We start from the raw sequence: 115,343 nt of genomic DNA on the forward strand, positions 1-115,343 counted from the left end.
CGTCACACTTTCGGCAAGCCGATCGCCCAGCACCAGGCCATCCAGTTCAAGCTCGCGGAGATGGCTACCAAGGTCGAGGCCGCGCATGCCATGATGGTCAACGCAGCCCGCAAAAAGGACTCCGGGGAGCGAAACGACCTGGAGGCCGGGATGGCGAAGTACCTCGCCTCCGAGTACTGCAAGGAAGTCGTCGAGGACGCCTTCCGGATCCACGGCGGTTACGGCTTCTCCAAGGAGTACGAGATCGAGCGCCTCTACCGGGAGGCCCCGATGCTGCTGATCGGCGAGGGTACCGCCGAGATCCAGAAAATGATCATCGGGCGCCGGCTGCTCGAGGAATACCGGCTCCAGGGCTGAATGGGGCTTTTGAGTCGGTTCGGCCGCGAAGAAGATCACGTTCCGGCAGCCTTTGCCGAAGGCTTCCGGCCGACCGACTCGGCTTCTGGCTTTCCCAGTTGCGGCCCGTAACAGATAACATCGCCAGAAAGCCGCCGTCCCCCTTGCTGCCAGCGCGGCATCATCCGCTACGAAGGTCATCCATGCCCCACAGCCAAACCTCTGCACCTCGCGGCCGCGTCCGCCTCGCGCGCGGAGCATCGCCGTGGCTCCTCCCGACCGTCGCGACCGCGGCGCTCAGCCTGGCGCGAGCGCGCCGGTCGAGGCGTGCCGCGGCCATCGCCGTGCCCACCACCGCGCTCGCGGCGGGCATGCTGTGGTTCTTCCGCGACCCCGAGCGCGAGATCGCCCAGGGACGGGTCATCTCCCCGGCCGACGGTGTGGTGCAGAGCATCATGCCGTGGAAGGACGGGCGCACCCGTGTCGCCATCTTCATGAGCCCGCTGAACGTCCACGTCAACCGTGCCCCGCTCGCCGGCACGGTCACCTCCGTCGAGCACGTGCCCGGCGGTTTCGTTCCGGCGTTCAACAAGGAGAGCGAGAACAACGAGCGCGTCGTCTGGCACTTCGACACCGAACTCGGTGACATCGAGATGATCCAGATCGCCGGCGCCGTGGCGCGCCGCATCGTTCCGTACATCCCGCAGGGCACCAAGGTCGAGCAGGGCGAGCGCATCGGCCTCATCCGCTTCGGCTCGCGCGTCGACATCTACCTCCCGGAGGGTGTCGAGGCCGGGGTCGAAGTCGGCCAGGTCACGACCGCGGGGGTGACTCGCATTGACCGTGATTGATCCGGACACACAGGCGGGCTGGGTCGACGGGGCCGAGCCCGGCTCGGGGACGGCGGACGACGCGGAGGAGATGCCCCTCTCGCTGCGGCTGTCGATAGCGGACACCCTCACTCTCGGTAACGCCACGTGCGGTTTCATGGCGGTGTACTTCACCACCACCGGAATCCTGATCCCGCACCTCGTCGGCAGCGGCGAGAGCGGTATGGCACGGCACTCGGCCGCGACCGCGGTGATCCTCATGCTGTGTGCCGCCGTCTTCGACCTGTTCGACGGTCTCGTGGCGCGCAAGCTGCGCAGCAGCCCGATGGGTGCCGAGCTGGACAACCTCTCGGACCTGATCAGCTTCGGGCTGGCCCCGGCGTACTTCGTCCTCGTCTACGGCATGGTCGCCGACGACGCCCACCAGAAGGTCTCGGCGGTGGCCGCGATCGTGGTGCTGCTGGCGGTCGTGCTGCGACTGGCCAGATTCTCGTGCGTGACGATGAAGGACGGCATGTTCCAGGGCATGCCCAGCCCCTTCGGCGCGCTGACGGTCGTGTCGATCGTGCTGCTCGAGCTGCCGTTCATCCCGACGCTGCTCGCGATCATCGGCGCGGCCTGGCTCATGGTGAGCCGGGTCGAGTACCCGAAGCCGCGGGGCAAGCTGGCGGTCGCGATGCTCAGCTGGATCGTGGGGGCGATGGGCCTGCTCGCGGCGTGGGCGTTCGACGCGCCGGGCGGCCAGCTGCTGCTGCAGACCGGCTGTGCGCTGCAGATCGTGCTGGCGGCGACGATCCCGCTGTTCGCGACGGCGCGGCGGGTGAACACCTTCCGGGACAACCGGCGCGAGGCGCGGGCCTCGGCACAGCTTCCGTAGCGGTTCTTCCCACCGCACAGCACAGGGCCCGGGGCGCATTCCTTGCGCCCCGGGCCCTGTGCTGTGCGGTGGAGCCGTGCGCCGGGCCCCGGGGTGGCCGGCGGACGGCCCGGCGTGCGGGGCGCACCCCCAGGGCCCGGCGCAGCCGCGAAGGCGTCCGGCACCGGATCGCGTGCGGGTGCTGAGCGGAACGCCGGGGAGGCCGGACCGGGAGCGGAGGACGCGGAGCGCCGGGAGCGCGCGGTACGACGGCGCGTCTCCACTCCCCGTCCAGCCGCGGGGCGTCGCCCGCGGCGCGGCCCGAAGCAGTCGGAGGTCAGTCCCTGCCGGGCAGGGCCAGACTCGCCCACACCGTCTTGCCCCTGGGTTCGGTGAGCGACCAGGACCAGCTCTCGCTCAGCGCGCCGATGAGTACGACGGCGCGTCTCCACTCCCCGTCCAGCCGCGGGGCGTCGCCCGCGGCGCGGCCCGAAGCAGTCGGAGGTCAGTCCCTGCCGGGCAGGGACAGACTCGCCCACACCGTCTTGCCCCTGGGTTCGGTGAGCGACCAGGACCAGCTCTCGCTCAGCGCGCCGATGAGTTCGAGACCGCGGCCGTCGACGTCCGCGGCATCGGCGTCGCGCGGCCTGGGCGGTTCGGAGCTCGGGTCCGCGACGGAGCAGACGACGTGTCCTGGGTGGCGGACGAGCCCCAGCCACAACGGGTACTCCGGCGACGTCTCCCGCGGTTCGGCGACGAGCGCGTGCCGGACGGCATTGGTCACCAACTCGCTGACGACGAGTGACATGTCCCCCACGAGGGCGGGCAGTTCCCAGCAGTGCAGGGTGTGGGCGACGAACCGCCGAGCCTGGCACGGATTCCGCGGGCCGCCGTCCAGCCCGCAGGCGGCGAACCCGCCGAGTGGCGGGAGTCCCTCCAGGACGGGGTCCTGGGGTGTGGCACGAGGGCTCTCGGGCAGCGGTTTCGGGCCGAACTGCTCTGTTGCGCGCCGATCACCGTGCCCGGCCGTCGTGGTGGAGATGGTTGACATGTGAATCGTCACTGGTCATGTCCCCCTGCAGGCCTGGGTGTTCGACGCTGCGGCAGCCGGTGTTGACCGAGTATTGTCGAGCCGCCCCTGGAAATGCAATTGCATCTGGGATTGCATTGACCAGATACGGGGCGAACGAACGTGCGAACAAAGAGGGGTTGTTGGGCATGGAGTTCACCAATGGCATGCCGGCGGGGGAGCTGAGTTCGGTGACGTGGATCAAGAGCAGCCACAGCAATGCCACCGGCAACTGCGTGGAGCTGGCAGCACTCCCCGACGGACGGGTCGCCGTGCGCAACTCCCGGGATCCGCAGGGGCCCGCCCTCGTCTACACGCGGGACGAGGTGGAGGCCTTCGTCGCGGGGGCGCGCGGCGGTGAATTCGATGACGTGATTGGCTGAAATCCAGCACTCCGCCGTCCAGTTCGCCGTGGCTCACACACGGATGTACGGGATAGTGTCGACGTCTTCTCAATAGTCCGCAGGAGCGCACGATGGCTGCAGTAGAACCGAGCCCGTCGTTGTTCGCCGGGCCACTGGGAACGGTCGAGAGCAACCCGACCGCCCTGAAGGTGATCCTGGGTGGCAAGCTGCGCGAACTGCGCACGGCCGCCGGGCTCGACCCCTCCGCCGTCGACGTCCGCCTCGGCTTCTCCCGCTCCAAGACCAGCCGCATCGAGCTGGGCCGGCACGGCTGCAAGCCGGCCGACGCCGTCGCCCTGCTGGAGCTGTACGGGGTGACCGGGGAGGAGAGCGTCGCCGAGTTCCTGCGGCTCGTGGAGCAGTCACGGCGCAGCGACTGGTGGCGCAGCTACAGCGACGTGCTGTCGGACTTCTTCGCCCCGCTGGTCGCCCTGGAGGGCGCCGCGGCCACCATCCGCACATACGAACCCTTCTACGTGCCCGGCCTGTTGCAGACCTCCGCGTACGCTCACGCGGTCGTCGAGTCCGGGCCGGCGCGGCTCTACGCCCATGACGTGCACCGCCGGGTCGAACTGCGGCAGGCCCGGCAGCGCCAGCTCGACCAGCCCGACGCGCCCCGGCTGTGGGCGGTGATCGACGAGTCCGTGCTGATGCGCACGGTCGGCGGGCCGAAGGTCATGCGCGCGCAGCTCGAGCATCTGGTCGCGGTCATGCAGGAGCCCCGGATCACATTGCAGATCGCCCCGCTGGACGTGACGGCCTCGGTCGGGGTCGGCACGGGAGTGACCTATCTGCGCTTCGCGCTGAACGATCTGAAGGACGCCGTCTACATCGAGCACCTGACCGACAGCACGTTCAGCCAGAAGCCCCAGGTCGTGGAGCAGTACCGGGACATGCTGGACCGGCTCGGCGCCTGCGCCCTCACCCCGAGGAACTCGCTGGCCCTCATCGAGGAGCGGCTGTCCCGTCTGTAGTGCCGGGCACCGGGTCTCTCCGTCCCCTGCGCGGGGGCGGAGAGACCCCGGTACCGGGTCCGACGCCCCGACGAGCCCGCGACCGCAAGCCGTTGCGTGGCAGGCAGCCCCTCGAATGCGCCCTCCGGCCCGGGGCCGCCTGATGCCGAGGAGCGTCAGACCAACCGGCCGACGCCGCCCCACTCGATCCACTCGTCGGTCTGCTGCACCGGCGCGAGTTCGGTGTCGGGCCGCCAGGTCGAGACCTCGACCAGACCCGGCTCCAGGATCTGGAGCCCGTCGAAGTACTCCGTCACCTCGTGCTCCTCACGGACCCGGCCCCAGTGCCCGCCGGTGGCCTCGGCCATGAAGTCCGTGACGAACTTCCGGATCTCGGGACGGTCGCTGACGAGCTGACAGACCACCAGGAAGCTTCCCGGCACGAGGCGTTCGGCGACGCGGCGGACGAGACCCGCCGGGTCGTCCTCGTCCGGTATGCAGTGCATCACCGACACGAACAGGGCGGCGACCGGCTTGCCGAAGTCGATCAGCCGGGTGGTCTCCTCGTGGCCGAAGATGCCGTCGGTGTCCCTCATGTCGGCCTGGATGACCGCGGTGCGGTCGTTCTCCTCCAGCAGCGCCCGGCCATGAGCCAGCACGATCGGGTCGTTGTCGACGTACACCACCCTTGACTCCGGGTCGACGGCCTGGGCGACCTGGTGGACGTTGTTCTGGGTCGGCAGACCGGAGCCGTGGTCGACGAACTGCCGTATGCCGTAGTCCTGGGCGAGGGTACGGACCACGCGCTGCAGGAAGCGGCGGTTGTTGACGGCGAGCACCTTGGTGCTGGGCACCTGCTCCAGCAACTGCTCGCAGGCGTCGCGGTCGGACTGGTAGTTGTCGTCGCCCCCCAGGAAGAAGTCGTACATACGCGCCACACTGGGCACCTTGGTGTCGATGGCGTCCGGGCTCCACGACTCGCTCTGCATCCAGTCCTCATTCGCGTCAATGGGAAATCGGGTCGGGTAGGACGCACATGCTAGGGAGCGGTCGGGAGCGGGTACAGGTCAGGCGAACAGCCCGGGTCCCCAAAGGCTGTCTTTCGGCCATTCGCCGTGCGCTCCCCGGCACCCGCGACTGCCCTGCCTCAACCTCCCCGGTGAAATGCGGCACCGCCGGAACGACTGCCGAGCCCGGAACACCCGCTCCGCCTCGGAACGCCCACCGAGCCCCTCCCCTCCTCCGTACGCCCGCGAGGCATCCTGTCCGCGGACACGCCGGAGCCCCCGGGGACGGCCCGGGGGCTCACGGCTCGGGAGTACGGGACCCGCCGTCAGAAGGCGGTCAGGAGAGGAAGTCCCTCGCGACCGACTCCGCGACCCGCTCCAGCAGCGGACCGGCCTGGGCCATGCAGGCCGCGGGATCGGGCTCCAGCTCCAGGAGCGCGTAGGCGCGCCGGATGCCCGCGCCGGCGAGCGCGTCCCGTTCGAGTGCGAGCCGGCCGCAGACCGCGACGACGTCGATGCCCTTCGCGCGGGCGGCCGCGGCGACGCCGGCCGGGGCCTTGCCGTGCAGGGTCTGCTCGTCGAGGGAACCCTCGCCGGTGACGACCAGGGTCGCCCGGGACAGCGCGTCGGCGAATCCGAGGATGTCGAGCATCACCTCGATACCCGGCCGGAAGCCCGCCCCCAGGGCCACCAGCGCGCCGTAGCCGATGCCGCCGGCCGCGCCGGCGCCGGGCCGCTCGGCCTGCTCGGGGCCCAGCAGCGAGGCGTAGTGGGCGAGTGCCGCGTCCAGGACGGCGATGTCCTCGGGCGACGCGCCCTTCTGGGGGCCGAAGACGGCCGGCGCCCCCTTGGGCCCGGTCAGCGGGTTGTCGACATCGCTGGCGAGGACCAGCTGCACGTCCTCGAAACGGGCGTCCAGCCCGGACAGGTCCGCGGTCGCCACGTCGATCAGCGCACCCCCACCGGGACCGACGGGCTCGCCGTCCCCGTCCAGGAAACGCGCGCCGAGCGCGGCCAGCATCCCCGCGCCGCCGTCGGTGGTGGCGCTGCCGCCGACGCCGAAGACGATCGTCCGCGCGCCCGCGTCGAGGGCGGCGCGCAGCAGCTCGCCCGAGCCGTACGTGGTCGCCGTGAGCGGCGCGAAGACCCCGTCGGGCAGGTGCTGGAGTCCGGACGCCTCGGCCATCTCCACCACCGCGGTCGTGCCGCGCAGGGCGTACGACGCCGTCACGGGCTCCCCGAGCGGGCCGGTCACCGCGACCTGACGGCGTTCGAACCCGGCCGCCACGGCGGCGGCCACCGTACCGTCGCCGCCGTCTGCGACCGGCAGGGTCTCCACCGGGAGGTCCGGGACGACACGCCGGAGTCCGGCCGTCACCCGCTCCGCGACCTGCACGGCCGTGAGCGAGCCCTTGAACTTGTCCGCCGCCACGAGCACCCGTGCGGCAGTAACTGCTCCGTCCGCCACCATCAATCCCTTGCTTTCGAACAGGCAGTCGCGCCGACCCGACCCTATCCGCAGCCGCCCCTTTTTGAAAGCGGACAGAATCCGTCCTATATGCCCCTCGGCCTGCGACGCAGCGGGAACCCGGAGAAGTCCGGAACCCCGGGAAGCCCCGGCAGCCCGGGAGCCGCGGGATCCGCGAAGACGTCAGGGCATGCCGCGAGGAGTCACCCCCCCTCGGCCGCCGGGCGGCCGACCTCGGCGCGGCCGAGCAGCGGTACACCGAGCGGCAGGGGCCCCCGTGCCTCGTAGGGCCCGGCCTGGGGCGCTTTCCGGCTCGGGGACCACGAGCACGAATCCGGGATCACCGACAGCAGCTCCGCCCCGTTCCGGAGGCGGGACCCCGCACACGGCGCGGGCCGGTGCAGGCGGCGCGGGCCGTGCGCAGGCGACGCCGGCCGTGCGCGAGCGGCGGCGACGCCGACGACCTCGGGGAGGGGGACGCCGAGCAGGCAGTCGTCGCGGGACGCCGAGGAGCACCGGACGCCCGCGGTGAGGACTCCGTCACGTGCCGGCCCCGTTCGGTGCGTCCTCGGCGTCATGCACGACCGGCGCCGCCCCGACGACCCGCGGACGGGCCTCCCCGGTTCCCGGGCCGCGACGGGGTACACCCGAGTCATGACGCATCCAGCCACGCCCCAGGGCCCGACGACCGCCGACCGGATCCTCGGCGGCTGGCTGGGCCGGATCGCGGGCAACATGCTCGGCAAGCCCGTCGAGCGCGGCGACTACTGGACGCGTGACCGGATCGACCGCTATCTGCGGGCCGCCGGCGCGCTGCCGCTCACGGACTACCTCCCCGAGCCGCCTCCCGGCACGGCCGCGGACTTCGAGCTGCGCCCCGAATGGCGAGCGTGCGTGCGCGGCCGGATCCACGGCAGCTGCCGGGACGACGACGTGGACTACGCGATCCTCGGCCTGCATCTGCTGGAGACCCACGGTTTCACGTTCACCACCGAGCAGGTCGGCGAACTGTGGCTGCTGCGCCTGCCGTTCCTGCAGACCTTCACCGCCGAGCGGGCCGCGTACCGCAATCTCACCGCCGGTCTGCGGCCACCGCTGACCGCCACGTACGACAATCCGTACCAGGAGTGGATCGGCGCGCTGATCCGCGCCGACGTCTTCGGCTGGACGAGCCCCGGCGACCCGGTGCGGGCCGCCTCGCTCGCCCGCCGGGACGCGGTGCTCTCGCACACGGGCAACGGGGTGTACGGAGCGATGTGGGCGGCCGCGCTGATCGCCGCGGCGTTCACGGCCGCCGATGCCCGGGAGGCGATCGAGACGGCCCTTGCCAGGATCCCGGCGAGCAGCAGGTTCGCCCGTGCCGTCCGCCGTACGGCGGCGCTGTACGACGCCGGCGTGCCCTGGGCCGCCGCGCTCGACGAACTCGACGGGGAGACCGGCCGCCTCGGCTGGATCCACGCCGTCCCGAACGCCGCCGTCATCACGGCCGGACTGCTCTACGGCGAGGGGGACTTCACCTCCACCGTCGCGCTGACCGTGCGCGGCGGACTGGACACCGACTCCAACGGGGCGACGGCGGGCTCGGTGGCCGGGGTGCTGTGCGGTGCCGCCGGCATTCCACCGCAGTGGACCCGGCCGCTGGAGGACCGCGTGCGCAGTGCCGTGTTCGGCTTCGACGGCACACGAATCGGTGAACTCGCGGACCGAACCGCTCGTTTGGCCGCAGCCTGACCGGAAAATACCTCCCCGCGTCCGCGCCGACCGGGAGAATGACCGGGTGCCCGAGTACATGGATGTTGCACTGACTGATGGTTCGCAGGTGCGGATGGAGCTGTCCGGGGCCGGTGAGGCGCTCGCCGTGCCCCCGGGGCCCGCCGGATCCGGTGATCTCCCGGAGGGTTTCGGCACCGTGGTTCCCGTGGCCCGCGGCGGCGGCGGGGAGGGACGGGCCGCGGTCCGTGCCTCCGAGGCGCTGCGGACCGCGCTGCGCCCCATGGGTCCGCTGCTGGACGAGATCCACTCCGCGGTGGCCGGGGCCGACAACCCCCCGTCCGAGATCACGGTCGCGTTCGGGGTGGAAATCGGCCAGGACCTCAAGCTGGGCATCGTCGGGGCGAACGGCAAGGCGACCATGACCGTGTCGGCCACCTGGCAGCCCGGGGAGCGGCAGAACTGATCCATGGGCTGGTTCACACGGCCGACCGCCCCGGCCACCCGCCTCTCGGTGATGTACGCCGACGGGCGCACGGCCGCGGGCGGAGCGGCACTGCTGTCCCCGCACCGGGTGCTGACCTGCGCCCATGTGGTGAACGACGCGCTCGGGCGGGATCCTTACGAGAGCGGGCCGCCCGAGGCGGCCGAACTGACCGTCGCCCTGCACGGCTCGGGGGACCGCGGGCCCGGCCCCCAGCACCGGGCGGCCCGGGTCTCGGTGTGGGTGCCGCCCCGGCCCGCCGCGTCAACGGCGGTGTGGCGGGGCGACCTCGCGGTCCTCGAACTGACCGAGCCCGCCCCGCCGGGGCCGCGCCCGGTGGTCTGGCGCGACATGGCCGAGGGCCAGGAGCTGCGGGCCTGGCACGGCGGCGGAGCCGCGATCACCTTCGCGGACACCCGGGTCAAGCTGCAGGAGGACGCCGTCGGCTATCTCGACGGCGAGCTGTCCGGCGCGGCGATCGGCCCCGGGTTCAGCGGCGGTCCGCTGTGGTCGCTGTCCGACCAGACCGTGGTCGGACTGGTCGTGGCGCACGTACTTCCGGAATGCGGGCGTCCGCTGGGCGCCCAGGACACGGTGCGCCGCAGCTGGGCTGTGCCGTGGCGAACGGTGCGGGAGGAGCTGCGACGGGCGGGCGCGGCGGAGGTGCTGGAGGACTGCGCGGTGCACCGCCGGTCGGGCCGTGACGACCCCGCGCCGGGCGTGCTGGCCGCCGAGCTGTGGCGGCTCCTGGGTGATCCGGTACGCCGGGCCCAGCATGCGCGGGCACTCGCGGCGGCACTGGGGTACGAGCCTCCGGCCGGGGACTCCGCACCGTCCGTGGAGGAACTGGCGGAGGTGCTGGCGGCCGAGGAGCGGGCGCTGGCGACACTCAGCGAGTCGCTCGCGGCCGCGACCGCGCCGGGGACGGGCCGCGACAGCCTGGACCGGCTGCTGATCGCCGGCCAGCTGGCCGGGGCGCGGCTGTTGTCGGTGGACGAACACCGTGTGCTCGTCGCCGAGTTGGCGGCTCTCGTGGCCGCCGACGCGACGCTCCTGCCGCGCGCCGCGCGCGAGGCCCTCCGCTACACACCACTGCCCGGGCCGCTGACCGCGGCCCGGCTGTCCGCGGACGACGTCGGCCCGGTCGTCACCGAGCTCGAGGCCTATCGCGACGGGGGCGCCCTCCCGGACGGCACCGCGCCGGTCCCCGCCCTGCTCAAGCTGGTCGAGTACGCGGCGGCGGGTGCGTCCGCCGGGCCCTCCCGGACACTGACCGCCTGGTCGGACCGGGTCGCCGGGCGGCTCGGCGTGCACCGGGCCGCTCTCTCGCAGCGCCGGGGCGACGCCGCGGCCTGGGCCGCGCACCGCCCCTCCCCCGTCGTCCGCCTCGTGGCGGAGCTCAGCGGTGCGTCGGCCGACCGCGAGGGACGGTTCCGGTGCGAGGTGTGGGAGGTGCGCGGCGACGGCACGGCCGCCCGGCTCGTCGCTGCGGACCGGCCCCGGAGCCCCGCGGAGATCGGCCGGCTGATCCGCGAGTCCGCGGAACGCGCGGCGGACGGCGGCCCTCCCGTTGAGCAGATCGACGTCGTCGTCGGCCGGGACGGTCTCGAACTCGACGTGGACGAGTGGGACGCGGGCAGCCCGTTCGACTTCCTGCGGGGGGTGCCGCTGGGTGTGACGTACCGGGTCGCCATGCGGTGCCCCGAGGTGAGCGCCCGCGCCCCGCGGCGCGAGGCCGAACTGCGGCGGCGCTGGGAGAGCGGCCACACCGTTCCGCTGGTCGTGGACGAGCGGACCTCCTCCCCCGAGCGGGTGTACTCGCTGCTCGCCAGCAGCCACCGGGACACCGCCCAGGTCGTGGTGCACGGCCCGCCCGGGGACCGCGAGCGCCTGGTGCAGCTGTGCCTGGCCGTGGGAGTGCCCGTGGTGCTCTGGGACCGGCAGGCGGAGGGGCACGAGCACGCTCACCGCCTCGACGCGGTCACGCCCGCCGGTCCGCTGCACCAGCTCCCCGAGCGCGTACGGCACTTCCGGGCGGAGCGCTACGGCGCCCAGGCACCCGGCGGCGCACGTCCCTCGCTGGTGTGGGAGGACACCGAGCTCCCGCTGCCCGGCGGGCTCGAACTGCTGGACCCCGCGGAAGGAGCGGACATCCGATGACAGGGCGTCAGGGCGAGGTGGAGAGCGGCTGGCGGCTGTTCCGGGGCGACGGCCGGGACCGGGAAGTGGCGTTCCCCGACCCTCCGCCATGGCGGCGCTTCGACGGCACGGCCGGGAGCGCCCGGGAGACCGGCGCGCCGCGGCCGCTGCCCTACCTCATCGGCGACGCCGAGGCCGACGTCGTCAACGCCGCGCTGCATCTGCGCAGGCCGCTGCTGGTGACCGGCCGCCCCGGAACCGGCAAGTCGTCGCTCGCGTACGCCGTCGCCCACGAGCTGAGGCTCGGCCGGGTGCTGAGCTGGCACGTCAACAGCCGGGCCACGCTCCAGGACGCCCTCTACCGCTACGACGCGATCGGCCGGCTGCGCGAGACCAATCTGCGCCGTGACCGGGGTGAGGGGGCCGGTGGGCCGGACATCGGCTCCTATGTGCGCCTCGGGCCGCTGGGTACGGCGCTCGTCCCCGGACGCCGGCCCCGTGTGCTGCTCGTCGACGAGCTCGACAAGGGCGACGTGGACCTGCCGAACGATCTGCTCGGCGTCTTCGAGGAGGGCGAGTTCGAGATCCCGGAACTCGCGCGGCTGCCCGAGGAGCAGGCCGCCGTCGAGGTGCTGACCGCCGATCCCCGGACGCGGACCGAGGTGGTGCGCGGCCGGGTGCGCTGCTCCGAGTTCCCCGTCGTCGTCATCACCAGCAACGGCGAGCGGGACTTCCCGCCCGCGTTCCTGCGCCGCTGCGTCCGGCTCGACCTTCCCGAGCCGGACGAGGAGCGGCTGGTGGAGATCGTCCGGGCCCATCTGGGCGAAGGGGCCGCGCCGGACGGCGCGGACGAGCTGCTGCACGCGTTCCTGGCCCGGCGCGGACGCGGGGAGCTGGCCACCGACCAGCTGCTGAACGCGGTGTTCCTGCGCAGGGGCGGGATCGACCTCGACGCCGACGGGCTGCTGGACGCCGTACTGCACCGGCTCGGCGGGACGGTGTAGCCGGGTGTGGCGGGAGCTGCGGCGGGTCCTCGGGGACAGCGGGATCGAGCTGGCCCACGAGGAGTTGCTGGACGCGGTGTGGCTGGCGGAGCGGCTGCCGCCCCGCGCGTCGGCGGCGCTCGGCGCCGCCGCGGCCGGCGGCGCGCCACAGCCGCCCGTGGCTCCCCCCGACGACGGCGCGACCGGGGTGCCGGGCGAGGCGGCGCCCTCGGCGCCCTCCCGCGGTATGTCGCCCGCCGGACCGCCGGGGAACGGGCAGGCCGTCTCCGCCGGCGCGGGAGGTGGCCCCCGTCCCGGCCGCCCGGCGGGTCCGCCCCCGGGCACCGGACTGCACGGGGCGCCGTACGTCCGGGACACCCGCCCGCGCGGCTCGGACCCGTCGACGCGGGTGACACCGCGTCCCGCCGTGCCGGTGCGTGCCCCGGAGGCCCGGGTGCTGGCCTCGGCCGAGCTGCGTCTGGGCCGGGCGCTCCGGCCCCTGAAGCAGCTGCGCCCGGACGGTCGGGCCCATGAGATGGACGAGCCGGCCACGGTGGCCGCCATGGCCGAGACCGGGCTGCCGGACGTGGTGCTGCGTCCCGCCCGGACCCGCTGGCTCGACCTGGCCCTGGTCGTGGACGACGGGGTGTCGATGCTGCTGTGGCAGCGGCTCGCGGCCGAGACCCGGCGGCTGCTGGAGCGCAGCGGCGCGTTCCGCGACATCCGGGTCTACTCGCTCGACAGCAGAAGCCCCGGCGCCCCGGCGCTGGGCCACCGTCCCTTCGCCCCGGACCCGGCACCGCTCCCGCTCACCGCGGTCGCGGACCCCTGCGGGCACACCCTGCTGCTCGTCGTCAGCGACGGTGTGGGGCCTGCCTGGCGGGACGGCCGGATGCACCGCGCGCTGGAACGGGCCGCCGCGCTCGGCCCGACGGCCGTACTGCACGCCCTGCCGCATCGGCTCTGGGCCGGCTCGGGCATCCGTGCCGAACCGTGGCGGGTGACCACCCTGCGGCGCGGCGCGGCGAACCGCACTTGGAGGGTCGCCGACCCGGTGCTGCCGCCCGAACTCGCCCCGTACACCGGGGTTCCCGTGCCGGTGCTGGCTCCGGATCCCGATTCGGTGGGGGCCTGGGCGCGGCTCGTCGGCTCCTCCGGGACCTCGGTGGTGCTTCCGCTGCTGGCACCGAGCACCCCGGCTCGTCCCTACGCCGCGACCCGCACGGGCGGCGGCGACGGTCTGCTGAGGTTCCGGAACGCGTCGTCCCCCCAGGCCTACCGGCTGGCGGCGCATCTGGCGGCGGTGGCGCCGGTGTCGGTGCCCGCGATGCGGCTGGTCCAGGAGGCGCTGGGGCCCGACGTCGACACGGGCCATCTGGCGGAGGTCTTCCTCGGCGGGCTGATGCGCGGGGCGGACGGGCCGGAGGGGGATCTGCTGCCGCAGCACCGCGGGTTCGACTTCGCCGAGGACGCCCGACGCATCCTGCTGGACACGGTCCCGCCCTCGGACCTGCTCCGCACCACCCGCGCCGTCACCCTGCGCATGGACGAGCTCGTCGACCGGACGGCCGGATTCCCGGCGTGGCTGCCGCACCCCTCGGGCCGGGACACGGTGGCCGGGGACGCGCTGCCGTTCGGCTGGGTGGACGCGCGACTGCGGCGACGGTTGGGCATGCCCGCCCAGTCCAGCACGGCGTCGGTGGACGCGGAGCCGGCCGACGCGGTGTCGACCGGCTCAGAACGGGTTCGCAAGAATCCGGTCCGCACGCACCCCGCCGGCACGGATCCGGTCCGCACGGATGCAGCCTCTCCCACCGCGACCCCGCCGAACGCCCGGGAGGCGAACGGTTTGGCTGCCGCGACACCGGCGCACGGGGGGCGGGCTCCGCAGCCGGGACCCGCGGCGCGGACGGAGGCGACACCAGGGGCACCGGGAGCACCGAGTGCCGACAAGGCGCCGTCCTCCCCCGTGCCGCCGTCGTTCGTCGACCGGCCCGGTACTGCCTGGGTGTCGCGGCACCCCGCGGAGGAACCGCGTACCGCCGGCCCGTACCGGCTCGTCGCCCGCAGACTCGGCGGTTGGCCGCGGATCGGCGTCTTCCTCGGCACGGCCGGCAACCACGCCTCGTACGTCCTGCTCCGGGTCCCCGAGTCCCTGGACCGGGACACGGCCGTGGACCTGCTGACCACCGAGGCCGAGGCGCTGATCCGGCTCGGCGCCGCACACGCCCCGCGGCTGCTCGGCGTGAGCACCCACAGCGGGACGGGGTGGCTGGCCACCGAGTGCCTGACGAACCCGGTGACCGGCGAGCCCGCCGACACCCTGCTCACCCGCCGCGCCCGCGACGGCGCCCTTTCCCCCGAGCGGTTCCTCTCCGTGGGACGGCGATTCACCGCAGCCATGGCGAAGGCCCACAGCGAGGACCTGGTGCACGGCACGCTGCTGCCCGGCTCGGTTCTGATCGCGGGCGACGACGTCCGCGTCACGGGCTGGATGACCGCGTCGGTGGACGGCGCGCACAGCCCGCACCGGCGGATGTTCGTCCAGCCGGTCGAGTACGAGGCGCCCGAGCTCACCGGCTCCCCCGAAGGGCCCACCAGGGCGTCGGACGTGTACGCGGTCGGGTCGCTCCTCCTCGCGGCCGTGACCGGCCGGTGGGGAACGTCCTTCTCCAGCACGACCGTTCCACCGGTTCCGGGAGTGCCGGCGGAGGTGTCCGCGCTGCTCGCCGACTGCGTCGCCCAGAACCCTTCTGCCCGCCCCTCGGCGGAAGAGCTGCTGTGGGCGTTCGCCCCGGAGAGCCGCCCCGCGCTCCCCGCGCTCCCCGCCGTCCCGCTCGGCCGGGACGACGCGGGACGGACGGTCCCGCTCGACGTCAACGGGCCGGAGCACGGCGGCGCCGGACCGCACGGTCTCGTACGGGGCGGGGCGGACTCCGAGCGCCGGGCCCTGCTCTCCGGCATCGTGCAGGGGCTCACCGAGTCCTGCGCGCCCGACACCCTCACGGTCGTCTGCGCGGGTCGCGACGGCGCGCTGCCCGGCTCCCGACTCGCCGCGCTGCCGCACGTGGTGTGGTGCGACAGCGTCGGCGGCCGCCCCGAGCGGCTGCGCGAGCTGACCGGGCTGCTACTCGAGGAGCGTCGGCGACGCGGGACGGCGTCCAGGTCTGCGGGCCTGCCCCGGCTCCTCGTCGTCCTCGACGACTTCGACCGGATCGCCGACGCCGAGGAGTCGTTCTTCGCCCTGGCCGACGAGATCAGAGCCCTCAGCGACTGCCCGGGTGTCCACGTCCTCGTGGCACAGCACACCGGTCGGAGTCCGCTCGTGGACCTGCTCGCCCCCTCGTACACGGTCGAGCTCACCGCGCCAGGTGCCCGGCTCCACCACGGCGGAGGCCTACCCGTGTCCTTCAGCCCGGTGCGCGCGGACGGCGGGCCCGCCCGTGAGTGGGACCACGGCGAGCGGCACGCCCACGGGGTCACGCTGCTGCGCGAGGGGCGCGCCGAACTCGCCCTGCGGATGCTCGGTGACGCCCTCACCGCACGGGAGGAGGCCCTGGGCGCCGAGCACGAGGCCGCCCTGGACTCCCGTCACGAGCACGCCTCCGCCCTGCTGGCACTCGGCAGGAACGCGGAGGCCCTCGACGAGTACCGGCACGTCGCCCGCGTCCGGGCGCGGGTGCTCGGCAGCGACCACAGGGGCACGCTGGACGCCCGTCAGCAGGCGGCCGGCGCGCTCGGGTTGCTGGGCCGGCACAGCGAGGCACTGACGCTGTACCTCGAAGTGCTCTCCAAGCGCGAGCGGGTGCAGGGCCCGACACACGAGGACACCATGCGGTGCCGGCACGGCGTCGCCGCCACACTGCGGTCGCTGGGCCGGCTCACCGAGGCGTACAAGGTGGCGCGCGAGACCTACCGCGCCCGCACCGGAGAACTGGGCGAACTGCACGCCGACACCCTCGTCACCCTCCGCGAACTGGCGCACACGGCCGCCCGGATGGAGCGCTGGGGCGAAGCCGCCGAGCTGTACGGGACGCTGGCGGCGGGGTGGACCCGCACTCTGGGCGCCGGCCACGCCGACACCGTGGCGGCCGTACGCGCCGGCGCGTCGGCGCGGCAGCGGGCGCGTGCTGGGAGGATCCCGCCCGAGCCGCCGGGGAGCCGTTCGTAACGGGCCGTCCCGCAATCCCCGGGGGACCGGCGCGCGGTGTCGGATGCGGTGCATCGCAAGGCGGAGAGTCGTCCTCATACGGGTGTATTCGGATGATCCGCCAACGCAGCGAGGCGCCGCAGCTGTCGTCGCGCGCCCGCCGGGGACTGCGGGACAGCCCGTGGGGGCTGCCCGGGACGGGTCACCGGGAGCGGTCCCCCGCGTGGATTCCGGCTCCTCCCGGGCACGTCGGCCGGCGGCCGTCCGTACCCGAGGCCCCGCACCCGCCTTCTGGTGCGCCGGTACCCGCCGTTCGCCCGCGGCCGCCCGCCCCTCGTCCACCGCTCTCGTCCGCCGCCCGCCGCGGGTGTCCCCCAGCCGGGTCACGCAGGTTCACGATCACATGGAACTCGACCCGATCGAGTTCGAGCACCTCGTTCGGCGCCTGTTCGAGGCCGTCGGCCTCAAACCTGGGTGACCCAGGCATCCCGCGACGACGGTATCGACGCCGTCGCCACGAACGAGGACCGCATCGTTGGTGGACTGTGCATCATCCAGGCGAAGCGCACCCGCAATGCCGTGCCTGCCGACACCGTGCGCGCTCTCGCTGGCGTCATGCATGACAAAGCCGCAGCGAAGGGCATCATCATCACAACGGCATGGCTTGATAAGGTCAGCAAGGATTTCGCCTACCTCACCGGCCGCATGGATCTCATCGACGGCCGGGGGCTCAAAGCTCTCTTGCTGGAGCACTTGGGGATCGATGCGCTCATCAGTCTGCCGAAGGCCCCGCCTGGGTGGTAGCCGGTGACCAGCGTTGACCGCTGGATCACCTGTGGTGTCTCGCAGGACCGGCGGGGCACACCCGCCAGCGAGGTTCTGTGGCAGGCATGTGGGCAGTTTCGGCCATTTCCAGCGGTCGACATCGCGGCCTTGTGCGGTGCTCGGACAACCCCTCGGAGCGGCCATGGAGCGGATGATAAGCCGAGACGCGCGGTTTCCCGGTTCCAGGGGGTGAGCGGGTTGATCGGACTGCCTGTCTCAGTGGTCGCAATCTGGACATCAACTCACTTGCGTACGCCGGTCGTTGTGCGAAGCGGGGCGATAAAGTGCTCTGACCGTTCGGTGACTGCCGACGGGTAGGGACGAGTGCAGGGGGATGCACATGCAGTGCTTAGGCCACGTGGGTTCCACCCCGTGGTTGCCAGGCGCGTGCCCCACAGGCGATGCGCTTTGGCTACGACCTCAGTGCGTAGGCATTGGTCGTCCGGCCAGCGTGTGTATCCAACCCTGCAAGATCCGGACGCCGATGTTCTGACAGAACTCGGAAGGATCGTCGTTGTCCAGTCAGGTGCCGGTGTGTGACCACCGGGTCTACGAAGTCGTGATCGTCTTTCTTGTTTCCTTGGTCGCAGGCCTGGGGGCCGGCCTCCTCTGGGCCGCGCTCGGCATGTCGCTGGCGTCCGTGGTCGGAACTGGGGCTGCGGTCTTCGCCGGGGTCTTTGGGCTCTGCATGACGGTCGTGGTCTACGTGAAGAAGCAGAGTACCTAGTGCCGCATCAGGCAACGTTCGCCCCGTCGCGGCGCCGGAAGGGGCGCCCCGCGTACTGCTCGTGTGCCGACCTCGGGTGGCATCGGCTGACAGGCCGCGATCGCGGTCACAGCGAGATCACTTGGCCGTGGCGCCTCGCATGACGACAAGGTGGCGGCCAGTTGGACGAGGTTCAGACACGGCTGGCTACTTCTCCACGACCTCAGGCGCCGGATATCGGTTCGCCCCGAGCAGGCAGGCGTCCTACTCTCACCTGCATGAACAGGCCACTCCTCGCCATCCTCAGCGGCGCAGGCATCTCTACCGATTCCGGGATCCCTGACTATCGTGGTCCGAACGGGCTGTGGCGGCGCGATCCGGAGGCCGAGAAGCTCGTCACCTACGAGTACTACATGGGCGACCCGGAGATCCGGCGGCGCTCATGGCAGATGCGGCGCAAGAACCGGACGCTGAAGGCCGAGCCGAACGCCGCGCACCTGGCCGTCGCCGAGCTGGAGAAGTCCGGGATCCCCGTACGGGTGATCACGCAGAACGTGGACGGGCTCCATCAACTCGCCGGCGTGCCCAGCCGCAAGGTACTGGAGTTGCACGGCACCGCTCGCAGCGTCGTGTGCACGAAGTGCCATGCCCGCGGGCCGATGGAAGACGCCCTCGCCCGCGTGGAGGCCGGCGAGGAGGACCCTCCCTGCCAAGAATGCGGCGGGATCCTCAAGTCGGCCACCGTGATGTTCGGCGAACGGCTCGACCCCGTTGTCCTCGGCGAGGCACTCGCCATCAGCAAGGCCAGCCAGATCTTCATCGCCGTCGGCACCAGCCTGCAGGTCCAGCCCGCGGCCGGCCTCGCGGGCGTGGCCGCCGACCACGGTGCCCGCCTCATCATCGTAAACGCCGAACCGACGCCCTACGACGACCGCGCCGACGAGGTCGTGCGCGAGCCGATCGGCTCGGCACTGCCGGAGCTGCTGCGGCGCCTGCGCAGAGGGGCGGCCCCCGGTGAACGACCTCCCGGCCGGGGCTGACGGCACGCCCGGGGCCGGGGCCGCTGCCGGGTACTGCCGGCGGGGCCACGGGCCGGGGTGGTCGTCGGGGTGGGGCATCACGATCGCGAGGATGGGGCGGCCCGATCGCGAGGGTGTGGTGCGGACCGGCCGAACCGCCGCCGCGCCCCCGCCGCGCCGGGGTGCGGCGGCGGAGGCCCTCAGCACCGGCAGCACGATCGCCGGGGCCGGCGTCAGAACAGCCCGTCGCCGGGCACGCCCCGCTCGAAGGCCAGCAGCCGCTGCTTGCGGTCCAGCCCACCGCCGTACCCCGTGAGGCTGCCGGAGGCGCCGATCACCCGGTGACAGGGGACGATGATCCCGATCGGGTTCTTCCCGTTGGCGAGGCCGACGGCGCGGGAGGCACCGGGGTTGCCGAGTGCCCCGGCGAGCTCGCCGTAGGTCCGGGTCTCGCCGTACGGGATCAGCAGCAGCTGTTCCCAGACGGTGCGCTGGAAGGGCGTGCCCGCGAGGTGCAGCGGCAGGTCGAAGTCCTTCAGCTCACCGGCGAAGTACGCGTCGAGCTGGCGGACCACCTCGCGGAAGGGCCGGGGATCGGGCTCGCCGAAGGCCTCCTCGCCGGGGCGGTGACGCTGCTGGGTCATGTACAGACCGCTGAGGACGGAGTCGGTGGCGACGAGGGTGAGCGGGCCGTACGGGCTGTCGGTGACGGTGTGGGTGCGGCTCATGGCGCGTTCTCTGCTTCCTCAGGTGGGGAGACGGTTGATCGGGTGGTCGCCGGTGGCCCAGAGGTACTGGACTGCGTAGGCGCGCCAGGGCCGCCAGGCGGCGGCGCGGCGGGTGAGTGCGGCGGGCGTCGGGGGCAGCCCGAGCGCGGCTGCGGCGTGGCGGATGCCGAGGTCGGTGGCCGGGAACGCGTCCGGGTCGCCGAGCGCCCGCATCGCGATGGCCTCCACGGTCCAGGGGCCGAAACCGGGCAACGCGGAGAGCCGCGCCCGGGCCTCGTCCCAGTCGCTGTCGGGGCCGAGGCGGAGCGTGCCGTCGGCGAGGGCGCCGAACAGCGTGGTGAGGGTGGTGCGCCGGCTGCGCGGGAACGCGAGTGTCTCCGGGGCGACGTCGGCCAGGGCCTCGGGAGCGGGGAAGAGGTGGGTGAGGCCGCCCTCGGAGTCCTGTACGGGGACGCCGTGGGCCGTGACCAGCCGGGCGGCGTGGGTGCGGGCGGCCGCGGTGGAGACCTGCTGGCCGAGGACGGCCCGCACCGCGAATTCGGCGGCGTCGACGGTGCGCGGCACGCGCCGCCCCGGCGCCTTGTCCACGAGCGGCGCGAGCAGCGGGTCGGTGCGGAGCTGGTCGTCCACGGCGACGGGGTCGGCGTCGAGGTCGAGCAGCCGGCGGCAGACGCTGATGGCGAAGGTCAGGTCGCGGTGGTCGGTGAGGGACAGCCGGCACGCGATATGGTCCGGGCGCGAGGTCAGGGAGACGATGCCGTGACCGTTCGGGAGCGTGAGCGTGCGGCGGTAGGCACCGTCGCGCCACTCCTCCACGCCGGGGACGGCGGTCGCGGCCAGATGCCCGAAGAGGTTGTCGGGGTTGAGGGGGGCTCGGAACGGGAGCCGGAGCGTGAGCACGCCGGGCGGGGCCGGGAGCGGCGCCCCGCCGCGCCGGGTCGCGGCGCGGGTCCGCAGCTCGCCGGGGGCGAGTGCGAACACCTCGCGGACGGTGTCGTTGAAAGTCCGGATCGACGAGAAGCCGGCGGCGAACGCCACCTCGGCCATCGGCAGCGATGTCGTCTCCACGAGGAGCCGCGCGGTCTGTGCGCGCTGGGCCCGGGCCAGCGCCAGCGGACCCGCGCCGACCTCGGCGAGCAGCTGCCGCTCGACCTGCCGCGTCGAGTACCCCAGCCGGGCCGCGAGGCCGGTCACGCCCTCCCGGTCGACGACCCCGTCCTGGATCAGGCGCATCGCCCGGGCGACGGCGTCGGCGCGGGCGTTCCACTCCGGCGATCCGGGACTGGTGTCCGGGCGGCACCGCTTGCAGGCCCGGAACCCGGCCTGCTGGCAGGCGGCCGCGCTGGGGTGGAAGGTCATGTTCTCGGCCTTGGGCGGCACGGCTGGGCAACTGGGCCGGCAGTAGATCCGGGTCGTCAGCACCGCGGTGAAGAACCACCCGTCGAACCGCGCGTCCCGGGACCGTACGGCCCGTACGCAGCGCTCGGTGTCGGTGTGCATGGACGTGTGCACGTCGGAAGGCATGGCTCCAGCATCGTCCATGGTGAGGGGCGACGCTGGCGAAAAAACGACATCACTGGGGAGGGGCCGGGAAGGCGCGCGATGCCCGGACGGGCGCCGGGCGGCCGTCCGGCGGCCCCGGGAGTGCGTCTGCCTTCTACGATGCCGGGGGCGGTGATCCGGCGCAGCGGAGGCGGTCCGCGGTGACGGGCGCGCCTTCGGCCACGTTGCGGTCGTAGGTGACCGTCTTGACCACGATCGGCTCGGAGCCGACGGTGACGTCGAAGATCCCGTCGGCGCGGGCAGCCGCTCGCAGTCGGGCCCCGGGGAGGGCGGCGGCGAGCGTGTTCGCGTCGGCTTCGCGCCCGTCCGGGAAGGTGATCAACGGCGGGCCCGCGGGCCGCTCGGCGGGGGCGGACGCCGAGGTGTCCGTCACCAGGAACCTGCTGCGCCGCAGCGCCGTGGCGACCTCCGCGTCGTCGACGCGCACCGTGATCCGGGCGGGGTTTGTCTCGGCGCGGGTCTCGGGAACGGGCAGGATCCGGGTGTCACCGGTGATCGGGCGGTCGGCGCGCAGGGCCTCCCACAGCGCCCGGGAGCGCGACTCGTGCCAGAGGAGCGTGGAACCCACGCCGGGCACGCGGTGGTCGAAGTGGGCGATCGGCACGGTGGCGAACTCCACGCGGTCCGCGGGCAGCCGTCCCAGCGTCCAGCCGATGCCGATGAGGTCGTTCATGCCCGTACCGACGTCGGTGCGCACGGACCTGAGCAGCCGGCGTGCCGTGTCCGCCGCCTTGACGGGGTCGGCCAGCGCACCGCGGACGGTCAGCCCCTCGAGCAGGTCGGCGAGCATGCGCTGCTGGCGGCGGACCCGGCCGAGGTCCCCCGGCGGGTCGAGGTGCCGTGCCCGGGCGTAGCCGAGCGCCCTGTTCCCGTCGAGGTGGTGGGTGCCCGCGGTGATGTCGAGGCCGGAGTTCTCGTCCTTGAGCGGCTTGTCCGAGCACACGGTGGCGCCGCCGAGGTCGTTGACGGCCTGTTCGAATCCGGTGAAGCCCGTCTCCAGGTAGTGGTCGACGCTGAGGCCGGTCACCTTCTCGACGGTGCGCACCGCCAGCGGACCGCGGCCGATCTTGAAGGCCCCGTTGATCTTCCCTCGGGGAGCCGCCCCGGTCGTGCCCTCGGGAGCGGCGTACTCGACGTAGCTGTCCCTGGGGATCGAGACGACGCTCGCCCGGCGCCGGTCCTCCGAGAGGTGAACGAGCATCATCACGTCGGTGCAGTCGCATCCTTCGCCGCCGACGTGCAGACGTCGCTTCTCACCGGCCGACAGACCGGTGCGGCTGTCGATGCCGACGATCAGGATGTTGGTGCCACGGCCGGAGTCCCGGGCGGCGGGACCGTCCGCGGCGGGGGCGGTCTGTGCGCCGAGCCAGGGCCAGGAGGCGAGTCCGGCCAGCACGGTGAGTCCTGCGGTCAGACGGCGCATCGGAAACCCCCGGGAGGATCGTCGTTCGATGCGCGTGACGTTAACCGGACGATCGGCACGGCCGGTGTCAGGCGACCGGGGACGCGCCGTCCCGGCGGGCGGCGGTCACCCGCGTTGGCCAACGGACGGAACGGCCGGGACGGATTCCGGGTTGGGTCCTGGTCCGGGCCCCTGACTCCGGCGCGGCGCCGGACACGCGACACCGCGGCGCGCCGCGTCGGGCACCGGGGACGTACCGCACCGTCACGGGGTCAGCCCGTGTGCGCCGCGAACGCCTCGTACGCCGGTTCGTCGAACAGGACGAAGAAGACCTCCTCCACCGAGGTCGTCGTGGTGTTCCGGACCGTCTCGGTGGCGATCCGGGCGCCGTCGTCCATGGGCCAGCCGTAGATGCCGGTGGAGATGGCGGGGAACGCGACCGTACGGGCACCGAGTTCGTCCGCGACGCGCAGCGATTCGCGGTAGCAGGAGGCCAGCTGCCCGGAGCGGTCCTCCGAGCGGCTGTGGACCGGGCCGACGGTGTGGACCACCCAGCGGGCCGGGAGCCTCCCGGCGGTGGTCGCGACCGCCTGGCCGGTCGGCAGGCCCTTGCCGTAGTGGGAGGCCCGCAGTCCTCGGCACTCTTCCAGGATCTCCGGCCCGCCGCGCCGGTGGATCGCCCCGTCGACCCCTCCGCCACCGAGGAGGGAGGAGTTCGCGGCGTTGACGACGGCGTCGACGTCCTGCTCGGTGATGTCACCGCGAACGAGTCTGATCGTGGGGTGACCGGTCATGGCCCCATCATGCCGCTTCCCGCCGCGTCCCGTCGACCGACGGCGGCGGGGGCAGCGGGGACCGGCTCAGCGGTCGCCGCCGCGCAGATGCCGCCACACCGCCTTGGCGGCGTTGTGACCGGACATGCCGTGCACGCCCGGGCCGGGCGGGGTCGCGGACGAGCACAGGAAGACCGCGGGGTGCGGTGTCCGGTACGGGAACAGCGTCCGCCTGGGGCGCAGCAGCAGTTGGAGGCCGCTCGCCGCTCCACACGCGATGTCGCCGCCGACGTAGTTGGCGTTGCGCGCGGCCAGTTGCGGCGGACCGGCGACGGCGCGGGCGAGCACCAGGTCGCGGAAGCCCGGGGCGAAGCGCTCGATCTGGCGCTCCATCGCGTCCGTGAGGTCGCCCTCCCAGCCGTTCGGCACGTGACCGTAGGCCCAGAAGACGTGCTTGCCCTCGGGCGCCCGGGACGGGTCGACCAGGGTGGGCTGCGCGGTGATCAGGAACGGTGTCCCGGGGGCGCGGCCGCCGGAAGCCTGGCGGAGCGCCGTGTCGATCTCGCGACTGCCGGGACCGATCTGGACCGTGCCGGCGCGGCGCGCTGCCTCTGCGGTCCACGGGACCGGCCCGTCCAGCGCGTAATCGATCTTGAAGACGCTCGCACCGTACCGGTAGCCGTCGTAGAACCGGCCCAGGCCCGCGATCCGGGCGAGCGCGGTGGGCGAGGTGTCGAAGACGTAGGCGCGGGCGGGCGGGAGGTCGTCAAGGCGCTTGATCTCGGTCCCGGTGTGGATCGTGCCGCCGCAGTCGCGCACGTACGCGGCGAGGGCGTCGGAGATCGACTGCGAGCCGCCCCGCGGCAGCGGCCAGCCGACGGCGTGCGCGGCGAGCGCGAAGACGAGGCCGACGGCGCCCGTGCCGATGCCGGTCAGCGGGCCGATCACATGGGCGACGAGCCCGGCGAACAGGGCACGGGCCCGGTCGTCGCGGAACCTGCGCATCAGCCATGTGGAGGGAGGGAGGCCATCGAGGCCGAAGCGCGCCAGGGTGAGCGGATCGCGCGGCAGGGCGCTGAGCGGCAGGGACATGAAGTCCCGGACGAGGGTCTCCCACTTGCCGAGATACGGAGCGACCAGACGGCGGTACGCCCCCGCGTCACGGGGCCCGAACGAGGCGGCGGTCTCCGAGACGGAGCGGGAGAGGACGGCGGCGGTGCCGTCGTCGAACGGGTGGGCCATGGGCAGTGGCGGCTGGAGCCACTCCAGCCCGTACCGCCCGAGGGGCATGGCGTCGAACGCGGGAGAGCCCGCGCCCAGCGGATGCACCGCCGAGCAGGGGTCGTGGCGGAAGCCCGGGAGGGTGAGCTCCTCGGTCCTGGCGCCGCCGCCGACGGCGTCCCGGGCCTCGAACACGGAGACCGAGAACCCGCGGCGCGCCAACTCGGCGGCTGCGGTCAGTCCGTTGGGCCCCGCCCCCACGACGACGGCATCAAGCATCGACGGCACCTTGGGACTCCTTCGTCAGCCGGTGGCCTGGGGATCCAGGATATTCGCCCGCACCGGCAACGCCGCCGGGGGTAGCATTCCCCGGCGATGGACGATGTGATCGCGGCGATGGCCGCCCGGCTCGTGGGCGTGGGGGGCGTGAGAGCCGTCGTCCTCGGCGGCAGCCGGGCCCGAGGGGCGCACCGGCCCGACTCCGACTGGGACCTGGGCATCTACTACCGCGGCGGTGTCGACGTGCCGGGCCTGACCCGGCTCGCCCGGGAGCTGACCGGCGGGCCCGTGGAGGTCGCAGGGCCCGGCTGCTGGGGGCCGTGGGTGGACGGCGGCGCCTGGCTGACCGTGGACGGGGGCGGCGTCGACTGGGTCCTGCGCGATCTGGACCGGGTGGCGCGGGTCTGGGCGGACTGCCGGGCGGGGCGCTACGAGGTCGGTGTGCAGGCCGGGCACCCGTTGGGGTTCTGGTCGCCCGCGTACGCCGGCGAGATAGCCCTGTGCCGGGTCCTCGCCGACCCCGCGGGTGAGGTGACGGCGCTTCGGGCGGAGACCGCGGCGTACCCGGAACCACTGCGCGAGGCTCTGGTCGGGGCGGCGTGGGAGGCCGACTTCTCGGTGGCCGCGGCGGCGAAGTCCGCGCCGGGCGGGGACGTCCTGCACGTCGGGCTGTGCCTGTCGAGGGCCTTCGGCGTGCTCGTTCAGTCCCTCCATGCGTACCACCGCGTCTGGTGCATCAACGAGAAGGGGGCGCTGGCCACGGCTGCCGGCCTGCCCGGAGCCCCACGGGACCTCGTCCGCCGGGTCGGTACGGCGCTGCGCGGCCTCGGCCCCGAGGCGGTCGCCTCGGCCGCGGAGCTGACGGCGGAGATCCGCGGGGCCGTGGTCCTGCCGTGACCGGCGGACCGGCACGGTAACGGCACCCGGCGCGTACGCGAACGTCGGACCTCACATCCGTCAGACCGGTACCCGGCACACGCGTGACCAACGGACCTCAGGCCTGCGGGTCGGCGTCCGCGGTGTCTGGCCGACGCACCGCGCACCCGGCGCGTACGCGAACGTCGGACCTCACATCCGTCAGACCGGTACCCGGCACACGCGTGACCAACGGACCTCAGGCCTGCGGGTCGGCGTCCGCGGTGTCTGGCCGGCGCACCGCGCACCCGGGGCCGCCGGGCCGCGGAGCGGCCCCGTCGCGGAGCGGCCCCGTCGCGGACCGTGTTCGGATCCGGAACGCGTTCAGCAGCGGGGGCGGGCCCCCGGCGCGGGGCGATGCGCTCCTCGACCGCCCGGTCGCCGTCCCGGACGACGATGTACGCGCCCTCTCGTGCGGTCGCCGACACGATGTCCGCCCGAAGTGGCGAGAACGGTGGGCTCGGCGGCAGTCATGACGCGACCCCACCGGCCCGGCCGCGCGCAGTCCTCCGGGGCCTCCCGGGCGCCGCCCCTCCCCCTCCGCCGCTTCTCCGCCCTTGCTACTCCGCGCCGGAGGCGAGGAGTTCGTGGACGAATCGAGCCGTCGCCGCGTCCCGCGCCGCCGTGAAGGGCAGCGCGTTGCCGCCCGCGACGCGGAACCGGTCGCCGGTCAGCGTCAGGTCCGTGCCGCCTGCCTCCTCCACGAGCAGCAGACCCGCCGCGTGGTCCCACGCGTTCTCCCAGGAGAAGGCGACGGCGTCGAGCTCGCCGCGCGCCACCGCGAGGTACTCCAGACCCGCGGAGCCGCACGGCCGGGAGTGGACGCCCTCGGCACGGAGGGCGAGGAGGGCCCGCTTCTCCTGGGGCGTCGTGAAGTCCGGGTGGGACATGGCCACCTGGAGGAACCGGCCGGGCTCCGGCGTGCCCGACCGTATCCCCGTGCCGTCGACGCGGGCGCCGTGGCCGCGCACCGCGACCGCCATCTCGTCGAGCGCCGGCGCGTACGTCCACGACGCCAGCACCTCGCCGCGCAGGGCCAGCGCGACAAGCGTGCAGAAGCCCGGGTCGCCGTGGACGAACTGACGGGTGCCGTCGACGGGGTCGACGATCCACACCGGCGCGTCGCCCCGGAGCGCCTCGTACACCGCCGGGTCCGCGTGGACCGCCTCCTCGCCCACGACCACCGAGCCGGGCAGCAGGGCCGTCAGGGACGCCGTCAGGTGCTCCTCGGCCCTGCGGTCGGCGACGGTCACCAGGTCGTGCGGGCCGTTCTTCTCGACGATCTCGTGGACGGCGAGCTGGCGGAAGCGCGGCATGATCTCGGCGGCGGCCGCCTTGCGCACCGCCTCCTCGACCAGGGCGAGGTTCGCGGACTCCCAGGGGTCTCCGGTCGTCCCGGACAGAAACTCTTCGGTCATACGTCCAGCTAAGCACGCCGGACCGACATTCCCGCCGCCACCTGATGACCGGTCGGCGGGCACCTGGCCGACTCCCGGCGACGCCGGGGTGAACGCCCGGTGCCGGCTCAGCGGCCCGACGCGTAGCCCCGCATGCCGCGCGGGTTCGCCGCGGCGGACGGCACACCGGCCCCGGGTCCCCCTGCCACCGCGCACCGCCTGCCCTCCGACCGGGTTCGCCGACCCTGACGGCACGGCCGCGGCGGCACGGTCCGCCACGGCCGCCGGGATCGTCCGGGACCACCGGCTACCTCCTGAAGGACGCGCCCCCGAAGACCCGGCCGCCGCCGTGCGCACCGGCGCTACCGGCCGCATCACCCTGGCACCCGCAGTGGCCGACAGGCTGACGAACCGGCCGGCGGCACCCGGCACCGCCCTGAACCGGGCGGGAGACCGAAGTCCTCGCCCTCGCTGCTCGTTGACCTCGTCCGTGTGCCGCCACTTGTCCTCGCAGCGGGGCTGTCGGCAGCGCGGCGCGTCGGCGGGACCATCCCACGGATGAGCCGACGTGGCCTCGCCGACGCCACATCTGCTCGGGCCGCCGTGGGCACGGCTCAGAGACGGCCGGGCGGTTCCGAGGAGCGAGGTGTCGGCGTGGGGACGGGTGCGGGGGTGGGGAACCGCTGCTCGTTCCATTGCTCCGGGGTGACCAGAGGGGCCCTCTCGTCGAGGGACTGCGGGACGTACGAGTACAGGGCCGACCGCTTGGACGTGCTGCCGCTCGGGAGCACCAGGGAGACCTCCCGGGGCACAACCTGACCGGTCGGAAGTACGTAGTGGCCGGTGTACCTCGTGGCGGGGCGTTGGAGGAAGGCGACGATCCTCGACAGCGGAGGCACCGTGACACTGGTTTCCCACGTGTAGGTGCGGCTTTCCTCCCACGACGTCCCGTAGGTGTGCTCGATGGACGCCTGCACGGTGGCACCGAGCGAGACGATGCCCTTGGACAGGCCGACTTCGCCCTCTACTCCCTTGGAGATGGTCTGCGACACCTCGCGTGATTCGGTGAGGGTCGTCGAGAACGAATAGGTCCCCGTCTGGGACTCCGTCTCACCGAGGTTCCTGATGTCGGCGCCGTCCAACGGCTCGGACGGCATCCACTTCGTGTCCTCCGCGGTATCCGGCTCGAAGGTGCAGCCCGGGGATTCGACGCAGACCTTCCACGCCTCGCCCTCCTTCCATCCGAACTGCAGCTTCATGTAGCCGACAGAGAAGCCCAACCCGACGTGGTTGCTGCGCTGACCCGCTCCGGACGACGGCCAGCCGACCTTCACGGACGCGGATGACGCGTCAGACCCGGACATGAACGTCGGCGCGCAGTCCGTGTAGGGGATGTAGCTGGTGAAGTCCTTGAGGTAGGGAACCAGCCGGTACGACGTGCTGTGGCCGCAGTGCGAGGCGGGGCTGCCGGAGACCACGCTCAACTGGTGGTTCGATCCGAAGTCGTACAAATCGATAAGCTTGTGGAGCCCCCGCGCGCCTATCTCGTCGCTCAGGCCCTGTTGGGTGCTCGCGCAGAACCAGTCGGATCTGCTGGGGGGCGCGTCGACCCACTGCGCGCAGTGGCGGTTGGCGATGCCGCTGAACATCGCGGGTGGGGCCGAGGCGGCGGCCTGCGGAATCGTGCCGGCCTGCGCGGGTAAGGCGTTTGCGGTACCGCAGACGAGGACCGCCGCCAGCGCGGACAGCGACCGGGTGGCCCACCGCCCGCTGCTCTTGTTCGCCGTGTTCCGGGTAGGTGAAATGGAGCTCATGCCTGACTTGACACCCCTTCTGTGTTACGGCCGCCGTCCGGGAGGACGTGCTGCGGCCGTGACTGATGCCTGCCTCCGAGGTTGCGAACGTCCGAGTGGCACGCTTCGCGCGCCGCTGTGCCTCGTGGCCGTCTAAGCGCCGGCCGGCCCGCAGAAGGACTTCGGATCGAAGAACCGGCTTGCGTCGCCCTGCGGCGTGCGCACAGCGCCGGCATGCAAGTTGGTCGGACCTGCGATCCCGATCGGGACCCCCTCGGTATTCATCTCATAGACCTGTGGTCAACCGGTCGAGACGACGGGCACCTTAGAGGCGCGTGATCCCTTTGGCCTATGCATCGGTCTCGGGTTCGAGGTGGATCCGGAGTCGCTCGACTCGCCGGAACCCGCTGCTGGATGGTGTCAGTGGTCGTCGTTCCGACCGGAGTACGGCAGGCCACCGGCTCCGCCGGGCCAGCCGGGCGACGAACTGGCGGGTGCGCCCGCCGAAGTTCCGACGACGACATCCGCCGCGACGCGTCAGACGACACCACGGAGAACCCGGACGGCAACGACGGCTGGACAACGGGTCCCGCTGCGCCCTCGCCCTGGAGACTTCGCCCGACGGACCTCACCCGCGCCTGGTGTGACGACCGGACGTTGAATTCATGTCCCCGTGTGAGTGGAGCATAAAAGAATCGTCTACCAAGTTCTCGCTCCAGCAAAGGCATAGCAAACGTCCGCCGTGAGGTCTGGCACCCCGCCATTCCACTGCTACGGTGGATCGTGTCCGAAAGGGCAGTTGGGATTCGAAGGCACTCGACCCTCGCCCAACTCACGGGAAAGAGCGGAAATCCGCAAAGGAGAACACGATGGAACTTCTGCACCGAGTCAACGGTGACTCCACACTCGCCGAGGTCCCGATCCTGGCCGAGCGCGCGGTTCAGGTGAAGGGCACGGAGCCAATTCTCAACATATTCAACGACATGAACAACTTCGTCAACGCGGCGACGCAACCTGCGGGTGAGGTCGCGGCCGACGCCCTCGACGTCACGCTGGAGGCCTGCCCGGCGACCGTTGCCTGACGCCTCCGCTCCGACGGGCTGTCCCGCGGCGCCGAGTTGCGGTCAGGACAATCCCGACTCCCACCGCACGAATCCGACGGACATTCCGCGGAGCGGACGGCGCGTCCCGCGCCGCGGGACAGACCAGAAAAAGATCGTCGCAGCCACGGGAATGCCATCCATGAGAAAAATACCCAAATCATTCGCCAGTCGGCGGCAGGCCATTTCCCTCACCGAGCGGGCGAGTGCCTTCACCCATCTTGTGAGCAGCCTGGAAATACTGACGACCGAGGAAGACCGGGCAGCCGGGGGGTTCAACGACTGGCGCGTCGTGCGCGACCACTACGCGCACTTTCCGGCCCCTGTGCGCAAGGGCCTCGACGCGCTCGGAAATCCCGCGGTCACACGTGTACTGCACGTCGGTCGGGTGGCGGCCGCCGCGTCCCTGGTGGCGTCGAAGTCGCAGGGGCGGTGGAGGGCCTGCGCCGACGCCTACCTGGCGCTCAGCTCCGTGGCGCTCCATCCCCGGCACATGTACGGCACCGACGGCTCCGACCAGCTCTCCCTGCTGGTGCAGTTCTCCATGACCGTCGCCAGGGCCGGACGCGGGAACCCGCGCCTGGCCGACGCCTGCCTCTGGTTCGTCGCTCTGCAGTCGACGCTCTCGTACGCCGTGTCCGGACTGGTCAAACTCCCCGGGCCGGACTGGCGCTCGGGGAGGGCGCTGCCGGGCATCATGCGTACCCAGAACTACGGTGACCGGGACGTCTACGGCCTCTTGCGCAAGTACCCGCAGGCTGCGAAGGTCCTGACCCACGGCGTACTGGCGCTGGAATGCGGATTCCCGCTGGTGTACTACCGGCAGGGCAGGTACGCGCCTGCACTCCTGGCCGCGGCCGGCGCGTTCCATGTGGTGAACACCCGCGTGATGGGCCTTGGACGGTTCCTCCCCGCCTTCCTCTCCACCTATCCCGCCGTCCTCTACACCGTCCAAGGCCCCGAAGGTCGGAACGGCTCCGCCCTCGCCCGCGGCGACAACACTCCGCGACTCGCCGGTGGCCTGCTCGGCGCCACGGCCCTCGCCGCGGTCGGCTCCCAGTGGCTCAGGCGCCGCCGTGTCCTGGCCGGCGACGGCAGCGAGCGCTGTTTCACGGCGCCGTCCGGCAACCGCCTCGCCTACCGGCTGACCGAACCGCTCCAGGAGTCGAACGCCGCCCGCCCGGTCCTCGTGTGCCTCACCGGCCTGATGGCCACGAACGCACGCTGGACGAACATCCGGCGCGACCTGGAAGGAGACTTCCCGGTCCTGACGTACGACCGGGCCGGCTACGGCAGCAGCAGCTACCACCAGGCCGACCCCTACACACTGCGCTCCTCCGTCGACGACCTGGCCTCCCTGGTCCGGGCTGTCTGCCCCGGCCGTCCCGTGGTGCTCGTCGGCCACTCACTCGGCGGATACCTGGCCCTGAGGTCCCTCCGCGCGCTCCCCGGCCAGGCCGCCGGCGTGGTGCTGCTGGACCCGAGCCACCCCGGGGAACTCCACCGCTCCGCCGCACAGGCGAACGGTGCGCGACGCCTGGCCGGCCGGTTCCTCACGATGCCGACCTCGCTCCGGTGCGGGCTGGGGGCCCTGCTGCCGGAACCCGGCTGGCTGTCCTGGCTGCCGCCGGATGCCCGACGCCGGGTGCTGGACCAGTACCGCGACGCCGGTCTCTGGCAGACCGCCCTGCGCGAGTGGAAGGCCACCCACGCGGAATTCCTGAACCATGACGGTCCCCTCCCGGAGGTGTCCGTCCCACTGCTTCTGATCGCGGCCGGCAACACCCACCGTGCGGACGGCGTCAACGCCGGGCTCCACCAGGAGATCGTGGACTCCTCCCCGCAGGGCGCCCTCCTGGTTCTCGACGGGGTCGGGCACGGAGAACTGGTGACGGGCCCGGAGCCGGCCCGCAGGGTGGCCCGACACGTCGCGGCCTTCACCACCTCACTCGAATCGGAAGGAGCCGTCTGATGCCCGGGACACCGCGCGCCGCACGGACCCCGTCGGGCCAGGTCTGGGTCGCGCGGGCCGCCGAAGCGGGATTCGCGGTGTGGATCGGCGCGACCGTACTGAGCCAGCACCCCATCCGTACCTTCGACCGCCTGCGCCGTTACGACAGGATGAACGTGCTGATCCCGAACTGGCGGTTCTTCGCGCCCAATCCCGCTCAGCACGACTGCCACCTGCTGTACCGGACGCTCACCGGCACCGGCGAGGTGTCACTGTGGCAGCGGGCCTCCACCATCACGGGACGCAGCTGGACCCATGTGATCTGGGATCCCGCCCGGCGCCGGGAGAAGGGCTTGCTGGATCTGTGCAACGACTTCACCAACCGCACGAACAAGGGGCTGGAGTTGACGGGTTCGGTCGCCTACCGCCTCATGAGCGCCTTCGTCCTCCGGCACATCCGGCAGTCGGACCCCGGCTGGCCGCACATCACGGGCTACCAGTTCCTGATCGTCCAGTCGGGCGGATACGAGGAGAGCGAGGAACTGCGGTACAGGTTCACCTCTCCCTTCGTCCCGGTGATGCACGACGCGTCGGACGTCCGACCGCCCGGACCGGTGAAGAACCGCCGAAGGCGGCCGACCGGGACCGGGCCCGCGTCCCGTAGGAAGGAAACGGAGTGAGGGACACCCTGTCATGAACGTCTGGCCCATCCTCCGCAGCCACCGGAAACGGCTCGCCACGGGCCTCGCCCTGGGACTGTCGGCCGCGTGCGTGTCGCTGCTGCAGCCCCTGGTCATCGGGAGGATCATCGAGGCCGTGTCGTCCGGCGGTTCGCCGGGCGGGCCCGTCCTGCTGGCCGCCGCACTCTTCGCCACCGGCGCCCTGCTCTCCGGCCTCCACGGGTACACGATGGGCACACTCGGTGAGAACCTCGTCTTCGACATCCGCAGAGTGCTCGCCCGCCGGGTGCTGCGCGCACGGCTGCCGGACTTCCAACGCTGGGCGCAGGGAGACCTGCTGAACCGTATGGTGACGGACACCTCGATGGCCCGGGTGACGATGTCCTCGGCTCTCGCACAGGTCACCAGCAGCGTGTTCAGCGTACTGGGGTGCCTCACCCTGATGGCCCTGATCGACCTGCGGCTCCTCGGCGTGACGGTCGGCTGCCTGGGCGCCGCCAGTCTGGTCTCCGTCGTCCTGGCCCGCCGGATCAGGAAGCAGGCGGTGGCGAACCGCACTGACACCAGCCGCTACGCCACCGCCGTCGCACGCGTGCTGGGCAGCATGTCGACGGTCAAGTCCTCGTGTGCCGAGGCCCGCGAGGCGGAGACCCTCGACGGTCTCGCCGGTCGGGCCCGGCGCTCCGGTATCCGGGTCTCCGTCCTGTCCGCGGGGCTGGGCCCGGCGATCAACGTCGGCTCGCAGATCGCTCTGACCGTGGTCGTGGCGTGGGGCATGGCCCGTGTCGCCACCGGAGACCTCTCGCTCTCCGCACTGACCGCCTTCGTCATGTACCTCTTCTACCTGGTCTCACCGCTGCTCGCGACGTTCACCTCCATCGGACGGCTTCAACAGGGCCGGGCCGCGATCGACCGCCTCGGGGAACTCGCCGATCTGCCGCAGGAGAGCGGGCCCCCGGCCCCGGCTACGCGGGCACAACCCCGGAGCGGACAGGCCGTGGAATTCGAGCGGGTGTCGTTCCGCTACGACGGAAGCGGACGGAACGCACTGCACGAGGTGTCGTTCGGCGTGCCCGCGCACGGGCTCACCGCGATCGTCGGCCCGTCGGGCGCCGGAAAGAGCACCCTCTTCCGGCTTGTCGAGCGGTTCTACGAGCCCGACTCCGGGCGCGTGCTCCTCTACGGTGCGGACGCCGCCTCGATGCCGCTCAACCAGGTGCGGCGACTGACCGGACATGTGGAGCAGGATCACCCGCTGATGCGTGGCAGCGTCCGCGACAACCTGATCTACGCCTGCCCCTCGGCGGGCGAGGACGACATCGCCGAAGCACTGCGTCTGGTACGGCTCGACCAGGCCGTCGAGTCCCTCCCCGAGCGGCTCGACACCGTTCTCGGCGAGCGGGGTCACGGGCTCTCCGGCGGGGAGCAGCAGCGCCTGGCCGTCGCCCGGGCACTTCTGCCGCGGCCCTCCGTCGTCCTCCTGGACGAGGCGTCCGCCAACCTGGACGCCGACACCGAGGCGGAACTGCGCGGCGTCGTCGCCTCCATCGCCCGGGATCGTGCCGTGGTGACCATCGCACACCGTCTGTCGACCGTCGTGGAGGCAGACCAGATCGTCGTCATGGAGGCCGGACGGGTGCGCGCCGTAGGCACACACCCGGACCTGATACGACGCGATGACCTCTACCGACGGCTCGTCGTACGGCAGTTCGCATCGGTTCCGGAAGACCACGCCCTGGCTACGCAGCCCTTCGAGGCCGGATGACGGAAGAGGGCTCGTCGCGCTCGGAAGCGTCACCGCCGACGTCGGCAGCCCCGCTGAGGGCCGGCGGCACCGCGGCGCGGCAGCCGTCCGGTTCGCGAGCGCCGGCGGGTTTCCGCCAGGTGGAGCGGTCCCCTGACCGACGGACAGAGCAACCCCGGACCGGCCCGCAGCCCCACCCGGCAGGAACGGCATCGCGGGACGGGCGGTGAAGAATCACCGAACGGAACGCCAGGCGGGCTCAAGGCTGTCGAGAAGGTCGCGATAGGCCGTGGTGGCTCTGTCCCAGCGTGCGTCGGCCATCGGCGCCATGAGGAGTCCGAAGATGGCGCCGGTCAGGAGGACGGCGTGGCTCCGGGCGCGGTCCGCCGGCACGCCGATGCCGAGGAGGACGGAGGCGAGCAGATCCGTCCATTGGCCGATGGTGTCGCGCATCACCGGCCCGTACCGGTCCGGATGGAGCAGGCTGTCCGCCATCACCTCGAGGTAGAGAGGGAAGGCCGCACGGAGGCCGGGGGCGGTGAAGTGCTGCCACACCTCTTCCATGAGGCATCGCACACCTGCGGCGTCCTCGGGCGGCCCTGTCGACTCGAGCCGGTCACGAACGCGCAGCAGGGGACGGTCCTCGTCCAGGGCGAGGACTTCGGTGACCAGGCGCTCTTTGGTGCCGAAGTAGTAGAGGAGCATGCGGTCACTCGTGCCCAGGGCCCTGGCGAGAGGGCGGAGCGACAACCCGGACAGGCCGTTGCGGATGACGTAGGCATGGACCCGGTCGAGCAGTTCACGCCGTTTGGCCAGGTCTGGCGAGCGTGGCATCGCGGCTCCTCCGCTTCGGGACGCACGGCAAACGGGGCAGCATGTGTCCGTTAGACACCCTTTCCTTACTCTTGTAGCGTAGTGCCCGCTACAGTTATTTTGCGAGTTTCAGTGTGAAGGCGAGGTACAGCCCCGCCCTGTTCGCCGGTACGCCAGGTACCGCAGGCAGCACGAGAAGGACTGGTTCCCATGGCCTCTCGGGCCCTCGGCCACAACAAAGGATCTTGCAGGAAGGTCTGCACCCCGCTCCGCCTCCGTCGGCGGGGGCGAAGGCCGAAGAGGACGTCGCCCTTCCCCCGGAGACCATCGTCTCGGCCGCTCTCCTGGGCCGCCCGCCAGCAGATTCTCTGGTCCCGCGCCCTGCAGCCCCTGCTGCCGTTGGACGCCCCCCGTGCCAGCGCCGGCGACCGGGAGGTCTCCTGGCCCCTGCGGCGGGAACCGACCTCGGTCCCACAGGCGCGGCGTCTGGTGGTCGCACAGCTGGAGGACTGGGCTCTGCGCGACCTGGAGGCGCCGGCAGAGCTCCTGGTCAGTGAACTGGTCACCAATGCCGTGTGCCACACTCGCGGCCCGCTGCGGCTCAACCTGGTGGTCTGCGGCAGCCGCCTGTGCTGCGAGGTGGAGGACACGAACAGCGACGGCCCGGTACGTGGTGCGGCCGACGGCTGGGACGAAGGGGGACGCGGTATCGGACTCATCGACGCGCTTGCCGATGCGTGGGGGAGCCGCCCCACTGCCACAGGGAAGACGACGTGGTTCGAACTGGCAGCCAACGCACCGGAGGCCGATTGACGCAGAAGGCCGTGCCGGCCCGCACGGAGCGGGCGCGGACGGTTCCCCCCGCCGCATCCCGGCCAAGGGTGTCATCGCGGGGACATGGCCCTCATCGGCCAGGTGGTCGAGCGTCCCGGCCCAATGCCTGTGCGAAGACCCGAAGAAGGTGGTGGCGCGGTCCGCCGGCACGCGGGCGGTGAGGGGAGCACGAAGGGGACGCGCGGAGTTCCGTGCGGTCGTTGGTCTCCGGCCTCGGTCAGCCCGTCCGCGTCCCGTCCTCGCTCAGCGCGCCGCGGACGAGCAGGAGCAGGGCGTCGGTGAGCTCCCCGGCCGGCGAGCCGGTGGCCAGGCGGCGGAGCTGGAGTCCGGTGACGAGGGCGACGGTGTGGGCGGCGAGGCGCTGGGGCTCGGGCACACCGAGGGCCGTGAGGATCTGGACGGCGAGGCGGTCGTACGCACCGAAGCACTCGGCCGCAGCCTCGCGCAGCCGTTCGTCGCGGCCCGCCTGGATGTAGAGCTCGAGGGGCGCGATGTGCTCACTGTCGAAGACCGTGCCGTCCGCGACCTGGGCGGCCAGCGCGGCCGCGCCGTCGACGTCGACTCCCTCCGCCTCACCCGCGTCGGCGAGTTCGGTGAAGCGACGTGTCTCCTCGCGGACGAAGTGCAGCAGCGACTCCCGCAGCAGTTCGTGCTGACTGGAGAAGTGGTAGGTGACCGAGCCGAGGGAGACCCCGGCCTCCTTGGCGATCCGCCGGTTGGTGACCGCGGCGATGCCGTCCTGGCCGATGATGCGCAGGACGGCGCGAATGATGCGCTGCCGGGTCGGGGGTATGGCCGGTGCGGCGGGCTCCGCGGAGGCGCTGGTCTGGCTGGGCATGCGCGTCATTGTTCCACCGGCGCGCTCCTCGTCCTCAGCGGGTCGGGGCAGTGCTCGTACCATCGCCGGTCGGCCTCCAGCTGGGCGGCGAGCGAGATCAGCCGTTCCTCCGTGCCCTCCGGTCCGAGCAGCTGCGCGCCGACGGGGAGACCGTCGGAGGTGAATCCAGCGGGGACGTTGACGCCCGGCCAGCCGAGGACGTTCCAGGGCCAGGCGTACGGGCAGACGGCGGCGATCGCCGTGTTGGTGCGCCAGGCGCTGAGGCCGTCGAAGGTGCCGATGGGCGGCGGGGGTGCGGCGGTGGTCGGGGTCAGCAGCACGTCGTAGGTGTCGAACAGCGCGCCGATACGGCGGTGCTGGCGTGCCTCGCGGGCGCGGGCGGCCCGGACGATCGGTCCGCCGAGCAGCCTGCCGTTGCGCAGCGCCGTGCGGGTGCGCGGGTCGAGCAGCGCCGGTTCGGGGTGGAGGGCGGCGTACTCGGCCACGCCCGCGGTGCCCCGGGAGACGAAGCCGAGGCCCATCAGCCCGTAGCGGGGCCGCGCCTCCTCGACGTGGTGGCCGAGCCGGGCGAGGGCCTCCGCGAGGTCGGAGACGGCGCGCCGCACCTCGGGGTGGGGCCGGGCACCGCTGAGCGTGAGCGGCGGCCTCCAGGCGAGGGCGACGCGCAGCCGGCCGGGTTCGCGGCGGGCGGCGGCCGAGGCGTCCACGGCGTCGGGCCGGTGCAGGTCCTCGGGGTGGGGGCCCTGGACGGCGTCGAGCAGCAGCGCGGCGTCGGCGACGGTACGGGCCAGCGGGCCGTTGACCGTGAGTCCGTGGAAGGCGTCGGTCTGGGGGTGCAGCGAGACGCGGCCGCGCTGCGGCTTGATGCCGACGAGATGGGTCCAGGCGGCCGGGATGCGGATGGAGCCGCCACCGTCCGAGCCGAGGGCCGCGGGCACCAGGCCCGCCGCGACGGCGGCCGCGGAGCCGCCCGAGGAACCGCCCGGGGTGTGGTCCGTGGACCAGGGGTTGCGGGTGGCGCCGAAGGCGGGACCCTCGGTGAAGGGCCACTGCCCGAGCTCGCAGGAGTTCGTCTTGCCGACGATGACGGCGCCGGCCGCGCGCAGTCTCCGTACGGCCTCGCCGTCGGCGACCGCGGGGGCCCGCTCGCCCCGGCAGCCGAAGTGGGTGGGCAGCCCGGCCACGTCCGTGTCGTCCTTCACGGCGAGCGGTACGCCGAGCAGCGGTGCCCGCTCCCCCGCCGCGAGGCGCCGGTCGGCGTCCTCGGCCTCGGCGAGGGCGGACTCGGCGCGGACGTGCCGGAAGGCGTTGAGGGTGGGCTGACTGGACCCGATGCGCCCGAGCGCTCCCCGGACCAGTTCCACCGAGGTGGTCTGGCCTTCCTTCAGTTTCCGGACCTGCTCGGCGAGGCCGGAGAAATCACCTGTGGACATGACCACCCTGTGCTCCTTATCGTTCGTTCGAACGAACAGAACTGGAGGGTAACCAGATGCGCATCAACGGATCAACCGTTCTCCTCACCGGTGTCACCGGTGGTATCGGGGCCGCGCTGGCCGCCGAACTCTCCCGACGGGGCGCCCGGTTGATCCTGACGGGGCGCCGGCGCGACGCCCTCGAGCCGCTGGCGAAGGAGTACGGTGCCCGCGCCGTCGTCGCCGATCTTGCCGACCCCGAGGACGTGGAACGCCTCGCCGCCGAAGCGGCGGGGACGGAGATCCTCCTGGCCAACGCCGCGCTGCCGTCCAGCGGCGAACTGCTCGACTACGCCCCCGGCCAGATCGACCGCGCCCTGGCGGTCAACCTCCGCGCGCCGGCCATGCTGGCCCGGCTGCTCGCCCCGGCCATGGTCGAGGCGCGCCGGGGCCATCTCGTCTTCGTGGGCTCCATCTCGGGCAAGACGGCGACCAGGCATTCCGCGCTCTACAACGCCACCAAGTTCGGTCTGCGGGGCTTCGCGCTCGGGCTGCGGCAGGACCTGCACGAACACGGGGTCGGGGTGTCGCTGGTGCAGCCCGGGTTCGTCCGGGACGCGGGGATGTTCGCCGCGACCGGCGCCGAGCCGCCCGCGGGAATGCGCACCGTCTCACCCCGACAGGTCGTCACGGGTGTGGTGCGCGCCATCGAGCGCAACCGGGCCGAAGTGAACGTCGCACCGCCGGAGATGAGGATCCTCAGCGCGATCGGCGGCCAGTTCCCCGGCTTCTCCGAGCGCGTCCAGCGCCGTTCGGGCGGCGCCGAGCGCACGGTCCGCACTGTCGTGGCGGCCCAGCGCGACAAGCGCTGAGGCCGCCGCCGGCCCGCCCCGTATACCACCCCCGTACGGGGCGGGCACTCCCGACGCCCGGGGGCTCGGACCGCTGGGGAGCGGTCCGAGCCCCCGGGTCACGTCCGCTCAGCGGTGCCTTTCGCGCTCCGGCAGCATCAGCAGCGTGTACAGCAGCAGCGAGGCGGCGAACCCCACCGCCCAGCCGTAGTCCGCGAGCGGCTTCAGGACGGGGATCAGCCCGTCCTCGGGGAACGGGCCCTTTCCGGGGGCGGAGTGGGAGCCGCCGATCGCGAGGACCCCGCCGACGGCGAAGGCCAGGACGGCACGCCAGTTCCAGCCGGACGCGTACCAGTAGCGGCCCCCCGGGCGGTAGAGGTCCGCCGGCTCCAGTCGGGTGCGGCGGACGATCCAGTAGTCGGCGATCAGGATGCCGGCGACCGTGCCGAGCAGCCCGCCCACCAGACCGAGCCAGGTGAAGATGTAGAGCTCGGGCGTCTCGGTCAGCTTCCACGGCATGATGAGCACGCCGACGACACCCGTGATCAGCGCCCCGGTGCGGAAGTTGACGAACCGCGGGGCGAGGTTCGCCAGGTCGTAGGCGGGGGACACGACGTTCGCCGCGATGTTGACGGAGATCGTCGCGATCAACACGGTCACCAGGGCGAACAGCAGGCCGAAGACGTTGTCCGTCTTCGCGGCGAGCTGCACCGGGTCCCAGATCGGCACGCCGTAGACGGCCTGGGAACCCGAGGTGACGAACACCGACAGCAGCGCGAACAGCGTCATCGTCGTGGGCAGTCCCAGCGTCTGGCCCCAGACCTGGGCGCGCTGGCCGGCGCCGAAACGGGTGAAGTCCGGGATGTTCAGGGACAGGGTGGACCAGAAGGCGATCATCCCCATGAGGGAGGGGAAGAACACCGGCCAGAAGTCCTCGCCCCAGCCGAGCTCGGAGGGCTGGTCGAGCAGCGGTCCGAAGCCGCCGGCCTTCACCGCGATCCAGACCAGCAGCACCAGCGCGCCCACGATGACGAACGGCGCCGCCCAGTTCTCGAAGCGGCGCAGCGTCTCCATGCCCCGGTAGATGATGGCGAGTTCCAAGGCCCAGAAGACGACGAAGCAGAGCCACAGCGTCCAGGGCTGGCCCGCGATCTCGGCCACCTCGGTCCAGCCGCCGAACACGGTGCCGAGCAGGACGAAGATGCCCTGCCCGCCGATCCAGGTCTGGATGCCGAACCAGGCGCAGGCGACCGCGGCCCTGATCAGTGCGGGAAGGTTGGCACCGCGTAGCCCGAAGGAGGCGCGGGCGAGCACCGGGAAGGGGATGCCGTACTTCGGACCGGCGTGGCCGGTCAGGAGCATCGGGAACAGCACGATCACGTTCGCCAGCGCGATGGTGAACACGGCCTGTTTCCAGTCCATGCCGAGCGCCACGAGCCCGGAGGCGAGCAGCCAGGACGGGATGTTGTGGGCCATCCCGACCCAGAGCGCGGCGAAGTTGTACGTGGTCCAGTGGCGGTCGGCGAGCGGTACGGGAAGCAGGTCCTCGTTGACGAAGCGGCCTCCGGCGGGGACCGCGCCGGGCACGAGTTCCACCCGGCCCTGGGCGTCGGTGAGCCGGCCGGAGTCGGAAGGAGGAGGGGAGGGCACCGGGGGAACGGTCGCGGTCATGGCCTTGACCCTTCAGCAGAGGTCGGGCTTCGCGTCGGGGAGTTCGGTGCCCGTCAGCGGTCGAGTGCGGGGATGATCTCCGCGCCGTAGGCGTCGATCGTCGCTTCCTTCGCGTCGTGCATGTTGTAGACGGCGAACTGGTCGACGCCCAGGTCCCTCAGGTGCCTCAGCTTCTCGATGTGGGCCTCAACGGGGCCGAGGAGGCAGAACCGGTCGACGATCTCGTCGGGCACGAAGTCCGTGGACGCGTTCCCCGCCCGGCCGTGGTGACCGTAGTCGTATCCCTGCCGCTCCTTGATGTACGCGGTCAGGGCCTCCGGCACTATGTCCGAGTGCTCCCCGTAGCGCGAGACCAGATCGGCGACGTGGTTGCCGACCATCCCGCCGAACCAGCGGCACTGGTCGCGGGCGTGCTCGAGGTCGTCGCCCACGTACGCCGGCGCGGCCACGCAGATGGTGATCGCGTCCGGGTCGCGTCCGGCGTCGGCGGCCGCCTCCCGCACCGCCTCGATCATCCACTCGGTGAGGTAGAGGTCGGCGAGCTGGAGGATGAAGCCGTCGGCCTTCTGCCCGGCGAGGGCGAGCGCCTTCGGCCCGTACGCCGCCACCCACACGGGCAACCGGCCGTCCCGCACCCACGGGATGCGTACGGGCTGCCCGTCGACGACCGCCTCGCGCCCCTCGGCGAGATCGCGGATGACCTCGATGGCCTCGCCCAGCCGGGCCAGGGTGTCGGGCTTGCGGCCGGCCACCCGCATCGCGGAGTCGCCGCGGCCGATGCCGCAGACGGTGCGGTTGCCGAACATGTCGTTCAGGGTGGCGAAGGTGGAGGCCGTCACCTCCCAGGTCCGGGTCCCGGGGTTGGTGACCATCGGGCCGACGTGCATTTTCCGGGTGTGTTCCAGGATCTGGCTGTAGACGACGAACGGCTCCTGCCAAAGCACCGCCGAGTCGAACGTCCAGCCGTAGCGGAAGCCGTTGCGTTCCGCGCGCCGCATCAGACCGACGACCGCCGAAGCGGGCGGGTCGGTCTGCAGGACGAGTCCGAAGTCCACCGGGACCTCCTGGGTCGGGTTCCGCTAGTTCAGGTACTGGCAGGTCGAGCGGGGAGTGAACACGCCGTGGCCGGCCCGGCCGACGAACTCCCGTCGATCGACGACGAGTTCGCCCCGCGAGAGCACGGTCTCGACCCGGCCGGTGATCCGCTTGCCCTCGTAGGCCGAGTAGTCGACGTTCATGTGGTGGGTCTCGGCCGAGAGGACCTGCTCCACGTGCGGGTCGTACACGACGATGTCGGCGTCGGCGCCCGGCGCGATGGTGCCCTTCTTCGGGTAGAGGCCGAACATCCGGGCGGGCGCGGCGCAGGCGATCTCGATCCAGCGGCGGCGCGAGATGTGGCCGTCGAGGACGGCCTGGTGCAGCAGGTCCATCCGGTTCTCGACGCCCGGCAGCCCGTTGGGGATCTTGGAGAAGTCGCCGCGGCCGAGGTCCTTCTGTCCGGAGAAGCAGAACGGGCAGTGGTCGGTGGAGACGACCTGGAGGTCGTCGGTCCGCAGCCCGCGCCACAGCGCGGCCTGGTGCTCCTTCGGCCGCAGTGGAGTGCTGCAGACGTACTTGGCGCCCTCGAAGTCCGGTTCGGCGAGGTTGTCGGTCGACAGGAACAGGTACTGCGGGCAGGTCTCGCCGAAGACCGGCAGTCCCTTGTCCCGGGCGGCGGCGAGTTCGGCCACTGCCTCCTCGGCGGAGACGTGGACGACGTACAGCGGGGCGCCGGCGACCCGGGCGAGCTGGACGGCCCGGTGCGTGGCCTCGGCCTCCAGCAGCACTTTGCGGACCTCGCCGTGGTAGCGGGGGTCGGTCTCGCCGCGTGCCAGGGCCTGTTCGACGAGGACGTCGATGGCGATGCCGTTCTCCGCGTGCATCATGATCAGCCCGCCGTTGGCGGTGCCGCGCTGCATGGCCCTCAGGATCTGCCCGTCGTCGCTGTAGAAGACGCCGGGGTAGGCCATGAACAGTTTGAAGGAGGTGACGCCCTCCTCGACGAGCAGGTCCATCTCCTTCAGCGAGGACTCGTTGACGTCGGAGAGGATCATGTGGAAGCCGTAGTCGACGGCGCAGTTGCCGTCGGCCTTGGCGTACCAGACGTCGAGTCCTTCGCGCAGGTTCCGGCCCCTGGTCTGGACGGCGAAGTCCACGATGGTGGTGGTGCCGCCCCAGGCGGCGGCCCGGGTGCCGGTCTCGAAGGTGTCGGACGCGAAGGTGCCGCCGAACGGCAGCTCCATGTGGGTGTGCGCGTCGACTCCGCCCGGGATGACGTACTTCCCGGTGGCGTCGATGGTGCGGTCCGCGGTCCAGCTCCCGGCGGCGGTGGACCCGTGGGCCGCGAGGGCGGCGACGCGGCCGTCCTCGACCAGGACGTCGGCGTGGGTCTCGTCGGCGGCCGTGAGGACGAGTCCGCCGCGGATCAGTGTGCGGTTGCTCATGGTCTTCCCCTCGCGTGGACTAGAGGCTGCGCAGGGTGCGTTCGAGGATCGAGGCGCCTTCCTCCGCCTCGGCGACGGTGAGGGACATCGGCGGTGCGATCCTCAGGACGCTGGTGTTGTGGCCGCCGCCCTTCCCGATGAGCAGTCCGCCCGCGCGCGCGGCTTCGAGCACGGCGGCGGCGGCCTCCGGGGACGCCTCGTCCGTGCCGGGCCGGACCAGTTCGATGCCGATCATCAGTCCGCGTCCGCGCACCTCGCGCACGCCGGGGATCCCGGCCGTGATGGCACGGAGCCGTTCGATGAGCAGTCCGCCGACGCGGCGCGCGTTGCCCTGCAGATCGTGCTCCAGCAGGTACGAGAGGTTCGCGAGACCCGCGGCCGCGGTGACGGGTGAACCGCCGAACGTGGAGATGGAGTTGGCGTCGATGCAGTTCATCACCTCGGCCCGGGCCACGACGCCGCCCAGCGACATGCCGTTGCCGATGCCCTTGGCGAAGGTGAGGATGTCCGGCGGGCCGTTCTGCGCGTGCGCCTGCCAGCCCCAGAAGTGCTCGCCCGTCCGGCCCCAGCCGGTCTGCACCTCGTCGGCGATCCACAGGATCCCGTGCCGGTCGAGGACTTCGCGGAACGCGGCGTACAGCCCGTCCGGCGGGGAGGTGAAGCCGCCGACCCCCTGGATGGGCTCGGCGATCAGCGCGGCCACGTCGTGGGTGTGGCCGAGCAGGTCCTCCAGGTCGGCGACGCACGCCTCGGTGAACTGGGCGTCGGAGAGCCCCGCGTAGGGACCGCGTGTGCGCACCCCCCCGTGCACGTACAGGGTCTGCACCGGGGAGAGCGTCGTCGGCGACCACGAGCGGTTGCCGGTGATGGAGACGGTCGAGAAGGAACGGCCGTGGTAGCTGTTGCGCATGGCCAGGACCTGACCGGACCTGCGGTACGCGGTGGCCAGCAGCAGGGCGGTGTCGTTGGCCTCGGTGCCGGAGGTGGTGAAGAAGACCCGGGCGTCAGGGATGCCCGACAGGGCGGCGATGCGCTCGGCCAGCTCCACCATGGGGCGGTTGAGGTAGAGCGTCGAGGAGTGGATGATCCGCCCGGCCTGCTCGCTGACCGCCTTGGTGACCTCGGGGAGGGCGTGGGCGGTCATGGTGGTGAGGATGCCGCCGAAGAAGTCGAGGTAGCGGTTGCCGTCCGCGTCCCAGACGTGCCGGCCCTCGCCATGGGTGATCTCCACGGGCTGCCGGTAGTACAGCGCGACCCAGTCGGGGATGACGGCGCGGTGCCGCTCGTACAGGTCACTCACGGCTGGACCAGCCCCTCGTACGCGTCGGGCCGGCGGTCGCGGTAGAAGGCCCACTGCTGCCGCACTTCGTCGATCAGGTCGAAGTCGAGGTCCCTGACGATCAGTTCCTCCTCCTTGTCGCTGGCGACCTCGCCGACGAACTGGCCGCGCGGGTCGACGAAGTAGCTCGTGCCGTAGAAGTCGTTGTCGCCGTACTCCTCCTGGCCGACCCGGTTGATGGCGGCGATGAAGTACTCGTTGGCGACGGCCGCCGCGGGCTGCTCCAGCTGCCAGAGGTACGCGGAGAGGCCCCGGGAGGTGGCCGACGGGTTGTAGACCAACTGTGCCCCTCCGAGTCCGAGTTGACGCCAGCCCTCAGGGAAGTGGCGGTCGTAGCAGATGTAGACGCCGATCCTGCCGACGGCGGTGTCGAAGACCGGCCAGCCGGCGTTGCCGGGCCTGAAGTAGTACTTCTCCCAGAATCCCTTGACCTGGGGGATGTGGTGCTTGCGGTACTTGCCGAGATAGCTGCCGTCGGCGTCGATCACCGCGGCGGTGTTGTAGTAGAACCCGGAGTTCTCGACCTCGAAGACAGGGACGACGATCACCATCCCGGTCTCCCGGGCGAGATCCCGCATCCGCAGCACCGTGGGGCCGTCCGGGACGGGCTCCGCCCAGCGGTAGTGCTCGGGCTCCTGCACCTGGCAGAAGTACGGGGCGTTGAAGACCTCCTGGAATCCGATGACCTTGGCGCCCTGCCGGGCAGCCGCACGGGCGTGCTCCTCATGCTTGGCGATCATGGATTCGGTGTCGCCGGTCCAGGTGGCCTGGACGAGTGCGGCGCGTACGACGTTGGTCATGAGCTGCTCCTTCGACAAGACGTCAGAGCTCTACGCACGTAGACGCGATGCGTAGGAGGAGAACGTAAGCCCCGCCACACACTGGGGCAAGACCATCGTCGTCAACCCGCAGTGTCGATCATGTTTCGCACCCGAGCGGTCGACATACAGTGCATGCCGCCCTTTTTCAGGCGCTGATGAGACCGGCAACCCGCAGCGCGTGCACCAGATCGCGCTCGCGGCCGGGCGACACCGCACGGGCGGCGGAGAGCAGTTGCGGGACGAGGCGATGGGGGTCGGCGGCGGCGATCTGCGCGCCTTCCTCCGGGGTGCGGACCCGGAGGAAGGCCGCGAGCAGCGCGTCCGCCTCGCGGCGGCCGCCCGCGTCGCCGAGCGCGAGGACGGCGTCGGCGATCTCCCCGGCCGGGCGGGCGACGCCCTGGCGCAGCAACCGGCCGCAGTCGTCGTCGCGGCCCGCCCCGGCGAGGGCGCCGGCGGCCTCGGCCAGCCGCTCCGGCGGCAGCGAGGCCACCTCCCAGAGGAGAGTGGGCCAGTCGGCGCCGAGCCCGGAGCGGTACAGTTCCGCGGCGAGCAACGGCAGTCGGGCCGCGGGCCCCGACGCGGCCTCGCACAGCAGGACGTGGGCCTCCCCGCCCCGGCCGGCGGCACGCAGCCGCCGGAGCGTGGCGACGGTCGCGAGCGCGGCACGGCGGTCCTCCTCACCGGCGGGCGCGGCCGCCGTCGCGCCGCCCGGGGCGGCCGGTTCCGCGTCCGCACCCCCGCCGAACCGCGCGCCGCGCGGCCGCACCGCGGCGACGGGCAACTCGGGTACGCCGGGCACGGGGACGGGCTCGGCTCCGCCCTCCTCCGCCTCCTCGTCCAGCCAGGCGTACCGGGCCCCACGCGGCCGACGCCTGCCCCCTCGGCGCGCCTCGCGCCCGGGGGTGCGTCCGGCATCGGGCGCGCCCCCTGCGGGGGCCTGTGGCGCCTCGTCGCCGCTCTCCCCGGATGCGCCCCGGACACTTGGAGCGCCAGGCCCGGAAGCTCCTCGCCCCCGACCGTCCGCCGCACCGGCGTTGGCGTCCCCCGCCCCGGCAGGGGCCTGCGTTCCGAGCGGCGCCTGGCCGCGGACACGTCCGGCCCACGCCCCCGGCCCACCTGCCGCGGCGCCCGGGTCCGCGGTCGGTGCCGCGCTCCGGGCCGCGTCAGGGCCGGGGTCCGGTGCCGAGGGGGTCGCGCCGAACACCCGGGGTGCCGGGTCGCGGGGGCCGGGCACCGGGGCCGGTCCCCGGTCGTACGGGGCCGGGCCCGAGGGGAATCCCGGAGGAGGCGCGAGCGCGGCCATGCGGGTGGAGAGTTCGGCGCAGCGTGAAGTCGCCCGGGTGTGGTCGTCGTTGGCCCAGGAGAGCTCGTGGGCGAGGTCCCGGTACGCCGGACTGCCCTCGGGGACGGAGGTCAGCCGGCGCAGCAGCTCCCGGCCGCGGCCGGCCGCGCGGGCCTGTTCGCGGCGCATCAGCTCCAGCCGCTCCCGGAGGGCTTCGCCGCCGCCCGGGCGGCGGTCGTGCGCGGTCGCCGCGGCGGCATGGAGTCCGCGGGCGTGCAGCATCTCCTCGTCGTCCGCCGCGAGATCGTGGAGGAGCGACTCCACCACGTCCCACGGCGGGAGCTCCGCGCCCCGCAGACAGGCCGTGAGTCCTTCTGGGTCGCGGCGCCAGAAGACCCCGCACCAGCCGCTCTCCACGTCAAGGCGCCCCGTCACCACCCTGAAGTATCGCGCGAAGTCGCCCACCTGGTCGGGGAGTTGATGCTCCGCCATTGTCTGCCCGCCCTCCGCCTCGGGTTCGCAGGCATTCGACCCCAGCCGTGTTACGGGACGGCTACGCGCAGTTTTCGCGGACGGTGCGGATCGCTCAACGTGTCCGGAGCGTCACCGCGATGCCGGTGTGCGGGCGCTTGCCCAGCCGTACGACCGCGGCGGGCACGTCGACGAGCCAGAACTGCCAGGTGTACTTGCGGCTCAGCAGCTTCCTGACCTTCTTGAGGTCGGCGCCGTCGAGCAGCCGCGCCGCGCCCTCCGCGGTCTCGGCGCCCTCCTCGACCCTGCCCCGCACATCGCACGCGGTCACCGTGACCCGGGCGTCCCTGCGCAGGCGCTTGACCTTCCACGAGTCGGAACGGGTCCAGACGTACAGTTCACCGCCCTCGACGGCGAACCACACGGGCGTGGCGACGCCCGTCCCGTCCTTCCGGAAGGTCGTGAGGCTGACGTACTTCGCTCGGTCGAGCCGCTGGAGATCCACGGGCGCGAGACTACGCCCAGGAGCGCCGTTCGGGAATCACGGACCGGCGACGAACGGACCGGGGGTGATCAGGGCGGGCCGCAGCCGGATCCCGCTCGGAGAGCTCGCGGGCGGGCCCGCCGGCTCTCACACGGGGGCGAGCGCGCAGCGCGTCACCAGGTCGTCCATGGACAGCCCGAGGGCGCCGGCCAGGGCCGCCACGGTGAAGAACGCGGGCGTCGGGGCGCGACCCGTCTCGATCTTGCGCAGCGTCTCGGCGGAGATTCCCGCGGTGGCGGCGATCTCCACCATGCTCCGCGGACCGCGGGCCTCACGCAGCAACCGCCCGAGGCGCTCTCCGCGTTCGCGCTCTTCGGGGGTGAGGGGCGTACGAACCATGGCGTCATTCTAATACCGGTGCGACCGGTATGGTAATCGGTGCGACGGAGAACGGGGCAGACGGCTCACCGGACGCCGGGCAGGCCGCCGGCCCCGTCGTGGCCCGGGCCCTCGCCGTACCGTCGCGCGAGGACCCGGGTCACGGCAGGGCTCACGCCGCGCGCCCCGAACCGGACCGCCTCACGGCCTGATGTCGTCGCAGGCGATCGGCAGATGACGGGGACCGCGCAGCACCGCGTTCCGGCGGTACTCCGGCGGGTCCTCCAGCAGCCGTGGGTTGACCAGCCTGCGGGCGAGTTCGCTCAGCGCGATCCGCGCCTCCTCCCGGGCGAGAGGCGCGCCGAAGCAGCTGTGGATGCCGCTGCCGAAGCCCAGGTGCTCGTTGTGCTTGCGGTCGGGGTCGAAGCGATCGGGGTCCTCGAAGCGCAGCGGATCGCGGTTGCCCGCGGCCACCACCAGCCACAGTGAGGCGCCCTTGGGAATCGTGACCCCGGCGATCCCGATGTCCGCGAGGGTCGTGCGGTTCGGCACCAGCTGCACCGGCGGTTCGAAGCGCAGCAGTTCCTCCACGATCGGCACGGACAGGCCCGGGTCCTCCCGCAGCCGCTCGAGCACGTCCGGGTTGCGCAGCAGCGTCAGCATGCCGTTGGTGATCAGGTTCACCGTCGTCTCGTGACCGGCGACCAGCAGCAGCGCGGCGGTGCTGAGCAGTTCCATCGTCGTCATCGAACCGTCCGGCCCCTTGAGGGTGGACAGTTCGGAGAGCATGTCCTGCCGAGGGTTCTTGCGCCGTTCCTCGATCAGCCCGGCCAGGTACATGCCCAGCTCTGTCCGGGCCTTCTGGAAGACCTTGTTCCGCTCGGTGGGGTCCTCCCCCGGCATCGGGTCCAGGCTGGCCGCGAGCGTGTCGGCCCAGCCGTGGAAGCGCGACTCGTCCTCGCGCGGCACGCCGAGCAGCCGGCAGATCACGGTCACGGGGAAGGGGTACGAGAACTGCTCGACCAGGTCGATCCGGTCCGTACTGCCGATGCCGGCGATCAGGTCCGAGACGATCCCGCCGAGTTCACCGCGCATCTCGTGGACCCGGCGGGGCTCGTGCGGCGGCCCGAAGGAGGTGTTCGTCATACGGCGCAGCCGGTCGTGCTCCGGGGGGTCGAGCCGGATGAAGCTGGGCGGCAGGGTGGTCTCCTCCTCCTGCTGCCCCTGCAGGTCGATCCCGGCGGACTGGGTCAGGTTGCGGGCGTCGGAGCTGACCCGGGGATCGTGCAGGAGGCTCAGGACCTCGCGGTAGGTGCTCACGACGTACGCGTCGTCCTCGTTGCGCACCGGCGCCTTCCGGAGCTCCGCGTACAGGGGGTACGGGTCGTGACGGTTCTCGTACTCGAGGATCTGCCGCAGCAGGCTGCCTTGGGTCATGGCGGGGTCCTTGTGGTCGCTCGCGGCGTCAGTGCCGGCCGGGGGTGAAGGTCATGCGCCGGTCGGCCGGCGAATAGCCGCTGAGGGTGACGGTTGGGCCGTGGGTGGGCACCGACGGGTCCGGGAAGTCGGCCGGCACCGGCCGTGCTCCCTCGGGGCGGCGGTCCACCGTCGCGAACGGCGGCGGGAACGACGCCGTCGTCTCGATCAGATGCTCGTAGAACGGCAGCCAGCGCGCCTGGTCGAACGTGACGGCGCCGATGACGCGTTCCTGGTAGCCGTACACCCCGACGAATCTGCGCTCGGCCAGCGACCCCTGGGAGATGAGGATCTCCGTGCCCATGGACGGCACGCCCACCGACTTGATGTTCACACCGAACTGGGAGGACCAGAAGGCCGGGACCCACATGTGGGGACGGCGGTCGACGCTCTTGCAGAGCATGTTGTGCGCCGCGGTCTCGGCCTGGCTGACGGCGTTGCCCCAGTGCTCCAGGGACAGGAACTGGTAACCGAACAGCGGGTGCGGCGACCGCGCCACGTCACCGGCGACGAAGATGTCGTCGGTGACGATGCCCCGGATGTCGAACGCCCGGCAGCCGGCGTCGCAGGCGATGCCCCGGGGGCCCGCTCCGAGCCCCGATCCGGTGAGCCACTCCGTGTTGCGCGTCGCGCCGAGCGAGACGACCACGACGTCGGCCTCGACAGAGGAGCCGTCGGAGAGATGGGCGGTACGCACCCGCCCCGCCGAGTCACCCTCCAGCCCGGTCACCATCACGCCCGTGCGCAGATCCACCCCGCTCTCGCGCTGGAGCTGTGCGGCCACCTCGCCCACGACCCCGCCGAGCGCGCCCACGAGCGGAGCGGCACCGCGTTCGGCGACGGTCACCGCGATCTCCCGCTCACGGCAGGCGGAGGCGATCTCCGAGCCGGTGAAACCCGCACCGACGACGAAGACCCGGCGGGGCCCGTCCGTGAGCCTTTTCTGCAGCGCGGTCGCGTCGTCGCGGGTCCGCAGGACGAAGACCCCGTCGAGCTCGGCCTCGCGTTCGTGCGGCCACGGCCGCGCGCGGACACCGGTGGCGATCAGCAGCCGGTCGTACTCCAGTTCCTCGCCGTCGGCCAGCCGTACGCGCTTGGCGGCCATGTCCAGTCCGGTGGCGGCGACTCCGAGCCGCCAGTCGGCGTCGAGGGCCCGGCGCCGGGGCAGCGCGGTGTGGTCCGGCGTGGTCCTGTTGAGCAGAACGCCCTTGGACAGCGGGGGGCGGTCGTACGGCTCGTAGGGTTCGTCGCCGACCATCGTGAGGGTGCCGGCGAAGCCCTCGTCCCGCAGGGTCTCGGCCGCCCGGAGCCCCGCGAGGGACGCTCCGACGACGACGATGCGCCCCTCGCGCTTGAGGCGTTCGAGATATCCGTCAGCGGGCATCGGACGCCTCCCCCGCGGTCACGGCCTCGTCGGACCGGTCCAGGAGGATGGCCTGGACGGGACAGGCCGTCACGGCCCGGACCACGTCGTCCCGCCACGCCTCGTCAGGTCGGGGTTTGTACAGCAGCGCTTCCTCGCCGTGTATTTCGAAGACGTCCGGAGCGAGGAAGGCGCACTGCGCGTACCCCTGGCACCGGTTGAGATCGACAACAACTCTCACCGCGGATCAGCCCTTCCCGTGCCTCGTCACTCCCCCGGAACCAGCATGCGAGCGCCGGCGCGGTCCTGCTCGCCGTGGCGGGCCGAACGAGTGAGCAGGCGGAGGCGGACCGGGGGAGAGCCCCGGCCGACCGGGTCATGCCGGCCCGGGCGGGCGGTCGCGGGGCAGGCGGGACGGGCAGCCGGCCCCGGAACGGCCGGACGCGACGGGGTCAGACCTTCTCCTCCGGCTGCGGCCGGGATCTCATCGGGACCCGCAGCAGATGCACGCCGATCATCGCGGACCAGGCCGGGAAGACCATTTCCGACCAGGGGAAGCCGGGCCCCGCGAACAGCAGTACCAGGCCGGCCGCGTACCCGATGAGGACCATCGGGCGGGGGATCATGCCGAGCTGGCGGCCGATGGTCGAGGTCGCGAAGATGAACACGGCGGCCATCCGCATCGAGTAGGTGGTCAGCAGCGTGTAGGCGAAGTCGCGACCGAAGTCCGAGGGCTGCTGGTCCTCGAGGAGGCTGCCCGCGGCGGACGCGGCCCCGAAAATGGTCGCCACGAACACCAGACCGCTGCCGAGGAACACCGTCGCGACGAGCTTGTCCTCCCGCTCGCCGACCTGGGTCCGCAGCGCGCCCGTGAACCACAGGAAGAAGATCCCGGCGAACGGGACCAGCTCCAGGGCCATGCGCACCGCCCTGCGGCGGTCGGGGCTGAGGGCGTCGCCACCCACGGGGGTGGCACCCTCGGGAATCGCCAGCCGCATCAGCACGATCGCGGCGGCCAGCAGCACCGCGAACACGATCCCGGCCAGTCCCGCGGCGCGGGGGGTGCGCAGTCGCTCCAGGTTCGGTTCCATGGGCTGCTCGCTTTCTGTCCCTACCAGCAAGCAGCGGGAGGGCTGCGGCGCGCCACCGGGGCCGCCCGTGAGAGTGACCCCGGCGCCCGAGCCGGGGTCACCGGGCACGGCTCTACGGGGTGCCCGACGGGCGGACGACCATCGCCGAGCCGCCCCCACGGCGTTCCTTCTCCGCCGCGGCCAGCCAGCGGCCGTCCGGCAGTCGCTGCACCCCGGTCGCGGCGCCGATCTCCGGGTTCTGGCGGAAGGCGTGGCCCAGGGCCTGGAGCTCGGACCTGAGCGGGCTGTTCCACAGCCCCGGTTCGAGTTCGGTGGTGGCCTGGTTGCGCTGGCTGGCCCGCGGCGCGGCGATCGCGTCGACCAGGGGCAGGCCGCGGTCGACGACGCCGGTGAGCGTCTGCAGGACGGTGGTGATGATCGTCGCGCCGCCCGGGGAGCCGAGGGCCAGCACGGGACGGGCACGCTCGTCCAGGACGATCGTCGGGGACATCGAGGACCGCGGCCGCTTGCCGGGGCCCGGGAGGTTGGGATCGTGGACGGCCGGGTCGGCGGGGGCGAAGGAGAAGTCCGTCAGCTCGTTGTTCAGGAGGAAGCCCCGGCCGGGGACGGTGATACCGCTGCCGCCGGTCGACTCGATCGTCAGGGTGTAGGCGACGACGTTGCCCCACCTGTCGGCGACGGTGAGATGGGTGGTGTTCTCGCCCTCGTACGTCGTCGGCGCGGCCCTGCCCCCGGACACGCACGGCCTCGGGCTGCGCGGGTCACCGGGCGCGAGCGGGCTGCTGAGGACGGCGTCGTCGCGGATGAGGCAGGCCCGGCTGTCCGCGTACCGCTGGGAGAGCAGCTCGCGCACCGGGACGTCCTCGAACGCCGGGTCGCCGACCCAGCGCCCCCGGTCGGCGAAGGCGATCCGGCTCGACTCGATGAAGCGGTGCAGGTACTTCGCCTCGGACAAGCCGGAGAGGTCGGTGCCCTCCAGGATGTTCAGCGCCTCGCCGACGCCGGTGCCGCCCGACGACGACGGGGCCATGCCGTAGACGTCGAGCCCCCGGTACGACACCTTCGTCGGGTGCCGGCGCACGGTCTCGTACGAGGCGAGGTCGCGCAGCGTCAGGTCGCCGGGGCGTACGACGCGGGTGGCGCCCTCGCGCAGCTCCGGGGCGCGCACGGTGCCGACGATGTCGCGGGCCACGGCGCCCCGGTACAGCACTCCGCTGCCCTTGCGCCCGATCTCGGCGTAGGTGCGGGCGAGATCGGGGTTCTTGAAGACCGAGCCGGGCTGCGGCAGCCGGCCGCCGGGCAGGAACAGCCGGGCGCTGGCCGGGAAGTCCCGGAACCGGGCCTCGTTCGCCCGAGTCTGGCTGCGGAAGGTCTCGTCGACGGTGAAGCCGTTCCTCGCCAGCCGCTCCGCGGGCTTCAGCAACTGCGCGAGCGGGCGGCTGCCCCAGGCGGCGAGTGCCGCGTCCCAGGTCGCGAGGGTGCCGGGGGTGCCGACGCCGAGACCGCTGGTGACGCCCTCCTCGAACGGGATGGGCTTGCCGTCCTCCTGGAACAGCGCGGCGTCCGCCGAGCGGGGCGCCGTCTCACGCCCGTCGATGGTGTGGACCCTGCGCTGCTTCGCGTCGTAGTGGACGAAGAAGCCGCCACCGCCGATGCCGGCCGAGTACGGCTCGGTGACCCCGAGCGCCGCGGCCGTGGCGACGGCCGCGTCCACGGCGTTCCCGCCGCGCCTCAGCACCTCGACGCCCACCGCGGAGGCGTCCGCGTCGACGCTCGCGACCGCGCCCCCGTACCCGGCGGCCACGGGCTCCTTCACCGGTGCCGGCGCCCCCGGTGCCTGCTGCGTCGGCGGTGCGGCCGCACCGGCCGTGAGTACGGCCAGGGCGACGGTGACGGTGACGGTGACGGCGACTGGAGCGTGACGGACGACTCTGCGACGCATGCGTACCTCCATCCGGCGAACGTCCGCGCAGCGTAACGTCACCACGCGCTCACCGTCAGGAACACATCGGGACTGCTTCGGACCACTTCGAACATTTTTCCGCCCGGACCGCTAGCATGCGCGCCCATGAACGAAGACCTCCGCAACATCGTGCTCGGTGTCGTGGCCGCCGGTGTCAGCGCCTTCCTCGGCTGGACGGTCCGGACCTACCTGTGGCGCCGCAAGCTCCGCCGCAAGCAGGCCTTCTTCGGTCTCCCCGGGAACTCCGAGTGCCTGCTCGTGGTCAACCGCGACGCCGGCACCGACGGCGCCGTGCACCGCTTCGACGTGTTCGCGCTGCTGGAGCTCTCCGCGCTCATCAAGGACTGCGGGGCGAACGCGCGGATACTCCAGCACGACGTCGCCCAGCAGGGTTTCGGCGAGCGCACCGAGTTCTGCGTCGGGGGGCCGGGCTCCAACCGCCGGATGGCCGCCCATCTGAGCAGTCTGCTGCCCGGGGTGAAGGTCAACACGGACGTGGAGGCGGGCCAGGACCGAGGTGCCTTCCAGATCGGTTCGGAGCGCTATCTGCTGGAGCCGGGCGCCACCGAGTACGTGCTCCTCGCGCGGCTGACCGCGGGTGAGGGCGGCCGGCCGGTGTTCCTCTTCTGCGGCCAGCGCGCCATCACCAACCAGGCGGCGACCCGCTATCTGGCCCGCCACCACGAGAAGCTCGCCCGCAAGCACGGCCCGAGCTCCTTCGTCCTGCTGCTGAAGGTGGTCAACACCCAGGCGTACGGCCCGGATGTCGTCGAGCTGGTCGCCGACGTGACCCGCGCGGCCCAGTCCCCGGCCCCGGCGGCCGCGCCGGAGCCTGCTCCGGCGCCGTCGCGCAAGTCCCACCGGGCGAAGAGCTAGTCCCGCGTCAGGTGAGGTTTGCCCGTCAAGGAACGTCGTCCGGTGCGGTAAATCGCAAGGCGCCGGATCGACCTCGCAGTGGGCCTACTCGGTTGATTCGGCAACGCCGCGAGTCGCCGTGCCGGGCGCCGCGACGGGGCGAACGCCGCCTGACGCGGCACTAGTTGTTCTGTCCCGGGAGGGTCTGCCCGCAAGGGCGCACGTCGCCTGACGCGGTACCGGCGAGCGCCGCGGTTCTGCGCGAGCGGAGGTGCGCCGCGGCCCCGCGTCACCCGTGCGCACCCGCCAGGGCCAGCGGCAGCGACTTCAGCCCGTTGATGAAGTTGGACACCAGCCGCCGGGGCTCCCCGGCCGGGGCGTAGGGCGGCAGCAGGGCCCTCGCCTCCTCGTGCAGCACCCGGAGCTGGAGGCGCGCGAAGTGGGCGCCGAGGCAGATGTGCGGGCCGTCGCCGAAGGAGACGTGGGGGTTGGGGGTGCGGGTCAGGTCAAGGCGGTGGGGGGCGCCGAAGACGCGGTCGTCGTAGTTGGCCGAGGCGTGGAGGACGACGACCTTGTCGCCGGCGCGGACGTCCTGGCCGGCGAGGGTCGTGTCGTGGGTCGCCGTGCGGCGGAACGAGAGTACGGGCGGGTGCCAGCGCAGCAGTTCCTCGACCGCGGTGTCCGGTGCCGCCTCGCCGGAGCGGAGGCGTCGCTGCTGGTCCGGGTGTTCGGCGAGGGCGAGGAACCCCCCGGGCGCGGCACTGCGGACGGTGTCGTTGCCGGCGACGGTCAGGAGGAAGAAGAACATCTCCAACTCGCCGTCGTGGAGTCCGCCGGCGGCGAGCGCGGTCATGACGTCGTCGCCGGGGTGGCGGCGCTTGTACGCCGCGAGTTCGCGGGCGTAGTCGAACATCTCCTTGAGCATCGCGGGCGAGCGCGGGTTGACGGGTCTGCCGTCCGCGTCGAGCACGGGTGGCTCGTCCGGGTCCTGGTAGCCGATGACGCGCTCCGTCCACGTCAGCAGCAGCTCCCGGTCGCCCTCAGGGACGCCCAGCAGATCCGCGAGGTTGAGGAGCGCGTAGTCGTCGGTCACGGCGGTGACGAGGTCGACGACGGGTCCGGCCGCGCGGGCTGCGCCGAGCAGTTCCCGGGCCCGGGTACGGGCAGCGGAGGTGAAGCGGTCGACCCGGCCGGGAGTGAAGGCCCGGCCGACGAGCCGCCGCAGCCGGCCGTGGTCGGAACGGCCCTCCCCCGCCGCTCCGGCGACCGGCCCCGGTCCGGCCGTACGTCGGGGGCACGGGTCCTGGTTGAGCATCATGCGGCGGATGAAGGGCAGGTCGGCCGGGTCGGGGTCGCGGATCTGGGTGGCACCGGTCCAGGACGAGTACGTCCGCGGCTCCTTGAGGACGTGCACGACGTCGGCGTGCCGGGCGACGGCCCAGAAGCCGGGCCCCGGGGGCCAGCCCAGTACCCCGTACTCGTCCTGCCAGGAGACGGGGTGCCGGTCGCGCAGCTCGCGGAAGGCCGCGTGCGGCAGCCCGGCCGCGTACAGGCGCGGGTCGAAGACGTCCGGGACGGGCGCGGTGCTCATACGTCGGCCCGGAGGAAGTCCTCGACGATCCGGATCAGCTGCAGCGGCGTCTCGTCCATGGCGTAGTGCCCGGCGTGGGCCAGTTCGGCGAGCTCGCCCTGCGGGTACGAGCGCATCCAGGTGTCCCGCATCAGCCGGGCGTTGACGGCCGGGTCGAGGGTGCCGGTGACGGCGAGCGCGGGGACGGCGGAACCGTCCACCTCGGTGTGGAAGTCCTCGACGGCCCATGAGTCCAGCCAGGCGCGGACGGCCTTGGGGTCGCTGCGCTCCACGGATCGGCGGACCATGCGGTCCAGCCAGGCGGCGGGCCGCACCGAGCCGGTGGTGAGGTCGATGATGATCCGGCGGTTCTCCGGGCGTTCGGCGGCATCGGCGAAGAGCCCCCACTGCTCCGGCGGCATGGGCAGCCCGTTGGCCGGGACCGGGGAGACGCCGACGATCCGCCGTACCCGGTCCGGCGCGAGGGCCGCGGCGCGCTGCGCCACGGCCCCGCCCATCGAGTGCCCGACGAGCGAGAAGCGGTCCCAGCCGAGGCGCCCGGCGAGGGCGAGGACGTCGGCGGCGCCCTCGGTCGTGGTGTACCCGCCCGGTGTGCCCATGGCCTCGCCGTAGCCGCGCAGATCGACGAACGCGTAGGTGAACGACTCCAGGTCCAGGTCGGGGCGCACGGTGGCGTAGGCGTCGCGGTCCGCGAGCCAGCCGTGGACGGCGACGACCCGGTGCGGGCCGTCGCCGAGGAGCGTGTGCGGAAGCACGAAGGGTGTCACGTCTTCTCCGTTCGCGGGACAGCGGGTGGGCGCGGGCCGTACGCCATCACGGTGTACCGGTGCGCGCCGCGCCGCCAGGGTGCAGAACCGGCGCACCGTCGGACATGTCACACCCAGGGGGGACGGAAATTCCCGGTATGTACGCAACCGGCGCCCCCGCTCGTTGCTCTCTACCAGGGAGAAGAACGTCACGGAGGTCATCGAGTTGAGCCGCAGCCGCGTCCACACGTACCCGAGCGCCCCGCCCGCCCGGCCGCGCCACCGCCGGGGCCGGCGGGCCGCCGCAACCGCCGGGGCGGTGGCTCTGGCGGTGGCGCTGGCGGGGTGTTCGGGCTCCGCCCCGAAGGATCCGGGAGCGGACGGCAAGGGTCAGTCGCGGACGAGTATCACGGTGAGCCTGCGGGGCAAGCAGGCCAAGGCCGGTGAACCCGTGCGGGTGACCCTGGAGTCGGGGCGGCTGGACCAGGTGACGGTTGTCGGCTCCGGTGGCGAGAAGCTGGACGGCACGGTCTCCGCCGACGGGCGGAGCTGGGCCTCGTTCCGGGTCGCCGCACCGGGCACGGCATACGCGGTCGAGGCGCGGGACGACGAAGGCGGCACGGCCCGGGCGGAGTTCGCCACGGCCGCGGCGGAGAAGGTCAACAAGCTGGCGCTGGCGCCTGGCAGGGACTCCACCGTGGGCATCGCCCAGCCGCTGTCGATCGTTTTCGACCACCCGGTGCGGAACAAGGCCGCCGTGGAGCGGCAGCTCAAGGTCACCACGTCGGACGACACCCGGGGCTCGTGGGGCTGGATGCGGGACTGGTCGGGCAAGGACCGGGTGGACTGGCGGCCCAGGGAGTACTGGAAGCCGGGGACGAAGGTGACGCTCGACGCCCGGCTGAACGGTGTCGACTCGGGGGCGGACGGCGGCTGGTTCGTCCGCGACTACCGGACCGGCTTCACGGTGGGCAGGCAGCAGGTGGTGAAGGTCGACCTCGACAACCACCGGCTGCGGCTCTACCGGGACGGGGTCCGGGTCAAGGACGTGCCCATGTCCGCGGGCACACCGGGTGGCGAGAAGGCCTCGTGGCGCGGCACGGCGGTGCTGATGGCCAAGGAGGGCACGATCAACATGCGTTCGGAGACCGTCGGCCTCGGTGACGCCTACGACAAGATGGTCGACTTCTCGATGCGGCTGACCTGGTCCGGGATGTACGCGCACGCCGCCCCCTGGAACGCCGCCTACTTCGGGAGTGCGAACCGGAGTTCGGGCTGTGTGGGGATGAGCGACGCGGACGCCGCCTCAATCTACGCGGAGGTCCGGGTCGGTGACCCGTTCGAGATCACCGGCGGCGACGCCAAGGGCACCGTGGCGGTCAACAACGGCTACGGCGCGTGGAATCTCGACTGGACGGAGTGGCGGGCGAAGAGCGCCCTGCGCTGAAAAGGCGTCAGCGCGCGTTTCCGGCCGCGAACGCTAGTCGATGTCATGTCCAACAATCGTTACGCTCGCGTAACTTACCGGCTGGTTACCAGAGGTAAGGGCGGGAGGTTACCGTCGGGTCACTTCAGGCTGGCACGAGTCAGCCGGCACGATTCAGGAGTGAGCGATGGGACACCCCCACAAAGCCCTGCGCACCTCGACGACCGGCGCCGTCTCGGCGGCGCTGCTGGCCGGGGCCGCTTTCGGGCTCGCCCCGGCCGCTCCCGCGGCGGCCGCCAGCGCCTCGGCCGCACCGGGTGTGCGGTTCGTCGACATCCACGGTGACGGCGGCACCGTCCTCAAGGCCAACGTCGTCACCCCGGCCGGCGCCGGCGGCTCGCGCACGTACCCGGTGGTCGTCCTCCCCACCAGCTGGGCCACACCCCAGGCCGAGTACCTCGCGCAGGCCGCGAAGCTCGCCGGCTCCGGCTACGTCGTGGTCACCTACAACGTCCGCGGCTTCTGGCAGTCCGGCGGGAACATCGAGGTGGCGGGCCCGCCGGACATCGCCGACGCACGCAAGGTGATCGACTGGGCGCTCGCCAACACCCCGGCCGACCCGTCCAGGGTGGGCATGGCCGGCATGTCGTACGCGGCCGGCATCAGCCTTCTCGCCGCCGCCCACGACGACCGGATCAAAGCCGTGGCGGCACTCAGCGGCTGGGCCGATCTCAACGACTCCATCTACAGCGGCCGCACCCAGCATCTCCAGGCCACCGGGCTGCTCATCGGCGCCGGCTACCTCACGGGCCGTCCCAGCCCCGAGCTCCGGCAGTTCACCAAGGACTTCCTCGGCTCGAACCTGGACAAGGAAGACGAGATGATCGCGTGGGGGGAGAAGCGCTCCCCCTCCGCCTACGTCGACCGGATCAACCGGAACGGCGCTGCCATCATGCTGGGCAACGCCTGGGGCGACTCCGTCTTCCCGCCGAACCAGTACGCCGAGTTCTACGAGCGGTTGACCGTGCCCAAGCGGCTGGAGTTCCGCCCCGGCGACCACGCGACCGCCGAGGCGACGGGTCTGCTCGGCCTGCCCAACGACACCTGGACCAGCACCCGCCGCTGGCTCGACCACCACCTCAAGGGCGTGGACAACGGGGTGGACCGCGAGCAGCCGGTGCGCATCAAGTCCCGCTCCGGCGGGACCTACGAGACCTACCCGGACTGGAAGTCGGTGGGCGCCGACGCCCGCAAGATCACCCTGGGCGGCACGAAGAGGATCCGCGCGAACATCGACTCGGGCGCCAACGGCGGCATCGTGATGCTCTCCGGCACCTTCGACCAGTTCCTGAAACTGCCCCCGGTCGCCTCGATGCCGCTGCTCCCCCGGCGCTTCGCCGCGGTCTGGCAGTCGGAGCGCCACCGTTCCCCGCAGCGGGTCAGGGGTACGGCGAAGCTCCACACCACGGTCACCAGCACCAAGGAGAGCGGCACCCTCGTCGCATACCTCTACGACGTGGGGCCGCTCGGCCTCGGCAAGCTGGTCAGCCATGCGCCGTACACGTTCCACGACCGGACGCCGGGCAAGCCGTTCCCCGTAGACCTGGAGCTGTTCTCCACCGCCTACGACGTCCCGGCCGGCCACCGTCTGGCCCTGGTCGTCGACACAGTCGACCCGCTCTACATCGAGCACAACCCGTCCGGCGCGCAGCTGACCTTCTCCTCGCCCGCGACCGACCCCTCGTACGTGTCGGTCCCGTTGCGCGAGCAGTGATCTCCGGCCGACGCCGAGCCGGGCACGGCTCTACGAGCTACTGCCCGGTTCCGGGGAACGCGCCTCGCACACGCGGTCCTTGTCGACGTCACTCAACTCGATCAGCAGGTCGACGGCCATACGCTGCTCTGCCCCAATCTCGGCGGTGTCGAGGTCAGCGCAAACTATCCAGCTCGGCAAGGCACTTCCCGTCCCGACACGCTTCGAGTAGGACATAAGCGGTAATAGCCATCTAAAGGGACGGGAGCCGGGTCAGGCCTCGGCGGCCTCCGCGTACACCTGGGACAGCTCGGGCGAGCCGTGCACCGCCCAGTCGAGTCCCGCCTCCACCACATTGACCTCACGCCCCGAGGCGAGCCGCACGACGGGGTGGCCGCCAGGCCAGACGTGCCAGGCGGCTCCCCGCACCGTGCGGACGATCACGGTGCCCAGATACAGCCCCGCGTCGTTCCCCAGCCAGGGCAGCTCCTCCGGGTCGTCCCGCCAGCGCGGGGGCAACTGGTCGAGCGCCTCCAACGAGGCAGGGGTGTCATCCAGATCGAGCCCTTGCTGCCCCACCCGTGCCCGCAGCAGCTCGCACTCGGACAGCAACTCCGCCACACCCTCCGGATCGCCCCCGACGGTGGACGCCAGCGGCTGGCTCCGTGCGCTGTCGTGCCGTTTACGCCAGTTGTCCAAGAAAGGGATGTTCATATCGATCAGCCTCGCATTCCCGTGGACGGGCGCACCACTGGGCGCGCGGGCACCGGCCGGAGAGCGCGGCCCGGGGGGCCGGAGATCGGTCAGAGATCGAGGTCGACCACGACGGGGGCATGGTCCGAGGCACCCTTGCCCTTGCGCTCCTCTCGGTCGACGTAGCCGTCCTTGACGGCCTGGGCGAACGGCTCGTTGCCGTACACCAGATCGATGCGCATCCCCCGGTTCTTGGGGAAGCACAGCTGACGGTAGTCCCAGTACGTGAACGGGCGGTCGTACTTCAGCGGGCGCGGCACCACGTCGGCAAGGCCCGCCTCGCGCAGTCCGGCCAGGGCGGCGCGCTCCGGCTCGGTCACATGGGTCATACCCTCGAAGAAGGCCGGATCCCACACGTCGTCGTCGGTCGGCGCGATGTTGTAGTCGCCGAGGACCGCGAACGGGCGGCCCCCCGCCGCGTCCTCCGCGACCGCGGCCTTCAGCGCCTCCAGCCAGGCCAGCTTGTACGCGTAGTGCTCATGGGTGACCTCCCGGCCGTTCGGCACGTACACCGACCAGACGCGGACCGGGCCGCAGGTGGCGCTCAGCGCGCGCGGCTCCTGCACGCCGCCGTACTCCGGGCCGCCGGGAAGGCCCTTCACGACGTCGTCCAGGCCCACCCGGGAGACCACCGCCACGCCGTTCCACCTGCCGTCGGCGTTGACCGCGGACTCGTAGCCGAGCTCCTTCAGGGCGTCCGCGGGGAACTGCTCGGCGGTGCACTTGGTCTCCTGGATGCACAGCACGTCCGTGCCGCTGCTCTCCAGCCAGGCGAGCAGCCGCGGGAGCCGGGCGGTGATCGAATTGACGTTGAAGGTGGCGATGCGCATGCCGCCAAGCCTAACCGCGGGGTCGGACGGTCACGGGCGGACCGGAGCACCCGCCGGGGCCGACCGGAGCGGGCCACGGTCCCGGCCGTCGCCGGGCGGGTGACGCCGGCGGCAGCAGGGCGGGGCCCCGTCGGCCGTCCGGAGGGGGACGGGACCGCCCTCAGAGCTCGGTGGACTCCCCCGAGGCGAGCCGGCGATGCTCGGCGCCGCCCAGGTTCCCGATGTGGGCGTCGTAGAGGGGGCGGGCGAGATCGGTGAGCAGGGCGTCGTGGATGTCGATCGCCAGGTGCGGCTTGACCTCGCGTACGTACTCGATGACCTCCGCGACCTTGTTCCACGGGGCCATCACGGGGAGCATCAGCGTCTCCACCTGCTCGCCGGGGACCGTGAGGGCGTCGCCCGGGTGGAAGACCGATCCGTCCACGAGGAAGCCGACATTGGTGACCCTCGGCAGGTCCGGGTGGATCACGGCGTGCAGTTCGCCGTGCACCTGCACGTCGAAGCCGGCCGCGGTGAAGGCGTCGCCGTCGCCGACGGTGTGCACCCGGCCGGGGAAGCCGCCCGACAGCTGCTCGGCGACGCTGCGGAGGGTCCACACCTCGGTGGCGGGGTCGGCGTCGAGCGCGACGCGGAGCCGTTCCTCGCTGAAGTGGTCCGGGTGCTCGTGCGTGACGAGCAGCGCGTCGGCCCCGGCGGCCGCGTCGACCTCGCTGAAGACGCCGGGATCGACGACGAGGGTCCGGCCGCCCTTCTCCAGGCGGATGCAGGCGTGCGATTTCTTGGTGAGCTTCACGGGGATGACCTTCCTCTCGCATCCGGGCCCCGCACAACGCGGCGCACCCCGTCCCCGAACAGATCTTTCCCCGGCAGGCCCCTGCCCGAACGAGGGGCACCCGCCCCCGGACCGCCCCGGGGGCAGGGAAGGGCGCGGCGTGCACCGCGTCCTCAGTCGCGCGGGGTCGTCTCCTCGCGGATCACCGACTGGGCGACCCGGAAGGCGGCGTTCGCCGCCGGAACGCCGCAGTAGACGCCCGCATGGATGAGGACCTCCCGGATCTCCGTGGGGGTGAGTCCGTTGCGGAGGGCGGCCCGGGTGTGGAAGGCCAGCTCGTCCAGGTGACCGCCCGCGACCAGGGCCGTGAGGGTGACCGCGCTGCGGGTCCTGCGGTCCAGCCCCTCCCGGGTCCAGACCTCGCCCCACACATAGCGCGTGATCAGCTCCTGGAAGTCGGCGGTGAACTCGTCCGCCGCCGCGGTGGCCCAGTCGACGTGCGCGTCGCCGAGCACCGCGCGCCGGACCTTCATGCCCGCCTCGTACGGGTCGGGCCGCACCGCGCCCGAGGGGTGCGGCTGCTCGGCGGCCGGGGCGATCTCCGCGACGGGTGCCACGGGCGCGGAGACGGACGGGACGGAGGGGACGGACTGCGGCACGGGGATCGCGTGGAGAGTGTCCTGCCAGGCCAGGGAGAAGTGCCGCACCAGCAGGTCGGTCACCGCCGCCGGCTGCTCCACGGGCGCGAGGTGCGAGGCGCCGGGCACCAGGGCGAGCCGTGCGTCCGGTATCCCTGCGACCAGCGTGCGCGCCTCGGCGGGCCCGGTCAGCTGGTCGTCGGAACCCACCAGGACCAGCGTCGGCACGCCGACCCGGCCCAGGTCGGCCCGTACGTCGAAGGCCGCCAGCGCCTCGCAGGCGGCGATGTAGCAGCCGGGGTCGGTGGTGCGCACCATCTGCACGGCCCACTCCACGATCGCCGGCTGCGCGGCCGCGAAGCCCGGGGTGAACCAGTGCTCGGGCGCCGTGCGCGCCATCGGGTCCAGACCGTTGGTACGGACGATCACCCCGCGCTGCCGGAACTCGTCGGCGGTGCCGAACCTCGGCGAGGAGGAGACCAGGGCGAGCGACGCGACCCGGTGCGGGACCCGCAGCGCCAGGTCGATGCCGACCGCGCCGCCGACGGAGCAGCCCGCGTAGCCGAACCGCTGGACGCCGAGCTCGTCGAGCGTGGCGACGAGGCGGTCGGCGAGTTCGGTCACCGACCCGGCCGGGTGGGCGGGGGCGCCGCCGTGGCCGGGCAGGTCGAAGCGCAGCACCCGCCACTGCCGTGCCAGTTCCGGCACCTGCCGGTCCCACATGTGCCATGTGGTACCCAGCGAGGGGCTCAGGATCAGGACAGGTGCGTCTTCTGGCCCGTCGAAGCGGTATTGCAGGGTGTTCGGTGGTGTCTCGCTCACCCGTCAGACCCTCTCATCTCTCACGAGATCCCACATGGCCGGTCCCAACCTCGGGGCTCTTGCCCCTCCCACCACAACGGACCCGGCACTGCCGGAGAATGCGGGTCTGCACGATCGTTCGAGGCCAGACCGCCTGCAACCGCGTCCGGCAGACCCTTCGGTCCGTCACAGACGGGCATGAGGACGTCCTCGAAGCCCAATGCCACGGAGTTAAGTGTCCGCTGCGGTCGTCAAGAGGTTGATCTTCACTCAAGCTGCGGACATGGGAACGGGACCTCTGATACAGCGAGGGATCGACCAAGATCTACTTGCCGGAGAGGTCCCGTTGACCGACCAGTGTGCCACTGCTGTGCCTGAACGCCGCAGGCGACAGAATGAACTCCTTTTCGAGCCCGCCCACTTGGGAGATTTAACCCGCTATCTTCCCCCGGAGCTCGTCGACGGGGTGTTGGAGGAAGAACGTGCCGTCGAGCGACGGCTGCGTCGCCTGCCGTCCCGTGTTGGGGTGTACTTCGTCCTGGCGTTGTCCTTGTTCCCGTCACTGGGGTACGCGCGAGTGTGGGACAAGCTGACGGCCGGTATCTCGGGGCGAGGAGGGTCCCGTCCGAGCGAGAAGGCACTGCGTTGCCTGCGGCGGCGTCTTGGTCCCGGTCCGCTGAAGGCGCTGTTCGACGTTGCAGCCGGCCCTCTCGCCCAGCCCACCACGATGGGGGTGCGCTACCGGCGGTGGCGGACCGTGGCTTTCGACGGCTGCAGCGCCGTGAGAGTCCCCGATTCCGAACGGAACCGGGCCTGGCTGGGCAAGGTCCAGGCACGGCTCGGCTGGGCGGGGTATCCGATGCTGCGACTGATGACGTTGTGCGAGACGGGTACGCGCGGCCTGGTCGGTGCCGTCTTCGGTCCGACGAGCGAGTACGAGACCACGTATGCCCGAAGGCTGCTGCCGCTGGTGGACGCCGGGATGCTCGTGCTGGCCGATCGCGGCTTCGACGCGGACGACTTCCTGTCCGAGACCGCGGCGACCGGAGCTCAGTTCGTGGTCCGAGTGACCGCCCGCCGCCGCCCGGCCATCTTGGCGGTGCTGCCGGACGGCTCGTATCTCACGCGGCTGGGGTCGCTGAAGGTACGCGTCATCGACTCGGCGGTCACGATGGTCACTGCGGACGGCACGACGATCCATGAGCAGTACCGGATTGCCACCACGCTGCTGGATCACCGCAGGGACCCCGCCGAGACACTGGTGCGGCTCTACCACGAGCGATGGGAGGCCGAGTCGGCCTACTACGCCCTGCGCCACACCTTGCAGCAGGGGTTCGTACTCCGCTCGCAGGACCCTGCCGGTCTGGAACAGGAGCTGTGGGCTCAGCTGCTCGTCTACCAGCTCCTGCGGATGGCCATGGTCGATGCAGTGGAGTCCCGACCGGGCATCGACGCGGACCGCGCCAGCTTCACCGTGGCTCTGGAAGCGGCACGTGACCAGGTCATTCTCATCAGCGTGAACGATGCCACGACCGCACAGGACGCCTTGGTCGGCCGCATCGGAACAGCTGTGCTCGAGGCCCTGCTGCCGCCACGACGTCCGCGCACCAGCGCCCGATCGGTGAAGTCCGGACGAACGCGTTACCCCCTCCGCCCTGCCGAGCCCAGACCGCGCCAGAGCACAACGATCACCGGCTTGACGGTCACTCTCCGACCGGCCCCCGCAGCCCCGCCCAGCTCCGTGCACGATCGCCGGGAGGACCAGCGCAAGGCTGTCACCGGCTTCAGGCCGATGGGTTCGGGCAACAGGAACAGAGTGTTCCACCTGATGGCGGCCGATCCCGAACGCGCCTGGCGTCCCCGGGAAGTCACCATCGCTCTGGGGATTCATAGCGCGGCAAGCTTCGCGACCCAGATGAGTCAGTGGGCAGCCGAGGGCCTCCTGAAGAAGATCGCCTACGGGACCTACATGCTCGCTGACGAGTGGAAGACGACCAGATTGACGACCGCAGCGGACACTTAACTCCGTGGCATTGCCTCGAAGCCACGGTTCTTCAGCTCGGTGAAGACCTGGAGCGGTGCTTGGCACCCCCGTCGCCGTCACCGGCCCGGATGCCGAGGATGTCGCGGGTGCCGACATCACGTTGACGGCGTCCACGAAGGCCACCGGACAAGCGCGATCGAGCGGACGCGACTGCCGTTCCGCCGTGCCCAAGGCCCTCGGGGGACGGCGAGAGCGCCACCTCGAGAGCCGCGGCCCGCCCACCGGACTTCATGCCCTTCGGGTTGTCTCCCCGGGCCTCGACGGGCCAGGGCGCCTTGGAGCCGGTGGTGTAGTCGCCCGCGGTGGTCGTGGTGACGCCTTCGGGGTCGGCGACCGGTGTGACCGGACGGGGCCGTCAGCGCGGAACGGCCTGCAGGTGGGCCGGGGTGACCCGGTGCAGGTGGATCACGATGTCGTGGGACCGGGAGGGTGCGATGCGGTGGGGGAGGCCCGGGTAGTCCGTGCCGATACTGCGCGCGGGGCGGGGGGCGTCCAGCCAGGTGCGGGCCGCTTCCGGGGCGGTGCGGAGGTCGACGAGGTAGTTCCGGTGGCTCACCCGGTCGAGGAAGTGCTCGTTGCCGCCCTCCGCCGGATCGCCCACGGTGTAGACGCGGGTGGTCCCGTCGGGACCGGTCGCGTTGAAGGAGCCGTGGCCAAAGGTCGTACCGACGCTCACGTAGTCATCACCGAGCCGCTCGTGCAGGAACGCGCCCTGCATGCGCGGATAGCGCGGATCGGAGGAGCGGTACGCGACGTGGTTGTTGTGGGCCGACAGCAGCACCTTGTGGCCCGTCCGCGCCTGCCACCAGGCGACGTTGTCCGCCATGAGCTCGTCGCGGTAGCCCATGGACGTCCTCAGCTGCTCCGGGTCGTCGAAGTCGAAGGCGTACCCCTGGGCGGTCTGTGCGATGGCCCTCGCGTGCTGCACCGTCCAGGCGTGGGCGTCCTCCGTCGCGCCCTCAGGGGTCGGCTGCCGGTCGAGCAGCGACAGGGCGGACGCGGTCCGGGCGGCCATGGCGCGGCGTTCGGCCAGGGGGCGGGTGAGGTAGGTCTTCATGTACGCACCGGCCGAGGTGGTGGGGCGCAGGCCCCGGTACAGCTCGATGAACCGGGGCAGCAGCCCGGGGCGGTACCGGGCCACGTACCGGAGCACCGTGTCGTAGAGCTCGGGCCCGGCGTACGCGAAATCGTCGCCCATGAAGCGCAGCTGGTCCTGCGGGTGGCGGACGTTGTACGCGCGCATCCACTCGATCAGGGCGAGGTACTCCTCCGTGTTCCACCACGCGTACGTGTCCTGGAACTCCTCCCGCATGATGCGCCGCGGATCGCCCTTGCCGGTACGCACGTACGCGTCCACCCGCAGGCCGCCGCTCCAGCTCGTCTCCAGCGCGAAGGTGCGGACGCCCTTGTGCTCCACCAGGTAGCGCAGGACGCGGTGCTTCATGGTGAAGAACTCGTGCGAGCTGTGCGTCGCCTCGCCCAGCCCCACCACCTTCGCGTCGCCCACCATCCGCCCGAGGGGCCTCAGGTCGCCCAGGTCCCCGGAAGGCTCCGTCGTGCGCAGCGGACGGGCGACACGTTCCAGGGCCCGGAGCGCCCGTTGCTCGGGTGGGGGAAGGGTGGCGGCGCTCAGAACGCCCAGGCAGAGCAGCAGTACGAGGACGAGTGCCGACCGGTTGCGAGTCATATGACGAGGTTCCGGTTCCGGCGCGTTTCACGACATCCGACGCGCCCCCGAATCCCCTGGTGGTTGCCCCGACCACGGGCATACGACTAAACCGGAAGGGGCGGCGCCGCATCCATGGCCGTACGGGCGACCCGCTCGGCGGCCGGGACCAGGTAGAAGTGGTCTCCCTCGAAGACGGTGAGGGAGAAGGATCCCGAGGTCGTGGTGCGCCACCCCTCCGCGTCCCGCGGGGTGGCCCGGGCGTCCCGGTCGCCGGTGAAGGCGTGGACGTCGGCGCGCAGCGGCGGCGCGTCGTCGGCCCGGCGGTAGCCGTCGATGAGGTGGTAGTCGTTGCGGATGATCGGGAGGAGCATCTCCCGCAGGTCCGGGTCGGCGAAGACGGCCGCGTTGGTGCCGCCCAGGGACGTGACCTCCTCGACCACTTCCTCGTCCGTTCGTCCGGCCGCGCGCACATCAGCTTCGGGGCTCCGACCGGAGACGCACAGCCGGGTGACGTGGGTGGCGCCGGTCCGCTCGATGCGTAGCAGTGCCTCGTACGCGACGGCCGCGCCCATGCTGTGGCCGAAGAGCACGGTGGGCAGGGGCGACAGGGCCAGCAGCTCCTCGGCGACGGCCGATGCCAGGGGGTCCATCGTCGGGACCAGCGGCTCGCGGCAACGGTTCTCGCGGCCGGGGTACTGGACGGCCAGGAGCTCGACCGCGGGGTCGGTGTGCCGCGCCCAGCCGCGGTAGAAGCTCGCGGCGCCGCCCGCGTGCGGGAAGCACACCAGCCGCCGGGCCGGGTCGGCGGGTGCGGTGAGTCGGGTCAGGGAGGATGAGAGCATGTCAGGGCTCCGATTCTTCAGCCGAGGATGGCCTCGCCCAGCGGGGTGAGGCTGTGAACCGCCGAGTTCTGCCGGCGTTCCGTGGTCACGAATCCGGCGCGGCGCAGGATGGTGAGGTGTTTGCTGGCGGAGGGACTGGATATCCGGAGGCGGTCGGCGACCTGTCCCGTGGACCTGGTCTCCCGTAAGGCCGCGAGGACGTCGGCGCGCGTGCGGCCGAGCAGGGCGCGCAGGGCCGATTCGCCTTCGTGACCCTGCCACAGCGAGGCGGCGGTCTCCGCGTCCGGGGTGATGTTGTAGACGAGGATGGGCAGACCCTGCCAGCCCATGCGGTCGTCGATCAGAATGGGGTGGGACGCGAAGAGCGAGGGCACGAGCGTCATGCCACGGCCGTCCAGGGCGGTGCGCCGGACGGGCTGGGAGTTGACGATGCGGAGCACCGGGGCGTCCCACCGGATGGCGCTGTGCCTGGTGTTGAGGACCTGCTCCATACCGCCCGCGAGCATCGCCCGGCCGCATGCGTCGCGTTCCGCTTTCAGCAGCCGGTGGATACGGTCCCAGTAGGGTTCGACGGCCACCGAGTGGAAGCCGTCCGTATCGCGCGGGAGGAGTGACGTCAGGGTTTCCACGAGCGACTGCGGGGGGTCCATCGCCAGATGCGCGGCGGAAAGTCTGCGCACCCGGTGCCGGGCCGTCCTGCGCCACTCGGAGAGGGCGTCGCGTTGCTGCTCCGCCAGCCGCCCCCAGGCCAGATGCGTTTCGAACGCCATGCCCAGGGTTCCGATGATGCGAATGCGAGCCAAGTCCTCAACGCTGAGGCACAGTTCCAGCACGACGAGGCACCCCCAGTGGTCGCTTCGTGATCATATGAATGCCGGGACGCTCAGCGCCAATCGATCGAGACCTGCAGACTGCTGTAGCCCTGGACCAGGTTCGACCGCATCCAGCGGACCGTCCCTCGCGGCTCGACGCCCCGCGCTTCGGTCGCCAACTGGCTGAGCAGTTCGCGTAGTTCGAGCCGAGCCAGGGCGGCTCCGAGGCAATGGTGCGGCCCGGTGCCGAAGCCGAGGTGACGGTTGGGGGTTCGGCCCGGAACGAAGTGGTGCGGTTCGGGGAAGAGCCGCTCGTCGCGGTTGGCCGCCGACAGCCAGGCCACGACCGCCTGGCCCTCGCGGATCTCCTGACCGCCGATCTCGCAGTCCTCGGTGGCCACGCGCAGTACGTGCGCCGCCGGGGAGGTCCAGCGGACCACCTCCTCGACGGACCGGTCCGTCAGGGCCGGGTCGCAGCGCAGCGCGTCGAGTGTGCCGGGGAATGCCTGGAAGGCGTGGAAGGCGCCGGTGATCGAGTGCCGGGTGGTCTCGTTGCCGCCGATCAGCACGTTGTCGCAGTTGATCAGCACATCCTCCGTGCTCAGCCGGCCGTCGGCGAGGAGCGCGCTCACCAGGTCCGGACCGGGCTCCTTCTGGCGCCGCTCGATCAGTTCGTGGAAATAGAAGAGGATCTCCGCGTGCGCCACTGCCGGCGTCATCTTGTCGAAGCTGCTCTCCTCGCCGCCGAAGGCGTGGTTGGTCAGCTCGATCAGCTGCTCCCGCTCACTGAGGGGTACGCCGAGGACCTCGCACACGACGGCGGCGGGGAGCCGTGGCCCGACGCCGAGTGCGATGTCGGTGGAGTCCTCCGACCTCAGCCGCTCAATGATCTCCTTGACCTCCTGCTGCAGCACCGATTGCAGTTCGGGGGCGCGAAGCCGGGAGAGGAACGGGCCGATGAGGCGCTTGAGAACGGAGTGCCAGCTTCCGTCACTCACCACCAGCATCCGACCGCCCGAGTTGTCCGGGTGCTCGGCGTCGAAGCCGAGCATCATGCCGTACTCGGAGGTGAAGGGAGCCTTGGGGGAAAGGACGGCGGAGACGTCGCTGTGGGAGAAGACCGACCAGAAACCGGACGGGGAGATCCCCGGCTCGCTCCAGACCTTTGCATCCGACCGGATGTACTCCTGCCACATGTCGAAGCGGGCATCGGTGGTGTAGAGATCGGGGTTGGCCAGATCAATTGTCATGGTGAGTTGTCTTTACCTGTCCGTAAGAAGCTGTGGGGTGGGGTGTGGCCCGGCGTGGGCGTCACGCCGTGGCCCTGTCCGGCTCCGGTTGGGTGTCCACCGGTGCTTGCGTGTGTTCGGGTTCCGGCACGTCGCGCATGGCAGGGCTCAGCGACATCAGCAGGGCGATGACCGCCATCACGGCCGTACAGCCCAGCAGTCCGGTGAACCGGCCGGTCAGGTCCAGCAGGATGCCGCCCGCCAGCGGGGCCAACGCGCCGCCCCCGCCGCTGGCGATGGCCGCGACGCTCACGACGCGCCCTCGGTGGCTGTCCGGGGTGAGCAGCAGCTGGTACGTGGTGAAGTACGCGTTCGCCGTGGGCGCGGCGAAGGCGATCGTCCCCAGCAGCACCCCCGGCGTCCAACCGCCCGGTAGCACCGCGATACCCACCGTGAGCAGTACGAACGCCCACAGCACAACGAGGATGGGCAGAGCGCCCGGGAGGACGCGCTGGAGCAGCGGCGCGGCCAGGGCGCCCAGCAGGCCGCCGACGCCCAGCAGTCCGGCCATCAACCCGATGAGTCCGGTGTGCATTCCGCTGGTCTGCGCGGAGGCGATGACGATGAAGTAGATGACGCCGAAGAAGAAGTTCGTCGCCGTCGCGCAGACCAGCCCGACGCGCAGGAACGGGTGGCGTGCGATCCAGCGGACCCCCTCCATCAGCCCCCGCCCGCTGATCTCCGGCCGGTCGGCGGCGGCGCCGGCCGGAGGCTGCCGCTTCAGGAACAGCAGCAGCACCAGCCCGGCGAGGTGTGCCAGGCACCCCACGACGAACGGGAAGGTGCTCTTCACCGCCAGCAGGACCCCGCCGGCGGACGTGCCCGCGAGCTGGCCCGCATACGTCCTCGCCGAGTTCATCGCCACCGCGTCGGAGAGCCGTTCCTCTTCCACCAGGCTCGGGATCATCGCCTCGCCCGTCGCCATCGTCACGGCGGTCGCCGCCCCGTTCACCAGGGCGAGCACTACCAGCGCGGGCAGGGAGACCGCGTCCGTCCACAGCAGAAGGGCGAGCGCGCCGAACACGGCGACCAGCGCAGCCTGGCACCAGAGCATCACGGTCCGGCGGTCGTACCGGTCGGCGACGGCACCGGCCGGCAGCCCGGCGAGGAGCATCGCGGCCGCGTCGACGAAGCCGATGATCCCCGCCTGCGAGGGGGAGCCGGTGAGGGCGAGGACGACCAACGGCAGCACTATCAGCGAGGTGCTGTAGGCGAACTCGCCGAACGCCGAACTCACCCACAGCAGCGTGAACCCGCGCCCGCCGCCGCCCCGCCCCCGGGCCTTGCGCGCCATCAGCCGAGCAGCCGGGAGCGCGACTTCGTCCGCACGTAGGTGCGCCGCAGGTCGCGCACCAGGCTGGTGCGCTTCAGCCAGCGGTCGGTCCCGTCGTAGCGCGGCGTGAACGTGTCCCGGCCGTGGACGGCGCGGTAGTTGTCGATGAACACGGCCTCACCGGGGCTCAGGACGACCCGCTCGGCGGCGACGGCCAGCTGGTCGACGGCCTGGTTCATGGCCCGTTCGGCCTCGGCGTCGCCCGGCACCGGGCTGGTGAAGTCGGCGTCGATCCGCAGATAGGGCGTCTCCTCGGGGCCGAAGAGCACGGACGCCACCTCGTGCGGGCGCTCCTCCAGCGCCGAAGGGTTCTCCGCGGTGTGCTGCGGTACCACGTTGTGGGAGTCGTCCGGGAAGAACCGGAAGCGGTCCTGGTGCAGTACCTGCCGCATCGGCTCGGCGATGTCCACCGACTCGACCAGCGCCACCGTCGTACCCACCACGTCGGGGTTGCGCAGGCACATCAGGGCCACGTAGTCGCCGCGGCAGGAGTGGAACACGTCCTCCGTGTGGAGCGTGAGCTGCTGCTGACTGCTCGCGCTGGTCAGGGAGTTCTCGTGCCCCTTGGACGGGCAGACGTCGTGCACGAGCCGGCCGTTCTGCTGGTTGACCCAGCCGAAGGGGTCACCGAGCACGGACCCGATCAGCAGCAGCACCAGCTCCTCGCGTATCGCGGCACCCTCCTTCTCCGCGACCTGCCAGCTGGGGGGCGTCGGTACGAGGTTCTCGTCGAGCGGGAGGTTCGCCACCACGATGACCGCGTCCTCCGCGCCGCGGGAGGCGACCAGGAAGCGGCGCACGCCCTCCGGCAGCCGCTCCGCCTCGAGGCGGATGCCGTCCGCGTCGTCCAGGGGTGCCCAGACGGGGTGTGCCGCGAGGTACTCGTCCGCGACCCGGGCCAGTTCGTTCTTCTCGTCGTCACTCAGTACGTAGCGAGCCACAACAACAGCCTTTCGATAGGTCAGTCAGTTACCGGCCGCTGCGACGATCTGTCGCAGCGCGGTAGCGAAGCCGTCCACGAGCCGGCGGACGGTGATGGGGGTGTGGGCGGACGGCGCGTACATCCAGTCGATCCGCAGTTCGCCGTCGACGACGGCTGCGACGACGTCGATCAGGTGCGGGCGGGTCTGGCCGGGTGCCTGGTCGGCGCCGAGGCCGTCCAGCCGGTCCCGGATCAGTCCGCTGTCACTCGTGGTGCCGTCCCACTGGCCCAGGTAGTTGAAGCTGATCCGCGGGTGCGGGGCCGCCGCGAGGGCGGTGTGCGCATGGCTGCCGGGCTCGGACAGGTAGCGCAGGGCGCCGTAGCCGAGTCCCCGTCCGGGCAGCTTGCGCAGGGCCTTCTTCACTGCTTTCAGGGCCGTGTCCCAGGGGCCCTCGGGCACGTCGAGGGTGACGGGGTAGATGGTGGTGAACCAGCCGACCGTACGGGAGAGGTCCACGTCGTCGAACAGCTCTTCGCGGCCGTGGCCTTCGAGGGCGACCGTGACGGGCGAGCCCGCCCACTGGTCCAGCACGCGTCCCAGCGCGGCCAGCAGCACGTCGTTGATCTGCGTGCGGAACGCGGCGGGCACCCGCTGCAGCAGTGCTGCCGTCTCCGACCGGTCCAGGACCGCGGACTCCACCGCGAGCTCGCCGTACGTGTTCGGCGCCGGGCCGTCGCACGGGATGTCCACGACGCCGGACGAGGCCTTGCGCCAGTACGCCGTCTCATGGTCGAGGCCGCCGGAGCGGACGAGTTCGGTGAGCCGCCGCGCCCACTGCTGGTAGCTGCTGGACTTGGCGCCCAGATCGGCCTTGCGGCCGTCGGAGAGCTGCCCGTACACGGTGGCAAGGTCCTCCAGGACGACGCGCCAGGACACCCCGTCCATCACCAGGTGATGCACTGCCAGGAACAGCCGGGGCGGGGCCGCCGCGTCCGGCATGCGCAGGAAGACGCCCTTCACCAGACGGCCGCCCCGCAAGTCCAGCGCGTGCTGGGCTTCCAGCGCGGCGGCGTGCAACGCCTGCTCCGGGTGGGGTGCGGCCGCCACATCCCGCACGGTGAGCAGACCGGTGGGGCGCTCGCCGTACTCCTGGGTCCAGTGGCCCGTTCCGTCGTCCGCGTACCGCATACGCAGGGCGTCGTGGTGGGCGACGACCGCCCCCAGGGCACGCTCCAGCACCGCGGGGTCGGTGTCCGGCGCCAGGGTGACGTGGACGGACATCGCGTACTGGTCGGGGTGGGCGGTGTGCTTGTCGAAGAACCACCGCTGGATGGGTGTGAGTTCGACCGCGCCGGACGCCTCGGCCGCGTCATCGCCGTCGGTCCCGCCGGCGTCGGCACGCTGGACGACGGAGGCCAGCTCGGCGACCGTCTGGTGGACGAACATGAGCTTGGTGGTCAGCCGGAGTCCCGCTCGGCGTGCGTGGGAGGTGATCTGGATGGAGAGGATGGAGTCGCCGCCGAGTTCGAAGAAGTTGTCGTGGACACCGACCCTCTCCGCTCCGAGGACGTCGGCCCAGATCGCGGCCAGTGCCTCTTCGGTGTCGTTGCGGGGCGCGGTATACACGGTGCCGGGCCGCTGGGCCCGCACCTCCGGCTCCGGCAGCGAACGGCGGTCGACCTTGCCGCTCGGCGTCAACGGCAACCGCTCCAGCGCCACGAACACGGCAGGGACCATATAGTCGGGCAACAACCCGGACAGGTGAGCACGCAACTCGACGACCGGCAGCTCACCATCGGCCACCACATAGGCGACCAGACGACGGTGACCGTCCGCACCCTCATGCGCGACCACAACACACTCGCGCACCCGATCATGCCCCACGAGCACGGTCTCGATCTCACCGAGCTCGATACGGAAACCACGGACCTTCACCTGCTCATCCGCACGACCCAGATACTCCAACGTGCCATCAGCCCGCCACCGGGCCACATCACCCGAGCGATACATCCGCTCCCCCGGCGCCCCGAACGAGCTGACCGGGAACCGCTCCGCCGTCAAACCCGGACGATGCAGATAACCACGGGCCACACCACCACCGGCGACATGGATCTCACCCGCCACCCCGACGGGCACCGGCTCACCCCGCTCATCGAGCAGAAACACCCGATAACCCGGAAGCGGACGCCCCACCGGCAGACGCCCCCCGGCCGCCACATGCCCGGCACCGATCTCCTGGAACGTCACATGCACCGTCGTCTCGGTGATGCCATACATGTTCACCAAACGCGTCCCGGCCGACGCATACCGCCCGAACCACCCCGACACATGCTTCGGCTCCAACGCCTCCCCACCGAACACCACCCACCGAAGATCCGGCAGAACCGGAGCCGACGACCCAGCCGCCTCCTCCACCAACTCCCGGAACATCGACGGCGTCTGACTCAGAACCGTCACCCGCTCACGACGCAACAGATCCCACATCGCCTCGGGACTACGCGCAGTGTCACCACCCACCACGACCACACGCCCACCAGTCGCCAACGCACCCCACAACTCCCACACGGAGAAGTCGAACGCATACGAATGGAACACCGTCCACACATCGTCCACACCGAAGCCGTACAACGGCTGACAATTGGCCAGCAGATGCAACACCGAACGATGCTCCACCGCAACACCCTTCGGACGACCCGTCGAACCCGACGTATAGATCACATACGCCAGATCCGAAGCCGACACCGACACCTCCGGAGCAGACACCGGAAGACCGGCAACAACCTCCCCCTCGGCATCCAGATCCACCACCCGCACACCCGCGACCGGCAAACCCGACCCCAAACCCCCATGGGTGACCAACAACCCGGCACCCGAGTCCTCCAACATGAACGCCAACCGCTCCGCCGGATACGCCGGATCCAACGGCACATACGCCGCACCCGACTTCAGAATCCCAAGCAGACCCACAACCATCTGCAGACCCCGCTCCACCGACAACGCCACCAGACGCCCCGGACCAGCACCCAACCCCACCAAATGCCAAGCCAGCCGATTCGCCGACTCCTCCAACTCCCGATACGTCAGCGACCCACCCTCAAACACCACAGCCACCGCATCCGGCGACAACACAGCACGCTCAGCCACCCACCCATGAACCGTGCCCTCCCACGCACCCACACCACCCACACCGGACCACTCACCCACCACCCGCTCCCACTCCCCCACCGCAAACATGGGGAGCGCGGAGACGGGCCGGCCGGGGTCGTTCACGGCGGCGCCGAGCAGCGTGTTGAGGTGGTCGCCGAAGCGCGCGATGGTCGACGCGTCGAACAGCTCGCCGCTGTACTCGACGAGGGCCCGCAGTCCTCCCTCGTGCTCCTCGAACTCGATGGTGAGGTCGAACAGCGCGGTGTCCCGCTCCAGCGGGTATTCGCTGACGCGGACGTCGCCGAGGCCGGGGTGCATGCCGGGTGCGTTCTGGAGCACAACCATTGCCTGGACGAGTGGCGTGCGGCTGGTGTCGCGCTGCGGCTGCACGGCCTCCACCAGGCGCTCGAACGGCACGTCCTCGCGGGCGAACGCGTCGAGCACCGTCGACTTCACCTGTCCGAGGAGGGTGTCGAAGGACGCCTCGGGGTCGACTTCCGAGCGCAGCACGACCGTGTTGACCAGGAAGCCGACCAGCTGCTCCAGGCCCCCGCCGCTCCGGCCGGCGGACGCCGTGCCGACGGCGATGTCGCGCTGTCCGGTGTAGCGGGCGAAGACGGCCTTGACGGCCGCGGTCAGCGCCATGAAGAGGCTCGCGTCGTGAGCACTCGCCAGCTTCCTGAGACCCTCGACGGTGGCGGCCGGTACCTCGAAGCCGAGGACCGCGCCCTTGGACGAGCGCACCGCCGGGCGCGGCCGGTCGGTGGGCAGTTCGAGCGGTGTGATGCCGTCGAGGCGTTCACGCCACCAGTCGAGCTGCTCCTCCAGGAGGCCGCCGTCCTCCAGCCGCCCGCGCTGCCAGGCGGCGAAGTCCGGGTACTGGACGGCCACGCGGGGCAGGGCGGACCCGCGGCCCTCGGCGCGGGCCGCGTACAGCTCGCCGAGCTCCCGGGAGGCGACGCCCATGGACCAGCCGTCGGTGACGATGTGATGCATCCCCAGGACGCAAACGTGTTCGTCCGAGCCGAGCCGGACCAGGAGTACGCGGACGAGTGGGCCGTTCCGCAGGTCGTACGGGCGGGCCAGTTCCTCCTGGGCGAGTGCGCGCAGCCGCTGCTCGCTCGTGGCCTCCCCGGCACGCCACTCGGGCTCCAGCACGGGGTGGACGATCTGTACGCCGCGGCCGTCGACCACGTCGAAGGTCGTACGCAGCGCCTCGTGGCGCGCCACCAGGTCGCCGACCGCAGCGCGGAGCGCGTCCGCGTCGAGGGGACCGGACAGCCGCATGCCCACGGCGGAGTGGTATTCGGTGCCGCCCTCGTTGAAGTCCTCCAGGAACCACAGACGCTGCTGGCCGAAGGACATGGGCAGCAGGCCGTCGCGCGGCACGGCCGGGATCGCCGGGCCGTCGGCCGGCTCGTCCGGCACGACGGCGGCCGCGAGTTCGGCGACCGTCGGGGCCTCGAAGAGCAGCCGTGGCGAGAGACGCGTGCCGAGCGCTCGGCGTGCGTGGGAGGTGATCTGGATGGAGAGGATGGAGTCGCCGCCGAGTTCGAAGAAGTTGTCGTGGACACCGACCCTCTCCGCTCCGAGGACGTCGGCCCAGATCGCGGCCAGTGCCTCTTCGGTGTCGTTGCGGGGCGCGGTGTACACGGTGCCGGGCCGCTGGGCCCGCACCTCCGGCTCCGGCAGCGAACGGCGGTCGACCTTGCCGCTCGGCGTCAACGGCAACCGCTCCAGCGCCACGAACACGGCAGGGACCATATAGTCGGGCAACAACCCGGACAGGTGAGCACGCAACTCGACGACCGGCAGCTCACCATCGGCCACCACATAGGCGACCAGACGACGGTGACCGTCCGCACCCTCATGCGCGACCACAACACACTCGCGCACCCGATCATGCCCCACGAGCACGGTCTCGATCTCACCGAGCTCGATACGGAAACCACGGACCTTCACCTGCTCATCCGCACGACCCAGATACTCCAACGTGCCATCAGCCCGCCACCGGGCCACATCACCCGAGCGATACATCCGCTCCCCCGGCGCCCCGAACGAGCTGACCGGGAACCGCTCCGCCGTCAAACCCGGACGATGCAGATAACCACGGGCCACACCACCACCGGCGACATGGATCTCACCCGCCACCCCGACGGGCACCGGCTCACCCCGCTCATCGAGCAGAAACACCCGATAACCCGGAAGCGGACGCCCCACCGGCAGACGCCCCCCGGCCGCCACATGCCCGGCACCGATCTCCTGGAACGTCACATGCACCGTCGTCTCGGTGATGCCATACATGTTCACCAAACGCGTCCCGGCCGACGCATACCGCCCGAACCACCCCGACACATGCTTCGGCTCCAACGCCTCCCCACCGAACACCACCCACCGAAGATCCGGCAGAACCGGAGCCGACGACCCAGCCGCCTCCTCCACCAACTCCCGGAACATCGACGGCGTCTGACTCAGAACCGTCACCCGCTCACGACGCAACAGATCCCACATCGCCTCGGGACTACGCGCAGTGTCACCACCCACCACGACCACACGCCCACCAGTCGCCAACGCACCCCACAACTCCCACACGGAGAAGTCGAACGCATACGAATGGAACACCGTCCACACATCGTCCACACCGAAGCCGTACAACGGCTGACAATTGGCCAGCAGATGCAACACCGAACGATGCTCCACCGCAACACCCTTCGGACGACCCGTCGAACCCGACGTATAGATCACATACGCCAGATCCGAAGCCGACACCGACACCTCCGGAGCAGACACCGGAAGACCGGCAACAACCTCCCCCTCGGCATCCAGATCCACCACCCGCACACCCGCGACCGGCAAACCCGACCCCAAACCCCCATGGGTGACCAACAACCCGGCACCCGAGTCCTCCAACATGAACGCCAACCGCTCCGCCGGATACGCCGGATCCAACGGCACATACGCCGCACCCGACTTCAGAATCCCAAGCAGACCCACAACCATCTGCAGACCCCGCTCCACCGACAACGCCACCAGACGCCCCGGACCAGCACCCAACCCCACCAAATGCCAAGCCAGCCGATTCGCCGACTCCTCCAACTCCCGATACGTCAGCGACCCACCCTCAAACACCACAGCCACCGCATCCGGCGACAACACAGCACGCTCAGCCACCCACCCATGAACCGTGCCCTCCCACGCACCCACACCACCCACACCGGACCACTCACCCACCACCCGCTCCCACTCCCCCACCGCAAACATGGAAACGGCCGACACCGGCTGCTCGGGTGCCTCGGCCATGCCGGTGAGCACGGCGTTCAGGTGCGCGGCGATGCGCTCGACGGTGGACGCGTCGAACAGCTCGGGGTCGTAGGCGAGGGCGTACGCGAGTTCCTCGCCGGCGTAGGCGACGAGGTTCAGGGGGAAGTTGGTGACGTCGGCGCCTTCGAGGCCGTGCAGACGGACGCCGTCGTCGGCGTGTCCGGTGTCCCCGTCGACGGGGAAGTTCTCGAAGGCGACCAGGCTGTCGAAGAGGTTGGTGCCGCGCTCGACGGGGCTCCAGCCCTGGATGCGGGGCAGCGGCACGTACTCGTACTGCCGTGCCTCGACCTGGGCCTGCTGCACGCGGGCGAGCCACTCGCCGACCGGCGCGTCACCGTCGATCCCGACGCGCACCGGGAGGGTGTTGATGAGCATGCCGACCATGGAGTCCCCGCCCGGCAGGTCGGCGGGGCGCCCGGAGACGGTGGCCCCGAACACGACGTCGTGTTCACCCGCGTACCGGGACAGCAGCAGGGCCCAGGCGCCCTGCACCACCGCGTTGACGGTCAGCCGATGGGCGCGGGCGAATCCGTAGAGCCGTCGCGAGGCATCGGCGGAGAGCCGGGTCACCAGCCGCTCGGCGGACTGCGCGCGGTGCGTGGCGGTGGGACGGCGGTCGTAGGGAAGCGCCGTCGGCTCGTCGAAACCGTCGAGCAGGGCGCGCCAGTACGCCTCCGCCTCGGTCAGGTCCTGTCGTTCCAGCCACTCCACGTAGGCGCTGAAGGGGCGCCGCGCGGGCAGGGCTGGCTGCTCGCCGGCGAGCACCGCCCGGTAGGCCGTGGTCAGCTCGTCGAGCATCTGGAAAGTGCTCCAGCCGTCCAGCACCACGTGGTGGGAGGTACGCACCACCCGAACGGAGGTGTCGGACGTACGGGCGATGGCGATCCGCATCAGCGGGGCGGCGGACAGATCGATGCCGCGTGCCCGGTCCTCCGCCAGGTGGCGCTCCAGCGCGCGGGCCTGCCCGTCGGCGGTCAGGTCGCGCCAGTCGAGGTGGACGACCGGCGGCTCGGCGTGTGTGCGCACCACCAGCAGCGGGCGGTCCACCTGCTCCCACACGACGGCGCCGCGCAGGATCTCCAGGTGGTCGGTGACGTGCTGCCACGCCCGTTCCAGGAGCTCCGGTTCCCTGACTCCGTCCAGGACGAAGCTCGTCTGCTCGAAGTAGGCGCCGGACCCGGGCTCGGCGAGGGTGTGGAAGAGCATGCCGCTCTGCATGGGCGTGAGCGGGTAGACGTCCTCGACGTCCCGGCCGTCACCGGCGATCCGGTCCACCGCGGCCTGGTCCAGGCCGGCGAGCGGGAAGTCGGACGGCGTCGCACCACCGCTGGCCGGGTCCTGGCAGTGCTCCAACAGGGCGCGCAGCGCCGTCAGATGCTCGTGCGCCACCCGCTCCACGGTGGACCGGTCGAAGACCTCGCCGGAGAAGATCCATGTGAAGCCGAGGCTGCCGTCCTCCACCATGCCGACGACGTCGAGGAGGTACGGGCGGGGCTCGTCCGGGGCGTGGTCGTGGCCGAGGGCGGGGAGGCGGTCGCGGATCAGGCCGTCCCGGGTGGTGGTGCCGTCCCACTGGCCGAGGTAGTTGAAGCTGATCGGCGGCAGCCGGTCGTCGCGCAGCGCGTGGCCCGGGGTGCCGGCCGGGGAGAGGAACCGCAGGGCGTCGTAGCCGAGGCCGCGCCCAGGGACGGCACGCAGCTGCTCCTTGACGGACTTGACCGTCTCGCCCCAGGCCCGTCCGGCGGGGAGGGTGAGGGCGACCGGGAAGTGGGTGGTGTACCAGCCGACGGTGCGGGACAGGTCGAGGTCGTCGAAGATCTCCTCGCGGCCGTGTCCCTCCAGGCCGAGGACCAGGCGGTCAGCGCCGGTCCAGTCGGCGAGGGTGCGGCTGAGTGCGGTGACGAGGACGTCGTTGATCTGGGTGCGGTACACCGACGGGACGCGGTGGAGCAGCGCCGCGGTCTCCTCGTGGCCCAGGCGTACCTCGACGGTCTGCTCGGCGGCGGTGACGTTGCGGCCGGCCGGGTGGTCCACGGGGAGGGCCGGTGCGTTGTCGGGGTCGACGGAGCGCCAGTGGTCGACCTCGTGGTCGAGGCCGCCGTCGCGGACGTGCGCGGTGAGGTGCTGGGCCCACTGCTGGTAGCTGCTGGTCTTCGCACCGAGGTCGGCGGGGCGGCCGTGGGCGAGCTGCTCGTAGGCGGTGGCCAGGTCCTCCAGGACGACGCGCCAGGACACCCCGTCCATGACGATGTGGTGGACTGCCAGGAACAGGCGGGAGGTCTCGCCGTCGCCGAACCGGATGTGAACACCCTTGACCAGGGTTCCGGTGGACAGGTCGAGGGAGCGCTGGGCGTCCAGGGCTGCGTCGTTCAGGGCCCGGTCGACGTCTTCGGCGTCTGTGATGTCGCGGACGGTGAGGAGGCCGGTGGGCCGGTCGCCGTACTCCTGGATCCACTCGGTGCCCTGGCGGGTGTAGCGCATACGCAGGGCGTCGTGGTGGGTGACCACCGCGTCGAGCGCCCTCTCCAGCAGCGCGGTGTCCGTGCCGGGGGCGAGCCCGAGGTGCACCGACATCGCGTAGTGGTGGGGGTCGACGGTGTGTTCGGTGAAGAACCAGTTCTGGATCGGTGTCAGTTCGGCACGTCCCGAGACCTCCGCCGGTGCGGCGGCGGAGGGCCGCTCGGCAGTGTCCACGACTCCCGCGAGGGCGGCGATGCTCTGGTGGAGGAACAGCAGTTTCGAGGTGAGGTGGAGTCCGGCCCGGCGGGCACGGGAGACGACCTGGATGGACAGGATCGAGTCCCCGCCCAGGTCGAAGAAGTTGTCGTGGACACCGACCTTCTCCACCCCGAGGACGTCCGCCCAGACGGCGGCGAGGATCTCCTCCGTCCCGTCGCGCGGCGCGGTGTAATCCGAACCGGGCCCACCCGCCCGGACCTCGGGCTCGGGCAGGGCCCGCCGGTCCACCTTGCCGCTCGGAGTGAGCGGCAGCCCCTCCAGCGACACGAACAACGCGGGCACCATGTAGTCCGGCAGCGTGCCGGCGAGGTGGGAGCGCAGGTCGGAGGTCCGTGCCTCGGCCCCGGCGCCATCGGTCACAACGTACGCCACCAGGCGCCGCCGGCCGGAGTCCTCCTGCCGGGCCAGGACCACCGCGTCCCGCACGTCCGGGTGGGTGAGAAGGGCGCTCTCCACCTCGCCGAGCTCGATGCGGAAGCCGCGGATCTTCACCTGGTCGTCTGCACGACCCAGGAACTCCAGTTCCCCGCCGGCCGGCCTTCGGGCCCGGTCGCCGGTGCGGTACAGCCGGTCACCGGGCACGAAGGGGCTGTCGACGAACCGCTCGGCGGTCAGGTCGGGCCGCCCGTGGTAGCCGCGGGCGACGCCGTCGCCGCCGATCCAGATCTCGCCCGGCACGCCCGGCGGGACAAGGTTCATGTGCGTGTCCAGGACGTAGACGCGGGTGTTGGGCAGCGGGCGGCCGATGGGCACGTACACGCTTCCGCCCAGGTTCTCCTCGTTCGGCACGAAGACGGTCGAGTCGATGGTGGCCTCGGTGCCGCCGTAGGCGTTGACGACGACGCAGTCGCGCCGGATCCGGCGCAGCAGCGTACGGCAGTCCTCGACACGCCAGCCCTCGGAGCCCACGGAGATCAGCCGCAGCGGCGGGAAGTCCTCGCCGCGGCGCTCGACTTCCTGCAGGACTGCGTTGAGCAGCGACGGGACGATCTCCAGGCCGGTGGCGCCGGTTTCGGCGATCAGGTCGAGCAGCGCCGGGGGTTCCGTCGTGACGTCCTTCGACGCGATGATCAGCGCCCCGCCGAAAGGCAGGGAGCGGATGAGGTCGGCGAAGAAGAGGTCGACGGAGAGGCTGGACACCGACAGGAAGCGCGGCTTCAGGTCCTCGAGACCGTACCGCTCGTCCCAGGCGGCGAGGATGTGCCGAACGTTGCGGTGCTCGACGGCGACACCCTTGGGGTTGCCCGTGGAACCCGAGGTGTAGATGACGTACGCCAGGTCGTGCGGGGCGACGGTGGTCGACGGCGGGCTGACGGGCATCCGTCCGATCGCGTCCCGCTCCGTGTCCAGTTCCACGATCCGCAGGCCGTCGGCGGCAGGCAGGCGGTCGCGGACCGCGGACTCGCCGACGACGATCCGGGCGCCTGAGTCCGCCAGCATGTACGCGAGCCGGTCGTCCGGGAAGGACGGGTCGAGCGGGACGTAGGCGGCGCCCGTCCGGAGGATGCCGAGGAGGCCGACCGCCATGGCGGAGCCGCGCTCGACGCTCAGGCCGACCAGGGAGCCGGGGCCGGCGCCCAGGGCGACCAGGTGGTGGGCGAGCCGGTTGGCGCGCTCGTTCAGCTCCCCGTGGGTGAGTGTGGCGTCGTCGGCGATCACCGCGACCGCGTCGGGCGTACGGGCGGCCTGGGCGGCCAGCCGCTCGTGAATGAGCGTGTCGTCGCCGGAGGTCAGTTCGGTGGCATTCCACTCGGTGGCGACCAGCCGGTGCTCGTCCTCGGTGAGCAGCGGGAGCGTGGCCACGGCCCGGTCCGGGTCGGCGATCGCGCCGGCGAGCAGGACGCCCAGGTGGCCGCTCATCCTGGCGACGGTGCGCTCGTCGAAGAGTTCGGTGGCGTACTCGACCAGGCCGTGCAGGCGCCCGTCCCGCTCCTCGAACTCGAAGGTGAGGTCGAACAGCGAGGCGTCCCGGTCGAGTGGGTACGGGGAGACGGTCGCGCCGGACAGCGCCAGGGTGTCGGCCGGCGTGTTCTGCAGGACGACCATGGCCTGGACGAGCGCGGTGCGGCTGGGGTCGCGCTCCGGCTGGACGGCCTCGACGAGCTTGTCGAAGGGAACGTCCTCGTGGGCGAACGCGTCGAGGACGGTGTCCTTGACCCGGGCCAGCAGCTCGGTGAAGGTCAGCCCGGGGGCTGCCTGGGTGCGCAGGACGACGGTGTTGACGAGGAAGCCGACGAGCTGTTCCAGGTCCTTGTGGCCGCGCGCGGCGGACGAGGTGCCGACGGCGATGTCCTCCTGGTCCGACCAGCGGGCGAAGACCGCCTTCACGGCCGCGGTCAGCACCATGAAGAGCGTCGCGCCCTGCTCGCGGGCCAGCTTCTTGACGCCTGCGAGGATGTCGGCGGGCAGTTCGAAGCCGTACACCGCTCCGGCGGAGGAGCGCGCGGCGGGCCGGGGCCGGTCGGTGGGCAGCTCCAGCGGGGTGATCCCCTTCAGCCGATCCCGCCACCAGGCGAGCTGCCGGTCGAGCAGTTCGCCGTCCTCCAGCCGCCCGCGCTGCCAGGCCGCGAAGTCCGGGTACTGGACGGCGACCTCGGGCAGGCGGGCCGGGCGCCCCTCGGTCCGGGCCGTGTACAGCTCGCCCAACTCGCGGGCGATGACGCCCATGGACCAGCCGTCGGTGACGATGTGATGCATCCCCAGGACGCAGACGTGCTCGTCGTCGGTGAGGCGGACGAGCAGGACACGGACCAGCGGGCCCGTCGTCAGGTCGTACGGGCGCGCCATCTCCGCCCGTACGGCGTCCCTGACGTCGTCCTCGCCGTCGGCGTCGGCCGTCACCCAGTCGGGGTCGAGCCGGTCGTGGACGATCTGCACGCCCACGCCGTCCAGGGAGCCGAACGTCGTCCGCAGCGCCTCATGGCGGGCGGTCAGGTCCCGGACGGCGGCGCGCAGCACGTCCGCGTCGAGCGGCCCGCTGATCCGCACGGGCAGCGCCGAGTGGTAGTCGGCGCTCTCCGGCTCGAAGTCCTCCAGGAACCACAGGCGCTGCTGCCCGAAGGACATCAGCAGGTCGCCGTCGCGCGCGACCGCGGGCACCAGGGGCGCGGCGGTGGCCGTGGCGGCTCCGCCCCGGCCGGCCAGGCGCTCGGCGAGCACCTCTCGGAGTCGTTCGGGCAGGGCGGCTGTCCGGTCCGCGCGGGAAGACGGCGTGTTCATTGGAAGGATCCCCCAGGGGAGTGCGTTCGGCGGGTCGGGGAGACGTCCCCCGGCGGTGGTGTCCGGAGCGGTTGCTGCCCGGTCGGTGGTGACGGGACGCCGGCACCGGGTCGATGACGACCGCGTGCTCCCTGGCCGGCGCCCGGGCGCCGGGACGGCCGAGGCCGGAGCGTCTCCACGCCGGGGAGTGCGGCCGACGTACCGGCGCCGGAACGCCATGGTCGGAGCGTCCGTGGCCGGGGTGGCGGCGTGGTGGCGTCAGTCGGCGGTGGCGCGCAGGCTCCGAGGGCGCATGTCGGTCCAGTTGGCCTCGACGTACGCGAGGCACTCCTCGCGGGCCCGGTCGGTGAGGACGGCCGTCCAGCCGTCCGGGACGGCGGTGCCGGTGGGCCACAGCGAGTGCTGGCCCTCCTCGTTGACGAGGACGTCGTAGGAACGGTCGGTCTTCTCAAAGGGGTTGGACACGATGGACCTTTCTGAAGGAAGGGGGGAGCGAGGTGGGTCAGGGGGTTCGGGCAGCCGCTTCCAGCTCGGCAAGGATCAGCTCCTCGACACCCTCGGCGGTCTCGGCGACCGTCGGCTGGTCGAAGAGCGCCCTGGGGGTCAAGTCGGTCCCGAAGAGGTCGTTGATCCGCGACGCCGTGCGCAGGGCGAGCAGTGAATCGCCGCCGAGCTCGAAGAAGTTGTCGTGGACGCCGACCCGTTCGACACCCAGCAGCTCCTGCCATGCCTCGGCGATCAACTGCTCGGTGGACGTCGCCGGGGCCTCGTACCGTGTGCCGGTGGCGAGCCGCTGCTCCGGGGCGGGCAGCGCCTTCCGGTCGACCTTTCCGTTGGCGGTCAGGGGCAGTGCGTCCAGGGTGGTGAACGCCGCCGGGAGCATGTGCTCAGGCAGCGATGCCGCCAGGTGGGCGCGCAGCTCCGCAGCTCCGGGCAACAGTGTGGAGCCGGCCGGGACCAGGTGGCCGACCAGGACTGTGCGACCCGACCCGGGGTCGGTGTGGGGGACGACGGCTGCGTCGCCGACGGCCCGGTGGGCCACGAGCGCCGCCTCGATCTCGCCCGTCTCGACGCGGAAGCCGCGGATCTTGACCTGGCCGTCCGTGCGGCCGAGGAAATCCAGCGTGCCGTCCGGCCGCCAGGCCACCAGGTCCCCGGAGCGGTACATCCGCGCACCGGGGGCGCCCAACGGGTCGGCGACGAAGCGTTCCGCCGTCATCCCGGCCCGGCCGAGATAGCCGCGGGCCAACCCCTCGCCGGCGATGTACAGCTCGCCCGATACGCCGACGGGGGCTGGTTCGAGCGCCTCGGTCAGGACGTACACACGGGTGTTGGCGAGCGGGGAGCCCAGCGGCACGGAGCCGGTGCCCAGGGCGCCGCGCAGATCGTGCGTCGTGGTGAACGTGGTGGCCTCGGTGGGGCCGTACCCGTTGGTGAGCCGCAGGGCGGGGAGGGCGTCCAGGACTCGGGCACAGTGCTCCGGCGAGAGCCGATCGCCGCCCGCGACGAGCTGGCGCAGGTCCCGCAGGACATCGATGTCGTCGTCGACGATCTGGTGGAACAGGCCTGCGGTGAGCCAGAGATGGGTGACACCGTGCTCCTTGAGGAACCGGCCCAGCTCGGCCGTCGTGGGCAGCTGCGGCGGGTGCACGGCCAGCCGCGCTCCGCGCAACAGTGCAGCCCACAGTTCGAACGTCGACGCGTCGAAGGACAGTGAGGCGAACTGCGCCATCGTGTCCCCCCTGCCGATGTCGGTGTACACCGTCCCGTGGACCAGCCGGACGACGGCCCGGTGCGGAGTGAGCACGCCCTTGGGGTGGCCGGTCGAACCGGAGGTGTAGAGGACGTAGGCGAGCTGGTCCGGCGCCGGGGACGCCGGCGCCGTGTCTGCGGGCCTGGCGGAGATCGCCGTCGCGTCCCGGTCCAGGTCGACGATCCGGACCTCGCACGAGGGCAGACCGTCGCGCAGCTTCGCCTCGGTGACCAGCAGCTTCACCCCGGCGTTGCCCATCATGTACGCCAGCCGTTCGGCCGGGTGATCCGGGTCCAGCGGAACGTACGCGGCCCCCGCCTTGAGGACGGCGAGCAGCGCGACGACCGCGTGCGCTCCGCGCTCCAGGCATATGCCCACGAGGTCTTCCGGGCCGGTGCCGAGGGAAGTGAGGTGGTGGGCCAGCCGGTTGGCCCGCTCGTCCAGCTCCCGGTACGTCAGGTCCTCTCCCGCGTAGGTGAGGGCGACGTCGTCGGGTTGCTCGGCGGCCCGGGCCGCGAACAGCTCCGGAAGGGACGCCTCGGGCAGCTCGTGAGCGGTGTCGTTCCAGGTGCGCACGGTCAGCTCGGCCTCGGCCCCGCTGAGCATCGGCACTGCGGACACCCTCAGGTCTCCGTCGGCGGGGAGGGAGGTGAGCAGGGTCTCCAGGTGGCCGCAGAGCCGGGCGGCGGCCACCTCGTCGTACAGCTCCGCGTCGTACGCGAGGGTGTAGGCCAACTCGTCGCCCGCGTAGGCGACCAGGTTGAGGGGGTAGTTGGTGGCCTCGGTGCCGGCGAGGCCGCGGACACGCAACCCGTGGGCGGCGGCGGCCTCGTCGTCCATCGGGTAGTTCTCGAAGACGACCAGGCTGCGGAAGAGGTCGTCGCCGCGCTTGACGGCACTGCACGCCTGGATGCGCGGCAGCGGTACGTACTCGTAGTGGCGTGCCTCGACCTGGGCGCGCTGGATCTCCGCCAGCCATGCGGTCACCGGGGCCGTGTCGTCGACGCGGACCCGGACCGGGAGGGTGTTGATGAGCATGCCGATCATCGAGTCGGCGCCCGGGAGATCGGCCGGGCGGCCCGAGACGGTGGCGCCGAAGACCACGTCCCGCTCCCCCGCGTGCCGGGCCAGCAGCAGCGCCCAGGCGCCCTGAAGCACGGTGTTGACGGTGAGCCGGTGCCTGCGGGCGAAATCGAACAGTTCGCGGGATGCCTCCGGCGCAAGGCGCCGCACGATCCGCCCGGTGGTGCCGGTGCGGTGGCCGGACGCGCCGTGCCGGACCGTGGGCAGCGGCGTCGGCGCGTCGAACCCGTCGAGGGTCTCGCGCCAGTACGCCTCGGCCTCGTCCAGGTCCTGCCGCTCCAGCCAGTCCACGTAGGCCCGGAAGGGCCTGCGGGCGGGCAACGCGGGTTCCCGGCCGGCGGCGAGGTCCGCGTACGCGGTGTGGGTCTGGGCCAGAACGTCGAAGGCGGACCAGCCGTCGAGGAGGACATGGTGGAAGGCGCACACCAGCCGGACGGAGGTGTCCGTCAGCCGGATGAGGGTGAGCCGCATCAGCGGAGCGCTGGTCAGGTCGACGGGCCGTGCGCGGTCCTCGGCGAGGAAGCGGCGTACCGCCTCGTCCCGCTCACCGGCAGGCACGTCACGCCAGTCGAGGTGGGTGACGGGCATGTCGGCCCGGCGCCGGACCACCATCAGCGGACGCTCGACGTCCTGCCACTCCAGGGCGGCACGCAGCACGCCGACGTGGTCGGCGACCCGCTGCCAGGCACGGGCGAGGAGGGCGGGGTCGGTGACGCCGTCGAGCTCGAAGGTCATCTGCTCGGAGTAGGTGCCCGAGTCCGACAGGGTGTGGAAGAGCATGCCGCTCTGCATGGGCGTGAGCGGGTGGATGTCCTCGATGTCGCGTCCGGTTCCGGCGATCCGGTCCACGGCTGCCTGGTCGAGCCGGGCCAGCGGGAAGTCGGACGGTGTCACGCCGCCGCTCTCGGGGCGCAGGCAGTGCTCCACCACGCCGCGCAGGGCGGCGAGGAACGCGTCGGCGAGCTGCTGGACGGTGTCGGTGCGGTGGACGCCGGGGGCGTGGATCCAGTCGATGCGCAGTTCACCGTCGCCGACGTCGGCAACGATGTCGATGAGGTGCGGGCGGGGCTGCTCGGGGGCCTGGTCGGTGCCGAGCGGCGCAAGGCGGGCGCGCACCAGACCGCTGTCGCTGGTGATGCCGTCCCACTGGCCAAGGTAGTTGAAGCTGATCTCGGGGGGCGGAGCGGTGGCGAGGGCGGTGTGCGCGGGACTGCCCGGCTCCGACAGGTGGCGCAGGGCTCCGTGGCCGATGCCGCGGCCCGGGACGGCCCGCAGCTGCTCCTTCAGGGACTTCAGAGCCTGCCCCCAGTCGCCGTCGGGGACGTCCAGGGTGACGGGGTGGATGGTGGTGAACCAGCCGACGGTGCGGGACAGGTCGATGTCGTCGAAGAGTTCCTCGCGGCCGTGGCCTTCGAGGGCGATGGTGACGGGGGCGCCCGTCCAGTCGCGCAGAACGCGGCCGAGGGCGGTCAGCAGGACGTCGTTGATGTGGGTGCGATATGCGGCGGGTACGCGCTGCAGCAGGGCCTCGGTCTCGGCGCGGCTGAGGCGTACGGAGGCGCTGGCCGCGTCCCCGAAGGTGTTGGCTCTGATGTCGTGGCCGTCGCGGGGCAGCGGACGGACGGCGCCGGACGTCTCCTGCCAGTGGGGGATCTCGTCGTCGAGGGCGCCGGAGCGGACGTGTGCGGCCAGGCGCCGCGCCCACTGCTGACAGCTGCTCGACTTGACGCCGAGGTCGACGGTCCGCCCCTCTGCCAGTTGTGCGTACGCGGTGGCCAGGTCCTCCAGGACGACGCGCCAGGACACCCCGTCCATCACCAGGTGGTGCACCGTCAGGAACAGACGGGGCAGCCGGGACGGGCCGAGGCGGAAGAACACCCCCTTGGCCAGAACTCCGCTCATCAGGTCGAGCGAGCGCTGCGCCGCGAGGGCGGCATCGTGCAGGGCGGCGTCCCGCTCCTCGTCCGCGAGGGCGGAGAGGTCTCGCACGGTCAGCGGCTGCGCGGGGGCGCCGCCGCCGTACTCCTGGATCCACTCGGTGCCCTGGCGCGTGTAGCGCATACGCAGGGCGTCGTGGTGGGTGACCACCGCGTCGAGCGCCCTCTCCAGCAGCGCGGTGTCGGTCTCCGGGGCCAGTTCGACCTGTACCGACATGCCGTAGTGGTGGGGGTTGACGGTGTGTTCGGTGAAGAACCAGTCCTGGATGGGGGTGAGGGCGACCTCGCCCGCGGCATCGGCCGGTGCGGCGGCGGAGGGCCGCTCGGCAGTGTCCACGACTCCCGCGAGGGCGGCGATGCTCTGGTGGAGGAACAGCAGTTTCGAGGTGAGGTGGAGTCCGGCCCGGCGGGCACGGGAGACGACCTGGATGGACAGGATCGAGTCCCCGCCCAGGTCGAAGAAGTTGTCGTGGACACCGACCTTCTCCACCCCGAGGACGTCCGCCCAGACGGCGGCGAGGATCTCCTCCGTCCCGTCGCGCGGCGCGGTGTAATCCGAACCGGGCCCACCCGCCCGGACCTCGGGCTCGGGCAGGGCCCGCCGGTCCACCTTGCCGCTCGGAGTGAGCGGCAGCCCCTCCAGCGACACGAACAACGCGGGCACCATGTAGTCCGGCAGCGTGCCGGCGAGGTGGGAGCGGAGCTCACCGGTGGTGAGGTCGTGGTCGGTCACCAGGTAGCCGACCAGGCGCGCCCGGCCGGCCTCGTCGCGGTGGACGGCCACCACCGCGTCCCGCACGTCCGGGTGGCGGCCCAGGGCGGTCTCGATCTCGCCGAGCTCGATGCGGAAGCCGCGGACCTTGACCTGGTCGTCGGCGCGCCCCAGGTACTCGAGGCTGCCGTCGGCCCGCCAGCGGGCCACGTCACCCGAGCGGTACATGCGCTCGCCCGGCGCGCCGTACGGGTCGGCCGTGAAGCGCTCGGCAGTCAGGCCGGGCCGCCCGTGGTAGCCGCGGGCCAGGTGCGGGCCGGCGATGTACAGCTCGCCCGGCACGCCGACGGGCACGGGCTGGAGCGCCGCGTCGAGCAGCCGGATGCTGGTGTTGGGCAGCGGGGTGCCGATGGGGGGCACCGCCCCGCCGGTGAGCGGCGCGCTCATGGTGGCGACGACGGTGGACTCGGTGGGCCCGTAGGCGTTGATCATCCGCCGGCCGGCCGACCAGCGGGCCACCAGGTCGCCTGTGCTGGCCTCGCCGCCCACGACCAGGGTGCGCAGTCCGTCGAGGCCCTCGGGCGTCAGGGTGGCCACGGCGGAGGGAGCCAGCAGGGTGTGGGTGATGCGGCGTTCGCGCAGGAAGGTGTGGAGCGCCTCGCCGACGAGCGGCCCGTGCGGCGGCAGGACGAGCGTGGCGCCCGCCGGCAGGGCCATCAGGACTTCCATGACGGCGCCGTCGAACGAGGAGGAGGCGAACTGCAGGACTCGGCTGTCCTCCGTGACCTCCAGCCGCGCGATCTCGGCGGCGGCGAGGTTGCCGATCCCGCGGTGCGGGACGAGGACGCCCTTGGGGGTGCCGGTGGAGCCCGAGGTGTAGATGACGTACGCGAGGTCATCGGCACGCGGGGCCGGCTCGGGTGCGGCGGTGGGGAGCGCGGCGAGCTTCCCGGCGTCCCGGGCGAGGTCCACGACGTCCGCGCCGGTGTCCGGCAGGCGCCGTACGAGCTCGGTGCGGGTGACGACGATCCGGGCGCCGGAGTCCCGGAGCATGAAGGCCAGCCGGTCCGCCGGGTAGCCGGGGTCCAGGGGCAGGTAGGCGGCACCGGCCTTCATGATGCCGAGCAGGCCGACGATCGCCTCCACGCCGCGCTCGGCGAACAGGCCGACGAACGTGCCGGGTCCGGCGCCGAGGGACCGGAGGTGGTGGGCGAGCCGGTTGGCCCGCTCGTCCAGTTCGCGGTAGCTGAGGACGGTGTCCGTGTCCTCCACGGCGGGCGCGTCGGGACGGCGGCGCGCGCTCGCCTCGACCAGCTGCGGGAACGTCCCGGTGGGAACGTCGGTGCGAGCACCGTTCCACTCGCGTACGACCTGCTCGTACTCGCCCTCCGTCAGCATCGGCAGGGTGGCGAGTGCGCGGTCGGGCTCGGCCGCGGCGGCGGACAGCACGGTGGACAGGTGCCCCGCGAAGCGGGCGACGGTGGCCTCGTCGAACAGGGCGGTGCTGTAGCCCACCTGGGCGGTGAGCCCGTCGTCGGTCTCGAAGAACTCGACGGTCAGGTCGAACGGCGCGGCCTCGCGGTGCACCGGGTAGCCGGCGGCGCGGACGCCGGGCAGGCCGACGCGGTCGCTCGGCGCGTTCTGCAGGACGACCATGGCCTGGACGAGGGGGGTGCGACTGGTGTCGCGGGCGGCGCCGACTGCGTCGACCAGTCGTTCGAAGGGCACGTCCTCGTGGGCGAAGGCCTCCAGGACGGTCTCCTTGAGCTGCGCCAGCAGGTCCCCGTACGACATGTCGGGATCGACGTGGGAGCGCAGCACGACCGTGTTGACCAGGAAGCCGACGAGGTTCTCCAGGTCACCGTGGTTGCGACCGGAGGAGGCGGTGCCGACGGCGACGTCCGCCTGGCCCGACCAGCGGGCCAGGACCGCCTTCACCGCCGCGGTCAGTGCCATGAAGAGGGTGGCGCCCTGCCGTTGCGCGAGGTCTCTGAGGGCTGTGGTGGTGGCAGCGGGGACGGGGAAGGTGTACGTGGCGCCGGCGGAGGAGCGTATGGCAGGGCGGGGCCGGTCCGTGGGCAGTTCCAGCGGCGCGATGCCGTCGAGGCGCTCGCGCCACCAGTCCAGGTGCCGGTCGAGGAGGCCGCCGCCTTCGAGACGGCCGCGTTGCCAGGCGGCGAAGTCGGGATACTGCACGGGGGTGTCGCCGAGGCGGGACTCGCGGCCCTCGGTGTGCGCGGCGTACAGCTCGCCCAGCTCGCGGGTGACGATGCCCATGGACCAGCCGTCGGTGACGATGTGATGCATCCCCAGGACGCACACGTGCTCGTCGTCGGTGAGGCGGACGAGCAGGACGCGGACCAGGGGGCCGGTCGTCAGGTCGTACGGGCGGGTCGTCTCGGCGCGTACGAGATCCCGCAGCCGGTCTTCGCGCAGCGCGGGTGCGACGCCTGTGAGGTTCTCGGTGCGCCACTCGGGAGCGAGCCGCGGGTGGACCACCTGGACGCCGCGGCCGCCGACGACGCCGAAGGTCGTGCGCAGCGACTCGTGGCGGGCGGTCAGGTCGTGGACGGCGGCGCGCAACGCGTCGGCGTCGAGGGCGCCGGTGAGCCGCATGCCCGTGGCGGTGTGGTACTCGGCGCTGCCTGGGTCGAAGTCCTCCAGGAACCAGAGGCGCTGCTGGCCGTACGACATGGGCAGGGCGCCGTCGCGGGGGACGGAGGGGATGGAGGAGTCCTCGACGGACTCCTCGGGTGCGACGAACGCGGCGAGTTCGGCGATGGTCCGGGTGTCGAAGAGGACGCGGGGCGGCAGCCTGACGCCCAGCGCCGCGCGCATCCGGGAGACGGCTCGGACGGAGAGGATGGAGTTGCCGCCGAGGGCGAAGAAGTCGTCGTGGACGCCGATGCCGTCGATGCCGAGGACCTCGGACCAGACGCCGGCGAGGGTCTCCTCGACGGGGTTGCGGGGGGCGGCGCGGTCGGTGCCGCCGCTCTCCTGGACGGTGGCGGGGTCGGGCAGGGCCTTGCGGTCCACCTTTCCGTTCGGGGTGAGCGGCAGGGTGTCGAGCACGACGATCGTCGAGGGGATCATGTGCTCGGGCAGACCGTCGGCGAGGTGGGCGCGCAGGTCGTCGGGGGTGGGGCGGCGCTCGCCGGAGGGTGAGACGTAGGCCAGCAGGTTGGTGTTGTGGGTGACGACCACGGCCTGTGCGATGGCGGGGTGGAGCGCGAGGGCGCTCTCGATCTCGCCGAGTTCGATGCGGAAACCGCGGACCTTGACCTGGTCGTCGGCGCGCCCCAGGTACTCCATGGTGCCGTCGGCGTTCCAGCGGGCCACGTCGCCGGAGCGGTACATGCGCTCGCCGGGGGCGCCGTAGGGGTTGGCGACGAAGCGCTCGGCGGTGAGGCCGGGCCGTCCGTGGTAGCCGCGGGCCAGACCTGCGCCGGCGATGTACAGCTCCCCGCGTACACCGACGGGGACCGGGCGCAGGGCGTCGTCGAGGACATACACCCGGAAGTTGGCGATGGGGGTGCCGATCGGTGGGACGGTCGCACCGCTGAGCGGGCCGCTCATGGTGGCGCAGACGGTGGTCTCGGTCGGGCCGTAGGCGTTGATCATCCGGCGGCCGCGGGACCAGCGGGCGACCAGGTCGGCGGTGCTGGCCTCGCCGGCGACGACGAGCGTGGCACCGTCCGGCAGGCCGCGGCCCTCGGGGAGGACGGCCACGGTCGCCGGGGTGAGGGTGGCATGGGTGACACCGTGTTCGGCGGCGTAGGCGGCGAGGGGCTCGCCGGGTGCGAGGGTCTCCTTGGAGCCCATGACCAGGGCGGCGCCGGTCAACAGGCCCATGCACACCTCCCAGAACGCCGCGTCGAAACTGGCCGAGGCGAACTGGAGGACGCGGCTGTCGGGGGTGACGTCGAACGCGTCGGCCTGGACGGCGGCCAGGTTGCCGATGCCGGTGTGGGAGACGAGCACGCCCTTGGGGCGGCCGGTGGAGCCGGAGGTGTAGATGGCGTAGGCGAGGTCCCCGGGCTCGAGCGTCACCTCGGGGGCGGTGGCCGGGTGGGCGTCCAGCGCGGTCCGGTCGTCGGTGAGGTCCACCAGCACGGCGCCGGCTTCCGGCAGCCGGTCGCGCAGTTCGCGCTGGGTGACGACGATGTGGGCGCCGGAGTCCTGGAGCATGTACGCGAGCCGGTCGGCCGGGTAGGCGGGGTCGAGCGGCAGGTAGGCCGCGCCGGCCTTCATGATGCCGAGCAGGCCGGCGGCCATGGCGGCGCCGCGCTCGACGCAGAGGCCGACCAACCGATCACGGCCGGCGCCCCGTTCGATCAGGTGGTGGGCGATCCGGTTTGCCCGCTCGTCCAGTTCGCGGTAGGTGACGGGGCCGTGTTCGTCGATGACTGCGGTCGCTTCGGGGCGGGCGGCGACCTGGGCGGCGTACAGCTCGGGGAACGTACCGGTGGGGACCTCGCGCGCGGTGTCGTTCCAGGCGCGTACGACCTGCTCGAACTCGCCGTCGGTGAGCAGGGGCAGAGCGGGGAGCGGCAGGGACGGGTCGGCCGCAGCGCCGGTGAGCAGTACGGCGAGGTGTCCGGCGAGGCGGGCGGCGGTCGTCTCGTCGAAGAGGGCGGTGCTGTGGCGGACGCGTATACGCGACCCGGCGGCGGCGATCTCCACGGACAGGTCCAGCGGATCGAAGTCCTGTCGTCCGGACGGAAGTTCGTCGAGAACGGCGACCATGGCCTGGACGTAGGGGGTGATGCTGGTGTCGCGCTGGGGGGCGAGGGCGTCGACGAGTTCGGCGAAGGGGACGCCGTCGTGGGCGAGGGCGTCGCTCAGGCCGCGAGCCGTGTGGCGCAGCAGGGTGGCGAAGGGCGCCGTGACGTCGACGTCGGTACGCAGGACGACGGTGTGCCCGGTGCCCGGGGAGACGGTGCCGAGGGCGATGTCCTCCTGCCCGGAGTAGCGGGCGAGCAGGGCCGTGACGGCGGCCGCGAGGACCGCGGTGGGGGTGGTGTCGTGACCGTGCGCCAGCTCCGTCAGCGCCGCGGCGGCGGGGGCGGGGAGCTCGCAGTCGTGGGTGGCGATGCCGGTCGACCGGACGACCGGACGTGGCCGGTCGGCCGGCAGCTCCAGGGGCGGAACGCCGTCCAGTCGGCTCCGCCAGAACTCGGTCTGGGCGGGGAGTGCCCGGTTCACCGGCACGTCGGCGCGAGCCACGTTTGTACCTCCAGGGAATTCGGCTTCAGGGCGTGGGGTGCCAGGGCAGGGGCCCGGAAGCCGGTGGGGAATGTCGGAAAGGTGAGGCGAAGGGGCCCGCCGTCCGGGCCGGCCGGGGCGTGATGACCGGGGCGTGGCGGGTGGGTGCGGTTACGCGGTCGTCGCCCGCCGGGCGGAACGGCCGCCCAGCTGCATGAGGGTGACGTCGCCGGTGGCGGGGTCCGTGACGAACCGGCCGGTGTAGGAGCCGGCCCGGGTGTCGGTCCGCCGGGCGGTGAAGACCAGGTCGTCGTGGAGGGTCACGTCGGCGGCGAGCCCGGTGCTGTCCGTCAGCAGCAGGCCGCCGCCCCGGTGGGCGCGGACGACGAAGGAGGTGTCGCCGTTGCGGTAGTCACCGGTGAAACGGTCGAGGCCTGACGTCAGGGACGGTGCCGTGGGGATACCGGCGCGGTGGTCGCCGACGGGCACGCCCAGTTCGTGCAGCGAGTCGACGAGCTCCGCCCACATCTGGGTTCCGGTGGTGGCGTTGGTGGTCAGGGCGACTGCGGTGCCACTGTCCGGGTGGAACCTCAGGTGGGCGGTACCGCCGTCGACGGTGCCGTCGTGGCCGTACCAGTGCCCGTCAGCCGAGGCGTAGTGCGCCAGGCCCAGTCCCCAGCCGTCGGCCATGCCGAAGGCGTCGGCGGCGGACACCCGCGCTCCCATCTCGGCCCGCTGCTCCTCGGGCAGCAGGGTGCCGGATTCGGGGTGCGTGCCCAGGTGCAGCCCGGCGAGGGCGACCAGGTCGTCGGCGCTGCCGGCGAGTCCGCTCGCCGGCGCCCAGCTCAGCGGGAGGAAGAGGCCGACGGGGCGGGCAGTGCGCTGCCGTCCCGGCTGGACCGCGTGGCCGTCGGCCAGGGGGCGCTGCCCGGTCGGGGAGCCGTTCACGAACACCGGGTCGATGCCGAGTGGCCGGAGAAGCACATTCTCCATGACGGCCTGCCACTTCATGTCTGTGACGGCCTCGATGACCCGGCCCAGAATGTTGTAACCGGAATTCGAGTACGAGAAGCAGTGGCCCGGTTCGTGCAGGCTGCGGGTGGTCGCGACACTCGCCGTGTAACGGGCGAGAGAGGCCTCTTCGACATCGTCCAGTTCATGATCGGCGACCAGTCCGGCGGTGTGGCTGAGCAGGTTCCGCAGCGTGACGGAGGAAATCGCCTCGTCCACCGCGCCGTCCCACTCCGCCAGGTACTCACCGACCGGGTCGTCCCATTCGAGGTCTCCGTCGGAGACTAACTGAGCCACCAGGGTGGCCGTGAACGCCTTGGTCACCGAGCCGAATGCGAAAGCCGTCCCCGTGGTCACCGGGTCGGCCGTGCCGGCACGTGTCACACCGGTGGCCAGGGACAGGCTTCCCCCCGCATGACGGACCGTCAACTGTGCGCCGGGAACCGAGTGCTCGTGCGCGAGCTCGCATAGTCGGTCCGCCGCAAGGTGCGCTTCCACGTCTCCCCTCTCATCGAACTCCGCTGGTACGGCCAGCCGCACCATGGGGGGTGTGGGTAGCCGTACCACGCATTCTCGATCAGCTGTTCACCGAACGGCAAGAGCTTTCGACATAAGGAAAAAACGCAGGTCAGACCGTATGCGCCGACCAGGGCAAGGTGGCGCTCACCTTCGTCGGTCCACCGGGCGGGCTACTGACGTCCAACCGCCCACCGAGCGCGGCGGCCCGGTCCTCCAGCCCGCGCAGCCCCGTGCCGGCCGCCGGGGAGGCCCCACCGGTGCCGTCGTCCGTCACCGAGACGACCAGGTGGTTGTCGTGTTCTTCCAGGGTGATGTGAATGCGGGTCGCGGAGGCGTGCTTGACGGTGTTGGCCAGACACTCGGCGACGATGTAGTACGCGGTCGACTCCACGCTCACGTCCGGGCGCCGGTCGAGACCGCTGGTCACCGCCACGGGCACGTGGAAGCGCTCCGTCAACGCCGTCACGGCCGCGTCCAGACCACGGTCGCTCAGAATGGGCGGCTGGATTCCCCGCACCAGATCGCGTATCTCGTCGAGCGCCTTACCGATTTCCTCGTGGGTTTCCTCGATGAGCGTGCTCAGATACTCCACGTCATCGCTGCGGCGGTGTCTTGCACGCGAAAGATGCATGAGCAGCACTGCCAGCCGGGCCTGCGCCCCGTCGTGCAGATCCCTTTCGAGGCGGCGGTAGTCGGCGTCATTCACCCGCAACGCCGCGATGCGCTGGCGTTCCGCCGCCTCTTCCCTTCGCTGCGATTCCGCCTCGTCGATACGGCTCAGAATGCGGCGCACCATCCGGGCCCGCAGCTTGCCCATCCAGAACAACAGCCCCAGCAACGCCGAGAAGAGCACTACGGAAGCGACGGCGACCAACACGCGCGTGACCGGTCCGGCCACCACCAGCGTGTTGCCGGGGCCGAAGGCCAGTTGCTCGGGCGGCCCGATGGGCAGGGAGACGACGAACGCGACCACGGGGAAGGCGAGGGCGGCCAGCGGCAGCAGCCACACCGTGCCGAGCAGCAGCAGACCGAGGTACCCGATGTCGTCCCAGCTCGCCTCCGCGGAGCGGTGCTCGCGTTCGCGTTCCTGCACGGCGGTACGGTGCGGAGCGTCCCCCGGCCCCGGATCGCCGACGACGGAGTGGGCGAGCAGCCGCTCGAGATCGGCGACGGCCCGCAGCAGAGGCAGGCTGAACGACAGGCCGTCACGCAGGAACGCCATCCGGGCGGGCAGCTGCCGCAACACCTCGCGCAGCGGGTTGTCCGGCCGGGGCAGCGGCCGCCCCCTCGTTCCCGGCGCCCACTGCACCACGGCTGCCACGGCGCGTACGCCGAGCACCACCGTCATCGGCAGGCCGACGAGCAGGAGCCACGAAGCGGCGCGCAGCGCCAGCGAGACCACGAGCAGCGGGGCCAGCAACAGGCCCACCAGGCTGCCGACGGAGAGGTAGATGAGACCGGCCGCCACGCGGTAAGGAGTCGGAAATGTCACGGGACTACAGACCACCGTGCGTCACTCGGCTCAGCCCTGGAGCCTTTCCATTCCCCGCAGATAATCCAGTACCGCCAGCACCCGCCGATGGTTCTCCCCCGAGTTCGGAATCCTCAACTTTCCGAGTATCGAGGTTACATGTTTCTCCACGGCCCGTTCGGATATACCGAGGCGGTTGACGATACCGCTGTTCGTCAATCCGGTCGCCATGAGCTCCAGCACCTGGCGTTCGCGCGGGGTCAGCAACTCGGTGGCGCGTTTCTCACGCGGACTGCCGACGAACTGCTTGAAGATGTCGGAGTCGAGGACGGTTTCCCCGCGCCGGACCCGGTGCAGGGCGGAGAGGAACTCCTCGAAGTCGCCCACGCGCTGCTTGAGCAGATAGCCCGCCCCGGCCGGAGCGTCCCGAACCAGCTCCTGCGCGTACGTGGGCTCCACGTACTGGGAGAGGAGCAGGACTGCCGTGTCGGTGCCGAGTTTCTGGACCTCAAGAGCGGCACGAATGCCCTCGTCCGTGTGAGTGGGCGGCATACGGACATCCATAATCACCACGTGCGGCCGGGCGCTGAGCACCACTTGAACCACGTCGGTGGTGTCACCCAGCGAAGCGACGACCTCGATTCCTTCGTCCGCCAGCAGCCTCGCCATTCCCGCTCGCAAGAGCGCGGAATCCTCGGCGATCGCGACGCGCATGGAGACTCCTGCTCGCTAGGATCGTGCCAACCAACTGCCGGACAAGCCGCAGAATGGTGAAGGGAAAGTTGAGCGGTGTGGGGGCCATCAGCATAGGCGCGGCGGGATGGCTGACGCTACGCCGACCGTCATGTGTCCGGGGTGAGAAGGGTCGCTACTGGCGCGACGTCACCGTCGCCACGCTCACTTGCCGGAGCAAACGTCCGGTCGCCGAGAGGCTCACCACAACACCCACGAGCACACACGCCGCAGTGAGCATTCCGAGCATTCCCCAGGGCACGCTCAGCGGTGTCTCGCCACCGAACACGGTCAGCGCTCCCCGGTAGGCACGGGCGCCGACCGTCACCACCGCGGCCGCCATCAGCACCCCCAGCAGCGTGGTGGACAACGTCTCCCACAGCGCCATCCGGCGCACCTGTCCCGCGCTGACCCCGATCATCCGCATGCCCGCGATCTCCCGGCCGCGTCGGCTGTACGACATGACCAGGGTGCTCGCCACCGCGATCAGTGCGTACAGCGACGCGGGCACGGCCAGCACGGCCAGTACCAGCCGGTTGAGCCGGTCCTGGTCGGTCGCCGCCCGCCCGAACCAGTCCGCGGTCGGGGTGATCCGCACCCGGTCCGCACCCAGCCGTTCGGTCAGCTCCGCGGCCACCGCAGGGACCGAGCCCGCGGACTTCTCGTCGAGCAGCACGGCCGCGTGCTCCGGCTCCGGGGCGGGGGAGGCGGCCCGGGTGCCGGAGGGCAGCAGCAACGGGGGCACGGCGGACCCGCCGTCCAGCACCGCGGTCACCCGTGCCTTGACCGGGTCGCCGCCGAACAGGCCGTACGTGAGCGTGGAGCCCGCGCGGTGCCCGTACCAGTCGGCGAACTCCCGGGAAACCGCCACCGCTCCGGGCCCGAGCGGGCCGAGGGTCCCGTCCACCACGGTGATCCGGTGCGTACGGGCCAGCGCCACCGGGTCGACGACCGCGGCCTGCTCCTTCCACGCCGAGTGCGGTCCCGCGACCGCGACCTCCACCGGGGCGGTCGCCGAGACCGCCGCCACCCGCGGGTCGGCCCGCAACTCCGCGACGGCCTCCCGACTCAACGTGGCGCCCGCGGCAGGCTCGACGACCAACTGCCCGGCGGTACGCGCCCGGTCGTCCGCCTCGGTCGCCGCACCCGTGGTGGAGAGCACCGTGGTGAAGACACCGACAATCGCGAGGATGGCCAGCACCGGCCCGACCAGGGACGCCGTGCGCCGTCGCGAAGTGCTCACCGACTCCGCGGCGAGCCGCCCGGCCACCGGGTCCGCCCAGCGCAGCGGCAGCGTCATCAGCCGCAGCAGCGGCGGCAGGTACAGCGGCCCGAACAGGGTGGCCGCAACGGCCAGCGCCATCGTGCCGAACAGCGCCAGCGGAGTGGCCGCCTCCGTACCGGCGCCGGGTGCGAGCGCCACCATCACCGCTCCGGCGACGCATGTCAGCACCCCCATCACGGCACGCCCCGCGGTGATCGTCCGCGCGTCCAGGTCCGCCTCGCGCAGCGCCTCCGTGGGCCGCACCCGGGCCGCCCGCTTCGAGGCGGCCAGCATGCCCGACACGGCGATGACCAGGCCACTGCCCGCGGCGAACACCAGCGGCCACAGCAGCGGTCCCGGTCGCAAATCGACCGGCGACAGACCGGTCCCGTTCAGCGACTCCAGAGCGACCGGAGCCGCCGCCGCCGCGACGACGCAGCCGGCCAGTGCGGCGGGCACCGCCACCGCCAGCGACTCGCCCAGCACCATCCGACGCACCTGCGGCCCGCCCGCGCCGACCAGACGCAGCAGCCCCATGTCGCGGCGGCGCAGCGCGATACCGAAGGCGAAGGTCCCGGCGATCACGAAGACCGTGACGAACGCCGACACCACCCCGGCCATCGCCAGCACGCTCTGCACGCCGCCCATGTCCAGGTCACCGCTGGAGAGGGTGCGTTCCGCGCCCGTGCCGTCGGTGAGGGTCACCGACAGGTTCCGGTTCGCGGCGCCCGGGGACACGGGCACCGCCCAGGTGGCGGCGAGCGCCGAAGCGGACACCCCGATCAGCGCCACACCGAGCGACAGCGCCACGAACGTACCGGCGAACAGGGCCCAGTAATGGCGCACCGACCGCACCGAGAGGCGCCACATCACCCCTCCCACAGACTCAGCTGGTGGGCGACCGCGTCGGCCGTCGGGTGGTCGAGCCGCCCGACGACCTTGCCGTCCGACAGGAACACCACGCGGTCCGCGCACGCGGCGGCGGCCGGGTCGTGGGTGACCATCACCACCGTGCGGCCCACCCGGTCGACCGTGTCGCGCAGCAGGTCCATGATCTGCCGGCCGCTGCGCCGGTCCAGGGAACCGGTCGGCTCGTCGGCGAAGACGATCGCCGGCTCGGCCACCAAGGTCCGCGCGATCGCGACCCGCTGCTGCTGGCCGCCGGAGAGTTGCGCGGGCCGCCGGTTCGCCTCGTGCTCCAGCCCCACCCGGCGCAGCGCCTCCATGACCCGGTCCCGCTTGACCCGCCCGCCCCGCAGACGCAGTGGCAGTGCCACGTTCTCGTACGCGGTCAGCATCGGCAGCAGGTTGAACTGCTGGAAGACGAACCCGATGCGGCTGCGGCGCACCGTGGTCAGCTCCCGCTCGTCACACGCCGCGAGGTCGGTGTCGCCCAGGATCACCTTGCCGCTGTCGGGTTTGTCCAGTCCGGCAGCGCAGTTCAGCAGGGTGGTCTTGCCGGAGCCGGAGGGGCCCATCACCGCGGTCAGCGCCCGCTGCGGAAAACCCAGGCTGACCTCGCGGAGCACGGGGACGGGGCCCGCGGCGCACGGGTAGCTCTTGGAGACGGCGGCCAGTTGGACGGCGGGGAGCCGAATGTCGGTGAGCAGTGACATGTTCCCAGTCCACCAGAACGGGCCGTCCTCGTCAGTGGGCCTGTGAGGAGTCCTGAAGGGAGGGTTTTCCCTACCATCGTCCGGGCCCGCCGAACGGTTAGAGTTCCTGGTGGACCAGCCAGCGCCACGGCCTTCCGGAGGGACACGCACCATGACCGTCGCCGTCTGGGAGGCCATGCGGCGACGCCCGTTGCGCTTCGCGCTGTCCGCCTGGCCGCTGCGCTCCTGGGCGTTCCTGCTGAGCGGCACCGTCCTGGGCTTCGTGGTGCTGTTGCTCTTCGCCGCCCTGCTCCTCGTCGGCGTCGGCCTTTCGGTGGTGGGCATCGGCCTCGTCATCCTCATGGCGAGTGCCGTGTTCGGTGTTCCGGTCGCCGCCCTGGAGCGCCGCCGGCTACGGCTCGTCGAACCGGACCACCTCCTCGACCCGCACGGCTCCCTGCCCGGGACGGGTGCCCTGCCGTGGCTGCGCACCCGGCTGCGGGAGCGGGCGACCTGGCGGGAACTGGCGTACACGCTGATCCTGGGGGTCGTCTTCACGGCCACGGGAATCGGCTTCATCGCCCTGCTGGGGCTGTCGGTGATCCTGGCCGCGACGCCCGTCATCGTGTGGGCGATCGCTCCCGACACGGTGATGCTGGTGCCCGGGCAGCCGATCTCCGACCCGGTCGCGGCCCTGCCGGGCAGCGCCACGGGGCTGTTCGGGCTGCTGGTCTCGGCGTACGCGGGCGGGCTGCTGGCGGGTGCGCAGGTGCGGATCGCGCAGTTCCTGCTGTCGGCCCGTGACGAGGACCTCAGCAGCCGGGTCATCGAACTCACCCGGTCCCGGGCCCGGTTGGTCGACGCCTTCGAGGCGGAGCGGCGCCGAATCGAGCGCGATCTGCACGACGGCGCCCAACAGCAGCTGGTGGCGCTCACCATGACGCTGGGTCTGGCCGAACTCGAGCTGCGCGGCCAGGACTCAACGGCCGCCCCGCTGATCGCCCGGGCCCGCACCGAGGCCCGCCAGGCGCTGGGTCAACTGCGCTCCCTGGTGCGCGGCATCCACCCCCAGGTCCTCACCGACCACGGGCTGCCCGCGGCGGTCGCCGAACTCGCCCTGCGCAACCCGATCCCGGTGACCGTCGACATCGATCTCCCGGACCGGCTGCCGTCGGCGGTCGAGGCGACGGCGTACTTCACCGTCACCGAGGCGCTGACGAACGCCTCCAAGCACAGCGGCGCCGACGAGGTGGCCGTCGTCGGCGGGCTCACGGACGACAAGCTCGTCCTGCTCATCACCGACAACGGGCACGGCGGAGCCGATCCTGCCGCCGGTGCCGGTCTGCAAGGATTGGCGGACCGCGTGGCCATTCTGAAAGGCAGGCTCATCGTGACCAGTCCCGTCGGCGGACCGACACAGCTGCGCGTGGAGGTGCCGTGCTCCGCGTAGTGCTCGCCGAGGACGCCGTCCTGTTGCGCGCCGGTCTGGTGGAGCTGCTGTCCCGCACGGGCCACGAAGTGACCGCCGCCGTCGGCGATGCCGAGGAGTTGGCGCGCGCCGTGGACGCCGACCGGCCGGACGTGGTCATCACCGACGTCCGGATGCCGCCCGGCTTCCGCGACGAGGGACTGAAGGCGGCGCTGGAACTGCGCGGCCGGTACCCGGGCCTGCCGGTGCTGGTGCTGTCGCAGTACGTCGCCACGGCGTACGCGACCCAGCTCCTCAGCGGCGGTTCGTCGGCCGAGGGAGGGCTCGGGTACCTGTTGAAGGACCGGGTCGGCGAGGTCGCGGACTTCCTCGACGCGCTGGACCGGGTCGCCTGCGGGCAGACCGTCATCGACCCGGAGGTGGTCCGGGTACTGCTCCAGCAGCGGACGGCGGACGAGCCGCTGCAGCGGCTCACGCCCCGGGAGCGGGAGGTGCTCGCCCTGATGGCGGAGGGGCTCAACAACCAGGCCGTCGCGCAACGGCTGACCATCACGGAGGCATCGGTGGTGAAGCACTCGAGCAACATCTTCATGAAGCTGGAGCTCGACCCGGCCGAGGGCAACCGCCGTGTCCTCGCGGTCCTGGCCCACCTCCGCCGCGAGACCCCACCGTCCTGACACCGCGGGCGGCTTCGCGGAGCCGCCGGCCGCCGGCGCTCCTCGCCCGTACCGTCGGCCGCCGTACGTCGGGGTGCCCGTCAGCCTCCCCGCTTCGGGGTGACGGGCCGCCGGTCCGCGTCCGGGGTGAGCAGCCGGGTCAGCCGTTCCGCCGACGCGTCCCAGGACCACTGCTCCGCCACCCATGCGCGGCCCGCCCCGCCCATCGCCGCGGCCCGCTCCGGGTCGCGCAGGAGTGCCGCCACGGCATGCGCCACGCCCCGCACGTCCGTGCCGTCGACCACCGTGCCCGTCACACCGTCGACGACCGTGTCCGGTGCACCGCCCGAGTCGCCGACGACGACGGGGAGGCCGCTGGCGGCCGCCTCCAGGAACACGATGCCCAGCCCCTCCGCCTCCAGCCCCGCCTTCCGCGTACGGCACGGCATGGCGAACACGTCGGCCGCCGCGTAGTAGGGCGCCGTCGAGGCGTGGTCGAGGCTGCCCGCGAACACCACGTGCCCGTCGGCGTACTTGCTCGCGAACGCGCGCAGCCGCGCCTCGTCCGGGCCGCCGCCCACGATCACCAGCACCGCGTCCGGCACGGTCCGCCGGATGGCCGGGAGCGCCCGGATCAGTGTGTCCTGTCCCTTGCGGGTGACCAGCCGCGAAACGCACAGGACGACCTTGCGGCCCACGATGCCGTGCCGTTCACGGATCTGCCCGGCCTGGTCGGGCTTGGGCCGGAAAGCCGCCGCGTCCACGCCCGGCACCAGCCGCACCAGCTCGGCGCGGGGCCCCAGCGCCGAGGCGATGCGGCGCCGGGTGTACTCGCCCAGGTACGTGACGACGTCGACGTGGTCACCGATGCGCCGCATCACCTGACGGGCGCCCGGGGTGCGGGCCCACCAGATCTCGTGACCGTGCGTGGTGGCGACCATGCGCCGTATCCCGCCGCGCCGCAGCGCCGGCGCCATGGCGGCGAGCGGCGCGGCGGCTCCGAACCAGGCCCGGTCGCAGCCGTACCTCCGGGCTATCGCGAGGGCGCGGCGGGTGACGCGGGGCGTGGGCAGCAGCATGCGGCTGGGGTCCCGGATCACCGGGAAGGGCAGCGTGGCGTCGTACGCGGCGGCGCCCGGCTCGCTCGACGTGTAGACGACCAGGTCGTCGCCGGGAACGCGGGTCGCCATGGCGTGGACGAACGTCTCGATGCCGCCCTGGCGGGGCGGGAAGTCGTTGGTGACGATCAGGGTGGTGCTCATGTGTGATCGCTGCCTTACGTAGGGGGTGGTCAGGCGGTGAAGACGTAGTTGCGGCAGTCGTCGGTGATGCGTGGCACGGGTGTCCAGCGGCCGTGCAGCCGGCGGTGGGCGCGGTAGCCGTAGTCCCGCAGGTGCCGCAGCACGTCGGCGGGGTGGGCGCCGTACTTCTCCAGGTGCCGGCGCTCGATCTCCAGGAGCAGTGTGGGGCGGTGGCGCCGCAGGGTGTCCGATCCGCCCCGGAGCACGGCGAGTTCGGCGCCCTCGACGTCGGCCTTGACGAAGGCGAGCCGCTCCAGGCCCGCCTCGTGGGCGAGTTGGTCGAGGGTGCGGACGGGGGCGTTCACACTGCGCGCGGTGCGGAACTCGGCGTTCGGGCCGGGGCCGTCGGCCCCGTCGGTGAGGTAGGCCCGCCCGTGCACCGGCAGTCCGCGCCGCATCGGCAGGCTCAGGGTCCCGTGCCCGGGCCGGGCCCCGAAGGCGGTGCGGTGGACGGTCACGTTGCGGGCGCCGAGGAGGCGTACCGCGGCGCGCAGCCAGCGGTTGGGGCCGGGCAGCGGCTCCACGCTGTGGACGCGGCCGGTTGGTCCGGCGAGCGCGGACAGCACCCAGGTGTACAGCCCGTATTCGGCTCCTATGTCCACGCATGTAGCGCCCGGACGCACGAGGTCACGGAGGCCCGCGACCTCGTCCTCGACGAACGGGAACCGGTGAGCGCCCCAGCGCAGCGCGGCAGCCACCGCGTGCGTGCGCAGGGCGCTCACCGGGCACCTCCGACCGGAACCGGGCGGGGGTTCTCGGAGGTGCGTACGAGGCGGCTCCGCACGGGCACAGCCCGGGGGACGCCGCGGACCATCCGGCTCCACATGACGAGGAGGACCGGCAGGGCGAGGTAGCCGAACCGCCCGGCGGGCGCCAGGAGGAAGGCCAGGCAGAGACCGAGGGCGAGCCGGTCGGCGGCCGAAACCAGGTCGTGGGGCGGACGTAGGACCAGGGACACGGCGACGGCCGATCCGCCGGCCAGCAGCAGCGCCACCGCCGCGTACCAGCCGGCCGGGCCAAGGGCGGCGAGCAGCCGGCCGGGCAGCGGGCTGGCGGCCGGAGTCTCCCAATCGCTGAGGCCCATGGGGAAGGCGAACACCTGCTGGACCAGGGGCCCGGGCGACAGCAGCGCGCTCGGCAGGACGAGGACCACGGTGCCCGCCACGGCAACGGCGGCGGCGCGCACGGCGGCCCGCAGCCCCGCACGGTGGGCGAGGAGCGACACGGCGACCGCGACAGCGGGCCAGGCCGTCCATTTGAGAGAGCAGGCGGCGGCGAGCGCGAGCCCGGCGGCGAGGGGGCGCCGCCGGGCCGCATACGCCAGCGCCAGACACAGCAGCCCGGTCAGCGGCAGGTCCACGCCGCTGACGCAGAGCGGCAGCGCCACGACCGGCGAGGCGACGAGCGCGCCGAGGGGCACCCCGCCTCCGACGGCCCGCTTTGTCGCACGGCGCGCCCCCCACAGGCACCCGAGGAACGCCGCCGTGCACCAGAGCCGGGCGTCGCCGAGCAGTTGGGGCAGCCAGCCGCTGTCGCCGAGCACCGCCCGGGGCAGCCCGAACACCGCCATCCCGGGCAGGTACGGGGTGACCTCGACCACCGTGCGGGGGTCGGCCAGGTACGGGGTGGCCTGATCCAGCGTCAGCGCCCCGGACCGCTCGATGACGCCGACCTCGCTCTGCGCCCCGCCGGTCACCAGCAGCACCAGCAGCGGTACGACCACGGCGCCGCCGACGGCGACCCCGACGGAAACGCTCCGGCCACGGGACCAGAGCGCTGCGCACGCGGCACAGAGATAGCCGGCACCCGCGATCGCCCCCCAGACCCGGTGCGGCTGGGGCGCCGCGAGGAACGGGAACACGCCGGCCCACACGGCGGCCACGAGCCAGCCGCCGCACCACAACAGCCTTTGTTTTCCTAGGGGTTGAGCCTGGAAGGTAAGCACCCGTCCATCACATCGGGCCCCTGCCGCTGCGTCATGACGGCCAGGTCGAGACCTGATGGTCGGGTTTCCCCTACCGCTCGCCTGTGGGGCACCGGCCGGGGCGCCGCAACCCGCACACGGGCCCGGAGCGTTCCCGGCGGTCGCGATGCCGGCGGCCGGGCTCTGGGCGCGGTCCAGACCGGGGCCGGGGCCCCGTCGAAGAACCCCGGCTCCCGGCCCCGGGCGGCTCCGTGCGTCAGGCCACGGCCACGAGGCCCGCGCAGTCGTCGCTCGACCGTCCTCCGCACCGTCGCGCAACATGACGACGAGGTCCCGCCGACTGTCCGGACCATGAGGCGCTGACCCGGCGTTGCGCGCCTGTCCTGGATCGGCAGGACCCCCTGGGCAACCGCTGCGACCTGCGCCAGGTCGTACCGAGGGACGGCACGAGGAGGGGGACGGGCGTGTCGTCCGCACCGTCGTTCCGCTGCCGCGGGGTCTTCGGGGGCGTCGTGCGTCCGCTCGCTCACCCGCCCCACAGCGGCGAGCGGAACAGCTGGTGCCGCATCAGGCAACGTTCGCCCCGTCGCGGCGCAACCTTGCCTGACGCGGCACTAGTTCCGGATCAGGGGGTCGCGGTCGAGACCACGAACACCATGGGTGCGGACGGATCGGTCAGATCCACGGCGATGTCCTGGCTGGGACGCGGATCGCGCTGCTTGTGCGAGGTCCCGGCCCACGCGGCCTCGGACCGGAAGACCCAGCCGACGGTGTGCGCGTCGCGCTCGCCGATGGTGACCTCGCCGGTCTTCAGCCGCGCACGACTGGTGCCGACGTCGTTGAGGAACGCGTCGAGCCCGCCGGCGGTCGTACGGAACTTGACGTACAGCCGGCTCGACTTCCAGTTGCTGGTCTCGTAGTAGGCGACCTCGGTGGAGCGGGCCGGGATCGGCACCTCGAAGACACGGCGCTTCATCTTGGACGGCCAGTTCTCGCGCAGCCCGGTCGCCGACGACTCGGCCTCCTTGTCCCGGCCGCTGTCCCTGCTCTGCTCCGCGGAGATCACCAGGTAGCCGGCGGGGATGCCGATGAGCAGCACGATGACGACCGCGGTCAGCACACGGCGCCAGATCATGTGCCGCCGGTCCTCGGGGGTACGCACGTGCTCTTCCACAGGCGGGGTCTGTCGGTGCAGGGTCTTCACTCGGGGTCCTGGGGTGTGGGGCGGGCACTGTCGCCGGTGTCGCCGAGCCCTCCGGCGCTGCGGAGGGCCTGGGCGTAGCGCTCGTATCTCTCGTACCGCTCGACACGGCGCCGCTTGGCGCGGCGGAACCGGCGGGCGACGAGCCGCGCGAGGTCGGCCGCGCCGACCATACCGGCCTCGGGACCGAGCTGGGCCTTGGCGATACGGGCCTCGGGCCGGTAGCCGCGGCCGGTGAGATGGCGCCGGAAGGCGTCCCGGGCGGGCCCGATGAGCAGGTCGTCGGCGGCGCTGACGCCACCGCCGATGACGAAGCACGACGGGTCGAGGGCGGCGGCGAGATTGGCGATGCCGACGCCCAGCCACTGCCCGATGTCCTGGAGGAGCTCGACGCACATGGCGTCGCCCTCCCGGGCCAGCTCGGTGATCAGCGGGCCGGTGATGTCGGGGACGTTTCCCTTGACCCGCTCGATGATGTTGTACGCGACCGGCGAGTCCGCGGCTGCCAGCTCGCGCGCCTCGCGGACCAGGGCGTTGCCGGAGCTGTACTGCTCCCAGCAGCCGCGGTTGCCGCACGGGCAGCGGTGTCCGCCGGGCACGACCTGCATATGGCCGAACTCGCCGGCGACGCCGTACTTGCCGCGCTTGACGCGGCCGTCCTCCAGGATCGCGCCGCCGATGCCGGTGCCGAGCGTGATCATGACCAGATGGTCCTCACCGCGGCCGGCACCGAAGCGCCACTCGGCCCAGGCGGCGGTGTTGGCGTCGTTGTCGACCATGACCGGGACGGCGAGACGGTTCTGCAGCGAGTCCCGCAGCGGCTCGTTGCGCCAGGCCAGGTGCGGGGCGAACAGCACCTTGGAGCGGTCGGCGTCCACCCAGCCGGCCGCGCCGATGCCGACGGCGTGTACGTCGTGCCGGTCGGAGAGGTCGAGGACCAGCTCCACGATGGTGTCCTCGACGACCTTGGGGCTCTTGGACTTGTCCGGGGTCTCCGTGCGGAGCCTCTCCAGGATGACCCCGTCGGCGTCGACGACACCGGCCATCACCTTCGTGCCGCCGATGTCGATGCCCACGGTGGGGACACGGGGCGCGGTGAGGTGCGAGCGCCGCTCCCGGGTGCCGACGGTCCGCAGGACGGTGGCGCGGGCGGAACCCCGGTGGGCGAAGTCGCGGTACGTGCTCAAGGCGTCCCTGCGGGTCGTGGGGGGCGGGTCCGGGTCACCGGAGGCGGGCGGCGCCCGCCGTGCCCGATTGTGCCATCCGGGGGCCGCCCCGGCCCTGAGCGCCCGCGGCGCGGACCGCCCGCCCCGCCACACGGTGTGGGGCCGCGGGCGTGTCGCCCGGGACGGGAGGCGTGCGTGATGTCACATCACGGTCACCGGTCGTGACCGCCCGGGTAGGCGACCGCGCGGCCCGCCGGAGCCCCCTTGGCCGCCCCCCGTCGCTCCCCGGCCCGCCGGAGCTCCGTCCCACCCCGCCGCACCCCCGGTCAGGCCCGCGGTCGGGCGCCTCCCCCGATGCCCTGGCGGTCGGGGGTCAGCGCGGTGGCCCGGCGGACCGGGTCGGGGTACCTGCGGTCGACCGCCTCGTCCAGGAGCCGCAGCTCGGTGCGTACCGCCGTCCGGTGCCGCTCGGGCAGTCCGGCGTCCAGGAGCCCGTCGAACAGCGCCCGCAGTCGCCGGCAGACCTGCAGGGATCCGGCGCCGTACTCGCGGATCTCCGTGACCGCGAGCTGCAGGAAGTCGTCCCAGGAGCGGCCGGGGACCTCGAGCCGGGGCACGCCGTGGGCGTCGTGGAGGGTGTATCGCCCACCGAGTTCCGCACGGCCGATGGTGTGCAGGAACGCCTCGATGTGGTTCAGGACCTGCACCGCCGTGGTGGGGTCGTTCACCGCCGGGGACAGCGCCCTGATGGCGATGTCCACCAGGATGCGCATCCCGAAGGCGGGATCCTGCTCGATGGTCCGTTCGACCCCGAGGGCGACCAGCCCGGTCAGCTTGGCGGACGGGGGCGGCGCGGCGCCGTGCAGCTCGAAGAGCGTCGCACCGGGCGGTACGAAGTCGCCCACCGGGTGGGTGAGGACCACGAAGCAGTCGTACCGTTCGGCGAGGGCCACCAGCCGCTCCGGGTGGAACCCCTGGAGCGCCCCGCCCGTCGCGCAGGGCACCGATGTCACCGGTCCTGGGGGCGGTGCCCTCGTCGCGTCCGCCGCCCGCAGGGTGCCGCGCGCGGCGAGCAGCGTCCCCCGGTCGAGCACCCGTCGCCCCGTCCGCGCGACCAGCGCCGCGATGGCGACGGGCCGCAGGTTGTGGATGAAACGGTTCAGGTACATCAGCAGCAGCAGCAGGCTCACGGCCACCGCCGCCCCCGCGAGGGTGACACCGATGTCCGGCACGAAGTCCGTCTCGATCCTGCGCAGCAGCGAGAACGAGAAGGCGAAGGTCCCGGAGAAGGTCGCGAGCACGGCCTTCTGGAGCCGGTCCCGGTACCAGAGCCGCATGTAGCGCGGCGACAGGGTCCCGGTGGCCTGCTGGACCACGAGGATGCCGATGGTCACGACGAAGCCGAGCAGGGCGACCATCGCGCCGACGATGGAGCTGAGGACGCTGCTGGCGGTGGACGTGGAGTACTGCCACCCCTGCGGCACCCGGACGGCTCCGTCGAGCGCCACGGCGGCGTCCGCGAGCAGCGAGCCGAGGACGATCCCGATCAGCGGCGCGATCCAGAGGCTCGCCATGACGTACTGGCGCAGCGCGAACGCCGTCGCCCAGGACAGGGGCGCACGGACCCGGCGGCTCGTCTCCCGGTGCGCGGTTGTCGCCTCCACACTGGAGCCCTTCCCCCGCACCCCGGCGCTCCCTCCCGAAAAGCCCGGAATGCACCTATTACCTAAGCTGATGGGGCGGCATCCGCTCGCGACCCAGGGCGAAAGGGGCTCGGGATGGGCGACTACCCCCTCATCGAGGACCACGGGCTGATCGGTGACCTGCAGACCGCGGCACTGGTCAGCACGCAAGGGACGATCGACTGGTACTGCACCCCGCGGTTCGACTCGCCGAGCATCTTCGGCTCGCTGCTCGACAGCGAGAAGGGCGGGTACTTCAAGGTCGCTCCCGTGGACCGGACGTACGCCACCAAACAGCTGTACCTTCCCGACACCGCGGTCCTGATCACCCGCTTCATGACCGAGGCGGGCGCGGGCGAGGTCGTCGACTTCATGCCGGTCACGGGCTCCACGGCCACCCAGCGGCACCGCCTGGTGCGGATGCTGCGCTGCGTCCGCGGCAGCCTCACCTTCAAGGTCGACATCGTTCCGCGGTTCAACCACGGCCGGTCCCCGCACAAGCTGCTCTACACCGAGCGCGGGGCGGTGTTCGTCGCCGACGGCCTGGAGCTGACGGTGCACTCGGTCCGTGAGCCGAAGGACGTCCGGTTGGCCCCCCTCGACCTGGGCGACAACGACATGCACTTCACCCTCACCCTGGAGGCCGGCCAGGAGCGCGGGGTGGTGCTGGAGACCTTCGCCGACGGCCCGCCGCGGCACGTCCACCACGCCGAGTTCATGCAGCTCTTCGACGACACCGTGCGTTTCTGGCGCGACTGGCTCGGCCAGTCCCGCTACTCGGGCCGCTGGCGGGAGGCGGTCGAGCGGTCGGCGATCACGCTGAAACTGATGACGTACGCCCCGACCGGGGCGATCGTGGCGGCGCCGACGGCCGGGCTCCCCGAACAACTCGGCGGCGAGCGGAACTGGGACTACCGGTTCACCTGGATCCGCGACGCGTCGTTCTCCGTGTACGCCCTGCTGGGCCTCGGTTTCACCGACGAGGCCCAGGCCTTCATCGGCTGGCTGCGCGACCGCGTCCACGAGAAGGCGGGCTCCGACGGCGACTCGGGACCGCTGAACATCATGTACCGGGTCGACGGCTCCTCCGACCTGGAGGAGGAGGTCCTCGACGGCTGGGAGGGCTACGAGGGCTCCAGACCCGTCCGGATCGGGAACGGCGCCGCGTCCCAGCTCCAGCTCGACATCTACGGCGAGGCGCTGGACAGCATCTTCTTCGCGCACGAGCGGGGCATCCAGCTCGACCACCGCGGCTGGACCTCGCTGCGCACGCTCCTCGACTGGCTCACCGACCACTGGGACCAGCCCGACGAGGGACTCTGGGAGACCAGGGGCGGGCGCAAGGACTTCACGTACGGACGGGTGATGTCGTGGGTCGCCTTCGACCGGGCGCTGCGGCTCGCGGCCGCGAGCGGCCGGCCGGCCTCGCTCGAACGCTGGTCCCATGCCCGGGACAGGCTGTACCACCAGGTACTCTCCCGCGGCTGGAGCGAGCAGCGGCAGGCGTTCGTGCAGCACTACGACACGCACGTGCTCGACTCGTCGCTCGTACGGATGTCCACGGTGGGGTTCATCACCCCCGACGACCCGATGTGGACCGCCACGCTTGACGCCATGGATCGCGAACTGGTGAACGACAGCCTCGTCTACCGGTACAACCCCGAGGCCTCCCCCGACGGTCTGGCCGGCTCCGAGGGCACCTTCTCGCTGTGTACGTTCATGTACGTCGACGCGCTGGCGCGGGCGGGCAGGCTGAACCAGTCGAGGCTCGTGCTGGAGAAGATGCTCACGTACGCCAACCACCTCGGCCTCTACTCCGAGGAGATCGCCCTGACCGGACGACAACTGGGCAACTTCCCACAGGCGTTCACCCATCTGGCGTTCATCGACACGGCGATCACGCTGGACGGGGAGCTCAACCGTGTACAGGGGGAGGCCCGCAGGCGGACCGCCCCGGCGGAGTCCAATCTCTGAACGGCCCCGCCGCTCACCGGCCCCCGGCGGGCGAACCCTCCGCGGGCCGCCCGTCCGGGCCGGGGCCCAGCAGCACGACCCTGTCCCCGGGGCCCGGCCGCGCGGGCCGTTCCTCGGTGACCGGGTCCAGACGGCCGTCGGCCCGCAGGACGAACAGCGCGTCGTGACCGGGCGGCGGGGGTTCGCCCGGCGCGCCCACCGTGAACGGGGCGCCCCGCGCGTGACGGGCCGCCAGCTCGTCCCGTCCCAGGCCCGGGCCGAAGAGCACGTCCGGGCCGGTGCGGGTCGCGACCGCGCCCGTGCCGTCCGGCGGCGGTCCGACGCGGTGGACCGGTCCGTCGACGCTGTCCCGTGCGACGACGGAGACGAGCGCGTTGAAGTCGTCGTCGTCGGTGAGCAGGAGCACGGCGGTGACGCCCTCGAGGCGCCCGGAGGGGTCGGTGGCCGTGGCCAGCAGATCGCCCGGGGCCTGCTCGATCCCGGCCCGCCGGACGCGCTGCCGCTGTTCCTCCGTCGCGGTCCACATCGCGACGTCCAGCCCGGCGGACTTCAGGCACCGGGCCAGTTCGACCGACCACGGCCGCCCGCCCACGATCAGCGGCCGGGCGCGGACCGACCGGTTGATGCCCAGCGCGGCGGCGACCGGTGCCGCGGTCAGCCCGTAGACCAGGACGGTCCCCACGATCACCAGGAACGTGACCGGAAGGATCTTGTCCGCGCCGGACAGCCCCGCGCCGGACAGGGTGGCGGCGAAGGCGGACGCCGTGGACGCGGCGACGATGCCGCGCGGCGCCATCCAGGCGATGAACGCACGCTCTCCGTACGGCAGTCCGCGCCCATGGGTGGAGAGCCAGGCGACCAGCGGCCGGACCACCAGGACGAGCGCGCCGATCAGGACGAGCGTGGGCAGCAGGACGGGACGGACTGACGACGGGGTCACCCCGGCCGAGATGGACACGAACAGCAGCCCGATGATGAGCTGCACCAGGGTCTCGAAGAAGGGGCGCCGGGCCGGCATGCCCAGCCCGGGGAGGTTGGCGACGGCGAGCCCTGCGACGACCGCGGCGATCAGCCCCGTGTCGTCGCGCACGACGTCGCAGCCCGCCGACACCGCGACCACCGTGGCGAGCTGGGCCAGCGTGCCCAGCGTCTCGCCGAGCCGGAGCCGGT

The 115,343-nt window shown here is 72.1% G+C and carries 80 protein-coding genes and 1 pseudogene (2 of these 81 cut by a window edge); 28 read left to right on the plus strand and 53 right to left on the minus strand.

The annotated features are described in order from the left end of the window. The 3 genes from FEF34_RS06230 to pssA all read left to right on the plus strand — a co-directional run. A protein-coding gene (locus FEF34_RS06230) for an acyl-CoA dehydrogenase family protein (RefSeq protein WP_138052218.1) crosses the window boundary here: on the plus strand, positions 1 to 357 show its final stretch. Its footprint begins 849 nt before the window's first position; 357 of the gene's 1,206 nt are visible here — the last part of the coding sequence; its start codon lies beyond the left edge, outside the window; it ends in the stop codon at positions 355 to 357. A gap of 182 nt (positions 358 to 539) precedes the next feature. After that, positions 540 to 1,187, plus strand: a complete 648-nt coding sequence (locus FEF34_RS06235) for a phosphatidylserine decarboxylase (protein ID WP_109296894.1) — start codon at positions 540 to 542, stop codon at positions 1,185 to 1,187. Continuing rightward, entirely contained in the window at positions 1,174 to 2,043 is an 870-nt protein-coding gene (gene pssA, locus FEF34_RS06240; protein ID WP_171052844.1) for a CDP-diacylglycerol--serine O-phosphatidyltransferase, read from the plus strand. The genes FEF34_RS06235 and pssA overlap by 14 nt, the downstream gene beginning before the upstream one ends. Before the next feature lie 484 nt (positions 2,044 to 2,527). Here pssA and FEF34_RS06250 read toward each other — a convergent pair whose 3' ends face one another. Further along, positions 2,528 to 3,073: an ATP-binding protein gene (locus FEF34_RS06250; protein ID WP_138052219.1), complete on the minus strand. Its 546-nt coding sequence runs from the start codon at positions 3,071 to 3,073 to the stop codon at positions 2,528 to 2,530. A 167-nt stretch (positions 3,074 to 3,240) separates the two neighbouring features. Between FEF34_RS06250 and FEF34_RS06255 the strand changes: the two genes are divergently transcribed. Next, on the plus strand, positions 3,241 to 3,474 hold the full coding sequence (locus FEF34_RS06255) for a DUF397 domain-containing protein (RefSeq protein ID WP_138052220.1): 234 nt from the start codon (positions 3,241 to 3,243) through the stop codon (positions 3,472 to 3,474). Between the two features lie 92 nt (positions 3,475 to 3,566). After that, positions 3,567 to 4,469, plus strand: coding sequence for a helix-turn-helix domain-containing protein (locus FEF34_RS06260; protein WP_171052845.1), 903 nt, complete (start codon positions 3,567 to 3,569; stop codon positions 4,467 to 4,469). Between the two features lie 155 nt (positions 4,470 to 4,624). Here the strand turns inward: FEF34_RS06260 and FEF34_RS06265 are convergent, their stop codons facing one another. Then, on the minus strand, positions 4,625 to 5,437 hold the full coding sequence (locus tag FEF34_RS06265; RefSeq protein ID WP_138052221.1) for an SAM-dependent methyltransferase: 813 nt from the start codon (positions 5,435 to 5,437) through the stop codon (positions 4,625 to 4,627). Positions 5,438 to 5,792: 355 nt separating this feature from the next. After that, positions 5,793 to 6,926 carry a glycerate kinase gene (locus FEF34_RS06270; RefSeq protein ID WP_171052846.1) on the minus strand — a complete coding sequence of 378 codons (1,134 nt, stop codon included), beginning with the start codon at positions 6,924 to 6,926 and terminating at the stop codon, positions 5,793 to 5,795. A gap of 651 nt (positions 6,927 to 7,577) precedes the next feature. Here FEF34_RS06270 and FEF34_RS06275 point away from each other — a divergent pair. The 8 genes from FEF34_RS06275 (at position 7,578) to FEF34_RS06310 (ending at position 18,960) form a co-directional block, all read left to right on the plus strand. After that, positions 7,578 to 8,654: an ADP-ribosylglycohydrolase family protein gene (locus tag FEF34_RS06275; protein WP_138052222.1), complete on the plus strand. Its 1,077-nt coding sequence runs from the start codon at positions 7,578 to 7,580 to the stop codon at positions 8,652 to 8,654. Positions 8,655 to 8,712: 58 nt separating this feature from the next. Next, positions 8,713 to 9,099 (plus strand): CU044_2847 family protein, encoded by a 387-nt coding sequence (locus tag FEF34_RS06280; protein WP_234042293.1) that lies wholly within the window; start codon positions 8,713 to 8,715, stop codon positions 9,097 to 9,099. Positions 9,100 to 9,102: 3 nt separating this feature from the next. After that, the gene (locus FEF34_RS06285; RefSeq protein WP_138052223.1) at positions 9,103 to 11,277 is read left to right on the plus strand and encodes a VMAP-C domain-containing protein; all 2,175 of its coding nucleotides are present in this window, start codon (positions 9,103 to 9,105) and stop codon (positions 11,275 to 11,277) included. Next, the gene (locus FEF34_RS06290; RefSeq protein WP_138052224.1) at positions 11,274 to 12,260 is read left to right on the plus strand and encodes an AAA family ATPase; all 987 of its coding nucleotides are present in this window, start codon (positions 11,274 to 11,276) and stop codon (positions 12,258 to 12,260) included. Before FEF34_RS06285 ends, FEF34_RS06290 begins: the two co-directional genes overlap by 4 nt. Before the next feature lie 4 nt (positions 12,261 to 12,264). Continuing rightward, the gene (locus tag FEF34_RS06295) at positions 12,265 to 16,410 is read left to right on the plus strand and encodes a tetratricopeptide repeat-containing protein kinase family protein (protein ID WP_138052225.1); all 4,146 of its coding nucleotides are present in this window, start codon (positions 12,265 to 12,267) and stop codon (positions 16,408 to 16,410) included. A gap of 453 nt (positions 16,411 to 16,863) precedes the next feature. Then, complete coding sequence (locus tag FEF34_RS06300) at positions 16,864 to 17,193, plus strand: restriction endonuclease (protein WP_199800646.1); 330 nt, start codon at positions 16,864 to 16,866, stop codon at positions 17,191 to 17,193. 535 nt (positions 17,194 to 17,728) lie between these two features. After that, positions 17,729 to 17,941, plus strand: a complete 213-nt coding sequence (locus tag FEF34_RS06305; RefSeq protein WP_138052226.1) for a hypothetical protein — start codon at positions 17,729 to 17,731, stop codon at positions 17,939 to 17,941. Between the two features lie 257 nt (positions 17,942 to 18,198). Further along, positions 18,199 to 18,960, plus strand: a complete 762-nt coding sequence (locus FEF34_RS06310; RefSeq protein ID WP_138052227.1) for an SIR2 family NAD-dependent protein deacylase — start codon at positions 18,199 to 18,201, stop codon at positions 18,958 to 18,960. Positions 18,961 to 19,172: 212 nt separating this feature from the next. Here the strand turns inward: FEF34_RS06310 and FEF34_RS06315 are convergent, their stop codons facing one another. From FEF34_RS06315 to FEF34_RS06335, 5 genes are all read right to left on the minus strand, one after another. Next, positions 19,173 to 19,667, minus strand: coding sequence for a methylated-DNA--[protein]-cysteine S-methyltransferase (locus FEF34_RS06315; protein WP_138052229.1), 495 nt, complete (start codon positions 19,665 to 19,667; stop codon positions 19,173 to 19,175). An 18-nt stretch (positions 19,668 to 19,685) separates the two neighbouring features. After that, positions 19,686 to 21,167, minus strand: coding sequence for an AlkA N-terminal domain-containing protein (locus tag FEF34_RS06320; RefSeq protein ID WP_138057321.1), 1,482 nt, complete (start codon positions 21,165 to 21,167; stop codon positions 19,686 to 19,688). A gap of 157 nt (positions 21,168 to 21,324) precedes the next feature. Beyond that, positions 21,325 to 22,653 carry an LCP family protein gene (locus tag FEF34_RS06325; RefSeq protein ID WP_138052231.1) on the minus strand — a complete coding sequence of 443 codons (1,329 nt, stop codon included), beginning with the start codon at positions 22,651 to 22,653 and terminating at the stop codon, positions 21,325 to 21,327. Between the two features lie 251 nt (positions 22,654 to 22,904). Then, entirely contained in the window at positions 22,905 to 23,426 is a 522-nt protein-coding gene (locus tag FEF34_RS06330) for an O-acetyl-ADP-ribose deacetylase (RefSeq protein ID WP_138052233.1), read from the minus strand. 66 nt (positions 23,427 to 23,492) lie between these two features. Further along, positions 23,493 to 24,914, minus strand: coding sequence for a phytoene desaturase family protein (locus tag FEF34_RS06335; RefSeq protein WP_138052235.1), 1,422 nt, complete (start codon positions 24,912 to 24,914; stop codon positions 23,493 to 23,495). Positions 24,915 to 25,001: 87 nt separating this feature from the next. Here FEF34_RS06335 and FEF34_RS06340 point away from each other — a divergent pair, with 87 nt between their 5' ends. Next, a complete protein-coding gene (locus FEF34_RS06340; protein ID WP_138052237.1) occupies positions 25,002 to 25,802 on the plus strand; it encodes a nucleotidyltransferase domain-containing protein in 801 nt (266 codons plus the stop codon). Between the two features lie 578 nt (positions 25,803 to 26,380). On the opposite strand, the gene FEF34_RS06345 is transcribed toward FEF34_RS06340, so the two are convergent. Then, the gene (locus FEF34_RS06345) at positions 26,381 to 27,238 is read right to left on the minus strand and encodes an inositol monophosphatase family protein (RefSeq protein WP_138052239.1); all 858 of its coding nucleotides are present in this window, start codon (positions 27,236 to 27,238) and stop codon (positions 26,381 to 26,383) included. A 275-nt stretch (positions 27,239 to 27,513) separates the two neighbouring features. On the opposite strand from FEF34_RS06345, the pseudogene FEF34_RS42630 reads away from it, so the two are divergent. Further along, positions 27,514 to 27,693 (plus strand): annotated as a pseudogene (locus tag FEF34_RS42630) (DNA-binding response regulator); the annotation flags it as partial. A gap of 138 nt (positions 27,694 to 27,831) precedes the next feature. On the opposite strand, the gene FEF34_RS06355 reads toward FEF34_RS42630, so the two are convergent. Continuing rightward, on the minus strand, positions 27,832 to 29,031 hold the full coding sequence (locus tag FEF34_RS06355) for a hypothetical protein (RefSeq protein ID WP_138052241.1): 1,200 nt from the start codon (positions 29,029 to 29,031) through the stop codon (positions 27,832 to 27,834). Positions 29,032 to 29,879: 848 nt separating this feature from the next. On the opposite strand from FEF34_RS06355, the gene FEF34_RS06360 reads away from it, so the two are divergent. From FEF34_RS06360 to FEF34_RS06375, 4 genes are all read left to right on the plus strand, one after another. Continuing rightward, the gene (locus FEF34_RS06360; RefSeq protein ID WP_138052243.1) at positions 29,880 to 30,092 is read left to right on the plus strand and encodes a hypothetical protein; all 213 of its coding nucleotides are present in this window, start codon (positions 29,880 to 29,882) and stop codon (positions 30,090 to 30,092) included. A gap of 160 nt (positions 30,093 to 30,252) precedes the next feature. Next, positions 30,253 to 32,082: an alpha/beta fold hydrolase gene (locus FEF34_RS06365; RefSeq protein ID WP_171052848.1), complete on the plus strand. Its 1,830-nt coding sequence runs from the start codon at positions 30,253 to 30,255 to the stop codon at positions 32,080 to 32,082. Further along, complete coding sequence (locus FEF34_RS06370; RefSeq protein WP_138052246.1) at positions 32,082 to 32,741, plus strand: hypothetical protein; 660 nt, start codon at positions 32,082 to 32,084, stop codon at positions 32,739 to 32,741. The genes FEF34_RS06365 and FEF34_RS06370 overlap by 1 nt, the downstream gene beginning before the upstream one ends. 13 nt (positions 32,742 to 32,754) lie before the next feature. After that, a complete protein-coding gene (locus FEF34_RS06375) occupies positions 32,755 to 34,506 on the plus strand; it encodes an ABC transporter ATP-binding protein (RefSeq protein WP_138052247.1) in 1,752 nt (583 codons plus the stop codon). Positions 34,507 to 34,719: 213 nt separating this feature from the next. Here FEF34_RS06375 and FEF34_RS06380 read toward each other — a convergent pair whose 3' ends face one another. Beyond that, positions 34,720 to 35,319: a TetR/AcrR family transcriptional regulator gene (locus tag FEF34_RS06380; protein ID WP_138052248.1), complete on the minus strand. Its 600-nt coding sequence runs from the start codon at positions 35,317 to 35,319 to the stop codon at positions 34,720 to 34,722. A 189-nt stretch (positions 35,320 to 35,508) separates the two neighbouring features. Between FEF34_RS06380 and FEF34_RS06385 the strand changes: the two genes are divergently transcribed. Next, positions 35,509 to 36,111, plus strand: coding sequence for an ATP-binding protein (locus FEF34_RS06385; RefSeq protein ID WP_138052249.1), 603 nt, complete (start codon positions 35,509 to 35,511; stop codon positions 36,109 to 36,111). A gap of 238 nt (positions 36,112 to 36,349) precedes the next feature. On the opposite strand, the gene FEF34_RS06390 is transcribed toward FEF34_RS06385, so the two are convergent. Both FEF34_RS06390 and FEF34_RS06395 read right to left on the minus strand, forming a co-directional pair. Then, positions 36,350 to 36,970, minus strand: coding sequence for a TetR/AcrR family transcriptional regulator (locus FEF34_RS06390; RefSeq protein WP_138052250.1), 621 nt, complete (start codon positions 36,968 to 36,970; stop codon positions 36,350 to 36,352). A 5-nt stretch (positions 36,971 to 36,975) separates the two neighbouring features. Next, positions 36,976 to 38,403 carry an amidase gene (locus FEF34_RS06395; RefSeq protein WP_138052251.1) on the minus strand — a complete coding sequence of 476 codons (1,428 nt, stop codon included), beginning with the start codon at positions 38,401 to 38,403 and terminating at the stop codon, positions 36,976 to 36,978. Positions 38,404 to 38,459: 56 nt separating this feature from the next. On the opposite strand from FEF34_RS06395, the gene FEF34_RS06400 reads away from it, so the two are divergent. Beyond that, positions 38,460 to 39,254, plus strand: coding sequence for an SDR family NAD(P)-dependent oxidoreductase (locus FEF34_RS06400; RefSeq protein ID WP_138052252.1), 795 nt, complete (start codon positions 38,460 to 38,462; stop codon positions 39,252 to 39,254). A gap of 108 nt (positions 39,255 to 39,362) precedes the next feature. On the opposite strand, the gene FEF34_RS06405 is transcribed toward FEF34_RS06400, so the two are convergent. The 13 genes from FEF34_RS06405 to ggt form a co-directional block, all read right to left on the minus strand. Beyond that, positions 39,363 to 40,904, minus strand: a complete 1,542-nt coding sequence (locus FEF34_RS06405) for an NCS1 family nucleobase:cation symporter-1 (RefSeq protein ID WP_138052253.1) — start codon at positions 40,902 to 40,904, stop codon at positions 39,363 to 39,365. A gap of 53 nt (positions 40,905 to 40,957) precedes the next feature. Continuing rightward, on the minus strand, positions 40,958 to 41,959 hold the full coding sequence (locus tag FEF34_RS06410) for a TIGR03842 family LLM class F420-dependent oxidoreductase (protein WP_138052254.1): 1,002 nt from the start codon (positions 41,957 to 41,959) through the stop codon (positions 40,958 to 40,960). Between the two features lie 24 nt (positions 41,960 to 41,983). After that, positions 41,984 to 43,387 carry a dihydropyrimidinase gene (gene hydA / locus FEF34_RS06415; RefSeq protein ID WP_138052255.1) on the minus strand — a complete coding sequence of 468 codons (1,404 nt, stop codon included), beginning with the start codon at positions 43,385 to 43,387 and terminating at the stop codon, positions 41,984 to 41,986. Positions 43,388 to 43,406: 19 nt separating this feature from the next. Next, positions 43,407 to 44,687 (minus strand): aspartate aminotransferase family protein, encoded by a 1,281-nt coding sequence (locus FEF34_RS06420; RefSeq protein ID WP_138052256.1) that lies wholly within the window; start codon positions 44,685 to 44,687, stop codon positions 43,407 to 43,409. Next, the gene (locus tag FEF34_RS06425; RefSeq protein ID WP_138052257.1) at positions 44,684 to 45,526 is read right to left on the minus strand and encodes a nitrilase-related carbon-nitrogen hydrolase; all 843 of its coding nucleotides are present in this window, start codon (positions 45,524 to 45,526) and stop codon (positions 44,684 to 44,686) included. Before FEF34_RS06425 ends, FEF34_RS06420 begins: the two co-directional genes overlap by 4 nt. Positions 45,527 to 45,692: 166 nt before the next feature. Beyond that, positions 45,693 to 47,321 carry a hypothetical protein gene (locus FEF34_RS06430; RefSeq protein ID WP_138052258.1) on the minus strand — a complete coding sequence of 543 codons (1,629 nt, stop codon included), beginning with the start codon at positions 47,319 to 47,321 and terminating at the stop codon, positions 45,693 to 45,695. A 94-nt stretch (positions 47,322 to 47,415) separates the two neighbouring features. Beyond that, entirely contained in the window at positions 47,416 to 47,805 is a 390-nt protein-coding gene (locus FEF34_RS06435) for a PPOX class F420-dependent oxidoreductase (protein ID WP_138052259.1), read from the minus strand. Between the two features lie 126 nt (positions 47,806 to 47,931). Beyond that, positions 47,932 to 48,183: a helix-turn-helix domain-containing protein gene (locus FEF34_RS06440; protein ID WP_138052260.1), complete on the minus strand. Its 252-nt coding sequence runs from the start codon at positions 48,181 to 48,183 to the stop codon at positions 47,932 to 47,934. A gap of 180 nt (positions 48,184 to 48,363) precedes the next feature. Continuing rightward, positions 48,364 to 49,599, minus strand: a complete 1,236-nt coding sequence (locus FEF34_RS06445; RefSeq protein ID WP_138052261.1) for a cytochrome P450 — start codon at positions 49,597 to 49,599, stop codon at positions 48,364 to 48,366. Between the two features lie 28 nt (positions 49,600 to 49,627). Further along, complete coding sequence (locus FEF34_RS06450) at positions 49,628 to 51,022, minus strand: NAD(P)/FAD-dependent oxidoreductase (protein WP_138052262.1); 1,395 nt, start codon at positions 51,020 to 51,022, stop codon at positions 49,628 to 49,630. Next, positions 51,012 to 51,242: a ferredoxin gene (locus FEF34_RS06455; protein ID WP_138052263.1), complete on the minus strand. Its 231-nt coding sequence runs from the start codon at positions 51,240 to 51,242 to the stop codon at positions 51,012 to 51,014. The genes FEF34_RS06450 and FEF34_RS06455 overlap by 11 nt, the downstream gene beginning before the upstream one ends. 211 nt (positions 51,243 to 51,453) lie before the next feature. Next, complete coding sequence (locus FEF34_RS06460; protein ID WP_138052264.1) at positions 51,454 to 52,092, minus strand: hypothetical protein; 639 nt, start codon at positions 52,090 to 52,092, stop codon at positions 51,454 to 51,456. A 112-nt stretch (positions 52,093 to 52,204) separates the two neighbouring features. Beyond that, positions 52,205 to 54,034, minus strand: a complete 1,830-nt coding sequence (gene ggt / locus FEF34_RS06465; RefSeq protein ID WP_234042295.1) for a gamma-glutamyltransferase — start codon at positions 54,032 to 54,034, stop codon at positions 52,205 to 52,207. Between the two features lie 126 nt (positions 54,035 to 54,160). Here ggt and FEF34_RS06470 point away from each other — a divergent pair, with 126 nt between their 5' ends. Continuing rightward, on the plus strand, positions 54,161 to 54,931 hold the full coding sequence (locus tag FEF34_RS06470) for a hypothetical protein (RefSeq protein WP_138052266.1): 771 nt from the start codon (positions 54,161 to 54,163) through the stop codon (positions 54,929 to 54,931). 268 nt (positions 54,932 to 55,199) lie between these two features. Here FEF34_RS06470 and FEF34_RS06475 read toward each other — a convergent pair whose 3' ends face one another. Further along, on the minus strand, positions 55,200 to 56,501 hold the full coding sequence (locus tag FEF34_RS06475) for a cytochrome P450 (protein ID WP_138052267.1): 1,302 nt from the start codon (positions 56,499 to 56,501) through the stop codon (positions 55,200 to 55,202). Next, positions 56,498 to 57,268 (minus strand): alpha/beta fold hydrolase, encoded by a 771-nt coding sequence (locus FEF34_RS06480; RefSeq protein ID WP_138052268.1) that lies wholly within the window; start codon positions 57,266 to 57,268, stop codon positions 56,498 to 56,500. Before FEF34_RS06480 ends, FEF34_RS06475 begins: the two co-directional genes overlap by 4 nt. Positions 57,269 to 57,473: 205 nt before the next feature. Here FEF34_RS06480 and FEF34_RS06485 point away from each other — a divergent pair, with 205 nt between their 5' ends. After that, entirely contained in the window at positions 57,474 to 58,694 is a 1,221-nt protein-coding gene (locus FEF34_RS06485; RefSeq protein WP_171053273.1) for a L,D-transpeptidase, read from the plus strand. A gap of 166 nt (positions 58,695 to 58,860) precedes the next feature. After that, positions 58,861 to 60,447 carry a CocE/NonD family hydrolase gene (locus tag FEF34_RS06490; protein ID WP_138052269.1) on the plus strand — a complete coding sequence of 529 codons (1,587 nt, stop codon included), beginning with the start codon at positions 58,861 to 58,863 and terminating at the stop codon, positions 60,445 to 60,447. Positions 60,448 to 60,699: 252 nt separating this feature from the next. On the opposite strand, the gene FEF34_RS06495 is transcribed toward FEF34_RS06490, so the two are convergent. The 4 genes from FEF34_RS06495 to pcaDC form a co-directional block, all read right to left on the minus strand. Then, positions 60,700 to 61,140: a DUF6278 family protein gene (locus tag FEF34_RS06495; RefSeq protein WP_138052270.1), complete on the minus strand. Its 441-nt coding sequence runs from the start codon at positions 61,138 to 61,140 to the stop codon at positions 60,700 to 60,702. A gap of 89 nt (positions 61,141 to 61,229) precedes the next feature. Continuing rightward, on the minus strand, positions 61,230 to 62,009 hold the full coding sequence (locus tag FEF34_RS06500; protein WP_138052271.1) for an exodeoxyribonuclease III: 780 nt from the start codon (positions 62,007 to 62,009) through the stop codon (positions 61,230 to 61,232). A 160-nt stretch (positions 62,010 to 62,169) separates the two neighbouring features. Further along, positions 62,170 to 62,802 carry an MBL fold metallo-hydrolase gene (locus FEF34_RS06505; RefSeq protein ID WP_138052272.1) on the minus strand — a complete coding sequence of 211 codons (633 nt, stop codon included), beginning with the start codon at positions 62,800 to 62,802 and terminating at the stop codon, positions 62,170 to 62,172. A gap of 152 nt (positions 62,803 to 62,954) precedes the next feature. Further along, positions 62,955 to 64,241 carry a bifunctional 3-oxoadipate enol-lactonase/4-carboxymuconolactone decarboxylase PcaDC gene (pcaDC, locus tag FEF34_RS06510; protein ID WP_138052273.1) on the minus strand — a complete coding sequence of 429 codons (1,287 nt, stop codon included), beginning with the start codon at positions 64,239 to 64,241 and terminating at the stop codon, positions 62,955 to 62,957. 400 nt (positions 64,242 to 64,641) lie between these two features. Here pcaDC and FEF34_RS06515 point away from each other — a divergent pair, with 400 nt between their 5' ends. After that, positions 64,642 to 66,243 (plus strand): IS4 family transposase, encoded by a 1,602-nt coding sequence (locus FEF34_RS06515; RefSeq protein WP_234042296.1) that lies wholly within the window; start codon positions 64,642 to 64,644, stop codon positions 66,241 to 66,243. A gap of 376 nt (positions 66,244 to 66,619) precedes the next feature. Here the strand turns inward: FEF34_RS06515 and FEF34_RS06520 are convergent, their stop codons facing one another. From FEF34_RS06520 to FEF34_RS06585, 14 genes are all read right to left on the minus strand, one after another. Next, positions 66,620 to 67,951: an erythromycin esterase family protein gene (locus tag FEF34_RS06520; RefSeq protein WP_138052274.1), complete on the minus strand. Its 1,332-nt coding sequence runs from the start codon at positions 67,949 to 67,951 to the stop codon at positions 66,620 to 66,622. A gap of 86 nt (positions 67,952 to 68,037) precedes the next feature. Further along, positions 68,038 to 68,775 (minus strand): thioesterase II family protein, encoded by a 738-nt coding sequence (locus tag FEF34_RS06525; RefSeq protein WP_138052275.1) that lies wholly within the window; start codon positions 68,773 to 68,775, stop codon positions 68,038 to 68,040. 17 nt (positions 68,776 to 68,792) lie between these two features. Further along, positions 68,793 to 69,578: a winged helix-turn-helix domain-containing protein gene (locus FEF34_RS42635; RefSeq protein ID WP_234042297.1), complete on the minus strand. Its 786-nt coding sequence runs from the start codon at positions 69,576 to 69,578 to the stop codon at positions 68,793 to 68,795. Between the two features lie 80 nt (positions 69,579 to 69,658). After that, entirely contained in the window at positions 69,659 to 70,837 is a 1,179-nt protein-coding gene (locus FEF34_RS06535; RefSeq protein WP_138052276.1) for a cytochrome P450, read from the minus strand. Positions 70,838 to 70,898: 61 nt separating this feature from the next. Continuing rightward, positions 70,899 to 72,170, minus strand: a complete 1,272-nt coding sequence (locus FEF34_RS06540) for an MFS transporter (protein WP_234042298.1) — start codon at positions 72,168 to 72,170, stop codon at positions 70,899 to 70,901. Continuing rightward, on the minus strand, positions 72,170 to 73,150 hold the full coding sequence (locus FEF34_RS06545) for a TauD/TfdA family dioxygenase (protein WP_234042299.1): 981 nt from the start codon (positions 73,148 to 73,150) through the stop codon (positions 72,170 to 72,172). The genes FEF34_RS06540 and FEF34_RS06545 overlap by 1 nt, the downstream gene beginning before the upstream one ends. Before the next feature lie 24 nt (positions 73,151 to 73,174). Then, on the minus strand, positions 73,175 to 85,558 hold the full coding sequence (locus tag FEF34_RS06550) for a non-ribosomal peptide synthetase (protein ID WP_138052277.1): 12,384 nt from the start codon (positions 85,556 to 85,558) through the stop codon (positions 73,175 to 73,177). 258 nt (positions 85,559 to 85,816) lie between these two features. After that, positions 85,817 to 86,023 (minus strand): MbtH family protein, encoded by a 207-nt coding sequence (locus tag FEF34_RS06555; RefSeq protein ID WP_138052278.1) that lies wholly within the window; start codon positions 86,021 to 86,023, stop codon positions 85,817 to 85,819. 37 nt (positions 86,024 to 86,060) lie between these two features. Next, entirely contained in the window at positions 86,061 to 96,269 is a 10,209-nt protein-coding gene (locus FEF34_RS06560) for a non-ribosomal peptide synthetase (protein WP_138052279.1), read from the minus strand. 150 nt (positions 96,270 to 96,419) lie between these two features. Beyond that, complete coding sequence (locus FEF34_RS06565; RefSeq protein WP_138052280.1) at positions 96,420 to 97,757, minus strand: serine hydrolase domain-containing protein; 1,338 nt, start codon at positions 97,755 to 97,757, stop codon at positions 96,420 to 96,422. Between the two features lie 130 nt (positions 97,758 to 97,887). Then, positions 97,888 to 99,270 carry a sensor histidine kinase gene (locus FEF34_RS06570; RefSeq protein WP_138052281.1) on the minus strand — a complete coding sequence of 461 codons (1,383 nt, stop codon included), beginning with the start codon at positions 99,268 to 99,270 and terminating at the stop codon, positions 97,888 to 97,890. A gap of 30 nt (positions 99,271 to 99,300) precedes the next feature. Beyond that, complete coding sequence (locus tag FEF34_RS06575; protein WP_138052282.1) at positions 99,301 to 99,963, minus strand: response regulator transcription factor; 663 nt, start codon at positions 99,961 to 99,963, stop codon at positions 99,301 to 99,303. A gap of 154 nt (positions 99,964 to 100,117) precedes the next feature. Further along, complete coding sequence (locus FEF34_RS06580) at positions 100,118 to 102,115, minus strand: FtsX-like permease family protein (protein WP_138052283.1); 1,998 nt, start codon at positions 102,113 to 102,115, stop codon at positions 100,118 to 100,120. Next, a complete protein-coding gene (locus tag FEF34_RS06585) occupies positions 102,115 to 102,861 on the minus strand; it encodes an ABC transporter ATP-binding protein (RefSeq protein WP_138052284.1) in 747 nt (248 codons plus the stop codon). Before FEF34_RS06585 ends, FEF34_RS06580 begins: the two co-directional genes overlap by 1 nt. 151 nt (positions 102,862 to 103,012) lie before the next feature. On the opposite strand from FEF34_RS06585, the gene FEF34_RS06590 reads away from it, so the two are divergent. Next, positions 103,013 to 104,290 (plus strand): sensor histidine kinase, encoded by a 1,278-nt coding sequence (locus tag FEF34_RS06590; protein ID WP_138052285.1) that lies wholly within the window; start codon positions 103,013 to 103,015, stop codon positions 104,288 to 104,290. Continuing rightward, a complete protein-coding gene (locus FEF34_RS06595; RefSeq protein ID WP_138052286.1) occupies positions 104,278 to 104,946 on the plus strand; it encodes a response regulator in 669 nt (222 codons plus the stop codon). Before FEF34_RS06590 ends, FEF34_RS06595 begins: the two co-directional genes overlap by 13 nt. An 80-nt stretch (positions 104,947 to 105,026) precedes the next feature. On the opposite strand, the gene FEF34_RS06600 is transcribed toward FEF34_RS06595, so the two are convergent. From FEF34_RS06600 to FEF34_RS06625, 6 genes are all read right to left on the minus strand, one after another. Further along, the gene (locus tag FEF34_RS06600) at positions 105,027 to 106,187 is read right to left on the minus strand and encodes a glycosyltransferase family 4 protein (RefSeq protein WP_138052287.1); all 1,161 of its coding nucleotides are present in this window, start codon (positions 106,185 to 106,187) and stop codon (positions 105,027 to 105,029) included. Between the two features lie 29 nt (positions 106,188 to 106,216). Further along, a complete protein-coding gene (locus FEF34_RS06605) occupies positions 106,217 to 106,948 on the minus strand; it encodes an FkbM family methyltransferase (protein ID WP_138052288.1) in 732 nt (243 codons plus the stop codon). After that, a complete protein-coding gene (locus FEF34_RS06610; protein WP_138052289.1) occupies positions 106,945 to 108,108 on the minus strand; it encodes a glycosyltransferase 87 family protein in 1,164 nt (387 codons plus the stop codon). Before FEF34_RS06610 ends, FEF34_RS06605 begins: the two co-directional genes overlap by 4 nt. A 667-nt stretch (positions 108,109 to 108,775) precedes the next feature. After that, positions 108,776 to 109,285, minus strand: a complete 510-nt coding sequence (locus FEF34_RS06615) for a hypothetical protein (RefSeq protein ID WP_138057325.1) — start codon at positions 109,283 to 109,285, stop codon at positions 108,776 to 108,778. Positions 109,286 to 109,350: 65 nt separating this feature from the next. Next, positions 109,351 to 110,538, minus strand: coding sequence for an ROK family glucokinase (locus FEF34_RS06620; RefSeq protein ID WP_138052290.1), 1,188 nt, complete (start codon positions 110,536 to 110,538; stop codon positions 109,351 to 109,353). Positions 110,539 to 110,843: 305 nt separating this feature from the next. Further along, positions 110,844 to 112,181, minus strand: coding sequence for a DUF2254 domain-containing protein (locus tag FEF34_RS06625; RefSeq protein WP_234042300.1), 1,338 nt, complete (start codon positions 112,179 to 112,181; stop codon positions 110,844 to 110,846). A 114-nt stretch (positions 112,182 to 112,295) separates the two neighbouring features. Here FEF34_RS06625 and FEF34_RS06630 point away from each other — a divergent pair, with 114 nt between their 5' ends. Next, positions 112,296 to 114,173, plus strand: a complete 1,878-nt coding sequence (locus FEF34_RS06630; protein WP_138052291.1) for a glycoside hydrolase family 15 protein — start codon at positions 112,296 to 112,298, stop codon at positions 114,171 to 114,173. Between the two features lie 13 nt (positions 114,174 to 114,186). Here the strand turns inward: FEF34_RS06630 and FEF34_RS06635 are convergent, their stop codons facing one another. Beyond that, on the minus strand, positions 114,187 to 115,343 hold the 3' portion of the coding sequence (locus FEF34_RS06635; RefSeq protein ID WP_138052292.1) for a cation:proton antiporter. The gene runs 643 nt beyond the window's last position; 1,157 of the gene's 1,800 nt are visible here — the last part of the coding sequence; the start codon falls outside the window, past its right edge; it ends in the stop codon at positions 114,187 to 114,189.

The organism is Streptomyces marianii, assembly GCF_005795905.1.
Lineage (GTDB): Bacteria > Actinomycetota > Actinomycetes > Streptomycetales > Streptomycetaceae > Streptomyces > Streptomyces marianii.

Coding starts and splice junctions, on each gene's coding strand:
- FEF34_RS06235 (WP_109296894.1), top strand. CDS start 540: ATGCCCCACAGCCAAACCTCTGCACCTCGCGGCCGCGTCCGCCTCGCG.
- FEF34_RS06250 (WP_138052219.1), bottom strand. CDS start 3,073: ATGTCAACCATCTCCACCACGACGGCCGGGCACGGTGATCGGCGCGCA.
- FEF34_RS06255 (WP_138052220.1), top strand. CDS start 3,241: ATGGAGTTCACCAATGGCATGCCGGCGGGGGAGCTGAGTTCGGTGACG.
- FEF34_RS06260 (WP_171052845.1), top strand. CDS start 3,567: ATGGCTGCAGTAGAACCGAGCCCGTCGTTGTTCGCCGGGCCACTGGGA.
- FEF34_RS06265 (WP_138052221.1), bottom strand. CDS start 5,437: ATGCAGAGCGAGTCGTGGAGCCCGGACGCCATCGACACCAAGGTGCCC.
- FEF34_RS06270 (WP_171052846.1), bottom strand. CDS start 6,926: ATGGTGGCGGACGGAGCAGTTACTGCCGCACGGGTGCTCGTGGCGGCG.
- FEF34_RS06275 (WP_138052222.1), top strand. CDS start 7,578: ATGACGCATCCAGCCACGCCCCAGGGCCCGACGACCGCCGACCGGATC.
- FEF34_RS06280 (WP_234042293.1), top strand. CDS start 8,713: ATGGATGTTGCACTGACTGATGGTTCGCAGGTGCGGATGGAGCTGTCC.
- FEF34_RS06285 (WP_138052223.1), top strand. CDS start 9,103: ATGGGCTGGTTCACACGGCCGACCGCCCCGGCCACCCGCCTCTCGGTG.
- FEF34_RS06290 (WP_138052224.1), top strand. CDS start 11,274: ATGACAGGGCGTCAGGGCGAGGTGGAGAGCGGCTGGCGGCTGTTCCGG.
- FEF34_RS06310 (WP_138052227.1), top strand. CDS start 18,199: ATGAACAGGCCACTCCTCGCCATCCTCAGCGGCGCAGGCATCTCTACC.
- FEF34_RS06315 (WP_138052229.1), bottom strand. CDS start 19,667: ATGAGCCGCACCCACACCGTCACCGACAGCCCGTACGGCCCGCTCACC.
- FEF34_RS06320 (WP_138057321.1), bottom strand. CDS start 21,167: ATGCACACCGACACCGAGCGCTGCGTACGGGCCGTACGGTCCCGGGAC.
- FEF34_RS06325 (WP_138052231.1), bottom strand. CDS start 22,653: ATGCGCCGTCTGACCGCAGGACTCACCGTGCTGGCCGGACTCGCCTCC.
- FEF34_RS06330 (WP_138052233.1), bottom strand. CDS start 23,426: ATGACCGGTCACCCCACGATCAGACTCGTTCGCGGTGACATCACCGAG.
- FEF34_RS06340 (WP_138052237.1), top strand. CDS start 25,002: ATGGACGATGTGATCGCGGCGATGGCCGCCCGGCTCGTGGGCGTGGGG.
- FEF34_RS06345 (WP_138052239.1), bottom strand. CDS start 27,238: ATGACCGAAGAGTTTCTGTCCGGGACGACCGGAGACCCCTGGGAGTCC.
- FEF34_RS06355 (WP_138052241.1), bottom strand. CDS start 29,031: ATGAGCTCCATTTCACCTACCCGGAACACGGCGAACAAGAGCAGCGGG.
- FEF34_RS06360 (WP_138052243.1), top strand. CDS start 29,880: ATGGAACTTCTGCACCGAGTCAACGGTGACTCCACACTCGCCGAGGTC.
- FEF34_RS06365 (WP_171052848.1), top strand. CDS start 30,253: ATGAGAAAAATACCCAAATCATTCGCCAGTCGGCGGCAGGCCATTTCC.
- FEF34_RS06370 (WP_138052246.1), top strand. CDS start 32,082: ATGCCCGGGACACCGCGCGCCGCACGGACCCCGTCGGGCCAGGTCTGG.
- FEF34_RS06375 (WP_138052247.1), top strand. CDS start 32,755: ATGAACGTCTGGCCCATCCTCCGCAGCCACCGGAAACGGCTCGCCACG.
- FEF34_RS06380 (WP_138052248.1), bottom strand. CDS start 35,319: ATGCCACGCTCGCCAGACCTGGCCAAACGGCGTGAACTGCTCGACCGG.
- FEF34_RS06385 (WP_138052249.1), top strand. CDS start 35,509: ATGGCCTCTCGGGCCCTCGGCCACAACAAAGGATCTTGCAGGAAGGTC.
- FEF34_RS06390 (WP_138052250.1), bottom strand. CDS start 36,970: ATGCCCAGCCAGACCAGCGCCTCCGCGGAGCCCGCCGCACCGGCCATA.
- FEF34_RS06395 (WP_138052251.1), bottom strand. CDS start 38,403: ATGTCCACAGGTGATTTCTCCGGCCTCGCCGAGCAGGTCCGGAAACTG.
- FEF34_RS06400 (WP_138052252.1), top strand. CDS start 38,460: ATGCGCATCAACGGATCAACCGTTCTCCTCACCGGTGTCACCGGTGGT.
- FEF34_RS06405 (WP_138052253.1), bottom strand. CDS start 40,904: ATGACCGCGACCGTTCCCCCGGTGCCCTCCCCTCCTCCTTCCGACTCC.
- hydA (WP_138052255.1), bottom strand. CDS start 43,387: ATGAGCAACCGCACACTGATCCGCGGCGGACTCGTCCTCACGGCCGCC.
- FEF34_RS06425 (WP_138052257.1), bottom strand. CDS start 45,526: ATGACCAACGTCGTACGCGCCGCACTCGTCCAGGCCACCTGGACCGGC.
- FEF34_RS06430 (WP_138052258.1), bottom strand. CDS start 47,321: ATGGCGGAGCATCAACTCCCCGACCAGGTGGGCGACTTCGCGCGATAC.
- FEF34_RS06440 (WP_138052260.1), bottom strand. CDS start 48,183: ATGGTTCGTACGCCCCTCACCCCCGAAGAGCGCGAACGCGGAGAGCGC.
- FEF34_RS06445 (WP_138052261.1), bottom strand. CDS start 49,599: ATGACCCAAGGCAGCCTGCTGCGGCAGATCCTCGAGTACGAGAACCGT.
- FEF34_RS06450 (WP_138052262.1), bottom strand. CDS start 51,022: ATGCCCGCTGACGGATATCTCGAACGCCTCAAGCGCGAGGGGCGCATC.
- FEF34_RS06460 (WP_138052264.1), bottom strand. CDS start 52,092: ATGGAACCGAACCTGGAGCGACTGCGCACCCCCCGCGCCGCGGGACTG.
- ggt (WP_234042295.1), bottom strand. CDS start 54,034: ATGCGTCGCAGAGTCGTCCGTCACGCTCCAGTCGCCGTCACCGTCACC.
- FEF34_RS06470 (WP_138052266.1), top strand. CDS start 54,161: ATGAACGAAGACCTCCGCAACATCGTGCTCGGTGTCGTGGCCGCCGGT.
- FEF34_RS06475 (WP_138052267.1), bottom strand. CDS start 56,501: ATGAGCACCGCGCCCGTCCCGGACGTCTTCGACCCGCGCCTGTACGCG.
- FEF34_RS06490 (WP_138052269.1), top strand. CDS start 58,861: ATGGGACACCCCCACAAAGCCCTGCGCACCTCGACGACCGGCGCCGTC.
- FEF34_RS06495 (WP_138052270.1), bottom strand. CDS start 61,140: ATGAACATCCCTTTCTTGGACAACTGGCGTAAACGGCACGACAGCGCA.
- FEF34_RS06500 (WP_138052271.1), bottom strand. CDS start 62,009: ATGCGCATCGCCACCTTCAACGTCAATTCGATCACCGCCCGGCTCCCG.
- FEF34_RS06520 (WP_138052274.1), bottom strand. CDS start 67,951: ATGACTCGCAACCGGTCGGCACTCGTCCTCGTACTGCTGCTCTGCCTG.
- FEF34_RS06525 (WP_138052275.1), bottom strand. CDS start 68,775: ATGCTCTCATCCTCCCTGACCCGACTCACCGCACCCGCCGACCCGGCC.
- FEF34_RS06535 (WP_138052276.1), bottom strand. CDS start 70,837: ATGACAATTGATCTGGCCAACCCCGATCTCTACACCACCGATGCCCGC.
- FEF34_RS06540 (WP_234042298.1), bottom strand. CDS start 72,170: ATGGCGCGCAAGGCCCGGGGGCGGGGCGGCGGCGGGCGCGGGTTCACG.
- FEF34_RS06550 (WP_138052277.1), bottom strand. CDS start 85,558: ATGAACACGCCGTCTTCCCGCGCGGACCGGACAGCCGCCCTGCCCGAA.
- FEF34_RS06575 (WP_138052282.1), bottom strand. CDS start 99,963: ATGCGCGTCGCGATCGCCGAGGATTCCGCGCTCTTGCGAGCGGGAATG.
- FEF34_RS06580 (WP_138052283.1), bottom strand. CDS start 102,115: ATGTGGCGCCTCTCGGTGCGGTCGGTGCGCCATTACTGGGCCCTGTTC.
- FEF34_RS06585 (WP_138052284.1), bottom strand. CDS start 102,861: ATGTCACTGCTCACCGACATTCGGCTCCCCGCCGTCCAACTGGCCGCC.
- FEF34_RS06590 (WP_138052285.1), top strand. CDS start 103,013: ATGACCGTCGCCGTCTGGGAGGCCATGCGGCGACGCCCGTTGCGCTTC.
- FEF34_RS06600 (WP_138052287.1), bottom strand. CDS start 106,187: ATGAGCACCACCCTGATCGTCACCAACGACTTCCCGCCCCGCCAGGGC.
- FEF34_RS06615 (WP_138057325.1), bottom strand. CDS start 109,285: ATGATCTGGCGCCGTGTGCTGACCGCGGTCGTCATCGTGCTGCTCATC.
- FEF34_RS06630 (WP_138052291.1), top strand. CDS start 112,296: ATGGGCGACTACCCCCTCATCGAGGACCACGGGCTGATCGGTGACCTG.